The 115,343-nt window shown below is 40.7% G+C and carries 115 protein-coding genes, 1 pseudogene and 1 riboswitch (1 of these 117 running past the window's edge); of the genes and pseudogenes, 57 read left to right on the forward strand and 59 right to left on the reverse strand.

The window, feature by feature from the left end:
* Window positions 1-388: 388 nt before the first annotated feature.
* The 5 genes from IFU39_RS16770 to IFU39_RS16790 form a co-directional block, all read right to left on the reverse strand.
* Window positions 389-1,558: a hypothetical protein gene (locus tag IFU39_RS16770; RefSeq protein WP_244661012.1), complete on the reverse strand. Its 1,170-nt coding sequence runs from the start codon at window positions 1,556-1,558 to the stop codon at window positions 389-391.
* A 193-nt stretch (window positions 1,559-1,751) separates the two neighbouring features.
* A complete protein-coding gene (locus IFU39_RS16775; protein WP_192133880.1) occupies window positions 1,752-3,065 on the reverse strand; it encodes a hypothetical protein in 1,314 nt (437 codons plus the stop codon).
* A gap of 79 nt (window positions 3,066-3,144) precedes the next feature.
* A complete protein-coding gene (locus IFU39_RS16780) occupies window positions 3,145-3,573 on the reverse strand; it encodes a YgiT-type zinc finger protein (RefSeq protein ID WP_192133882.1) in 429 nt (142 codons plus the stop codon).
* A gap of 31 nt (window positions 3,574-3,604) precedes the next feature.
* The gene (locus tag IFU39_RS16785) at window positions 3,605-3,895 is read right to left on the reverse strand and encodes a DUF4258 domain-containing protein (protein ID WP_192133884.1); all 291 of its coding nucleotides are present in this window, start codon (window positions 3,893-3,895) and stop codon (window positions 3,605-3,607) included.
* 1,011 nt (window positions 3,896-4,906) lie between these two features.
* Entirely contained in the window at window positions 4,907-5,965 is a 1,059-nt protein-coding gene (locus IFU39_RS16790; protein ID WP_192133886.1) for a tyrosine-type recombinase/integrase, read from the reverse strand.
* Window positions 5,966-6,350: 385 nt separating this feature from the next.
* Between IFU39_RS16790 and IFU39_RS16795 the strand changes: the two genes are divergently transcribed.
* From IFU39_RS16795 to IFU39_RS16935, 29 genes are all read left to right on the forward strand, one after another.
* The gene (locus IFU39_RS16795) at window positions 6,351-8,918 is read left to right on the forward strand and encodes an RNA dependent RNA polymerase (protein WP_197997814.1); all 2,568 of its coding nucleotides are present in this window, start codon (window positions 6,351-6,353) and stop codon (window positions 8,916-8,918) included.
* Window positions 8,919-9,124: 206 nt separating this feature from the next.
* Window positions 9,125-9,448, forward strand: coding sequence for an HU family DNA-binding protein (locus IFU39_RS16800; protein WP_192133889.1), 324 nt, complete (start codon window positions 9,125-9,127; stop codon window positions 9,446-9,448).
* 132 nt (window positions 9,449-9,580) lie between these two features.
* Window positions 9,581-9,775, forward strand: coding sequence for a YonK family protein (locus IFU39_RS16805; protein WP_192133891.1), 195 nt, complete (start codon window positions 9,581-9,583; stop codon window positions 9,773-9,775).
* Window positions 9,776-9,786: 11 nt separating this feature from the next.
* Window positions 9,787-11,073, forward strand: a complete 1,287-nt coding sequence (locus IFU39_RS16810) for a hypothetical protein (protein WP_192133893.1) — start codon at window positions 9,787-9,789, stop codon at window positions 11,071-11,073.
* A 200-nt stretch (window positions 11,074-11,273) separates the two neighbouring features.
* Window positions 11,274-12,332, forward strand: coding sequence for a hypothetical protein (locus IFU39_RS32960; protein ID WP_244661013.1), 1,059 nt, complete (start codon window positions 11,274-11,276; stop codon window positions 12,330-12,332).
* Between the two features lie 168 nt (window positions 12,333-12,500).
* Window positions 12,501-14,201 (forward strand): terminase, encoded by a 1,701-nt coding sequence (locus IFU39_RS16820; protein ID WP_244661014.1) that lies wholly within the window; start codon window positions 12,501-12,503, stop codon window positions 14,199-14,201.
* Window positions 14,202-14,226: 25 nt separating this feature from the next.
* A complete protein-coding gene (locus tag IFU39_RS16825) occupies window positions 14,227-15,708 on the forward strand; it encodes a hypothetical protein (protein WP_206759568.1) in 1,482 nt (493 codons plus the stop codon).
* A 32-nt stretch (window positions 15,709-15,740) separates the two neighbouring features.
* Window positions 15,741-17,492 carry a hypothetical protein gene (locus IFU39_RS16830; RefSeq protein WP_192133897.1) on the forward strand — a complete coding sequence of 584 codons (1,752 nt, stop codon included), beginning with the start codon at window positions 15,741-15,743 and terminating at the stop codon, window positions 17,490-17,492.
* A gap of 33 nt (window positions 17,493-17,525) precedes the next feature.
* Entirely contained in the window at window positions 17,526-18,005 is a 480-nt protein-coding gene (locus tag IFU39_RS16835; RefSeq protein ID WP_192133899.1) for a hypothetical protein, read from the forward strand.
* 33 nt (window positions 18,006-18,038) lie between these two features.
* The gene (locus IFU39_RS16840; RefSeq protein WP_192133901.1) at window positions 18,039-19,028 is read left to right on the forward strand and encodes a hypothetical protein; all 990 of its coding nucleotides are present in this window, start codon (window positions 18,039-18,041) and stop codon (window positions 19,026-19,028) included.
* A 55-nt stretch (window positions 19,029-19,083) separates the two neighbouring features.
* Complete coding sequence (locus IFU39_RS16845) at window positions 19,084-19,578, forward strand: hypothetical protein (protein WP_192133903.1); 495 nt, start codon at window positions 19,084-19,086, stop codon at window positions 19,576-19,578.
* Between the two features lie 12 nt (window positions 19,579-19,590).
* Window positions 19,591-20,007 carry a hypothetical protein gene (locus IFU39_RS16850; RefSeq protein ID WP_192133905.1) on the forward strand — a complete coding sequence of 139 codons (417 nt, stop codon included), beginning with the start codon at window positions 19,591-19,593 and terminating at the stop codon, window positions 20,005-20,007.
* Complete coding sequence (locus IFU39_RS16855) at window positions 20,004-21,215, forward strand: Ig-like domain-containing protein (RefSeq protein ID WP_192133907.1); 1,212 nt, start codon at window positions 20,004-20,006, stop codon at window positions 21,213-21,215. The genes IFU39_RS16850 and IFU39_RS16855 overlap by 4 nt, the downstream gene beginning before the upstream one ends.
* A gap of 11 nt (window positions 21,216-21,226) precedes the next feature.
* Window positions 21,227-21,736 (forward strand): hypothetical protein, encoded by a 510-nt coding sequence (locus IFU39_RS16860; protein WP_192133909.1) that lies wholly within the window; start codon window positions 21,227-21,229, stop codon window positions 21,734-21,736.
* A 19-nt stretch (window positions 21,737-21,755) separates the two neighbouring features.
* On the forward strand, window positions 21,756-22,226 hold the full coding sequence (locus IFU39_RS16865) for a hypothetical protein (RefSeq protein ID WP_192133911.1): 471 nt from the start codon (window positions 21,756-21,758) through the stop codon (window positions 22,224-22,226).
* Window positions 22,227-22,237: 11 nt separating this feature from the next.
* The gene (locus tag IFU39_RS16870; RefSeq protein WP_192133913.1) at window positions 22,238-22,954 is read left to right on the forward strand and encodes a hypothetical protein; all 717 of its coding nucleotides are present in this window, start codon (window positions 22,238-22,240) and stop codon (window positions 22,952-22,954) included.
* 9 nt (window positions 22,955-22,963) lie between these two features.
* On the forward strand, window positions 22,964-23,773 hold the full coding sequence (locus tag IFU39_RS16875) for a hypothetical protein (protein WP_192133915.1): 810 nt from the start codon (window positions 22,964-22,966) through the stop codon (window positions 23,771-23,773).
* Window positions 23,774-23,828: 55 nt separating this feature from the next.
* Window positions 23,829-24,575 carry a glycosyltransferase gene (locus IFU39_RS16880; protein WP_192133917.1) on the forward strand — a complete coding sequence of 249 codons (747 nt, stop codon included), beginning with the start codon at window positions 23,829-23,831 and terminating at the stop codon, window positions 24,573-24,575.
* 6 nt (window positions 24,576-24,581) lie between these two features.
* Window positions 24,582-25,595, forward strand: a complete 1,014-nt coding sequence (locus IFU39_RS16885; RefSeq protein WP_192133919.1) for a glycosyltransferase — start codon at window positions 24,582-24,584, stop codon at window positions 25,593-25,595.
* 123 nt (window positions 25,596-25,718) lie between these two features.
* Window positions 25,719-27,089 (forward strand): hypothetical protein, encoded by a 1,371-nt coding sequence (locus IFU39_RS16890; RefSeq protein ID WP_192133921.1) that lies wholly within the window; start codon window positions 25,719-25,721, stop codon window positions 27,087-27,089.
* Complete coding sequence (locus tag IFU39_RS16895) at window positions 27,043-28,023, forward strand: CgeB family protein (protein ID WP_192133923.1); 981 nt, start codon at window positions 27,043-27,045, stop codon at window positions 28,021-28,023. The genes IFU39_RS16890 and IFU39_RS16895 overlap by 47 nt, the downstream gene beginning before the upstream one ends.
* A 14-nt stretch (window positions 28,024-28,037) precedes the next feature.
* Window positions 28,038-28,520 (forward strand): hypothetical protein, encoded by a 483-nt coding sequence (locus IFU39_RS16900; RefSeq protein ID WP_192133926.1) that lies wholly within the window; start codon window positions 28,038-28,040, stop codon window positions 28,518-28,520.
* Window positions 28,510-28,935: a hypothetical protein gene (locus IFU39_RS16905; protein ID WP_244661015.1), complete on the forward strand. Its 426-nt coding sequence runs from the start codon at window positions 28,510-28,512 to the stop codon at window positions 28,933-28,935. Before IFU39_RS16900 ends, IFU39_RS16905 begins: the two co-directional genes overlap by 11 nt.
* Window positions 28,936-29,001: 66 nt before the next feature.
* Window positions 29,002-30,003 carry a tyrosine-type recombinase/integrase gene (locus tag IFU39_RS16910; RefSeq protein ID WP_244661016.1) on the forward strand — a complete coding sequence of 334 codons (1,002 nt, stop codon included), beginning with the start codon at window positions 29,002-29,004 and terminating at the stop codon, window positions 30,001-30,003.
* 13 nt (window positions 30,004-30,016) lie between these two features.
* Window positions 30,017-30,505, forward strand: a complete 489-nt coding sequence (locus IFU39_RS16915) for a hypothetical protein (RefSeq protein WP_192133928.1) — start codon at window positions 30,017-30,019, stop codon at window positions 30,503-30,505.
* A gap of 40 nt (window positions 30,506-30,545) precedes the next feature.
* Entirely contained in the window at window positions 30,546-30,959 is a 414-nt protein-coding gene (locus IFU39_RS16920) for a hypothetical protein (protein WP_192133931.1), read from the forward strand.
* A gap of 83 nt (window positions 30,960-31,042) precedes the next feature.
* Entirely contained in the window at window positions 31,043-37,810 is a 6,768-nt protein-coding gene (locus IFU39_RS33245; RefSeq protein WP_192133933.1) for a phage tail tape measure protein, read from the forward strand.
* A 48-nt stretch (window positions 37,811-37,858) separates the two neighbouring features.
* Window positions 37,859-41,365 carry a phage tail spike protein gene (locus IFU39_RS16930; RefSeq protein ID WP_192133935.1) on the forward strand — a complete coding sequence of 1,169 codons (3,507 nt, stop codon included), beginning with the start codon at window positions 37,859-37,861 and terminating at the stop codon, window positions 41,363-41,365.
* Between the two features lie 90 nt (window positions 41,366-41,455).
* Window positions 41,456-42,202 (forward strand): stalk domain-containing protein, encoded by a 747-nt coding sequence (locus tag IFU39_RS16935; RefSeq protein WP_192133937.1) that lies wholly within the window; start codon window positions 41,456-41,458, stop codon window positions 42,200-42,202.
* Between the two features lie 63 nt (window positions 42,203-42,265).
* Here IFU39_RS16935 and IFU39_RS16940 read toward each other — a convergent pair whose 3' ends face one another.
* Entirely contained in the window at window positions 42,266-42,535 is a 270-nt protein-coding gene (locus IFU39_RS16940) for an LLM class flavin-dependent oxidoreductase (protein ID WP_197997815.1), read from the reverse strand.
* 138 nt (window positions 42,536-42,673) lie between these two features.
* Between IFU39_RS16940 and IFU39_RS16945 the strand changes: the two genes are divergently transcribed.
* The 22 genes from IFU39_RS16945 (at window position 42,674) to IFU39_RS17050 (ending at window position 60,654) form a co-directional block, all read left to right on the forward strand.
* Window positions 42,674-43,051: a hypothetical protein gene (locus IFU39_RS16945; protein ID WP_192133939.1), complete on the forward strand. Its 378-nt coding sequence runs from the start codon at window positions 42,674-42,676 to the stop codon at window positions 43,049-43,051.
* A 4-nt stretch (window positions 43,052-43,055) separates the two neighbouring features.
* Window positions 43,056-44,465, forward strand: coding sequence for a zinc-ribbon domain-containing protein (locus IFU39_RS33255; protein WP_192133941.1), 1,410 nt, complete (start codon window positions 43,056-43,058; stop codon window positions 44,463-44,465).
* Window positions 44,466-44,680: 215 nt separating this feature from the next.
* Window positions 44,681-45,178, forward strand: coding sequence for a Panacea domain-containing protein (locus IFU39_RS16955; RefSeq protein ID WP_192133943.1), 498 nt, complete (start codon window positions 44,681-44,683; stop codon window positions 45,176-45,178).
* A gap of 58 nt (window positions 45,179-45,236) precedes the next feature.
* Entirely contained in the window at window positions 45,237-45,791 is a 555-nt protein-coding gene (locus IFU39_RS16960) for a hypothetical protein (protein WP_192133945.1), read from the forward strand.
* Between the two features lie 356 nt (window positions 45,792-46,147).
* Window positions 46,148-46,327 (forward strand): hypothetical protein, encoded by a 180-nt coding sequence (locus tag IFU39_RS16965; protein WP_192134242.1) that lies wholly within the window; start codon window positions 46,148-46,150, stop codon window positions 46,325-46,327.
* A complete protein-coding gene (locus IFU39_RS16970) occupies window positions 46,324-46,905 on the forward strand; it encodes an N-acetyltransferase (protein ID WP_192133947.1) in 582 nt (193 codons plus the stop codon). The genes IFU39_RS16965 and IFU39_RS16970 overlap by 4 nt, the downstream gene beginning before the upstream one ends.
* Before the next feature lie 92 nt (window positions 46,906-46,997).
* On the forward strand, window positions 46,998-47,612 hold the full coding sequence (locus IFU39_RS16975) for a phage tail domain-containing protein (protein WP_192134231.1): 615 nt from the start codon (window positions 46,998-47,000) through the stop codon (window positions 47,610-47,612).
* A 15-nt stretch (window positions 47,613-47,627) separates the two neighbouring features.
* Window positions 47,628-48,263, forward strand: a complete 636-nt coding sequence (locus IFU39_RS16980) for a hypothetical protein (protein WP_192133949.1) — start codon at window positions 47,628-47,630, stop codon at window positions 48,261-48,263.
* Between the two features lie 10 nt (window positions 48,264-48,273).
* Window positions 48,274-48,912 carry a phage tail domain-containing protein gene (locus IFU39_RS16985; protein ID WP_192133951.1) on the forward strand — a complete coding sequence of 213 codons (639 nt, stop codon included), beginning with the start codon at window positions 48,274-48,276 and terminating at the stop codon, window positions 48,910-48,912.
* A gap of 8 nt (window positions 48,913-48,920) precedes the next feature.
* Window positions 48,921-49,394, forward strand: a complete 474-nt coding sequence (locus IFU39_RS16990; RefSeq protein ID WP_192133953.1) for a hypothetical protein — start codon at window positions 48,921-48,923, stop codon at window positions 49,392-49,394.
* 12 nt (window positions 49,395-49,406) lie between these two features.
* Window positions 49,407-50,561, forward strand: coding sequence for a hypothetical protein (locus tag IFU39_RS16995; protein ID WP_192133955.1), 1,155 nt, complete (start codon window positions 49,407-49,409; stop codon window positions 50,559-50,561).
* A 28-nt stretch (window positions 50,562-50,589) separates the two neighbouring features.
* Window positions 50,590-51,129 (forward strand): hypothetical protein, encoded by a 540-nt coding sequence (locus tag IFU39_RS17000; RefSeq protein ID WP_192133957.1) that lies wholly within the window; start codon window positions 50,590-50,592, stop codon window positions 51,127-51,129.
* 74 nt (window positions 51,130-51,203) lie between these two features.
* Window positions 51,204-51,815 (forward strand): hypothetical protein, encoded by a 612-nt coding sequence (locus IFU39_RS17005; RefSeq protein ID WP_192133959.1) that lies wholly within the window; start codon window positions 51,204-51,206, stop codon window positions 51,813-51,815.
* Entirely contained in the window at window positions 51,815-52,381 is a 567-nt protein-coding gene (locus IFU39_RS17010) for a hypothetical protein (protein ID WP_192133961.1), read from the forward strand. Before IFU39_RS17005 ends, IFU39_RS17010 begins: the two co-directional genes overlap by 1 nt.
* 15 nt (window positions 52,382-52,396) lie before the next feature.
* Complete coding sequence (locus IFU39_RS17015; protein ID WP_192133963.1) at window positions 52,397-52,657, forward strand: hypothetical protein; 261 nt, start codon at window positions 52,397-52,399, stop codon at window positions 52,655-52,657.
* A gap of 29 nt (window positions 52,658-52,686) precedes the next feature.
* Window positions 52,687-53,397: a hypothetical protein gene (locus IFU39_RS17020; protein WP_192133965.1), complete on the forward strand. Its 711-nt coding sequence runs from the start codon at window positions 52,687-52,689 to the stop codon at window positions 53,395-53,397.
* A gap of 59 nt (window positions 53,398-53,456) precedes the next feature.
* Window positions 53,457-54,605 carry a discoidin domain-containing protein gene (locus IFU39_RS17025; RefSeq protein WP_192133967.1) on the forward strand — a complete coding sequence of 383 codons (1,149 nt, stop codon included), beginning with the start codon at window positions 53,457-53,459 and terminating at the stop codon, window positions 54,603-54,605.
* A gap of 68 nt (window positions 54,606-54,673) precedes the next feature.
* On the forward strand, window positions 54,674-56,752 hold the full coding sequence (locus IFU39_RS17030) for an SPRY domain-containing protein (RefSeq protein ID WP_206759569.1): 2,079 nt from the start codon (window positions 54,674-54,676) through the stop codon (window positions 56,750-56,752).
* 32 nt (window positions 56,753-56,784) lie between these two features.
* On the forward strand, window positions 56,785-58,830 hold the full coding sequence (locus tag IFU39_RS17035; protein ID WP_192133971.1) for a DNRLRE domain-containing protein: 2,046 nt from the start codon (window positions 56,785-56,787) through the stop codon (window positions 58,828-58,830).
* Window positions 58,831-58,885: 55 nt separating this feature from the next.
* Complete coding sequence (locus tag IFU39_RS17040) at window positions 58,886-59,332, forward strand: phage holin family protein (protein ID WP_192133973.1); 447 nt, start codon at window positions 58,886-58,888, stop codon at window positions 59,330-59,332.
* Between the two features lie 4 nt (window positions 59,333-59,336).
* Complete coding sequence (locus IFU39_RS17045) at window positions 59,337-60,251, forward strand: peptidoglycan recognition protein family protein (RefSeq protein WP_192133974.1); 915 nt, start codon at window positions 59,337-59,339, stop codon at window positions 60,249-60,251.
* 25 nt (window positions 60,252-60,276) lie between these two features.
* Window positions 60,277-60,654 carry a hypothetical protein gene (locus IFU39_RS17050; protein WP_192133976.1) on the forward strand — a complete coding sequence of 126 codons (378 nt, stop codon included), beginning with the start codon at window positions 60,277-60,279 and terminating at the stop codon, window positions 60,652-60,654.
* Between the two features lie 42 nt (window positions 60,655-60,696).
* On the opposite strand, the gene IFU39_RS17055 is transcribed toward IFU39_RS17050, so the two are convergent.
* The 27 genes and pseudogenes from IFU39_RS17055 to IFU39_RS17185 all read right to left on the reverse strand — a co-directional run bounded on the left by IFU39_RS17055 (window position 60,697) and on the right by IFU39_RS17185 (window position 84,237).
* A complete protein-coding gene (locus IFU39_RS17055; protein ID WP_192133978.1) occupies window positions 60,697-61,425 on the reverse strand; it encodes a hypothetical protein in 729 nt (242 codons plus the stop codon).
* Window positions 61,426-61,486: 61 nt separating this feature from the next.
* A pseudogene (locus IFU39_RS17060) lies at window positions 61,487-61,618 on the reverse strand (GerW family sporulation protein); the annotation flags it as partial.
* Window positions 61,619-61,764: 146 nt separating this feature from the next.
* Entirely contained in the window at window positions 61,765-62,496 is a 732-nt protein-coding gene (locus IFU39_RS33425; RefSeq protein WP_192133980.1) for a DUF2953 domain-containing protein, read from the reverse strand.
* A 188-nt stretch (window positions 62,497-62,684) separates the two neighbouring features.
* Window positions 62,685-63,341, reverse strand: a complete 657-nt coding sequence (gene scpB / locus IFU39_RS17070) for an SMC-Scp complex subunit ScpB (RefSeq protein ID WP_192133983.1) — start codon at window positions 63,339-63,341, stop codon at window positions 62,685-62,687.
* Window positions 63,310-64,110 carry a segregation and condensation protein A gene (locus tag IFU39_RS17075; RefSeq protein WP_076328266.1) on the reverse strand — a complete coding sequence of 267 codons (801 nt, stop codon included), beginning with the start codon at window positions 64,108-64,110 and terminating at the stop codon, window positions 63,310-63,312. Before IFU39_RS17075 ends, scpB begins: the two co-directional genes overlap by 32 nt.
* A gap of 104 nt (window positions 64,111-64,214) precedes the next feature.
* The gene (ribH, locus tag IFU39_RS17080) at window positions 64,215-64,682 is read right to left on the reverse strand and encodes a 6,7-dimethyl-8-ribityllumazine synthase (RefSeq protein WP_017687651.1); all 468 of its coding nucleotides are present in this window, start codon (window positions 64,680-64,682) and stop codon (window positions 64,215-64,217) included.
* Window positions 64,683-64,784: 102 nt separating this feature from the next.
* Entirely contained in the window at window positions 64,785-66,017 is a 1,233-nt protein-coding gene (locus IFU39_RS17085; protein ID WP_076318983.1) for a bifunctional 3,4-dihydroxy-2-butanone-4-phosphate synthase/GTP cyclohydrolase II, read from the reverse strand.
* A 32-nt stretch (window positions 66,018-66,049) separates the two neighbouring features.
* Window positions 66,050-66,718 (reverse strand): riboflavin synthase, encoded by a 669-nt coding sequence (gene ribE, locus IFU39_RS17090; RefSeq protein ID WP_192133985.1) that lies wholly within the window; start codon window positions 66,716-66,718, stop codon window positions 66,050-66,052.
* Between the two features lie 22 nt (window positions 66,719-66,740).
* Window positions 66,741-67,844 (reverse strand): bifunctional diaminohydroxyphosphoribosylaminopyrimidine deaminase/5-amino-6-(5-phosphoribosylamino)uracil reductase RibD, encoded by a 1,104-nt coding sequence (gene ribD, locus IFU39_RS17095; protein WP_167483687.1) that lies wholly within the window; start codon window positions 67,842-67,844, stop codon window positions 66,741-66,743.
* Window positions 67,845-68,167: 323 nt separating this feature from the next.
* Window positions 68,168-68,334: riboswitch (FMN riboswitch) on the reverse strand.
* Window positions 68,335-68,502: 168 nt separating this feature from the next.
* The gene (locus tag IFU39_RS17100; protein ID WP_244661018.1) at window positions 68,503-69,792 is read right to left on the reverse strand and encodes a hypothetical protein; all 1,290 of its coding nucleotides are present in this window, start codon (window positions 69,790-69,792) and stop codon (window positions 68,503-68,505) included.
* Between the two features lie 129 nt (window positions 69,793-69,921).
* Complete coding sequence (locus tag IFU39_RS17105) at window positions 69,922-70,353, reverse strand: peptidylprolyl isomerase (RefSeq protein ID WP_017687646.1); 432 nt, start codon at window positions 70,351-70,353, stop codon at window positions 69,922-69,924.
* A 246-nt stretch (window positions 70,354-70,599) separates the two neighbouring features.
* Window positions 70,600-71,931 carry a diaminopimelate decarboxylase gene (lysA, locus tag IFU39_RS17110; RefSeq protein ID WP_192133989.1) on the reverse strand — a complete coding sequence of 444 codons (1,332 nt, stop codon included), beginning with the start codon at window positions 71,929-71,931 and terminating at the stop codon, window positions 70,600-70,602.
* A 105-nt stretch (window positions 71,932-72,036) separates the two neighbouring features.
* Window positions 72,037-73,704 (reverse strand): spore germination protein, encoded by a 1,668-nt coding sequence (locus IFU39_RS17115; protein ID WP_091018086.1) that lies wholly within the window; start codon window positions 73,702-73,704, stop codon window positions 72,037-72,039.
* Between the two features lie 24 nt (window positions 73,705-73,728).
* Window positions 73,729-74,157, reverse strand: a complete 429-nt coding sequence (locus IFU39_RS17120; protein WP_179198576.1) for a stage V sporulation protein AB — start codon at window positions 74,155-74,157, stop codon at window positions 73,729-73,731.
* Window positions 74,138-74,794 (reverse strand): stage V sporulation protein AA, encoded by a 657-nt coding sequence (locus IFU39_RS17125; RefSeq protein ID WP_192133991.1) that lies wholly within the window; start codon window positions 74,792-74,794, stop codon window positions 74,138-74,140. Before IFU39_RS17125 ends, IFU39_RS17120 begins: the two co-directional genes overlap by 20 nt.
* 561 nt (window positions 74,795-75,355) lie before the next feature.
* On the reverse strand, window positions 75,356-75,496 hold the full coding sequence (locus IFU39_RS17130) for a hypothetical protein (protein ID WP_192133993.1): 141 nt from the start codon (window positions 75,494-75,496) through the stop codon (window positions 75,356-75,358).
* Between the two features lie 94 nt (window positions 75,497-75,590).
* The gene (gene sigF / locus IFU39_RS17135; RefSeq protein ID WP_036607856.1) at window positions 75,591-76,346 is read right to left on the reverse strand and encodes an RNA polymerase sporulation sigma factor SigF; all 756 of its coding nucleotides are present in this window, start codon (window positions 76,344-76,346) and stop codon (window positions 75,591-75,593) included.
* Window positions 76,347-76,360: 14 nt separating this feature from the next.
* Complete coding sequence (spoIIAB, locus tag IFU39_RS17140; protein WP_036672324.1) at window positions 76,361-76,816, reverse strand: anti-sigma F factor; 456 nt, start codon at window positions 76,814-76,816, stop codon at window positions 76,361-76,363.
* Window positions 76,813-77,166, reverse strand: a complete 354-nt coding sequence (gene spoIIAA / locus IFU39_RS17145; RefSeq protein ID WP_017687636.1) for an anti-sigma F factor antagonist — start codon at window positions 77,164-77,166, stop codon at window positions 76,813-76,815. Before spoIIAA ends, spoIIAB begins: the two co-directional genes overlap by 4 nt.
* A 143-nt stretch (window positions 77,167-77,309) precedes the next feature.
* The gene (locus IFU39_RS17150) at window positions 77,310-78,485 is read right to left on the reverse strand and encodes a D-alanyl-D-alanine carboxypeptidase family protein (protein WP_341073561.1); all 1,176 of its coding nucleotides are present in this window, start codon (window positions 78,483-78,485) and stop codon (window positions 77,310-77,312) included.
* A gap of 247 nt (window positions 78,486-78,732) precedes the next feature.
* A complete protein-coding gene (locus IFU39_RS17155; RefSeq protein WP_036607861.1) occupies window positions 78,733-79,557 on the reverse strand; it encodes a purine-nucleoside phosphorylase in 825 nt (274 codons plus the stop codon).
* A 129-nt stretch (window positions 79,558-79,686) separates the two neighbouring features.
* Entirely contained in the window at window positions 79,687-80,577 is an 891-nt protein-coding gene (locus IFU39_RS17160; RefSeq protein ID WP_091018094.1) for a tyrosine recombinase, read from the reverse strand.
* Window positions 80,578-80,652: 75 nt separating this feature from the next.
* The gene (locus IFU39_RS17165) at window positions 80,653-80,895 is read right to left on the reverse strand and encodes a DUF4227 family protein (protein ID WP_076215836.1); all 243 of its coding nucleotides are present in this window, start codon (window positions 80,893-80,895) and stop codon (window positions 80,653-80,655) included.
* A 158-nt stretch (window positions 80,896-81,053) separates the two neighbouring features.
* Window positions 81,054-81,521 carry a ferric iron uptake transcriptional regulator gene (gene fur, locus IFU39_RS17170; protein WP_036607866.1) on the reverse strand — a complete coding sequence of 156 codons (468 nt, stop codon included), beginning with the start codon at window positions 81,519-81,521 and terminating at the stop codon, window positions 81,054-81,056.
* 107 nt (window positions 81,522-81,628) lie between these two features.
* On the reverse strand, window positions 81,629-82,258 hold the full coding sequence (gene spoIIM / locus IFU39_RS17175) for a stage II sporulation protein M (RefSeq protein ID WP_105599516.1): 630 nt from the start codon (window positions 82,256-82,258) through the stop codon (window positions 81,629-81,631).
* Between the two features lie 162 nt (window positions 82,259-82,420).
* The gene (locus IFU39_RS17180) at window positions 82,421-83,641 is read right to left on the reverse strand and encodes an endonuclease Q family protein (RefSeq protein ID WP_192133995.1); all 1,221 of its coding nucleotides are present in this window, start codon (window positions 83,639-83,641) and stop codon (window positions 82,421-82,423) included.
* Window positions 83,642-83,643: 2 nt separating this feature from the next.
* Window positions 83,644-84,237 (reverse strand): NUDIX domain-containing protein, encoded by a 594-nt coding sequence (locus IFU39_RS17185; RefSeq protein WP_105599519.1) that lies wholly within the window; start codon window positions 84,235-84,237, stop codon window positions 83,644-83,646.
* A 347-nt stretch (window positions 84,238-84,584) separates the two neighbouring features.
* Between IFU39_RS17185 and IFU39_RS17190 the strand changes: the two genes are divergently transcribed.
* On the forward strand, window positions 84,585-84,719 hold the full coding sequence (locus IFU39_RS17190; protein ID WP_091018103.1) for a Z-ring formation inhibitor MciZ: 135 nt from the start codon (window positions 84,585-84,587) through the stop codon (window positions 84,717-84,719).
* A 149-nt stretch (window positions 84,720-84,868) separates the two neighbouring features.
* Here the strand turns inward: IFU39_RS17190 and IFU39_RS17195 are convergent, their stop codons facing one another.
* Entirely contained in the window at window positions 84,869-86,002 is a 1,134-nt protein-coding gene (locus IFU39_RS17195; protein ID WP_105599521.1) for a M20/M25/M40 family metallo-hydrolase, read from the reverse strand.
* A gap of 267 nt (window positions 86,003-86,269) precedes the next feature.
* Here IFU39_RS17195 and prli42 point away from each other — a divergent pair, with 267 nt between their 5' ends.
* Window positions 86,270-86,371, forward strand: coding sequence for a stressosome-associated protein Prli42 (prli42, locus tag IFU39_RS17200; protein ID WP_017687624.1), 102 nt, complete (start codon window positions 86,270-86,272; stop codon window positions 86,369-86,371).
* A 26-nt stretch (window positions 86,372-86,397) separates the two neighbouring features.
* Here the strand turns inward: prli42 and lipB are convergent, their stop codons facing one another.
* The 5 genes from lipB to lpdA form a co-directional block, all read right to left on the reverse strand.
* The gene (lipB, locus tag IFU39_RS17205) at window positions 86,398-87,105 is read right to left on the reverse strand and encodes a lipoyl(octanoyl) transferase LipB (protein WP_091018106.1); all 708 of its coding nucleotides are present in this window, start codon (window positions 87,103-87,105) and stop codon (window positions 86,398-86,400) included.
* Window positions 87,106-87,216: 111 nt separating this feature from the next.
* Window positions 87,217-88,662, reverse strand: a complete 1,446-nt coding sequence (locus tag IFU39_RS17210; RefSeq protein ID WP_105599522.1) for a dihydrolipoamide acetyltransferase family protein — start codon at window positions 88,660-88,662, stop codon at window positions 87,217-87,219.
* 47 nt (window positions 88,663-88,709) lie between these two features.
* A complete protein-coding gene (locus tag IFU39_RS17215) occupies window positions 88,710-89,696 on the reverse strand; it encodes an alpha-ketoacid dehydrogenase subunit beta (protein ID WP_017687621.1) in 987 nt (328 codons plus the stop codon).
* 2 nt (window positions 89,697-89,698) lie between these two features.
* Window positions 89,699-90,727, reverse strand: a complete 1,029-nt coding sequence (locus tag IFU39_RS17220) for a thiamine pyrophosphate-dependent dehydrogenase E1 component subunit alpha (RefSeq protein WP_036607878.1) — start codon at window positions 90,725-90,727, stop codon at window positions 89,699-89,701.
* A 139-nt stretch (window positions 90,728-90,866) separates the two neighbouring features.
* Window positions 90,867-92,291, reverse strand: coding sequence for a dihydrolipoyl dehydrogenase (lpdA, locus tag IFU39_RS17225; protein ID WP_192133997.1), 1,425 nt, complete (start codon window positions 92,289-92,291; stop codon window positions 90,867-90,869).
* Between the two features lie 224 nt (window positions 92,292-92,515).
* On the opposite strand from lpdA, the gene IFU39_RS17230 reads away from it, so the two are divergent.
* Together IFU39_RS17230 and IFU39_RS17235 are read left to right on the forward strand one after the other, a co-directional pair.
* Window positions 92,516-92,833: a DUF2627 domain-containing protein gene (locus IFU39_RS17230; RefSeq protein WP_017687618.1), complete on the forward strand. Its 318-nt coding sequence runs from the start codon at window positions 92,516-92,518 to the stop codon at window positions 92,831-92,833.
* A 63-nt stretch (window positions 92,834-92,896) separates the two neighbouring features.
* On the forward strand, window positions 92,897-93,244 hold the full coding sequence (locus tag IFU39_RS17235) for a potassium channel family protein (protein WP_192133999.1): 348 nt from the start codon (window positions 92,897-92,899) through the stop codon (window positions 93,242-93,244).
* Window positions 93,245-93,252: 8 nt separating this feature from the next.
* On the opposite strand, the gene IFU39_RS17240 is transcribed toward IFU39_RS17235, so the two are convergent.
* Window positions 93,253-93,465 (reverse strand): hypothetical protein, encoded by a 213-nt coding sequence (locus tag IFU39_RS17240; protein ID WP_091028840.1) that lies wholly within the window; start codon window positions 93,463-93,465, stop codon window positions 93,253-93,255.
* A 176-nt stretch (window positions 93,466-93,641) separates the two neighbouring features.
* Between IFU39_RS17240 and IFU39_RS17245 the strand changes: the two genes are divergently transcribed.
* Window positions 93,642-94,241, forward strand: a complete 600-nt coding sequence (locus IFU39_RS17245; protein WP_062835251.1) for a thymidine kinase — start codon at window positions 93,642-93,644, stop codon at window positions 94,239-94,241.
* Between the two features lie 117 nt (window positions 94,242-94,358).
* On the opposite strand, the gene IFU39_RS17250 is transcribed toward IFU39_RS17245, so the two are convergent.
* The 5 genes from IFU39_RS17250 to IFU39_RS17270 form a co-directional block, all read right to left on the reverse strand.
* Window positions 94,359-94,835: a hypothetical protein gene (locus IFU39_RS17250; RefSeq protein WP_017687614.1), complete on the reverse strand. Its 477-nt coding sequence runs from the start codon at window positions 94,833-94,835 to the stop codon at window positions 94,359-94,361.
* A gap of 534 nt (window positions 94,836-95,369) precedes the next feature.
* Entirely contained in the window at window positions 95,370-96,020 is a 651-nt protein-coding gene (locus tag IFU39_RS17255) for a hypothetical protein (protein ID WP_036672336.1), read from the reverse strand.
* Between the two features lie 204 nt (window positions 96,021-96,224).
* Window positions 96,225-97,262, reverse strand: coding sequence for an NAD(P)/FAD-dependent oxidoreductase (locus IFU39_RS17260; protein WP_017687612.1), 1,038 nt, complete (start codon window positions 97,260-97,262; stop codon window positions 96,225-96,227).
* A 159-nt stretch (window positions 97,263-97,421) separates the two neighbouring features.
* A complete protein-coding gene (locus IFU39_RS17265) occupies window positions 97,422-99,398 on the reverse strand; it encodes an AraC family transcriptional regulator (protein ID WP_192134001.1) in 1,977 nt (658 codons plus the stop codon).
* Window positions 99,399-99,642: 244 nt separating this feature from the next.
* Window positions 99,643-99,858 (reverse strand): hypothetical protein, encoded by a 216-nt coding sequence (locus IFU39_RS17270; protein ID WP_206759570.1) that lies wholly within the window; start codon window positions 99,856-99,858, stop codon window positions 99,643-99,645.
* 422 nt (window positions 99,859-100,280) lie between these two features.
* Between IFU39_RS17270 and IFU39_RS17275 the strand changes: the two genes are divergently transcribed.
* A complete protein-coding gene (locus IFU39_RS17275) occupies window positions 100,281-101,093 on the forward strand; it encodes a FlxA-like family protein (protein ID WP_192134005.1) in 813 nt (270 codons plus the stop codon).
* 184 nt (window positions 101,094-101,277) lie between these two features.
* On the opposite strand, the gene IFU39_RS17280 is transcribed toward IFU39_RS17275, so the two are convergent.
* The 14 genes from IFU39_RS17280 to IFU39_RS17345 form a co-directional block, all read right to left on the reverse strand.
* A complete protein-coding gene (locus IFU39_RS17280) occupies window positions 101,278-102,234 on the reverse strand; it encodes a GGDEF domain-containing protein (protein ID WP_192134007.1) in 957 nt (318 codons plus the stop codon).
* 423 nt (window positions 102,235-102,657) lie between these two features.
* Window positions 102,658-103,464: a sporulation transcription factor Spo0A gene (gene spo0A / locus IFU39_RS17285; RefSeq protein ID WP_091018123.1), complete on the reverse strand. Its 807-nt coding sequence runs from the start codon at window positions 103,462-103,464 to the stop codon at window positions 102,658-102,660.
* A 195-nt stretch (window positions 103,465-103,659) separates the two neighbouring features.
* The gene (gene spoIVB / locus IFU39_RS17290) at window positions 103,660-104,988 is read right to left on the reverse strand and encodes a SpoIVB peptidase (RefSeq protein ID WP_105599530.1); all 1,329 of its coding nucleotides are present in this window, start codon (window positions 104,986-104,988) and stop codon (window positions 103,660-103,662) included.
* 120 nt (window positions 104,989-105,108) lie between these two features.
* Window positions 105,109-106,827 (reverse strand): DNA repair protein RecN, encoded by a 1,719-nt coding sequence (gene recN / locus IFU39_RS17295; RefSeq protein WP_062835260.1) that lies wholly within the window; start codon window positions 106,825-106,827, stop codon window positions 105,109-105,111.
* Between the two features lie 54 nt (window positions 106,828-106,881).
* Window positions 106,882-107,331 (reverse strand): transcriptional regulator AhrC/ArgR, encoded by a 450-nt coding sequence (gene ahrC / locus IFU39_RS17300; protein WP_017687604.1) that lies wholly within the window; start codon window positions 107,329-107,331, stop codon window positions 106,882-106,884.
* An 84-nt stretch (window positions 107,332-107,415) separates the two neighbouring features.
* On the reverse strand, window positions 107,416-107,901 hold the full coding sequence (locus tag IFU39_RS17305) for a hypothetical protein (RefSeq protein WP_091018127.1): 486 nt from the start codon (window positions 107,899-107,901) through the stop codon (window positions 107,416-107,418).
* Between the two features lie 84 nt (window positions 107,902-107,985).
* Window positions 107,986-108,831, reverse strand: a complete 846-nt coding sequence (locus tag IFU39_RS17310) for a TlyA family RNA methyltransferase (RefSeq protein ID WP_192134009.1) — start codon at window positions 108,829-108,831, stop codon at window positions 107,986-107,988.
* A 22-nt stretch (window positions 108,832-108,853) separates the two neighbouring features.
* Complete coding sequence (gene dxs / locus IFU39_RS17315) at window positions 108,854-110,761, reverse strand: 1-deoxy-D-xylulose-5-phosphate synthase (RefSeq protein WP_105599534.1); 1,908 nt, start codon at window positions 110,759-110,761, stop codon at window positions 108,854-108,856.
* 283 nt (window positions 110,762-111,044) lie between these two features.
* Complete coding sequence (locus IFU39_RS17320) at window positions 111,045-111,968, reverse strand: polyprenyl synthetase family protein (RefSeq protein WP_149846724.1); 924 nt, start codon at window positions 111,966-111,968, stop codon at window positions 111,045-111,047.
* Window positions 111,943-112,200: an exodeoxyribonuclease VII small subunit gene (gene xseB, locus IFU39_RS17325; RefSeq protein ID WP_017687599.1), complete on the reverse strand. Its 258-nt coding sequence runs from the start codon at window positions 112,198-112,200 to the stop codon at window positions 111,943-111,945. The genes IFU39_RS17320 and xseB overlap by 26 nt, the downstream gene beginning before the upstream one ends.
* The gene (gene xseA / locus IFU39_RS17330; RefSeq protein ID WP_091018131.1) at window positions 112,190-113,554 is read right to left on the reverse strand and encodes an exodeoxyribonuclease VII large subunit; all 1,365 of its coding nucleotides are present in this window, start codon (window positions 113,552-113,554) and stop codon (window positions 112,190-112,192) included. The genes xseB and xseA overlap by 11 nt, the downstream gene beginning before the upstream one ends.
* 10 nt (window positions 113,555-113,564) lie before the next feature.
* On the reverse strand, window positions 113,565-114,422 hold the full coding sequence (gene folD, locus IFU39_RS17335) for a bifunctional methylenetetrahydrofolate dehydrogenase/methenyltetrahydrofolate cyclohydrolase FolD (protein ID WP_017687597.1): 858 nt from the start codon (window positions 114,420-114,422) through the stop codon (window positions 113,565-113,567).
* A 115-nt stretch (window positions 114,423-114,537) separates the two neighbouring features.
* Entirely contained in the window at window positions 114,538-114,990 is a 453-nt protein-coding gene (gene nusB, locus IFU39_RS17340; protein WP_192134011.1) for a transcription antitermination factor NusB, read from the reverse strand.
* A 222-nt stretch (window positions 114,991-115,212) separates the two neighbouring features.
* A protein-coding gene (locus IFU39_RS17345; protein ID WP_017687595.1) for a DUF2273 domain-containing protein crosses the window boundary here: on the reverse strand, window positions 115,213-115,343 show its 3' portion. Its footprint extends 103 nt past the window's final position; only the last 131 of its 234 coding nucleotides appear in the window; the start codon falls outside the window, past its right edge; its stop codon occupies window positions 115,213-115,215.

Raw genomic sequence — 115,343 nt, forward strand, 5'->3', positions numbered from 1 at the left:
TTCAACTCCTTGTTTCGTTTTCCTTTACCTTATATACTTATTATACACTTCATATATATAAATTACAAGTGTTATTTTATTATTATATGCAAATAAGCCACCTATTTTATTAGATGGCTAGATTTAATACATGTTTAAGAAAGGTTTTGAATGAAGAAGTTAAAACAAATGACATACACAACGGTTTTTGTTGTGGATGAAGGTGAACGACAGCCATGGAGTGAAACGGAATGGATCTCGTCACCTATTATTATTGTAAATATTTAAATTTGTTATGTATAAATATATACTATTTTATCTTTTAATTATTAACCTTTTTCCTTTAAGACTTACCCCTATTTTTCCCTTTATTCATAAGGGTTTTTTGAAGAGTTTATAAGGTTTGTTCTTATAAACTTATTTCATCATCAAGCCAAGACAATAAAATTGTTCTCATTCTTTCTGAAGGTATGTATATATCAATTGGTTGATTGTTTCTGATTGCGCTTCTCCATATCCACTGTATAAGTTCAGATAAAGCATACATGTCTTGATTAACTTCAATGTTTCTACTTTTAAAGTATCCATCTAATACAGGATTCAGAAACCTGTTAACAGCGTATACCAGAACTATTTTATTTTGATATTTGTTCGTGCTTCGTTCATTAACTGAAACATATCCTTTCGTATAGCCAACACCCGAAATCTTTCCTTTGAAATCTTTATATGTAGTCCACATATTTTTATCTGATCTGGAATTCATTATATTGTTAAAATAATTCAAAGTATTATTCTTTAATTGTTTATGTAGGTGTTTTTTATTTATGTACCAAGACTTTGAGAGTGAATATTTCCCCTCTCCTACCTTATTCAAACTTCCGTTATATATGTTTATCTTACTTTTAATATTGTTTTTAATATCTTTTATAGATGATGACCTTTTGTTGATAAATAAATATTTTCCTTTGTCATTATTCACTGACCAATATTCATATTGGATTTTGTGAATGTCAAAATAATATTTCTGTAATTGTGATTCAAACAAGTATGTAAGAATATAAGTATCCTTAAACAATTCAAAAACATTGGGTGGGAAACTCCAAAGTAAAATAACTCCATTATGAATAGCTAGGTTATTGTTTAATGCGTATCTTCTAACTACTTGAAACTTACCACTATATATTTCATTCTGTTTATCCTCTTTTGCTGTATCCCATAACAAAGTCCCATTATCAGACTTAACTAACCATTCTTTAAGCAACATCTTAGTGTCGGAAGCAGATATATTTACTTCTTTGACTACTTCTAATGCCTCATCTAGTATCAAAGTGTATCCACCATTGTAAATCAAATCTTTAGTTACATCTGTAGCCATCTTAAATAGTTCGTGAGTCGTTGCTATATTTTTTCCTTCAGACAGTAACTTGTGTAGCGAATCCAGTTTAAAATATAGTTCACCATCAGAAGAGAAAACTTTTGGCTCATAGAATTTTCGTTCGTTACATGATTGCTTAATTCTAGTTACCTCATCTAGGTAAGGTGTGATGTAAATATACTTGTTGTCGTCTTGCCTGTTCATTAACTCAATGGATGCGGTCGTTTTGCCCGAGCCCATTATTGAATCTACTACCTTAACTATAATGCCGATCATCCTTTCAAATTTAATTGCAAGTAATTCATTTATGTAAAACTCTATTGCTAGAGTGAAAGCGTAATTGGTAATTATAATTATACACCATATTTATACTATTAACAATGTTATTTTATTATAATTATCTAGCAAAGAAATCCCTGTGTGTTCGTTCGAGTCTTTCAAATTCTTTATAGAAGCTCTCACCGCTATATCGTGTATGGATTTTTTGTCCGTTATACGAGAATGAAGTTAAAATCCCGTTTTCTTTCTTTTCAACCCCATTTGAATATAGTTCTTCTAACATGATATTGTATCGACTAACTAGAATAGTAAACTCTTCTTCTCTTTTCTTTTTATTTTCTGCCAATTTACATTTTCTATCCAATAGATAATTACAATCACTTACACGTTTCATCTTATCTAAAGAAAATGGCAACACGCTTAAGTGACTAAGAAACAATTCTATTTCTTCATATGACATCTCATATTTTGTTTGTGTATATTTTTCTTCAAGTTGAAATAGTAACTCATTAGATATGGGTGAACTTTCTGGATGGATCATTGTTGGTTTCAGTTTGTTTTGAATAGCGTACTCGTAAGCTTCTTTATAACTGGCGTATGTTTTGGTATAAAGATGACATTCTACTTCACTATTAAACAAAGTTTTGTTTGAATCGACGTTTTTATTTTCAGCATTGTTTTCGCACACATTGTCGATTCTATAGTTAAATACATAACCTCTAGCACACGTTGAAATGATATCATTATTCTTTAGAATTGATAGAAAAGTCCAATGCTGATCAGTATCAAAGTTGTTCTGAATATACTTATGTATTAAATCACGATAGATAATATCGTCTGGCTTGAGTTCGTGTCCATTGAATTGATTATATATCATATTGTAAAAGTACATTATTTTATCATTTATATTTGAAACAATCTCTTCGAGTAGAATCTCTTTATTCTTATGTTTGGATAGTGTTAACATATATTCTTCTTTAGAAGAAAATACGGATTCATTAAGGACATAATTCAATCGAATAGAGTTGTTATTAATATTTGAATCAACGTTGTAAGAATCTGTTACATTTTCGTTTTGCGTATCTACATTATCGTCGGACGGTATAATATCTAATCCTGCTGCTTCTTTTACTTTTATAATGAATGCATTTATTTGTTCTGCTGTATATTTATTTTTATCCCGTTGTTGTTCTGCTTTATGTATTTGTTGATAGGCAATCTGACGTTTAAGTTCATCTTTCCAATCACCTGTTTTAGAGAATTCGATGATTGTCTCACACTTCTTAATTGCTTCTTGTCGGTTATCTGCAAAAACATCAAATGTAGTGATTTTTCCGATATATGAAAAGTCATATTCGCATTCATATCTCAAGCCAATTGAATCGAAGTTATAATCTTTACGACCTCTAGGACTAACAGTGAATTGTACCATTATATATTCCTCTTTTCGTTGTAATGTTATATTATAATTATATATGATTAAAAAGAAAAAGTCAAGCATAAACTTGACTTTAACTAATGTAAAATTTATTATCCTTCTCCTGTATGGATCTAAAATCAAAAACATTCTTAACTGGCTCGTTTATTGCTGATGCCACTTTAATCATCGTTTGAACATCTAAGTTATAATCGTGGAGAATCTGGTTAGCTCGCTGCTTCGTTACTGCAAGCCTATTACCCAACTCTTCTTGTGTGATTCCTTTACTCTTAGCAACTTCCTTTGCTCTGTTATCGAACCCACCTGAGCGGAATATACTTAGCTGCTTATCAATGTATCTGTTTGCTTCAGGTGATAGGTATAAATCATTGCATGTATTGCATTGTGTTGCTGGTATATTCTCTATAACAAACACTTTACCTTCTTCGTTGTGTTCCATTGTATAGCTGATATCGGTTAGACTGGTTGAGCCACATTCTACACACTTAGTAAGCTTACTCATACATTATTCCTCCTGTTAAGGATAAGCACTGTTAGTGCCTATCCATTACTGTAATGATTATAATTAGTTCGTCTTGGTTAAACTTGATGGCTAGTCTGTGGTTATGTATGCCACCTTCTATCTTATATGATGTAACACCGTCTGGATTGTTATCATCTGTTCTTAGTATCCGCTTAACATTGGTTAAGATATCTTTTACATCAGAATCGGTCATTCCACGTTCATTCATACGTTGTCTTGCATGTAGTCTTAACATGTACTTATCTTGGTGCGCTAGTGAGTGTATCAAGTTGATGATTTGTTGATGCTCGTTACTTGTCATGTTATCACCTCCAATCCCATAAGTCAATTATACACCTTACTTTAGTCAATGTAAAGTTATTTTTAATATTTGTTATTTTATTATTATTGATTAGATTACGAGATGGATAGATGGAATGAATAATGTGATGAGACAAATTGGAATTGAAAGTAGGATTGGTAAAATGGATTTGAAATTGTGAAAGTGAAAATTGTAAGTTGAATAAGATTGAATGGTGATAGTATGTGAGACGTGTTTAATAGGTAATGTATCATATGAGTAAGGATGATATGTATAGATGACAGATAGAGTGAAAGATGCAGCATAAGAGGTGATGAGTGAATAGTTAGAATGTGAGATGAGTATAATGTGAGTGACAGTGCGATAGATAGTTATTACAATAGTTATAATAAGTCATGATTTACGCAAATGCTGTTACCCACTGATTGAGATACCCCCATGGGGTATATAGATGTGCAGAAGGAAATTTGAAATTTTTTGAGCAATTTAAATATTTTTTTGAAAATATGCTTGACAATTGAGCAGCATAATGGATCAGTCGCAGCTCTGTCTAATATACTTCTATCAGTAATACAATGTATCTTATATACCTGATAGAGCCATAGGTGGGGGGTACATTTACACCCAGAAAGTAATAATTTCTGGAAAATAATCCGCTAGCACTTATCAATGTGTCATCAAGTTATTTTATCTCTTCACTCTCCCATCAATCACAATTCACCCTACTTCCAATCGTCTTTTCAATCGTAAACCCATTTAAACTACTACATTTCCCTTATTCTACTGTCTCTAATACACATCCATTTTCTATAGTTTGTTCTCCTCTAATACAGCTTTCCCTTATTTAATAAGGATTTCAACGATTCAAATTTTTATTTATCTTCCTTCACACTCTCAATCCCTTTTAATAATCTACCTCCCTGCCACTTTTTGATGTAAATTACGATTGGAAATTTAAGCACAAAAAAAGCCCATCAGACAAAACATGTCCAATAGACCTGATATAATTTTTTATTCTGCATTAATTAGCTGCTGTTTCTCCTTTGCATTTACAATTTGATACGCCTCTCTCTTGATCTGGGTTAAAGAACCATAATTCTGATTCACTATAATCCTAATTAATTCCTCCTTCGTTAGTTGTTCTAAAACTCCATCTTCAATTTTCTCTTCCATTCTAAGACTTATGCTATTAGATAGGTCTTCATTGATATGTCTATAGTAAGTTTCAGTAGTTGAGATATTGGAATGGTTAAGATGTTGCTTTGCTTCTTCAAGTGTGCCAAATCCAGCAGCAACATTCCTAAAACTGTGAAATTTAATATTCCGTTCTTCTGGGAATTTCATTTCTTCTCTAAGGCGATCCATCATATCTTGAATGGTAGTGTTTGATAAATGAAAGATTCTGTCATCGTTATATTTCTTATAGTATGGTCTCTCCTTTATCTTGACCAACTCTTTAAAAAGGTCTTTGGATATAGGAACGGTGTGCTTGATGTTTCCTTTACCAGTTATTGTTACTCTGTAGTAGCTCCCATTCGAACTTAACTTTATGTCATTCCATTTGAGGTCTCTTAGTGAACTCTTCCTGAAGCTTGTTGTATATGCCATTCTAAGAAACGCAGACTTCTCTTGACCTAGTTTTCTATCCTTGAGAACAATTTCAGCCATTTCTTCTGCCTCATTTAAATAAAGAGCTCCAGCATGCTCTGAATCATCAGAGAGTGAATCAACTTTTGTATGTTTTGAATTTATAGGATACTCGTTTATCTCTAGAAACTCATACAAGCTTTGAATTGGTGATATGTAATTATTTATCGTAATATTCGTATAATCTGCCTCGTGTTCTTTAAGGTCGTTCTGGTATCTAACCATATCAGCATTTCTTACCTTTAGATCATCCACAGTTAAAAATTCAATTTCTTTATTTACAGGTAGCCATAAAAAGAAATTACGGATACTTCTCTCGTAGTTTTTTTGAGTGTGTTTGCTCTCAAATTTTTTTATAAAAGTCATAATGTCCTCGTAGACTCTTCTACTATGTAATTCAACTACGCTCGCATTTTTAATCATATTCATTCTCCTCTCCTGCATCTATGTCCTATTATATATGAGGAAACAAAAAATGTAAATATATTTATTGACATGTGTTATTTTATTAATTATAATGAAAACACGGAAGCTCATTCCGAATACATACTATAGCTCACTGAAGCTGAAAGGAAATATTGGATGATCAATAGAAACAAAGGAAACCACTCTATTAATACTTGGGAGGATCATTACTATGATGGTTATGATGTAGACTACTATGATGAAAAGCTAGTATCAAGATGGATGAAAGAAGGAACTAAAGATTGCATTGAATATTTGGACACCATCGACAATGAAGTAATGTGGTACAAAAATAATATGAATAAATAATACATAGACAATATTATAAGTAAAGGGTGTTTGAATGGCATTGGATAAGCAAGTATACATATATAGCGTCGATACTAGCGCTTTTTTCACTCAAAAGGAAAGTTTGCTGAGAAAAGAAATCAATAAAGCTAAACAAAAGAATGAGAATGAAAAAGTTAAAGAACTAGATAAGAGTTTTCGAAATATCATTGACTCAAACATCCACTTGAAACGAAAACTAAACCCACATAGCTTGTCCATTAACAACAAAGTCTCATTGTTTGAGTCCTCTCTGACACGGACGTTGGGTCTAGAAGAAAATAATACATATGAAGATGTAATAATTGTAGAAACACACTATTATAGTATTTTCGATAGCCTCATAGAGAATGGATTTACTCTAAATGATGAAGAGTATGTTCCTTTTACAGCATCAGCAGGTCAAATAAGAACTAAAAAGACTGTATTTATGAAGAAAACGACTTGGGACAATGTTAAAGATACGCTAACATGTGGCTTATCTGAAGAAAAAATAAATAAGCACTATGATGTTAACAAAGACAATAAGAGATTTTATGGTGTAAGCATTAATAAATATTTGGCTTATCTTGCACTTTGTTCAAGTGCTACAGATGAATGGAAGGATTTCAACATTGACCGTTCGATTGTAGTTGAAGATTTTGAGACTTCAATTAATACAACGGTAGATTTTGTTGACGATGTAACCTATAACGTTAAACGCAGAAAGATGGATATTCCCATTAATCATACTGATGGGTGCGGTATGATTTTGCCAAAGAAAAGTAAAAATTCGTTCATGGTTCGACTTCCTTGGGTCAAGGGATTGCTAGTTCCCTTCCCATACGACAAATTCATAGATAAGAATAATTCCACAGTTACAGATATCTATGGCAAAAAACATGATGTACTTAAAGAAAAAATTGAAGTAATTTTCACCAAAAGCCAGTTTAAGATGTGGAAATATTATGAGAATTGGGATGAATACAAAAAACTTTACAAGCAATACAAGTGTCATGCTAGTTTAACTAATATAGAAGAAGATGAACTGAGCTCTGCTCGACTATGTTACCAGATGTTGCAAACTCTGACCCTCATCTCAGATGAGCAACTGGACAACCTAGTTTCAATAACTAGAGGAGAAATTCAAGAAACAGTTAGCAACCCCGAAGAAATGCTTAATCTAATGGGGGCATCTAAAGGACGTTTTGAGGATAAGAATAATTTACAACAAGCTCTTTTCATATATCCTGAACTGCTGTTAGATCCACATGTAAAAACTAAACTAAAAGAAGCCAAGGCTAGTCTTATGAGAAAAGTGTATACAGGTAAGATTAAAGTTGATGGCTGCTATACTTTTATTGCTCCAGATTTGTATGCATTTTGTGAGCATATGTTTAATGGAGAGGAAAATCCTCAAGGTTTACTTCACAACGGTGAAGTTTCATGTAAGGCGATAACGGGAGGTGTAAAGGTTGACCTCCTGCGTTCACCACACCTGTATAAAGAACACGCAGTAAGGATGAATACAAGAAACGAACTCACAGAAAAATGGTTTATTACTAAAAACGTCCACACTTCAATTCATGATCCAATTAGTAAAGTGCTTATGTTTGATTGTGACGGGGATAAAGTCACAGTTAGCAATGATGAGACGTTGGTTTCTGTAGCTGAAAGGAATATGGTCGATGTTGTTCCACTTTACTATGATATGAAGAAAGCTCCAGCAGAAAAAATACACAGAAAAAGCGTTAAAGAGAATTTGAAAAGAGCATTCTCTGGAAATATTGGAATTGTAAGTAACGATATTACTAAGCTATGGAATAGTGACTCAGTTGATATTGATTTAGTTAAAATTAGAACAATGGAAAATAACTTTGAGATTGATGCAGCAAAAACAAACTATAAGCCCGTCCGACCAAAGCATATCAAAGCAATGTTTAAACCTTTCAATAAAATGAAAATGCCTCATTTTTTTACTTACGAAAAATATAGGCTTAAGCCGCAAGACAGGAAAAAGAAAAAGCCGAAACGAACCACAGAACCTTGGAATGAATCCACAACAGTAAATAGAATTAAAAACCTTTTTCCTGATGTTCGTATTAAATTTAAAGCAGTCGCTGATATGTATGAGTTTGATTATAGCAATCTGATGTGCGCTAGTAGAGATAAAGACGAGCTGTATTATTCAATTAGAGATAAATATGAAGAGTTAAATAATGAGAAATGGAAGTTTTCCTCAAAAAGTAATAATGGCGACATAAACAATTCTGACCACCTTCCTGTCTATGTTTATATTAGACAAGAATTAATGAAGCTATGTAGCGATCCATTCTTAATCGCAGATGTTATTATCGAACATCTATATGCGGGTTCGAATAGTAGTTATAAGACCACACTATGGTCGAGTTTCGGTGACATAATTGTAGAGAACTTGAAACACAACTTATCTAGTAGATTAAAGCTTTGTGAAAAATGTGGCACCGTGTTCTCTAATAAAAGAGATAAAAGTATGAACAATAAGAAATATTGCGACCCCTGTTCTGTTGAAGTGAGAAAGGACAAAGTAAGAGAAAATGTTAGAAATTTGAGGAGTAAGAATTAAAATACATAATTTTATCGTGTAATCAATTCTAAAATTACTCTCGATAATGAAAGCCTTATGTATCAACGTTTTGCTAAATTTGAGTGTAATTTTAGATGGGTGTTTTAGGGGAGGTATGCTCATTGCAGCTTAATGACAAGTAACAGAAGTTTTAACTGGCATACTTTCACCAAAAACAAAAAAACAATTACAAGGGAGATTTAAAAATGAATAAAGCAGACTTGGTTAACGTGGTATCAGAAAATACAGGAATGACTAAAAAAGATACGGAAAAAGCAATTAATGAAACACTTCAAGCGATCACAGAAGCACTCGCAAAAGGTGAAAAAGTTCAGCTATTTGGTTTTGGCAACTTCGAGGTACGTGACACTAAAGAACGTAACGGTGTAAATCCTAAACTATTGAAAGAGCTCAAAGAGCAAGGCGTAGATGAAGTAACCGCCAAAGCACAAGCAAGTGTATATATTCCAGCCTCCAAGAAGCCAGCTTTCAAGGCCGCAAAAGCCCTAAAAGATGCTGTAAAGAAGTAATTTCATAGTCTCTTTTTATAATAAAATAATATTAATACATACATATAACCAGAATAATATAGGGAGACATTTAATGTCTCCTCTCATCTATTGATTTAGTTTTAAATAATATGCATACGGGGGCAATATAATATGGCAAAGAATAAAGATAGCAAAGCAGTTAATCGTACGGGTACGTTTGATATGGATAAGATGCAAATTGTAGCCGAAAGTAAGGATGGATTTCAAACATATGACCTAAAGGCTCTACTTCAAGAATTTGATGGTGAGCAACTTTCTTTCACCCTTGCTTCAGATTTTAACCCGAGCCATTTAGTTAAAGAATAAGGGGTGAATAAATGACTACAACCCCAGAAAAGCTTCTTGAAATTGGGATTAAAAAGAGAAATGGAGATATTGTAGATAGCTGGTCTTCCCTTGCAGAAAACTTTGGTAACGGAATGTTTTCTGACGGTGAACAATATCGTTTGTGGGTAAAGAATAGACTCAGAACTGAAGAAAAAAATAAAAACAAGACGGTTAATATTAAAGAAGACTTTAAAGAGTCTATTGAGATCAATAAAGATGGTTCACAAAGCAGCATTAAACTTATCAAAATGTCTATTGAAGACTCTAAAGATGTAAATTATCTACTAAAGGCACACGGTTATGATACTGACCTGTGGGAACTGACTTCTGCACGTTCGAATATTTGGAATTCATATTCTAAAAAAGATGGAATTATGCAACTATATTCTAGCAAAATCTCCGTCAAGCCTAAGAAAGATGAACTATCGCTTGAGTCAATCCGTTCTACCTTCAAAGAAATGTCAGATATGTACATTCGTCCTTCACACAATCCCATCCGCTACAGCAAGAATGGGATGATGCTCGAAATTTCTATTGCTGACATTCATCTTGGAAAGCTTGCTTGGCAGGGCGATTCTAATGATACATATAACTGGGAAATTGCAAGAGAGAGATTTTTTCATATTATCAACGATGTTCTAACTAGAACACAGTCTTATAAATTTGAGAAGATTTTATTCTGTTGGAGTAATGATTTCTTCCATTACGATGGTTTAACTAAGACTACAACTGGCGGCACTCCTCAAGATACTGATTTGAAATTCGCACAAATGTATAAAATCGGAACGAAGATGTTGATCGAAGCAGTTGATTTGCTGTCTCAATTTGCCCCAGTAGAAACTTTCTATGTTGGAGCCAATCATGATAAGTTGACAAGTTATGTTGCAACTGAGCATCTTGCAGCATGGTTTAGGAATGATCCAAATGTAAAAGTAGACACCGACCCTAAGATTAGGAAATATATCGAATTCGGTAAATGCTTAATTCAATTTTCCCATGGACACGCTGAGGGTAAGCGAATCGGTGAAGTAATGCCAGTAGAAGCCAGAGAAGCATGGGGTAGAACTGTATATCATGAGGTTCATGCTGGTCATTTTCACTCAGAAAGAACTGTTACAAAAGATAATGGAGTAATTGTTCGTTATCTGAATTCTCCTACTGGATCTGACACTTGGCATTATGAGTCAGGATATGTCGGGGCGTTGAAAGTTGGTCAATCGTTTATTTGGGACAAAGAATTGGGACTAATGGATGCAATTTATACAACAGTAGAATAGATTTTTACTATAAAATTGGCTCTAAGATTTTGCAGAATTTAAATTCTAAAAGAATACATAAATCGATTACCTGATTAAGCATTGAATCGGGTTTTTTCTTATTTATTTTTGTATGGGGAGATTCTGCCATAAGGATCTTTAAACAGGCCGCTCCCTCCTACCCCATAGTTTTAAATACTCTACCTCAAGGAAGGTGAACAATGGGAGAAGTCATAAAGAAAGCATGTACTTCATGCAAAAGAAATATTACATTAGCTACTAATTTTTATAAATCATACAACAAGTTTGATGCAGATCAATATATGTCTATATGCCGTAAATGCTTAAGAGATAGCATTGACTACAGCGATATGCAAACAGTAAGAAGAACATTAATGCAGATAAATCGTCCATTTATCCAAGCTATTTGGATATCGTCATCGGAAGAAGCTAAGAACAAAAATCAAGATCATTTTGGATTGTATATCAAGACAATTCAGATGAAAGACTTCCGTGATTTAACTTGGGATGACAGTGACAATACCGAAGCAAGTAAAATAGATTCACCTCCTCAGCAACCATCCGAAAAGACAGATAGATCCGACAATGAACCTAATGCAGTTCAATTGGAGATAGAGTTGCAAGACAATAACCGATTAGATGTTATAAAAATGCTTGGTTATGACCCTTTCGAGCTCGAAAACACTAAAGATAAAAGACATTTATACAATAAGTTAGTTGATTTCTTAGATGAGGGTACGTTAGAGGATGGATTTAAATTACCAACAGTTATTGAGATTGTAAAGACATTCAATCAACTAGATAAAATAAATAACACGATATCTAAAATGACTGCTGATGTAGATTCATTAATAACAAATGCTGGCACAATTAAATCACTTATTGAAGCTAAAGGTAAGCTTTACAAGTCTGTACTTGACCTTGCTAAAGACAATGGTATCTCAGTAAACCATAATAACAACAAGAGTAAGGGTTCAGGAACACTTAGCGGTATTATTAAGCAACTTCAGGAAAAAGGGTTTGAAGAAGCTAGCGTAAACTTGTTTGATATTGAAACTTGTGCAGGTATGAGTCAAGTTGCAGATATCAGCAATGAGAGTATTTTTAAACAACTTCAATTTGACGAGAATGATTATTCCGCTATGTTAATCGAACAAAGAGAAATTATTGGCGATCTTAGCGGGAAAGTGACTAAATATGAAGAAGAAATCAGAGTTTTGAAAAAGGAATTACTAAAGTTAACAGATAAGAACATTTGATAATTACAGAATGAGGAAATAATCTCCCTGTAATATTGGGGGTGATATGCTCTATGGATAATAAAAACATGTCAACAAGGAAAATTGAAGGCTATTTAAAATTAGCACAGATTATTCAATGGGGACGATAGCAAGAATCCAGTACGATTCGTTGAACGTTTCTTTGGAATGGAATTATTGGATTATCAAAAATATGTATTTATGCAAAGCTGGTCTACCCCATTTGTTTTGTGGTGTATGGGACGTTCGAGCGGTAAAACTACTCTAGGTTCCCCTTTTATAATGGCAAAATCTTTACTAATTCCTAATTTTGAAGGCTACATACTTGCTGGTGTAGGTTCGCAATCACAAGAGATGTTCATGAAGATTGAAAAGATAGCTAAACGTGAAATTGCGTCTTTTACTGGACTCACTGACATTTTCTACAATGAGACGGTCAAAAGTTCGGCAAATACAGATGGATTTACTCACAACCCCGCATCATTCTCATATAAACTCTACAACGGTAGTGTTATAAGATCTCTTAACGGTTCTTTCGATAACAACAGAAGTAAGCGTAGTAATTTAAACTTTTACGACGAAAGTGGATTCGCCCCTGATGAGTTATTTACCACCTCTGAACCGTTTACCACACAAAATAGTGACTTTAGACTAGGTGGAGACGTAGACGTTACTCTCTTACCCAAACAATTCCCCAATCAATTAATTTACGCCTCTTCTGCCTCTTCTACTGATACATACTTCTATAGAAAATATAAAGATTTCGCAAAGAAAATGTTCCTTGGTGATAAACGGTATTTTGTTGCTGATATTAGCAGTGATGTCGTTATTAATGCAACATATAACGGTATTCTGTATCCGGTATCCCTCCTGTCACAAGAAAAAGTAGATACTGCTATGAGAGATAACAAAGAAAAGGCTATGCGTGAATACAAGAATATCTTCACTACTGAAGGTTCAGACCAACAAATCATTAAACGTGCAGCTATCATCCGAAATTCCGAAGTTAGCATCCCTGTACTCGCAAATGACGGGAAGAAGAAGTTTGTGCTTGCTGTTGACCCTGCAAGACAGCACGATAATTCGATTTGTACACCTGCCGAGTTTTACTTCGATGAGAACTTCGGATGGAAAATGAGGCTATCTAACTCAGTCAGTTTTGTTGATATTGCTAAAAAGAAGAAAACTCCTATGAAAACACCGGATCAAATCAAGCACTTCAAGAACTTGTTGCTCGACTATAACGGAAAACAAGCTGCTGATTATGAAAATGTCATGCAAGTACTCATTGATTCTGGTGCGGGTGGCTCTGGTGTTTCCTCTTGGGCTGACGGACTATTGGATGATTGGATCGATGAACGAGGAGTAACTCATAAGGGATTAATTGACTCCAAGCACGATGAATACAGGATACATAATAGTAAATATCCAAATGCAAGCGAGATTTTAACTCTTGTTTCTCCTCAGAAATTTAAGAAAGACATGTTTGATGCGCTAATTGAAATGATGAGTTTAGACTTAATTACATTTACAGAGACATATGACAACAAGGGATTTTTGACTCTTGTTGATGAAGATGGGGAAAGTAAGCAATACAAACTTTCTTCAGATGAAGAAATAGCGTTGGTTAATGTAGATATTGCTAAAGAAGAATTGGTGAGTATTTACGCCTTCAAGAGCACAAACGGCAGTGTAAGATATGATCTTCCTCCTGATAAATTAAACAAAATCGGAGATGACAGAGCCTATACAATTGCTATGTTGGCGTGGTATTTACGGAATCTAAGACGTGAAAGTATTACCAAAAAGAAGAAGGCCATTTCCGATCCTTCGAATTTCTTTCACATGCGAAAACCAAAAATATATTAATGTAGACCGGAGGTGATCATGGCAAATGGAAGATCGATCTCAAATGACTGAAGAGCAAAGACAGTATTACCAAAAAATAATGACTACTTTCTCAAGTATGAAGTTGATAAATTTTTCAAACAATCGAGACAGTGTTATACACACATTTACAAAAGATGATCTGAAAAGAAACTTGCAAAATATTTCCTCTCTTCCAAATCAGAAAAACTTAAGGAAGATTAGTAGATTTCTTTATCTCTCATCTCCTCATTATAGAAGTTTAATTAATTATTATTCAACACTCTATAATTTTGACTATCTAGTTGAAGGATATGGAACAAATCCAGATGGCATAGACATAAAAAAATATAAAAGATCATACATAAAAGCCGTAGATGGATATGAACAGATGGGTATTAAATTTGAATCTATTCAGTTACGAGCGAATACTTACATTGATGGTGTGTTCTATGGATATGCTAGACGGACGAAAAATGGATTTTATATTCAACATTTAGATCCTGACCATTGCCAAGTGTCTTTTATTAATCCAGAAACAGGTTTATATGGTTATTCGTTTGACTTTTCGATTTTCACTTCTAATGAGAAGTTATTAGAAAGTTATCCTGAAGAGTTTACTTTACAGTATAGGAACTATAAAAGTAAAAAAGGATCGTCCCAGTGGGTTAGAATCGATTCTCCCAACGCAATTTGTATTAAGCCTACAACTGGAAGACACCCTATTCCACCTATGGTTGGATTGTTCGAAGGAATTCTGGACATTTATGACTTCAAGGCTTTGGCTAAAGGAAAAGAAGAAATAGGAAATTATCAATTGCTATTTCAGCAAATCCCAATGAAGGACGGAAAAGACAGCAATATAGATGATTTTTTGATATCTGAAGATTTCGTAAAAATGTTTCATGATAATATTTCATCGAGTTTACCCGAACAAGTTGGACTTTTAACTACCCCAATGAAGATTGAAGCCATTAAATTCGAAAGAGATTCCCTTGATAAAAATAAAGTTGCTGAAGCAACTTCACAGTACTGGAATGAAGCAGGGATTTCAGAATTACTCTTCGGCAACTCTAACTCAAGTACAGCACTTAAGTTGTCCATTACGGCAGATGAGTCCTCTCTGTCTACTATTGTTACTGAATTTGAAAAATGGATCAATGAATATGGGAAAGTTAATTTTAAAGGCCCATTCAATTTCAAAGTTAGAATACTACATACCACTAAATTCAATGTGAAAGAATATTTTGATATGCGCCTTAAAGCAGCGCAGTATGGGATACCAGTAAAAAATGAAATTGTTGCTATTTTGGGTTTATCTCCAAGTGCTGCTTACTTAAATTCTTTCTTAGAGAATGATGTACTTGAAATGCACAACAAACTGATCCCACTTATGTCATCTCATACTACAGCTCTGGACGGATCAGAAGTAAGTGGTCGACCGAAAAAAGATGTGGGTGAAAGAACAGATAACGGGGATAAAACAATTGAGAATGATAGTAACGAGTAAACTTCACTCTTGTAAAGGAGGTGAAAAAATTATTGAAAAGTTTAAAATTTAACTCGCAGATCTTAGAAATTGAGAAAATTAATCCAAATATAAGTAAAGTTTTGATAAAAATAGCGTATCCCGGCTTGAACAGAAACAACTCCTACATTTCTAAAGAAACGTTTGAAACTGCACAGTACTCACTCCTTCGCTGTCCTATAGTAGGTGAATATATAGAAACTATTGAGGACTTCGGTGGACATGGGGGGAAATTGGCTATTACAGATGACTCAATCAAATGGGTCACTACTACGATCCCTTATGGATTTATTGATGTTGATTCAGAGATTACGTGGCAGGATGTTGTCGAAGAGGATGGAACAACGAGGGAGTACCTGTGTGCAACAGGCCACATCTGGACTGGAAGATATCCAGAATTATTGGATTTAGTAACCAATTCAAAATCTCATAGTATGGAAATTCAAATCGAATCGGGAAAGTATTCTGAGATTGATGGTGCTAAGTGTTATGAAGTTTCAGAATTCCTATTTACTGCTCTGTGTATCCTTGGAGATAATGTAGAGCCTTGCTTTGAATCAAGCTCAGTGTCAGCATTTTCGCTTGACAAAGATAAATTTAGATCAGATTTCAACAGTATGATGTTTGAGCTTAGAGACTTTAAAATAATGAATACCAATACAGTAAAAGTTGTCAAAACCCAAATTGATTTAAATGAATATGAGTGTCCTCATTGTAACAATATTATTTGCGAGAAGGAATTGTATTATGAATCAAGTGATTCCAAATGGTTCCATAGTCCATGCATTGATAAGGGTGAAATACAATTTTTAGATGGTGGTAGTAATAAATTTCGATTTGAGAATCTGATGTACAAAGGAGAGAAAAATGTGAACAAAAAGCTAGAATTGTTTGCAAAATTTCCAAATCTAAATGAAGACATCGTTGCAAGCTTAAAAGCAAACATCGAACAGTTTTCACTTGAGGAATTGGAAATGAAGCTGAATGAACTTAGTAATGCAGACAATAGTACAGAACAGAAAGAAAGCTTCTCACTGACAGCACAGCAACTTGAACAAGAGCTTCGAGGAGAACTATCAAAACAGCAACATATTGATCGATGGGGAGATAGCTGTCGACAATTCTGGTATGTTGATCATGATGAAAATCGTGTTTATGCGGAAGACGGACAGAATGGCTACTTGCCTGTAGGAATCAATTATACATTGACAGGTGACACAGTTAATATTGATTTCGATTCAAAAGTCCGAATCAAATGGGTTCCTCAGGATATGGAGGATCAAAAATCAACTACTATTTCCTTAATGTCTATTGAGCGTAGCGAAGCGGATTTTACTAAAGAATCAAGTAAGCTAAATACTGAAAAAAGTGAAGTAGAATCAAAATTCAACAATATTAAGGCAGAACTTGAGACTAGTAAAAGTGAATATTCGGAACTCAAAGTGCAACTCAGTGACATCAAAGAGCAATTCACAGAGGTAAGTAACAAATATGCTTCAAAAATTGAAAAAGACAACAAAGAAAGACTATCTTCTCTCTTCAATGACTTTTCAAAAGAATTGACTGTAGAAGAGCTTGAAAGTATCAAAGCAGAAGCTTCTATTAGTACATATGAAGAAATAGAAATGAAGCTATTTGCATTAGTTGGTAAAAAGAAAGCAAAATTTAGTATTAATGAAAAACCGAAACATATCGATCTTACCAGTGAAAATAAAAAATCTACTGGAAAATCATATGATGAACTTTTTGAAAAGTACGCAAAATAAAACAGAGATTTATTATTAGGAGGAAATTTAATAATGGCGATTTACGGTGCAGTTCGTCTTGATAAACTTCAGGCGGTATATAGTGGCAACATTTCAAGTGTTAAAAGTGCTCTAGAGGTAGACAATGGACGGGTTGTTGTGGCAGGTTCGCTGGTTAGTGGACAACGTGAACTCTATAATGCTGCAACCCCAACAGCGGTAGCAACGGATGAAATCCTATTAGTTGCTTCTCCAGAAGTTACATATGAAGCTGGAGCAGGAATTTTAGATTTTACAAATAAAGCAGGAAAACCAGCTCGTGCTTATCATCTCACCGTTGGCGATATTGTAACAGTAACCGATGTCAATATTGATGGCACAAGCGTTGTTGATCAATACCTTATCCCTGTTAACGGTAGTGATAAACTAGCACCTTCTGCAACTCTGGGAACTACACGATTTGTTGCAAAGGTCATCAGTAAAGGTACACTTTATGGTCAAGCTGCTACAGTATACAAAGTAGTAAAAGTTTAATAACATACATAATCCATTGGAGGAAGAAATTTAATGAGTAAATATAAAGCAATTATTGATTTGGGTATTGATTTGTCTCGTGGTTCGGTAACACAATTTTCAGCCGAGGAAGCAAATGCCACTCTCCGAAAAGCTATTCTGGATGCCATCGATTGTACTGATGGCGTATTTAACTATAAAAAATATCGTCGGAATAAACTAGCAGCATTTGAGATTATGGAAGAGATCCTTGATGTACGTCTTGAGGAAGGAATCAAAAATCAATTTGATAGTTTCGTAGATTACCGCTCTGTTAAGTTTGGCGACTCTCTTAAATTTAGACGTGAAAATCCTGATTTGTTTGAGATTGCAACTATTGCAGGTGGAACAAACAACCTTCGCCGTCAAAGACTGAGTGATACCGCTTTTACAATTGAAACTGGCTGGAAAGGTGTAAAAATCTACGAAGAGCTTGAACGTTTCCTCGCTGGTCAGGTTGATTGGGTTGCAATGATCAATAAAGTAGAACGTTCATTCACAAGTGAGATTGCTGGAGACATTTATGCGGCAATTAAAGCTGCATATAGTGGGCTATCCGCTCCTTATTATGAGACTGGGTCATGGGATATCGATGCGTTTAATGATGTTGTTTCACATGTCGAAGCTGCGACTGGTATGAGTGCTATTGTCATTGGAACGAAAAAAGCAATACAAAAAGCAGAACCGAAGTATGTTACGGCTGGTCTTGATGTAAATCAAAGAAATCAAGATGGTTACTTTAAGACAATTGATGGTACAACATTTGGTGTAATCCCGCAAGCACACATTCCGGGCACTGATACTTTTGCGATTGATGATGATTTCCTGCTAATCCTTCCAAATGGTGATGAGAAAATCATCAAGTTTATCATGGAAGGTGAAACACTGATCAAAGAAGTTAATGGTCAGGATAATGCTGACGACAGTCAAGAGTATGTGGTTCGTAAAAAGTATGGGGCTGCTGTCGCCGCTTCGACTAAGTACGGCGTGTATATCCTGTCGTAATATTAATGGAGGGCTAGTCCCTCCTATTTTTTATCTATTAATAAGGGAGATAATTATGACCGATACTGAACAAAAAAAGACCCCCACCGCTAGGAAAACTAGAACTCGCCTTGATGAGAGTTTACTTGTTCCTATTGTAAGTAGAGTCAAAGGTGGTCTCACATATAAATCGTCTCGAACGCATCAGATCTATCGTTTTGACGAATTTGGCGACGAACAAGTTATGGAACTGAGTGAGCTCAGAACAATGCTTTCATCTCAAAGGTCATTTCTACAAAGAGGTTGGCTAGAGATACTGGATGAAGAGATTGTTCAATATCTAAATATTGAAAAATTTCAAACTAACATTATTACAGACGATGACATCGAAATTCTATTCATGAGTACACCTGATGAAGTGAAAGAGGTCCTCAACGTTGCAACTACAAACACAAAAAGAGTAGTGTTCGGTTTTGCAAGAGAGAAGTACATTAATGGAGAGTTGACAAATATTCATTTAATTAAAGCTATCGAAGACTCACTTGATGAAAAATTGGACCCTAACATTTAAGGGGTGGATTAATTGTCAACAAAGATTGAAGACGTTTTTGATTATTTTTTGAGTCAGATAGACGATCCATCAATGCTGTATGGCGATGAGGATGACTCATTGAAGTACAGATACCTGCGAAGTTCGATCCCAAAATTCCATAAGTGTAAAAAAGACTTAACATTGATGAATCAGACAGAATTTCAGAGTGAATTGAATGATATCGAGATAGTTATTTTAGGTAGTCTTATGTTAATTGAATATTACAGTCCAAAGATTAACAATCTTTCTCTTTTGAAACAATCCATGAGCAATAAAGATTTTGTCTTGACTTCTCAGGCAAATCACTTAACTGGATTAATGCAATTAAGGTCTGATAAAAAAGCTGAGATTAATAAAATGATCATCGACTATACATACATGAATGGCGATATAGGTGCTCTCAGATGAGTTACAAAGATAAGTACAAGTTTGGTGATCATAGTCTTGATTCATTGCGAGAAAAAATGATAAGAGACACTAAGTTCAAATTCTCAACTTCATTTAGAGATTCCCCATCATATGAAGAAATTTTCATAAATGAGGGCTCTGAAATTTATCACTCGCAGATTATTTCAGATGCAAAAATACCGACTACTAAAAACATATTGATGGAACCAAACTCTGTAATTAAGGCAGGATACACTGTCAAACGTAGCAATGGAGAAATCTGGCTTTGTCTTTCAAGCGACCCTAATGATGTATATATCAAAGGTAAGATCGAGAAATGTAATTTTTATTTGAAGTGGATTGACTCTGAGGGATTTTTACAAACCTTCCCTTCTGTTCTCTATTACAATGCACGTTCCAACTTTGGTACTGAAGAAGATAAAACTATGAACCTGCCCGCAGGTCGTCGTCAAATCACTGTTCAGTGGAATGAGAATACTCAAGCAATACAACGGGACTCACGTTTTATTATTGGCAGCGAAGCGTTTAAGGTGATTGATACAGATTATATGTCTGATGATGGATTGGTTAATCTTAGTTTACAGTCAGATCAAATTGATCCAGTCAAAGACAATCTTGAATTGGGTATTGCTGACTACCACAAGTTAGGTAAGTATGAGTTACATATCCTCAATGACAATCCACTATCTCTCAGTATCCATCAACCTGCTCGAATCAATGTTAAGGCATTGAGAAGTGGATCGGAAATAGTTGATCCACAACTTGCATACTTTAGTTCAAATACTAATGTGGCTAGTGTCGATGAACAAGGTATCATTACTATTCGTGAATCTGGTGAAGTAACTATAACTGTCTCAGCGTATGGAATTGAAAAACAACTGAATATTTATGTAGCCCCCACTATCCATTATGACTATGACGCTACAATAGACGGAGCAAATGATATTTACTTAAACCGCGAGTCTACATATGTGGCTAGTTTCTTCAATAATGGAATTAAAATTTCTGATGAAAGTTCATTTTCATTAACAAATTTGGATGGCTCCCCTACTCTCCTCGCTTCAATAACCTCGCAAGATCCTATAGCAAATACATGTACAGTCAAAGCAAACAGTATCCGTAAATTAGGTACTGTTATTTTGCATGTCAAAAATGCTAATGGACTGTCCAATGGGCAGAAAGAAATTAAAATTAAATCACTAATATAAGGAGTGTGTTCATGGGTCAAAGTATTGTTCGCTTTGGTGAACTGAAACCAGAGAATTACACAGAGGGTTTAAATAACGCATGGATTACGTTCTCTGCTCTCCCCTACTCGCGTCAACATTCATCCGGTATTGACGGTGACATTGTAATCAGTGCCACACCAACCGTAGAAATCGTTGATGTCGACTTGGATGTAACAATCAATCCTCAATATGAGTTCGCTTATTCAATTGGCACAGACAATAAACTAAAGATGGCATTTGATAAAACTAAGTACAGTAAGGCATCAGCGATTGAAGCGCTCAAATGTATCAGCATCACTTACGAACTGGGACATCTTGAAGCAAACGGTGGACTATATGTAGCGATTGCCAGAAACAGTTTAGGGGAAGAAGTGCATCGTACTGTCCCTCAGACACTAGATCAACTAAAGAATGTTATTTCAACTTTTGATGACACACGTTCAGTTGACGTGAGTGGATTCTTGAGTTATCAAATTGTACGGGATTATCGGGTTACTTAACCTCTGAGGAGGTGAGAACATGTCGAGATTTGAGAGTTTGGCTAGAGATAAAATTACGGTAATTGAGGAAATCGCATCATCGCAAGATATATTAAAAGCTCTAGTCCATAATGAAGACAATTTCTTAGACAAAGAAGACGTCGATGTTGACTCTGTTATGTACAAACATATCTTCCCTTATAGATTTATTCCGAAAACTTCAGAACAAATGAAGACCTATATCACCATCTCATTCGGTAGGTATAAAAATGTTGAAGGGTCATTTAAATCTGGGATAGTGAAGTTCAATGTTTTTACTCATCAAGATCTTTTTAGAACAGACTATGGAACATTGAGAACCGACTACATAATTATGAAATTAGATGAGTTGTTTAATAAGAATAAGAAGTTGGGTATTGGCAAAGCAGAGTTTTATGACATGGATGAATTGAGTGTCAATACTGATTATCATGGATCATATGTCTCCTATAAAACATATGATTTTAATTGAAGGATCTCACTATGGATGAACAAGACATCAAGTTTAAACTCCTTAGTAATAGGAGTATCACTATAGAGGGTGCTGGAAATATATATATTCCTTCTATAAGAGATATCTTTGACTTAAACATGTCTATTTACAATGAATACCTTTCAGCCTTACTCATTGATAAGTCTGCCTTAGAAGCAGAGGTTGATGAAGACATTTCAAATTTTGATGTGTTTATAGTCAACTGCTATCATAATTATTCCTTCAAAGAAGTTTCATTTAAAGCACTTAATTTATTCTTTAAGTCAGAGCCGTCTATCGCTATGGAAGGTGATGATGTATTTGTAAAGATATCTGAAGGCAGAATAGACAGAAACAACTTCCCCCTGTTGCAGAAGGTACTAATGCTTGGAAATAATGTTAAGTTAACGTCTCCTGAGTCAGAATACAAACCAGCAAACTCAAAAGCCAGAAAAATGATAGAAATGATTATGAAGAATAAGAAGAATAAACCGCCACCAAAAGAAAAGATGGATTTGTTTAGTATCGTATCGGGATTGATCTGGAAGGACAATGCTCAGAGTATTGATAATATCTTGGATATGAATATCTTTCAAATCTACAACGGCTTACATACGACCGATAAGATCGAGAACATTTCCCATACTGTGACTGCGCTATATGCTGGCACTATTGATGGCAAAAAAATTAAACTGTCCGATATGCATTGGGCGAATAAGATGGAGTGATTATAATAAATGTCTACACCAAATGTATGGGCAATTCGTGAAGTCGCATTAGCAACCTTCTACGATAAGAAAACAAAAAAAGCAAAGATTCAACTAACAAACCTGAAAACGTCAGGAATTGAGAACACTGCGGATACCGTATATAGTATGGGAGGCCAAGGTAACAATAAGATCGTAGGATTTTCGGGTAACCGTGGCGGTCGGATTGCGTTGCAGGATGCTGTGTTTACAAACGAAGTTATTGCCATGATGACAGGTAATGATATTAAAAAAGGTGAAACACCAGTTAAATATCGTGATGTAATCAAAGTAATGAATGATAAAGCAACACTTACATATACTCCGGCAACTCCTGTATTGGGAGCCGATGTCTTGAACTCCGTTTACACTTTAAACCCTGATCGGACACATGAGGAAGAAATTGTGGTCGCATCAACTTCTACTGCTGGAGCAGGAGAATATGCGATTGTTGGCAAGGAGTTAACATTTAATGTTGGTGAATTTGCCGATGGTACAGAAATTGTTGCTTACTACACCACTCAAAGTGGTGCATCTGCTAAGACTATTACTGTTTCCTCTGATAAATTTGCAGGTACATATGAAGTAGTATTGGATTGCTTGGTCCGTAATGTGATTGATAAACAAGACTATGCTGCTCAAATCCATATCTCCGATGCAAAAATGGAAGATAACTGGAATCTTGATATGGCTGCTGAGGGAGACCCTTCTGTCTTTGATATTCCAATGGAAATTCTCAAACCAGTTGATAAAAAAGAGCTATATACTATGACGATTTATGATGCAGAAGAAATGGTTTAATTATTTTAGGGGCTGAGTCTAATTGGCTTAGCCCTATTTTTTTCTAGGGGTAAATATGAAGACAATAACAATTGCTGCACCAGTAAGAAATAGAGAATGGATACTCCCACAGTATTTGTTGAAGATTTTTGAGATCAATTATCCTAAATCTTTAATCGATCTACATTTCGTTGTCAATGATAGTTTAGACAGAACATTTGAGTTGCTGACAGAATTTAAAAAAGATAATAAAGGTCTGTACAATAATATTAGAATCGATGTAATCAACAATAATTCACCCGAAGATGAACGAGAGTTTTCGGTAAGAAATAAATACATATATAAGAGTTTGAGCAACTTAAAGAATTACATTATGAGCAAAGTTCGAACCGATAAATTGATTTTTATCGATACAGATATCCTTGTAAAACCTGATGTCATTACTAAGTTACTCAAACATGGGAAAAAGATTATATCGGGATTAATCTACAATGGATATTTGACCAATAAAGAAAAGCCGTACCTGTTTCCGAATATCATGAAATTGGATGATAAAGGGCAATATCGACATATTACAAACTATCATGTTAAGACCGCCCCTGCCCTACTCTGCTCTAAGCTGCAAAGAGTAGATCTGACTGGAGCAATAATTTTATTAGATAAATCAGTTTATAAGTCTATAAAATACGGATTTCATCCACAAGGTGAGGATGCGTATTTCTGTAAGATGGCTCAAGACAATGGCTTTGAGCTTTTTTGTGATTTGTTTGCCTATAGTCAACACATTATGTCACCAGAACAATTAAAACATTTAGGGAGATAAAAAAATTTGACCACAAGAAAAGTAATGCTTTATCCTCCAACATTAAATTGGGGTTTTTTGAAGCAAACTCCGCAACAAATTTCAGAGCAATTTGCTAATAACGGCTATGATGTTATTTTCTGCAATAATGAACAATCTAGTAAGCCCGTTGAAGAAGTATATCCTCATGTTTTTGTGCATCACAATTTTCAAGAAGTATTGAACAAAATTAAACATAAACAGATCAAGGTAGATGTTTTTTACTACACTTGGGCTAAATCTGCTCAATATGTAGAAAACATCAAAGCAAAGGTCAATATCTATAACCGTGTAGACGAGTTTCCAGATTGGGCTTCATATGAACAAGAAGCAATGGATAAGGCAGATATTATATTTACTACAAGCCAAAAACTATATGCTAAAACTCAGGAATCCAAACCTACATATCTGATTAGAAACGCCTGTCCAGATTCGTATATTGATAGAAATTCAAGCGTACCCGACGAATATAAAGATGTTAATGAACCGATCGTGATGTTTTCTGGAGCTGTTGGTTCGTGGATTTCAACGAACTTAATCAAAAAAGTAGCAGATAGATACAAAACTTTTTTAGTAGGACAAGAATTCGGCAAACGCTGCCCCGACAATGTTATTAATTTAGGTGTTAAGAGTCATGATGAACTTCATGCGTATTATCAATATGCTAACGTTTCTTTGATTCCGTTTAATCTAAAAGACGGTATCACTCAATCATCCTGTCCCCTTAAGCTGTTTGAAGCTATGGCATCTGGCACATTATCCGTAGCAACAAAATGGGAAGAAACTGATATCTATTCTGATGCAGTGTTAACAGCAGCAGACGACGAAGAATTTTTATCTCAAGTAGACAAAGCAATTCAGCTTTCAATTAATAATAAGGAACAGGTAATCGAGAAAACAAAAAACTTAGCCAAAAAGAACACATGGAGTGAACGTTACAAGCAGATCGACAATGCTATTGAGGAATATGCACTGAAAAGTGGTGTTGTGATTGGGTCTTAAAGTTTTTAATATAGGTGGCGATAAACAATATTAGTATCTAAGTCAGTATCAGTTAAAATTATCGGTAGACACATTAAACACTATTTAGAAAAAGGATATATTTGTAAATCTGGAGACACAATAATGGTTAACGTAAACGACATGCCATTTAACTCAAGAACAAAAATATTGGTCAGATGTGATAAATGTAATACAGAGCAATTTATTCAGATTGGTAGTTACAATGACAGAGCATTAAAACCAAATTATTACTGCAATAAGTGTGCTCTCGGAATATCTGCCAATACATCAAAGATAAAGATTAAGGATACTGAAGATAACGTACTTCTGTTTATCAAATATTACATTTCAGGATGTACATTTGTAGAAATTCAAAAGTTTTTCAACATAGGAGAAAAACCAATCCACAGCTTTATTAAAAGAAACAAAATAGATATGAGTGAATTAACTTTAATTAAAAATCATCTTCGAATTAAATCTAAATTACTCAAGGAAAAGAACTCAGCTAAATTGAGTCACTTTGATGTTGTTATTGAGAAGCATGGTGTTGAAATTTTAACAGACTATAAAAATAAAAAAGAGACAATTTCTTCGTTAAGCAGAAAATATAGTGTTTCTAAAGAAGCATTGAGAAAATACATAGTTAAAAATGGGCAGAGCATACATTCTATGTCTGTTTCAAATTCTATATCGAAGAATGGCAAGAGATATGATATTGACACTGCTACTCTCTACGATTTATATGTAGTTCAAGAAAAATCAACCCAGGACATTGCAGAAATGTTCAACAAGGATAAAACAATGATAAATAAATTACTGCGCAACAAGGGAATTGAAATCAGAAAAAATAATTCTCCTATAACGATTAAGCGTAGAATGGAAAAGGCTTTTGCAACAAATTTGAGAAGATATGGGACTAAGTATGCGTCTCAATACCCCGCTATAAAAGAAAAAATAGCATTTACTTGCTTTAGAAATAATTCAGCCCCAACTTCTTCCCAACAAAAATATCTTCATAGTTTTTTGGGTGGCGAACTAAATTATCCAATTTCTCACTTAAACTTAGACATTGCATTTCCAAATGAGAACATCTACATAGAAGGAGACTTTAGTGGACATTGGATTAGTATTGATCTCAACCACATTACAGAAAAGGAATTTCACAATAAGGAGATCAAGAGATATTACTTTTTGAAAAGTATGGGCTGGAAATCAATTAAAATCATTAGCAGAAAAGATTATTTGCCGTCTCCAGAAAAATTAAATGAGATGATGATACTTGCTAGAAAATATTTTGAATCGGGTCGAGGCTGGATCGAATATGATATTGACAATCATGTGTATAGAACTTCATTAGAGATCGAAGATTACGACTATTCTAAACTAGTGAGAGTGAGCAAGAAGAACTTCTCATCAATTATGGATAAGATTAAGAATGGAGATGTGCATGCGGAAGCTAAAAGTATTATTCACCAATTCAGCCCCGCTAATTAGTGTGGGAATAAGTTCTGGTTTTAAAAATTTGGGTCATGAAGTTTATATTATGGATGGTTTTCAGACCCTTTGGAATAAACCGAAACATGAGCAGATTGAAATTTTTCAACGTGTCATCGAAAAAGAGTCGCCAGATTTGGTTTTCTCAGAGTGTTTCGCAGATTTCTCTGAAGATATTTTTATATATACAAGGAAAGTTGGCATACCTCACTTCTTTTGGTCTGTGGAGGACACTCCGCACACACACTGGATCGGAGATTATTGGTCTGATTATGCAGATCATATTTTTACTACTTCGGCAGAGTGTTTGCCTAATTATTGGAACAAGGGTAAAAGTGCAGATTTGATGTTGTTTGGATGCAATCCATCAGTAGATAAAAAGCTTCCATTTAATAAACAATTTGTATCCGATATTTCACTAGTTGCAAACAACTATGACAGCAGATCATATCAAGTAACAGACTATCTATTTCCTTTAATCAATTCAAGTAAAAATGTAAGTGTGTATGGGAATTCTTGGTGGAATGATGGGACTAGAAAGGTCGATTTGAGTGATTTTCCTAATGTATATAAAGGATATGTGTCATACAGTGAATCTACTGAGATTTATTCTTCTTCCAAAATAGCACTAGGCTTTAACTGCGACAAAGACTCAATCACTCAGACTTCCATGAGAATGTTTCAGGTTTTGGCTGTGGGAGGAGGTATTCTAATCTCCCCTTTCACTCCTGCTCAGCAATATCTTTTTCATGATCATGTATATCTACCTAAAAATACAGATGAGATGTTATTAATGGTCGATGAAGTATTGAGCATGACAGATATACAACGAGAACAAATGGCGAAGAAAGCACAAGATTTCGTGTACAAGTACCACAATTATAATTTGAGAGCTGAACAAGTTATCAATGCTTATCATGGTTATAAACCATAAAGGGAGATGAATAAATGGCAAAATCAAATAAATTTACATTAGCCAAACTTAATACTGTCGATAGCAAAAATAATCAGCGTAAAACAATTTATGTGACACCTGAGAGATATGAAGTAAATATTCATACATTCTTCCGAGAGTCATTGATGGACGATGTTGTTACGGAGTACATTGCACTAGTTGAGGATCTAAGATCTAAGACTGAGATTGACGATGTATTAATTCGTGGAACACTTAGTCTTTTCAACGTATTAATGTTGAAGAAATTCACTGATCTCCCCTTCCCTAAAAAGATTGATTTGGGTGGCCTGATTGGTATTTCACGAAAGTTTATGGACAATGGAATCACTAACGAGGTAATTAATGAGTTTCCCAAGTCAGAGCTTGATAAATTAGAAGAACGATTCAAAGCAGCTCAACAAAATGCAGCTAAAGTGATTGCTGAAATGGCAGTTGCATCAGTAGCACAAGCTCAGGAAATTTCAGATGCAAGTTAAGAATCAAAAAGATTTGGTGAAGTTCCTTCAAAAGTTGAATCAACCTATTGCCAAAGCGCTGAGCAATGATGTGGCTAAGACAGTTAAGACAGTAATGAAAGATAAAGTTAAGGAAGAAGTTTATGACGTGTATGAACCAACGATGTATTCTCGTACTGGTCAATTAGGTAGTGAAGAAAGCATGAAGTCTGAATTAATCAATGACACAACTTTAGTGGTTGAAAATGTACGATCAGATGGTGATAGAAATGTTGCTGAAGTCGTGGCGAGCGGTAGTGGGTATAATTTTGGATTTGAGTATGCAGGTGTTCCACGTCCATTCACTGAGGCAACACGAGAAGAGTTGAGAAATACTGGTGCTCACAAAGCAGCTATGTATAGAGGCTTAAAACGCCAAGGAATTAATTTGAAATAATAAAACACAGGGAGCGTGTTATTTATGGCAGAAAGTTACGATCAATATACATAAGGATGATGTTAATTGAGTAAAAAAGAAGTTAAGCAAAACACATTGCGTGAACCAGCAAAGAAACAAGCAGAAGTAACCGAGGAAATGTGGTTACAGGTTAATGAGGATTACAGATTAATTGTAGATGAATTTATCTCCGTTCAAGACCTCTCTCCGGCTTCAAGAAAACAATATACAAGTGTACTTCGACAATTTGGTTGGTATCTGTATAGCTCGATGAATGACAAACCATTTTATAAAATCACCAAACGCGATTTCTTGCGATATCTGAGTTTCATACGTGACAATCGTAAAATGTCTTCCTCTGCTATTAGCCTAAGAAAATCTGTTGTATCTAGTCTTTGTAACCACATCGAAAATATTATCGCAGATGAAGAAGAAAACTATAAAGGTTTTAGAAACTTTACCCGTGGTCTCCCTGCTATCGCTCGGAATAGAGTTTATGAGAAGGTAAAAGTTACAAAAGATGAGTTTGATTCAATGATGAAAATTCTTGAAGAAGATCAAAATTGGTTAGGTATGGCATGGCTTGCAACAGCTTTCCTTGTAGGTGCTAGACGTTCAGAGATTATTCAGTTCAAGTCGGAAATCATGGACTATAAAGTTCCTGAAGGCCAAAACTATGTGCTTTCTCATGTAGTTCGAGGTAAGGGACCTTCAACCGACGGCAAGCCACTAGAGTATATGGTGCCATTAGAGGTTTTACCATATTGGCAAAAGTGGATTGATACACGCGGTTACGAAAGCGAATATGTTTTCACAACTAGATATGGGAATGAGATAAAAGCGATGTCTTCTGCATGGGCTAATGATTTCTGTACAAATGTGTTATCAGACATGTTAGAACGTAGAATTAACGTACATATATTTAAAAACTCATGTATCACATATTTGCTAGAATCTGGTGTGCCGATGCATTTGGTATCTAAATATGTCGCCCATCACAACGATATTTCAACAACACAAATTTATGACTTGAGAGATTTCGAAGAAGAAAAGAATCAGATTTTCTAAATTGGAGGTATAAATGAAAGCTAAAATTCACGGAATTGAAGTTGAGGGTACACCAGAAGAAATTCTGGAATTCAACTTAAAAATGGAGAAGCATATTAATCAGCTAGTCTTTGACATGAAGAAATATTCTCCCTTCCCATCGCCTAGCGTCGCCCCATCACCTCATCTACACCCCCAAATCACTGCCACCACAAACCATTCAAAATGTATTACTGTACCAATTCAAAAATCAAATGTGATTATGGATGTCGATTACGGAAGAGGAAAAACAAATGTCACTATTAAAGACATAGAAAATAAGACCATTCAGACCACCCCACTCACTGAGACAGACAACCAGAGTTGCAAATCTATATCTGAGTTTATAATTTATCATGTGGCACGTAAAAATATTGACTGTGTCCATATTGACACCACTGGTGCAGGTATAGGGGTATACGATCATTTGATGCAGTCACAAATTAGAGACAAGGTTATCCCATTTGCATATAAACGGTTTTAGTAAAATTACCATTTCATTTTGATTTTAAGGGAGCAGATAAATGATAATCAAGAACAATCAAGTGGAACAGCTATTCGAGTTTCTCCACTCTCTTGAGTTGGAACGAAAACCAAGTCGAATGAGAACACGACTTAAAACCCTATTAAAGAATAGACTCTTGGAGCTCGCAAATGAAACCGTTGAAATCAATAAGCAACACATCATTTATGATGAGAATAATCAACCCGTCCAACAAGGTGAAGAAGTTTTGATCAAAGACAAGGCGGCTTGGCTTAAAGACATTAATGAGTTTTACAATGAGGAGTTCGAGATACCTCAAGATATTAACAATAAAGAAATGCTACTTTCGGTGAAGGATAGTATTCTCAATCATTCTCCCTCTACTTTTAAGGGAAATGAAGCAGACATTTACGATACGGTCTGTGAATTGGTTGAACAAATTGAATATGAGTAAACATTGAGAAGCGATCATTTGAATCGCTTCTTTTTTATTTCTCTTTTTAACACTAGAAGCAAAAAGGAAGTGATTTAAGTAGTATGAGCAATGATTTACGCATACTGATTGATGCCTCTATAGACACATCTAGATCAGTCAAGAATATAAATGAAGAAATAAAGTCTCTGGGCAGTCATCCATCCCTCCAATCTCTGAATTTAAAAGTGAATGTCGACCAGTCATTTGTTAAGTCAATGAATGACTTCGTAGCGGCCACAAAAGTTTTAAATACTGCTTTAGAACAGCAACAAAAGGTTGTCAATGAATCTGTTAAGACAACTAAACTGTTGGATGGCTCAATTGAAAAGGTAACACAGAGACAATTAGCCAACGGATCGATCATTACTCAGACCACCAAAAAGATTAATGAAGAAACTAAGGCTTACAGTGAACAAAAGAAAACCCTACAGCAACTTGAAAAAGAATTAGATGGATATTCATTAGCTAGAACCAGAGCCAACAAGAACAAACTTGGTGAGATCAACAGTACGACTAATACATATAAAAATCAGGCTGGTCAACAAGTTAGCGTCAATGTAGACAATGAAGGAAATGTTAAGAATTACAGTCAGATAACTGACTACCTCAAGCAACAACAAGATGCATTACAAAAAGAGCAAGCCATTAATAAGCAACGCGAACAGGTAGCACAGCAAGAACATGTCACACGTAAAGCAATAGCTGACAAGAGTCTCAAAGAGGAAGAACAGCGCAATCAGCAGTTTTTAAATCAACTGAAGACTCGATTTGCTGAGGAGCAGAAGATTGCTCGTGATCGTGATGCTTTGGATAAGGCTCATTATCAAGCATTACAGCAAAATAAAAAAGTGAATGATAATTATACCAAGTCACTTGATGACATGAGCAATAAACTAGCTGTAAGTTTGAGCAACTACCAGCGAAAAGGAAATAAAGAAGCAGTTGATGGCATAAAAGAACTGCAATCCCGACTGAGTCAATTTGCTGAAACTAAAAATGTTGCAAACTACAAGAGCATTATGCAGCAATTGAATAGTGAGTTTAACAAACTTACTACCAATGCAAAAGTTAGCGGACAGAGTGTAAATGGTTTAGGTAATCAATTTTCTCAAGCTACTCGTAAAGTTGCTTTATGGTTGGGTGCCACAGCCGGGGTATTTGCTCCAATCAGAATGTTGAAAAGTGGATTGCAAGACATATACGACATGGATAAAGCAATGACAGATCTTATGAAAGTTACCGATGAGACTGATGAGACCTATCGTAAATTTGTGCAGACCGCCTCTACGCTGGCAGATTCAATAGGTAACACTACACTCAATGTTATGAAGTCAAGCGCTGAATGGGCAAGACTGGGATACGACATACAGACTGCACAAAACATGGCTAAACAAACTTTGGTTTATCAGAATGTTGGCGATATTAAAACTCCTGAAGATGCTTCCAAACAACTCATCTCATCAATTAAAGGTTTCGGAATAGAAGTTGATAGAGAAGCTAGTAATGTTGCAAAAGTAGTTGATATTTATAATGAAGTTGGTAATAAGTTTGCTATCTCGACTGACGGTATTGGTCAAGCAGTACAGCGTTCAGCATCCTCCCTCTCAACTGCTGGCAACACAATTGAGGAATCCGTAGCGCTGATTACTGCTGCAAATACAACAGTACAAGATCCTGCCAAAGTAGGTAACTCCCTCAAAACCTTATCAATGCGTCTTCGCGGAGTAGATGAGGATGGATCTGCTGTTGATGGGTTGTTGCCTAAATTGGAAGATAAATTCCAATCCATTGGACTTACACTCAAAAAAGATGAAAAGACTTTTAAGAATACCTATGAAATTTTCAGCGACTTGCACAGTGTATGGGACAGACTTAGCGACATTCAACGGGCAGATGTACTGGAACTTGTGGCTGGTAAGATGCAAGGTAATATTGCGGCCTCCATGATTGAAAACTGGAATGATGCCGAGGGAGCATTGGAGGCAGGATTAAATTCATTTGGTTCTGCTGCAAAGGAAAATGCTGCATTTTTGGAATCGATGCAAGGACATATTGCTAAGTTTAAAAATGCCGTATCGGAATATTGGGGAAACAGTGCAAGCAGAGAATTCTTAAACAGTATCATTGATACTGGAACCAAATTGATAAGAACCCTTGGCAATGTGGGGAGAACTGTTGGTATATTAGGTGGATTGTTTATAGCTTTTAGATCAAAAGCTATAATTGCAACAACGGTGAGTTTGTATCAGACTATTGCTGGTTTGTTCGCCACCAAAACCGCTCTCGATGTAACTTCAAGTTCTGCTTCTCGCGCTACAAAAACAATGATTTTGTTTCAACGATCATTGGGTATATTTGGCCTAGCAGTTGGAGTAATATCTACTCTTATAGCAGTATTTTCACAGCTTGACAACGCCACAGAAAAATTTAACGACACTATTGACAAAACTAACAGCAAGCATGAAAAACTGTCAAGTGAACTTCAAGATGCAACATCTTATTATAAAGAGAACTATGACGAGATATCGAAAAGCGCTGATGTAAAAAATAAATTGTTCGAACTACAAAATAGATTGATTGATACATATGGAACAGAAGCAAGTGGATTAGATTTAGTTAATGGTAGATATGATGAGCAAATAGCAAAACTTGATGAACTGCAACAGAAGAAACTTAAGAATGAGATTGACGACAATCAGTTTCTTGTGAATACTCTTAAAGATCAAAAATTCTCAACTCCTGAATTGGGAAACAAAATCTCAGGCATTGCATCCTTCTTTGGCAAAGGGGAACAATCATACAGGTTGGCTGATGGTGGTGGATTTGGTGATCTGGGTATTGAAGAATACTACAAGAAATTGTTAGATCTTCAAGATAAGCTCAGAGAGAACAATACTGACATCTTTGCTTCGTCCTCGTTAATTCCAAAAACACATCAAGAATGGCAGAATGCCCTTGATGCTGTTGGAAGTAAGCTCGATGAACTTGAACCTTCCATGACCCAAATCAACAAACTAGAAGAATCAAAGAAGAAGTATATTGAGAATAATATAGCTGCTCAGCAGGATTACAATGATACACAAAAAGAGCTTTTCAATACTGTTACTAAATCTTTATCTAAACTCCCCACGGACAAGTTTGAAGAAGTTATCAAGAGTGCTTCTACTGAAATCAAAAACTTTGACGGAGCCAATCTCGAAAAAACAGTTGCAACAATTGCAAGATTCGGACAATTAGAAGGTAATCCAGAGGTAGTTCAGAGTCTATATGACATATTTACCAATGCTAAACAAGCATCTGATGGAATGTATCTCTTTGGAGAGTCTTCTGCTAGTGCAACCGAAGAGTCCAAGAAATATGCCGATGCTGTAAATGAAACTATTGGTGAAATTGGCGAACTGAATGATACGCTATACAATCTGTCCAAGGGGCAATCACTTTCTGCGAATGAAATGAACAATCTCATTCTTAAATATCCACAGTTGTCTAAGAATGTAATTAAACTCAAAGATGGATATACGATAGAGAAATCCGCACTTGAGACATTAAAAAAGACAAAAGTTGATTACTTTAAGACACTCGAAACATTGGGACAAAAAGAAGTTATCGGTAACAAACAGGCACTTGTTGATAAGATGAAGATCTGGGGAATTGAAATTGAAGCTCTCTCTACTCTTGCTGAACTGAACGCAGCTAAAGCTCAAGTAGACATGAATATTGCCGCTGAAGTTGTAGTTGAGGATATTACAGGCAAAGGGATTGAGAATCAAGCTGTAATAAATCAAGCCAAAAAAGCTCAACAAGCAGCCGCTGGACCATACAAGGAACTTCTTGATAGAATATACGATCTGAATTCATCATTTAAAACAATGGTTGGTTCGCTTGATGGTGTAGGATCGGCACAAGATAAAGATAAAAAGTCTACCGAAAAGTTAAACAATACATATACAGACACCAATGAAATCCTAACTGAGACGCAGAAGAGATTACTTCAACTAGCCGACGCAATCAAAAAAGTACAGAACGAACGTAGTACAATGGTCAAAGGTTCTAAGGAGTACTTGGCAAATCTCAAAGAAGAGAAGAAATTACTTGAGGACTCAATAGCTACTTCAAAAAGAGCTCTTCAAAATCCTTCTGAGCTAGTTTCTACAAAAGTTAAGACTACTACAAAAACAGCATCTAGTGAACCAGAACCAACTTCTACAGGCACATATTCATCGCCAACAACTTCATCAAGCGGCGGTTACTCTGGTAAATATGCAGATATAATTAATAAATATGCCTCTAAAAATGGCGTTGATCCAAAACTCATTGCTGCTATTATTGCAACTGAGAGTACTTTTAATCCCAATGCTAAATCGCATGCAGGGGCTACTGGTCTAATGCAACTTATGCCGGGAACCGCAAAAGGATTGGGAGTTAAAAATTCCTACGATCCTGAGCAAAACGTTGCAGGTGGCACGAAATACATTTCAGATTTACTCAAAAAGTATAATGGAAACGTTGAGTATGCCTTAGCAGCATACAATGGCGGCCCCGGCAATGTAGATAAGTGGATTAGAAAAGGTCAGATGGGTAACATTCCATTCGCAGAAACAAAGGCATATGCACCTAAAGTTTTAGCTGCATATAGTGAAATTTCAGGTTCTAAGTCGCCCACCTCCACCCCATCAACGAATAGTTCAGCTACAAAAGTTAAAACTACTAGCTCCGATGGTAAGACTACAACCGAAATTATTAAAGCAACTCAAAAAGAACAAGATGATGCTATTCGTGAAGAGAAGCAAAACTTATCATCTAAAGAGGCAAGTCTCTATCAGGTTGGCTTAGATATTGTTGAAACTATAATTGCTGGAACAGATAATGAGATTGCAAAACTACAATCGAAACGTGAATTGTCAGCTAACAAGCAAAGTCGTTACACACAAGATAGTCCTGAATGGCGCAAGGAGGAAATGGCTCAGAGTAGCTACCTTCAGCAAGAACAGAAACTAGTCGAGCAACAGAATAAAGATATCCGTCAACAACTCATTGAGCAAAAGATTACTCAGGGTGAATACGATGCTAAGTTGGCTGAAAATAGTGCTAAGTGGTGGGATTATCAGTCACAAATTGATGATAAACGTAAGAGTATTTTTGATAGTCAAATTGCAGCTTATGAAAAACAAGTAAAGGCAGATGACGATGCTTTAGCTGTATCTGATGCAAATTTGAAATTAATGACCGAAGGTACAGTTGAATACAACAAAGAGCTACACAGTCAAATCCCTATACTTGAACATAAAGGCTCAGTAATTGCAAAAGAGATTGAATACACGAATTCGCTTCTTGCAAATAACAAGCAAAATGCCGTAATGACTGCCTACTACAACGACAAACTTCAAGAACTCAACTTGTCTCTATTGGGTACTAACTCAGCTCTTGCTGATGTTAATAAGACCCTTAAAGACTTACGTGAATCTGCCACTGACAACATTATCGATGAGTATAAGAAGGTTATTGAACAACAACGTGACTTGGCCCTTGAGGCCCTTGATCAGGAACGTGAAAAAGAAGATAAGCGTCATGATGAGCGAACTAAAAACATCGACAAAGAACAAAAGCAGTTTGAGAATTATATCAATGCACGACTCAAAGCGTTTGACCGTGAGAATACATCTACTGATTATACAGAAGAACTTACGAAGAAAATGGATGAGCGCCAAAAGATACAGGACAGAATTAATGTTCTCTCTGCCGACAACTCAATGGCTGGTAAAGCCAAGCGTAAAGAATTAGAAGATCAACTCATTGCTATTGATGAGGAGATTCGAAAATATCAGCGTGATCGTGACCGTGAGTTAGTAAAACAAGGGCTACAAGATCAATTAGACGACCACAAGAACTACAACGATAAAATCAAAGACGAAGAAGATAAACAGCATCAGGATGCTCTTGATAAGTTAGATGATGAGAAGAAAAAGACTGAGCGTAAATACAAAGACATCTTAGAGGATCAAAAGTATTTTTATAATCTCAAACAAGGCTTGATGAGCAATGATGCTATCGTTGTAACTGCTACTCTTGGAATTATTGGTGGCGAGTATGATAAGTTGTTTGCCAATATGAAAACTCATATATTTGAGACATCCAAAGAGATGCAGAATCTTGTAGATCAATTTGAGCTGGGTAAATCCAGTTTAGACAAATTTAAATCTGGTGACTATTCCCCTACTGAACCGGGAAGTGGCGGTAGCACTAGTGGAAACGGCTCAACTGGTCAAACTGGAACCATTAAAGGCACAACTGCTGCTCGTGTAGCTTGGACTGAGTATCTGAGTAATAAGCAGTCTGCTGAGTCGATTAAGGCTGAAATGTCTAAGCTTGATAAAGCTTCTAGTCAGTACAAGAATCTTACTCAACAATTTGATTCACTTAAGTCCAAGAATGATCAATTGCGTTCCGTTTATAATTTTCCTGATGGAAGCTTTAAGGATTTAGTAAATCAGAAAATCTTCAGCGCTGAGACTGGTGGTATGACTCCTGCTGGAATCGGTAAAGAAGGTAAATTCCTATTGGCACATGAGAAAGAATTAATCCTCAATAAGTCTGATACCTCCAACCTATTGAAAGTTGTGGATGTTGTTCGCGGGATTACAGATAAGATCAGAAGTGGATTAGATTTTACTGGTCTATTTTCCAAGACAGCACCTGCATCTTCGACAACAGATAATCGTATACAGATTGATAAGGTTGAAATACATGCCAATGACAAGGATTCTGGTTCAAGTCTTCTCAACAAGTTCGAAAATGCTTTAAACAATAAATTGAAAACAAGAATGATTTAAGGAGAGGGTTAATCCCCTCTTCTTTTTATTTATCGGAAAGGAATGTGTATGTTAGGAGAAATTGACCGTAAGAAGAAACCTATTCAACCACAATACTTTCTTGCAAAGCCTAATCGTGAGATTATCAGTAAATTATCAGAGGTTTTTGATGATGGCATTGATGTCAAATTAAATGATGTGAGCGAATTATCATTTTCCCTCCCCTACTTTATTGATAAGCATCACAAACTGAAGCCAAATAAAAATGTGGAGTTAATCAAGGAACGATATTTAATCAAAGTTGTAACTGGGATTAAAGTTGAATGGTTTATTGTGAATGATATTAGTGATAATCTCGATGATTCGGATGTAATGGAAGTTAAATGTTATTCGTTGGTGCGTGAACTATCGGATAAATTGATAAAGAGTTATGAGGTCGAGTCATACGGAGCAGATAAAGTAATTGAAGACATGCTTCGTCTAGGGAATACAATTTGGAATGTAGATTACATAGATGCAGACTTCAAGCTAAGCAAAAGAGCATTTGAATTTCCCTCCTCTACTGTCCTCGAAGCAATCTATTCTATAGCTGAAGTTTATAATGCAATAGTTACATTTGATACAGATGCAAGAACGTTGAGTATGACTAAACCGGAACTCACAGGGATCAATATGGGACTGACAGTTTCATATGGTAAGCTCATGAAGAGTATGAGTCGTAATCGTAGCTCAGAGGAAATGGTTACACGTCTCTCCGCTACTGGCAAAGATGGATTAGGTATCAATAAGGTAAATCCAACTGGACAAAACTACATTGAAAACTATGGATATTGGATTTATCCATTTGAACGAGATGCCAATAAAACAGTGATTTCACCAAGTCATTGGATGTCGGATTCACTGTGTCATGCGCTGTTGGATTACGAGGCATTAGTTGAAAGTAAGACTGGATTGTTTAAGCAATATCTTGAGGAATTAGAAGGCTATGAGACACAGTTAAACCAGCTCAAGATTGATTTGAATAAACTACAGCAAGATGAAAAAGTCGTACAGGAAGTAACACTGGCTCAACAATTTGGCGATAAGATGTTCTTTGAGAAGTATAGTCATAGTGGAAGCACATCGAGAACATTCAAACTGAACAAGGGCTATAACTATGCTGCTATGATTAAAGTTGACTCCTCTTCTGGTGTGACTGTTGCGTTGAATGGATCTGTTAAGCCTGTTACTTCGGGTAGATGGGTTATGTTAGGTAAGTTAAATAGCCTTGAGACTACAACAATTACCGTTAATGGATCATCCACTGGTGTGTTCATGCAAGTTGCAACGATTTCAATTGAAGAGTATCAGATGGCTGGTAATGATGCAGCTATAGTTGAGCGATACAGTTTAGACAATAAGGAAAATCAAATCAATTTAAAACAGATTGAAGTCAGCAACAAGTTAAATCAGATTACAGATGTGCAGAATCGGACTAAGGCGTTACAAGTGTTATTGGATTCTGAGAATAACTTTACAAGTGCACAGTTGCAAGAGTTGAACTATTATGTAATCGAGCGAGACTTTAATGATGATGTATACATAGATGAGCAAGATTTATACGATGCAGCAATGGAGAAATTTAAAGAGTTGCAAGTTCCACAGTTAGCGGTCGAGATTGATATTGTAAACTTTTTAGAGATAATTGAGGAGCAGAGAAATTGGAAAAAGCTCAACCTTGGTGATTTTGTAAATGTAAAATATGAACCATTGGGGATTGAGTTAACAGCAAGGATTAGTGAAATTAGTTATGACTTTGGTGGATCGAGTATTAAGTTAACGTTGAGTAATGCTAAGAATGTTAACGATGAGAGTACGAGATTAGAGAAATTCTTGAAGGATACAAAGAATACTAGTGTGGTTGTTGATACCAGTAAGACTAAGTGGGGTCAGGCTGTAATATCGTCAAATGATATGACAAGATTGTTTGATAACTTTTGGAATAAAACCACAGATACTATCAACATGGCAAATAATGTTGCTACCCAAATCGATAACCGTGGGATCACTGTGTATTCACCAGACGATAGATTGAAGTTCGTGAGAATTACACATGGCGCAATAGGAATGACAGATAATGGTGGATTATTATATAAAATGGCAATTACTCCCACGCATATCGTAGCCGAAAACGTGTGGGGTAAATTATTTGTTGGTGAAAGATTGACCCTTGGTGATGCTGATGGCTTATTGGAGATAACTGGCCCAAAATTTATGATATTTGATCGTAATCAACGGTTAGTACAACAAATTGGATTACTGTCAGATAATCCTGATGTATTTGGAACAGTTGTAAATCGATATGCTAATGCCAATTCAACCAATTTAGCAAAGATAAATGAGATTGGGATGAATAATAGTCGCGGATTCTATATTGATAAGTTTCGTAATGGAGTACGTTCTGATGTTTTAACCTTATCGACTGACGGAAACTTTAGATTACGCGTTGGTGATAACAATGAAATATTGTTGGTAGATTCCAACGGATTAGCCCTAGGACATAGTCAGTGGAGCCAAGCACCCTTCCGCGTTTCATACGATGGGCGATGTTGGCTGAACGCATTATACGCTGATTCGGCCGAGATTAAAAACTCTCTCTTTAAAGATGGAGCAATTGAAGGTTCTTCCCTCACTTTGCGTGATGGTGACGGAGTGTTCAAAATTTTCCCAAAAATCGGAATGTGGGCTGGAAGTATATCAGAGGGTGCAGAGGATTTTGATAAAGCAGCGTTTAGCGTTGATCTACTGGGAAATCTCAAAGCACACAAGGCCAAATTTTATGGTAAAGCAGGAGAACTATTAATCGATACTGATGCTGGTGTTATAGATCTTGACCATTTTGACATGATCAATGTCGGTAAGCTTATGGCTGAAATGCTTGAAGTTAATACGATTCTTGCAGATGATGGATACATAAACAATTTGACAGTAAACCGACTAAAAACTATTGGTAAAGATGCTAATGTTGGTCAGTACATCGACTACATTGATATTCAAGATAACTTTCAGCGTTATGTAACAGCGCAAGTTTCCGCAAAGGAACAAGCCAAGGATTCGCGTAACAGGCTTCTGTTTTGGCAGGACAGCGAAAAACGCATCTTGACTACAGAAAATACGGGAATTATTGCATACTCCTATACTCTGCCCGAATCAAGTATGAAGGTAAAACGTGAAACAACATTCTTGGGTTCGGGAGATGCTGCTCAGCCAGTAGAGAAAATTGGCACAGGTGACGGTGGCCCAGATGATCGAGCCAAGATGGTCAATACCAAATACAATGGCGGCTACAAACAGGAGTACAAAGCTTCAAATACAGCTAGATTAAGAAGTGTAGACCTCGCAGATGATGGAATACTTATTAAAAGTGATGGTGGTGATATTAATATCACAATGGACTCCTTCAATGTACTTGCTAAGAAGTCGGTCAAGATAGGTATCGAATCTGGCTCTTTCATTGAAATAGCTCAAAACGGCGACATCAATATTAACTCCACAAGAAATGTAAAAATTAATGGTACTCGTATTGATTTGAACTAAACTTTTCCAAATATAATACCGATATATATAGTATAATCTATCTAGATAAGCAGGATAAATTTACTATAAAAATTCGGAGGTACATAACTTATGAAGAAGATATTAACTAAGCTACCAACTTTCATGCTTGGTGCAATTGTTGGTATTGCAGTAACTGCTGGATCTGCCGTTGGAGCGGCAACTTATTTTAAAGCCACTCAAAGTAATGTTAAGGTTGTTGTAGATGGAACTCAAGCTACATTGTCTGTAAGTCCAATGAACATTGGAGGCAAGCTTTATCTTCCAGTACGAGATACGGCAAATGCCATGGGCTATTCTGTTGAGTCTGTTACCAACACTCAGGTTTCATTAAAAGAGTCGTCGAATAGCTCCAATACAACTACATCAACATCTAACAGTTCAACTACTACTGCCCCAAGCAATTCTACAAACGCAAATACTACAGCAAGTAAAAAGGTGAAAAATTTGAAAGAGACTTACTCTACTGATGACAAATTAGATGTTGAGAAGATTCGTACAGCATTAAATAGCGGAACTCTTGGGGTTAATGACCAAGATAGCTCAACTTCAAAGACACTACTAATGCTAGCTATTGAAGAGAACAATTATGAGGCTTACAAAGCAATTAAACGCAATGCACTTGACCCCAATATTCGAGATTCGCAGGGAATGACAGCTTTGCACATTGTCGCTCAAAATGAGGATAGATTTTATTTCGGAGAACTTAAAAGTCTAAAAGCTGATCCAGAGATAAAAAACAATAATGGAGAAAAAGCTATTGATCTTGTAGAGAAAGATTCTGCTATGTATGACTTGTTACGAATCTATATGTTCTAATTAAATCAATACAATATTCCAAGAGACCTTGAAATTTTAAGGTCTCTTTTTTATGATCATATATTACTTTTGTTCTAATGGTGTTGATAATATTATGTTTTTGTCCCCAAGTTGTATAGTTGTTCCCTCTGGTATCCATCCGATTTTATAATGAAGAATCTCAGCAATTTCCTTTATTTCAGAGTACTTTATTGTTCCTCTTGTAAGTTTGTTATTTAAATTTTGAACAGAGTCTTCTCTATTGTACTTTTCATTAAGTAGTTTAATTAAGTCAGACATTCCCATGCCTTTGTTAATGAGAACAAGTTTGATTTCATTTTTTAAATTAGACATATCCCACCTCTTGATTAAGATACTACATTCGACTGAAGTATGCAACTTTTAAACCACAGAGTATAAAACTGTTGACTTCCGGTATATTTTAGTGTACTTTTAAACTGTGAAGTATAATTTTATACAGGAGTTGATAGCATGCGTACCAAAGTCCAATATGTTGCACCTTTTGATTCAGTTGAGAGTATTTACTATGTCCGAGATCAATACGGTTCTGTCTGGCATTCAATTGGTAAAAACAAAGAAGCAGCAGTTAAGAATGCTAAAGGTAAAGAAGAAATATTAAGCTATAGGATTTACAATCCACACAAGTATAAGAAATTTCACAACTATGACTTCAAGAATCTAATTCTTGATATGTTGGAACAAATGGAACTGCAAGATACATATGAGTACGAATTGGTGTTGAAGTGGAAAAATTACGAGGTGTTTGAGTTTATGAAGAAATCCTCCCTCATGCCTTGCGATTTGTTATTAGAGATTAATAAATATCAAATAGGAAAGTGGATGTTATAGACCTGTGAAAAAAGGAATTCCTCTTGCACAAGCATATCCTGAATCCATTTCACAATGGAACTTTAGGAAGAATACTGATATCAAACTAGACGATGTTTCATCGGGAAGTCACAAGAAAGTTTGGTGGATTTGTGAGCATGGTCATGAATGGGAAGAAACCATAAAAAACCGATTTGGAGTTTATAAAAGAGGCTGTCCTTACTGTTCTGGAAGACGAGTTTCCGATAAAAATTCTCTGTTTGTGAATTATCCTGATAAAATGACGGAATGGGATTGGAATAAAAATAAAAGTCATCCTAACGATATTTCTTTTGGTTCCAAGAAAAAAGCTTGGTGGATATGCAGTACCTGTAATAGCAGTTATGATATGATCATTGGTAATAAAACTACTAAAAATCAAGGATGTCCTTATTGTAGTGGCAATCGCGTTAACGCAACCAACTCTCTTTTGAACAACTTTCCTAAAGTGTCAAGAGAGTGGAGTTATACATTAAATACGACAATGAAGCCTGATAAAATCTCTAAATATAGTAATAAGAAGGCGTGGTGGACATGTAACAAATGCAAGAGCGATTTTTACAGTATCATCTCGGATAGAACCTTCAAGGGACAGGGATGTCCTTATTGTGCGGGAAAAAGTGTTAATGAAACAAACTCTTTGCGAACTACCCATCCTCGCATTGTTCGAGAATGGAACTATGAAATGAACTCCGAATCACCAGATTCAGTTACTCATGGAAGTGTTAAAGTTGTTTGGTGGACATGTAACAAATGCAAGAGCAACTATGACATGTCAGTAGATGGCCGAGCCATATCGGGACTAAATTGTCCATATTGCGTGGGAAGAAGAGTTAATGACACTAACTCCTTGGCTCAACTTAGAAAAGATTTATTAGATGAATGGAATTTTGAAAGAAACAGTTCAATTATTAGTCCTCATGAGGTTACAGTTAGCTCAAGAAAAAGAGTTTGGTGGAAGTGCAAAAAAGGACACGAATGGGAAGCAGTTATTTATTCACGTAGTTATGTAGGCTGTCCTCGGTGTAAAGAGTCAAAGGGTGAATTATCAGTTCAAAGATTTCTTGATGCAAATAAAATCAACTATAAAAGACAATGGACTTTCTCAGACTGTATTAATAAACAATCACTACCTTTTGATTTCGCAGTTTTAGATAAATGTAATATGATAATGTGTTTAATTGAATTTGATGGTGAATTTCACTATAGACCCATGATGGGCGAAGAAAGACTACAATATATACAACACAACGACAAAATAAAAGACGACTACTGCAAAGACAACAACATCCCACTAATACGCATTCCCTACTGGGAGTTCAAAAACATCGACTCAATACTCACCGAGCGATTAACTGAATTGGGTGTCCTCTCCCCTGCTTTGGTTGAAGTTTAGTGTCAATTACTTATATTGTAATTTGTAACTCAATATTATTACGATAATGTTACCAATGCTCGGCAAACTTTTATATAATATCATATGCTTGCACCAATAACAAGAATAATTTCCGCAAAAGGGTATCATTTTCACTTAATTTGTGGCATAATAAGGAGTATAAGGTATAGGAACACATGTTCTTTAATCTTATGTGTTTAGAGGAGGTAATTTAAATGAACGAATCTCACTTCAATGTCGATACTATTGCTTTTTACTTAAACCATTTAAAAAAAGAAATTTCCCCAATTAAACTTCAAAAAAGTCTTTATTTCTTGTTTGCTTATCACGGTGCTACATATGGTCATGAATTAGGTGAAGGAGTGTCCGAAGGCTCAAATATTAGTACCAAGCAACTTTTTGATGCCAAGTTCGAAGCATGGAAGTTTGGGCCAGTTATCCGTGAGGTTTATGTTAAGGATAAGAGGGGCGAGTATACTGACGTAGCTGGAATCCGTGATGCAGTTGAACAAGTGTCTGCTGAACATGAGATTAAAAATTTCATTGATGATCTGTTTGGTCAAATTGATTCGGTAAGCGATTTTCAACTAGTCGAAAGAAGTCATCAAGACAACGCTTGGAAAAATGCCTATCAGGTCGCTCAATCTACTGAGATTGACAATGAATTTTTAATTACCGAATACAAGACAAGGTATGTGGCCGATGTTGATTAATTTCTCAGGATCTTTCGAGAAAAAAGATGGCTTTCTATCGCAGATAGCCAAGAGTAAAATGAAAACAGAAGTTAGTGTCTTTTCTAAAAAAAAGAAACAACAGGCAATGAAAGTCATTGAAAAAATGGAAGCAAGTTATGAATTTTATAGTGACGAAGTAAAGAAATCGAAAAAATTGCCTGACAGTTATTTCACAAATTTCTTACACGAATCAACTAAGCAAGAAGTAAAAGGTGGCGTAATTTCAGTTTTTACTGACCACTCTATTGTGGACACCCTGAAGGGTGACTATGTACGCCTTAACACAAAAATAATTAACTGTCTCCGACAATATTATCCCTCCCTAACTGATAATAAAGAGGTATTTAAAAGCAATTTACAAGATATTGCTGGCAATCCTAGACCAGTTAGAATTTTCTCAATCGCCGATATTGATTTATCACAACACAAGTGTCTTTTTCAGATCATTCTTATTGATCCCTTCCATTTAGTAATTCCAAGTGATCATGGAGGGTTGAATAGTCGAGAAATGGAGCAACAGGCATTTAACAGTAATTCTAGAAATGAAGTCTGTATGTCCACTTATGTTGAGAATATGCAACGCCAAAGATAACTTTTATATACCTTTTAGGCACTCACTATTTGAGTGCTTTTTATATTCCCATGAAAGCATACTTTTATCGCATAAAAATCATATTTTATAAGATGTAAATAACACTTATTTTTTACAAGCAATTTAACGCATATTTTTTGAGAAAAAAGTTCATATTAAATGCGAAAAAAATTACGTCATTTTATGTGTAAAATAGTATGCATTTTATGCCACAAATAGTGTGAATATTTATTGTGATGTGGTATATTATTCCTAGAAGGCTATCAATTTATCTAGCTTTCTAAATTTCTATCATATTACTAGTGATTCAATCATAGATATAACTGTCTAATCTAAATTAGATAGGAGATGATTGAATGACCAAGAGAAAGAAGGTATTACATATGGCTGCAATTTTAAAACCTATTCAGGAAACACCAGAACTTAAAGGTCAATACGCTGCTGATTTTTTGAAAGAAGTTGGAAAGAAACCAACTCAATCCGCTATTCAAAGAAATAAAAGAGCTCAAGAATTATTGAGACGAATGAAGAAATGAGAACTGATATCTTTGATCTGGTAGAACAGTTCAGTCTAGTGAACCTTAGTGAGGGCTATAGACTAGAAGATTTTTATAGTTCAATACCAGAGTATGTTGATTTTTTATGTAATGAGGCGCTATTGCATCAGGAATTAAATCTGTCGCGAACATATTTATTAATCAACAAACGTAATGCAGATATTGTTGCATACATGTCTTTGATTTCAGACTCTATCAAGCTGAAGCAAGATGAGCGTGATTCTTACTTTCAGGGAGAGATTTCATTTCCAAGTTATCCTGCAATGAAAATCGCTAAACTTGCCGTAGATGAAAGACATGCAACAGAACTTAAAAATATCGGATCATTAATGATTGAATTAGCACGAGGAATTGCTGAAGATATTAATGAGTCTGTTGCATGTCGTTTTATTACAGTTGATGCTGATACTCACAACAACCCTACTGTAAACGAGTTTTATGCAAAGAATAGTTTTGTTCCCAATGACTCCTATAAAGTTGGACGAACACTCAGCATGAGATTGAATATCTACGACGATGGAGACTCCATCGAAGAATACATCGAAGACATATCATAAGATTTAAATGAAATACCGATTTTACATAGAAATTAGCTACTAAAAAGCCTTATAAATAGGGCTTTTTTATTTGTCCAAATTTTATATTGGAGGTGATTTGGATTACAATACGTGACTCCCTCTACTTTTCTTTTGCTGGTGAAACTTCCGTTAAATATGGACTCATTAATGTGAATATGAACAGTGGCATGCAAGAAGAGATATTCTTTCCTACGAGAGAGATAGTTGAGGAAAAAGTTAAAGGAAACGATAAGCCATATTTTATGAGGACTGAAACTGAGCCACTAAAGTTTTCAGTCTCTTTTGCGTTTGAGGAAACTTGGAACACAGCTAAAATTAGAGAAATTGCCCAGTGGTTGACTCAGCATGACTACTATCAGGAGCTATTCTTTACAAATGAAGATGGTTTAGGCGCAGAGCGTATATTCTATGCAATGGTTGTCGATGATTCAACGCTGGTTCACAATTGTCTCAAACAAGGATATATCAATTTAACTTTCCGCTGTGATTCTCCTTACTCATATTCCCCTATTATGACTTCTCGTGTTTACAAATGGAACTATACTCCAATGGAGATCAAGAAAAATACATATTCAACTGGAACACATCAATCTACAACAACCAATAATCAAGGAAATTTAATACTTAATCCAGCAAGGCCAAAATGGTCAGACTTTGAGACTGGTACTAAATGGTCGGATATTTAAAGAAAGGAGAATCAAATGTCTACTGAATCAAACAAACTTAAGCTCAAGATACCCTCCTTCACAGACGAAATAGAAAAAACTATTAGAGAACTTGGCGAAAACTTTAATTTACTTGATCTAATATCAGATGATTATGTATCTGCTACTCCAACAAGTGGAGATTATTTAAGAAATAAGCGATTATACAATTCCGCTTCTGTATACGATGGGTACGTTGGTTGGGTAAATGTACGAACAGGTAAAGCAGCTCCATTATGGCAAAGACTTAAGAGTTATACTGTTGGCGATTACATTATACCTAGAGTTGATAATGGTCATGTTTACATTTGTGTCCAGTCAGGAACATCGGGCTACACGGAACCTGTCTTCCCTGTATCTACTGACGCACAATTTAACGATACTCGATTAGCAAGTACATGGGCAGCCACGACACAATATAAACTCAATGACATAGTGTTACCCACAGTTGATAATGGTCGATTTTACATATGTATTCAAGCAGGAGAATCTGGAAACACAGAACCACCTTGGCAAACCGTTGATGGTGCTACCACATACGATAAGAATGCTTCATGGGCTACCTATCGAATAACGAGGTGGAAAGAAGCTGGAAGTGCAGCACTATTCTATCCCTTCGGTAAGATTGGATAGGTGAGATCATATGACAACATGGCAATCCATTATCAATCTTAAAGGTAGTTATACTTCAGATCCAATACCAATTCCAATCAGCGCAGATGGTGTACTAAGTAAAGTATCATGGGAATCCGTTGAGCCAATTGGTTCTAAGATTGTTGTTCAAACTCGCTTTACTCGTGACAATCTCAACTGGTCAGAGTGGCAAAATTGTATAAATGGTGCTCATATTCCAGATGTCGTTGAAGATGTTGGATTCTTTAATGTCAGCATCATGTTTAGAGTGTTGTTTATCAGAAACTCTTACAATGAGATTCCTGAATTTAAAGGCATAACATTTTACTTTGAACCAATCCTATTGTTTGACAATAAGGGAGATAAAAATTGCTCCCCTGAGATTTGGATAACCAAACAAGGTAACGGTGATTTCAGTATCATCAACACTTCTCACAACAATGAAGAGTTTAAGTTTAAAAGTCTCATTCATGGTGAGACAGTGTTTGTTGATAATGAGCAACAAGACATTGAAACTTCATTAGCAGTCACATATCGATACAAAGATTTCAATAATAACTATCTCTCATTCCCTGTTGGTAAAAACATACTAAGGATAACTGGTGATGCAGATATTAAATTCAGATATCAATTCACATTGTTACAATAGGAGGCCATATGACCGGAGTAGCATATAAAGGGTCGACACTTCAAGAATCAAACAAAAGTGGTCACGTGTCATATGTAGAAAGATATCAAAGTGGATCAGAATGTTCATCATGGGATCAATTCGGCAACTGTACAGGCTATAGCCCTGTTTATAGTACGACTACTCATACAACTGGAGCGAAAATTACTGGATCAGTAAATTCAACATCAACAGTTTATGTTAACGGACAACCAATAGCTTCGGTATCATCACCCACACAAGAACAATGGGTAGCAGATCCATCTCCTTCACCTAAGCTTGGTGGTTCAATTATTTCAATTAGTCCCGGCACATCTGGTTCAGGAGCAGGTCAAATTTCAACAGGTAGCTCTACTGTTTTTGTTGGTGGTAAAGCAGTATCAAGTATCACCAAAAACGTGACTACACATCTAAGCACGACAACACCAATTACCTCTGGCAGCAGCAATGTATTCGTCAACTAAGGAGGTGAACAATTGCCAGATATAAGTACATATCTACAATATAATGACCCCGTAACAATTATCTCTCGTAGTGGTACTCCACAAGATCCATACATTGATCGTGCTGACTCTCTTCCTGTTATCAATGGGATTATAACTCTTCTCGAACTACCCTCTTCTACTGATAAGGTTAACATCGCTGGATTCGTTGAAATTGATCAAGATGTCTTTGAGAATCGACCTTACATTAATGAACATGAATTTCTTGTCCACTATGGTATGGGAGTAATTCAGTTCCATCAGTCTCAAGAAGGAAACGCACATCTATGCAGATACAAAGGTAGAGGATTAATTATGTATCCTGCATCGCGTATCTATGCAATGGTTAGTCGCAATCCAGATGTGGTGATTACATTGCAGGATTACATTGATCAAATTCAAGCAAAAATCAATGAGAATCAAATTGCATTAGGCAAAATTGAGGATGCCATTAAGCAGTCTCAATCACAGACAGAATTATCTAAGTTGGCTACCGATAAGGCTAATTTAGCTGCTGAAGATGCAACACAGTCAGCAATTAAAGCAAAGGATGCCTACAATACTACCCGTCTCGTTTACAAAGAACCTGTTCAGGACTTAGCAGAATTGAGATTAAAATATCCATTGCCTGAAATTGGTTGGACAGCTCAAACATATAAAGATGGCAAACGATATCGATATGACGGTAATAACTGGATTGAAATTGATGTATTTGGCTCAAACCTACAAGTTGTTAATGAGTTTAAAGATGGCTTAATGAGTGTTGCTGAACATTTAAAGCTCAAAGATATGCCATTGGAATTGCAAGACAGAGTTATTGTGTTGTGCAAAGATTCGTATGTATTTCAGGAACCCATAGGCATTTTAGCGCCCTTCCCTTTCAACGGTGAGTTAGTTGATGTTAAGGGTTTTTGTGGTGTCGCTGGAGAAACGGAAACAGAGATCGAGATAGAAAGAACGCGCAATTTTAATACATGGCTAAATGTGATGAGTTCGAATCTAAAATTCAACCCACAGAGTCACTACGATAATAGAACGGCAGTCATTCAAACAAAGCAAGTTCAAGCAGGAGATATTTTTAGAATCAATATCAAAAAGGCAGGATTAAATCTGCAAAATTTAACAGTTCATTTAACAATTAGAACCTAAAAACAAATTACAAAGGAGTTTTATACATATGCAACCAATTGTAAGCTGGAGAAATTCGCTTCACACACAAGAGATCGTAGGCCCATTTGATTACGGAGTAATTGACGCAGATGACAAAAGCCCAATTTATATCTTCAATGTTTGGAACAACTATAATGGTGCAACAGATGTTTCCAAGATGGAAGATTGCACAATCACAACTCGTGATATGAGTGGTGGTACAGGAGATACAGTAGGCAATGAAGTCGAAGTAGTTAAGAATAACTGGTTCCACGTACAAGTAGACTCTCTTGGTGAAACAGATATTGATGAGGAAAGCTCTCGTGTAGGTAAAGACTTTTCTAAGCCAATTGGGACAACTGGAACAACAAAGAAAGACCATACCGGAGCAAATTACACTACGCCTATTAAGCCGGGAGTCAAAGAGATCCTTGGTGTGAATAACAATGGTAACCCTGTTGATGCAGCAGGTAACTATGTAACACTGTCAATCCAATGCGAAGTTCCTTTGAATGCTTCGAGTGGACGGCAAGCGTTTAAGAAGCGCATCTCTTATCGCTTTGTCTAAGTTTTTACATATCCGAATTATCACTTAGGGCAGAGTCTTCTCTGTCCTTTTTTTATTTTAAAGGGGGTTTAATTTTGATTCTAGGCAACAGACAATATACTCGCTCACCAGTTCCTCAAAAATACATTTGGGTAGCTGATTATTACGATGGTACAAATCTTACTGAATACGACTTTCAAACTAAGAAATCAAATGACTTTTACGCTATAGACAGAGAAAAGCTAATCAGTTTTGGAATCATAGGTCAAGGATCACAGCTATACTACAATGTCGCGAATGGTGTATTCCACATCAATCAGGATCGATTCTCTATTTCATATACTTCTGCCGATGAAGAGTTTCCGCTTACTGGTAGAGCATTCCTATACAATGATCATATTCAATTCAAAAATGGATCTTCAGACGCAACATTGAACTCTAGAGCAAAAGAGGGAAAATTTAAGAATAGCATTGACTGCTTTAATTTCGGATATAAAAAAGCAATGACCCTTAACGATGTAAATATAAACTATCAATGTATCTTCTCATTGCCCAATGAGGATATTTCCTATTTCCAAATTAAAGTAACATCTGACAAAGATTTAGATGGTCAACTTATTATTCGTAAGAATGGCTTTGTCATAGATCAAATCGTAGCCCCTCTTAAAGCCAATCATGCTGGAATCGTCAACTGGGAGTTGAGATAGTGTCCACAAAGGAAATTGGATTACCTATAGATCTAACACTTGGAGTACACAATGGTACAGAGATTAAAGATGGAAAACTACAACTCAAGGAAATCGCAATCGATTCTACTGGGAAATCTATATATGCTGCTAAGGGGACTTGGGAGTCTTCGGTTATATCGATTGGTGATAAAGTAACTGCCTTTCAACGAGTGGTCAAAACTATGGTTGGCATTGGTTCAAATGTGGATTACAAGATTTTCACTAGGTCATCCACGGACAATATTACATGGTCAGAATATGCAGAGATTACATATGTAGATGGAAAAATTAACAGTCCAGTTGGGCTATACGCAAAAGTTATGATTGAATTGTCTTCAACTCTAACTCCCGCATTACTCACCGTAGATGAGTTTACAGATGGCAAATACAATACAGGCTATGTTTCTTCCTCGGATGGAACTTTGAGGTTAAAACGTAATATAACTCTCTCCCCTACTGTATTGGCACATGAAGATGGATTTCTTTATCGCACAAAGTTTGAGCGTAACAAATTAAGCAAGATTAATGGAATAACGTTTCAGTAAATGAGGTGAACAACGATGGCTAACTATTCTCTAATTCAAGATTCCACTAATTATAAAACTTTCAAAAACAATGCTTGGATTAATGTATCAACAACATTGCCTCTTAAAAGTGTATTTATTTCGGATGGTATAGTTGATCTCAGTGCGTTTAATCGTAACAGTAAAGTTATTGTGCAGCCTATGACCAACACTGGAGCGCTTGGTTCAGGAAAGGTTTTTAAATCTACAGTAAATCTGAAGAAATATATTGAGATCACAAATTTGTCTGTAAAATAATGATTTCAATTAGAAAGGAGATGTAATTGATGGGAATATCAACTGCAACAGTTATTCCTGTGATGGAGTCACATACAACGCCTAGTGGAATCGCAAGTGCCAGTAGTGAAATTAATACCTCTAGGCAAGCATGGAGAGCGTTCAATGGACAAATAAACATCAATCAAACGTGGATGTCATCATCAGTCGCAAGTTGGTTAGCATATGAATTTCCAAGCGAGAAATTGATAGTTCGGTACTCTTTTCGAGGTGGAGGTATTAATAGTAGTACAGCACCAAAAACATGGACATTTGAAGGATCTAACGATGGAACTAATTGGACTGTCTTAGACACTAAATTAAACCAAACTATTGGTGGCTATACGAATGAGTACTTTTATGACATACCCAACAACACAAAAAAATTTAAAAAGTATCGGTTTAATATCACTGCTGTCCAATCCTCTACCGCAAATGCAGAAATAATGACTCTTAGTATGTATGAATTATATAACGATAAAATCTTACTTTCATCTAGCAATGGGGTTTACTCGCTAAAAGATTCTTCTGTTTATAAGTTAAGCATAGACAGTGAGGAAAACTTCCTTAGCTATGGCGCAGACTCAATTACAAGTTTTAATGGCTACTTAACTAAATTGAAAGACATAAAAAACACAAGTACTGCTCTTGGTTCAGGTAAAACCTTTGAACACACAATTGATATGTCAAAACGCAGAGTAGATAAAATTACGCTTGGCTAAATTTATAAGGAACACATCTATATGGTGTGTTCTATTTTATTTTGAAAGGAGATAGTTGAATGGCAATCTATTTGAAATTATCCATTACAGGGGTTATATCAGGGACATCAACATTTGAAGCAATTCAATTAATTCAAGTATATGACAGTAAGAACAACTTAATTTCTCTCAACAACACCAATGTAATAGAACACAATTATATAAATCGAAAAACGGCATCAGACATTGATAAATGGTTTGTACCAAGCGATGGAGGCATACCTTATGATACACCTAACAATGAAGGCATCATTGTAATAAAACTACCCGAAGCAGTTTTGAGTATAAATAAAATATCATTAAAGTCGTATGTTAACACTGGCGGTGGAAAAAATGTTAGTGTTTTTTATTCTAGAGACTCAATATCATACAAATCGCTTGGTCTAATTGTATTTAGTACAATTAATGAAACTAAAGAAGTAGACGCTACCAGCACTAAACTAAATAAATTCTTGATTTCATCTGAAGATAAATATCAGAGTTTACCTTATGGTGGTACTGATTTAATTCCAAAAATGACAAGTGATATTCTACCCAGTGGAATTGCAACTTGCAGTAGCACTTTTAGTACAACTGGAGCCTACAATGCCTTTAATGCATTCGATAAAAATATAGTTCAAAGTGGAAGTTTTAATAGTTGGGTTACCGCATCAGGACAATTGGCTGGATGGTTGGCTTATGAGTTCCCCGCTGCGATAGTAGTAAACAAATATACACTTGTTCATGGATACAATAATGTGAATGTTGCTCCGAAATCGTGGACATTTGAAGGAATAAATGACAGTGGTTTAACTTGGACAGTGCTAGACCAAAGAAGCAATGTTACTGATTGGACACTATGGACAGAAAAAGAGTTTGAATTTGCTAATATAAAAAAGTTCAAAAAATACAGAATTAACATCACTGCAAACAATGGGAGTACGTCTTATGTGGGCATTCAAGAATTGAAGATGTATGATACAAATAGAACTCTCTTGTTTTGTCCTTCGACATCTGAGGGAATTTATATTAAATATGGATTAAATAAAAATGAAGTTATTGAGACTTATAAGCAGATGTCTAAGAAGTCATATTTGACGACCTCGTCAACCCAAATCGGCTCAGGGAAAGTATTTAAGCAAAAAATAGATACAACTAAAACACCTATTAAGAAAGCGTCAATCACATAGCTATGTGAAATGATTGTTTGATTTAAATTTAGAAAGGAGATGCCATATTGCCAAAACTAAATACGACAATGAATCCTCAAGATGCAACAAGCAATTGGATTTTTTCTGAAGGAAATCTAAAATTAACATCAACTAGTGGAACTGGAAGTGTTCGTGCAACGCATGGAAAGTCTACTGGTAAATGGTATTGGGAAGCTACTTGGTTGACAGGTTCCGCTTTAGTGATCGGTGTAGCAAATCAATCTCAGTCACTTGACACGCTTGACTTCACAAATGCCAACACAACCTCAAGATCGTTCAGCGTTTCAGGAAGTAAAGTACCGAATAATACATCTTTCGGAAGTGCTTTTGCGGTCAATGATGTCTTAAGCGTTTTAATGGACATGGATAACGGCAATCTTGAATTTTGGAGAAATGGTGTAACAATGGGGATATCCCACACCGATCTAAAGCAACTTGGCAAGCTTTATCCATTCACGAGGACAGGTGGAACTGGAAGGGAAGTTAGATTTAATTTTGGTAATACGCCATTTGCATATAACATTCCTTCAGGGTACACTGCCTTTGTGAATGAAGTTTTATCATCTGTTCTTGTTAGGAACAATAATAACTATTACAAGTTGATAAATAATATATGGACATTTGTTTCTTCCGAACCTATTGAAGATAACTATCTCAGCGGGAACACCCTTGCTGAAATATCAAGTATTCCCGCATCCGCATGGTCCCAACTTCAAGGGGAAGTGGAACTATGCTACTACACGGACGATCCAACCAAAACAGAAGCATCCTTCAACATTGAAACCGAACCCTTCACCCTAGCCGAAGAATGGGAAGACAAAGAGATCAAAATTATTGAATACACTGACGACCCGAATCAAACCGAATCAACGATTACAATCGAAACCGAGCCTTTTACAATATACGATGAGTTGGGTGATAGTGTAGACGTTCTATACTACACGGACGACCCATCCAAAACATCAGCAGAACTAAATATCACGGCTAACTACTCCCCATTGGATGAACTTGAGGGAGATTTTGACGTGGTTACGTGGAGTGATAATAATAATCCAAAAATTGCATCTACCTCCTCCATTCCCTCTCCTCAATCAATCATCCAGACAGATGATTATAATATGTATGGTGATATACTTTCTATTGTAGATAAACTCAACTCAACAAATGGAACATTAAGATATGCTGTCTCATTTAATGAGGGAAATACTTGGGAAGTGTGTAAGTTTGGTAAATGGAGAACAATTGATATTTCAAGTCTAGCTACTTTCAAAAAAAGTGGAATGAGTCATTATGACATTGCTTTGATTAATTCAACCTCATTAAAGAATAAAGGGAATCAGATTCGATTTGCTTATTATATCGAGGACAATATTCATAATTCAGATACGGGCATTGCAATTGACAATATGAAACTGAATATCAACTCAGCAACAGAAACAATCAAAATCGATAATGTTGCTTTTTATGTGTTAAATACCAATGCAACAATCCAGCTTTCCCTAACAGGCAGTAAGCTAACAGGAACATTAGATGATAGTGATCAAGGTAAAGTACAGTATCGAATCCTGCTTAATGATAATCCCTACTATCCTTCTGATGGCAGCTTCACCCGACTAGCTCCTTCGCCTCAAGACATCGACATTAACATTTCTGATCGTGACGTAATATTTAATCAGCCGAATGTACTCAAAGTTGAGTTTCAAGATTATTGGGGCGAGACTGACTATTGGGAAACGACATTTGTTGGTACGTATTCTGGACTCATGTTTATGGATGAATCAGGAGAATATTTATCCGATACATTTGGAGGAATTCTTAAGCAATTAGATTTTGGAGTTATTATTGCTGGACAAACTACATTGACTCAAAAGGTAAGAATCAAGAATCAGCTAGGTTATGCTATTGATAATGTCTATTTGGCAATGGATAAAAAATATGTGCGTGAAGGTGTCGTGGTTGAGTTATCTAGACAGGCTAATCCGTTCCTCCCTATCGACTATCTGACTTATGGACTCACTCAGCCAGATGAAACAATTGATTTCTATGTTCGTATTGCAACAGACATGAGAGCACAGCCAAATCCCAATGGCTTATTTGAGCTAGTAGTTAACGCTGATCGTGTGTAAATCTCAATACAATGAGATGAGGAGTGACATTTTTGTACTATGATGACCATGATACGGAGGGGATTATATATGTAAAAAGTCCCTCCAATCGTTTTACAAGTAAGTATGTATTATATGCTCAAGATGAGACAAATTTAGAGTCTGAACTGGTTATAGCAACAAGAAAAGAATCTACGTTAGATTCAATCATTTCTGTTAAGTCATCTATAAGAAACAAAGACATATCAAGCAGTCTAGATGTCATGTATCGTGCCTACGGTGATCTAGAATCTACAATTGAAGCTATAATGTTTACTGAGTTAGAGAGTTCGATTAATGTCAGACCACATAACAGAGCACAAGGTAGATTTGAATTAATCGAAGCTCCTCGAACTAATATTGAACTGAAGCCAATTGGAGATGCCACAACTCGTAGTCGTATCGATTTACAAACGATTAACTATGGTGATACACAACGCATGATGATTGGTCATGACAATGTAGAGGAATTTGAGTCCTTCGTTAACTTTGGCGATTTAAAAGTTGCTATACCTGACCTACTTTATCTAGAAGATGCAAAGTTGAGATTGTACTATACAGGAACAATTAAATCTGACGCGAACATTGAGATATATCAGCCTAGCACAATTTGGCGCGAGTATGGTATCACCTTTGCAAACAAACCACAATCAACCCAATTGCTTACCAATCAATACACTATAAATACATCCGAAAAGTATGTTGAGATTAATGTATTAGAAGTATTAAAGCAATGGCAAGATGGTTCGTTGATCAACTATGGATTAAACATAAGGTCTACTGACAACACTCCTATCTACTTCAATACTCGTGAGTCAACTAAGCCTCCAATATTACAAGTTCGATACATAACTTCAGCAGTACAATCCTATGGGCGTTCTGAGATAGATTCAGAATTATTTGTATACAGAAAAGGTAATAAGGATCTCAACGCAACCTTAACGGTTAAAAGTGATCGTGGATGGAATTACTTAGATTCCTCGATATATGTACACAGATACGAAGATCCGCTGTTTAAAGAGATGGATAGCTTATTGGGTGTAAGTCGACCAGATGTAAACTCGATCATGACTGTAGCTATTCGTGCAGCAAATGAAATGGAATCCAGTATCACAATTATTGAAGATGGAATAACTGAAGTTGACACCTCGTTAGCTGTTTCAACACCGGATATGTTTTCGATGGTTACGATTGATCCAAAAGTAAGTTTGATTTCCGAGATTTCAATTGCCAATCGTGCTCATAATGATTTGACCAACAGTCTAATTATTTCTAAGCCAGATTTATCGTCTTATGTTGAGGTTTCAAACTATAAGCGAATCAGACACGAATTGGAAGCTGAGCTATCAATCAGAAATGAGTATTATGAAGAAAAGGAATCGATATTAACAATATCCAATCCAGACCTATCAGGAGCTTTTACGGTTCGTGAAAAAGGTGTTTTTGATATTGATGCAGCTATAGATGTTCCTTATCAGCATTATCAAGAAGGATTCTTAACTATTAGTAATCCAGATATTGCATCTGAAATCTACATCCGTGGTTATAGTCATGAGGACATCGATGCATATGTTAATATTAAAGCATATGATGATTATGATTCCACTGTAGGAATATCAAGACCTGATGTGCATGGACAACTAATTGTCAGAGCTATTGATTATTCTGATTTGGATGCAGAAATAGACGTCCCTGCAAATTCTTATTTAGATGGTGCAATTGGCATCTCTCGACCTGATATGGATTCTACCTTAGAAATCAGGTATGTGTCTGAACAAGATGGAACGTTTTACATCAAGGATAGAGAATATCTAGACAGTGTAATCGATATTAGACAGTTTAGCGATTTAGAGTCGACAATTCTAATCAAACAATTCAAAGAGATTGATGCAGAACTAACCATATCTAAGCCTGATCTTGGTGGATACATATATCCTAGAGTTCCGGGAATAGACAACATGGATGCAATAGTAAGCATACGTAAACGTGATGTAAGCGATATGGATTCATTAATATTAATCAGAGGTAAATCTTCAGGAGCATATTATTACATACTTTAGTTTTCAGGACTCTCCATGTGGGGAGTCTTATTTTAATTGAGAGAAGGAAAACAATGTGTCAGACAAATTTCTAAACTTTATTGTGGGGGTGGTTGGAAGTGTAACATCATATATGTTTGGAGGTTGGAGTAATCTTTTGGAGACACTTGCGATTTTAACGATCTTGGATTTTATCACTGGACTCACCGCTTCAGCAATTGAGGGACATAAATATCCTGATCAAAAAGATAAGGGACTTAATTCCAACAAAGGTTCGCTTGGTATTGCTAAAAAAGCATTGATGTTTACGGTTATTTTTGTAATGTATAAAATCGACGCAATACTCGGATTGAACGGAACTTTGAGTTTAGCTGTAGGAGCTACATATTTTTATATTGCAAACGAATTGCTAAGTCTCACAGAAAATTGGGCTCGATGTGGACTTCCTGTCCCATCGCAAATTAAAAAAGCCATTTCCATTTTGAAAGATAGAAGTGGTCAAGACGACAAAAACAAGGAGTGATTGAATGATTCAGAAAGGTAATTTTCTTCTACTTGATATTGATGAGTTTCGTCCGTGGCTTCAAAAGCAAAAGGTAACACGTAGAATTAAAGGTTTACAAGTTCATCATACTGGATCACCCAATTATACCACTCGTAAAATGGTCAATGGCATTGCTCAACAAGATCACTTTAAATGCCTAGAAGGTATGCGTGACTTCCACATTAACACGAACAAGTGGAAAGCCACAGGCCAGCACATTTCGTTGTTTGAAGATGGTAGGGTTGGGGTGTCACTTGACAGAGATTTAAATATGACCCCTGCTTGTATCTATAATAACAATGCGGGGTATGTGGGAATCGAGATCATTGGGTGTTTTGATAAAGGTGTAGATAATATGACTCCCACTCAACGCAAAGCTGTAATTCATTTGTATGCTGCATTGTGTGAAAAGTTTTATGTACCAGTTAATACAGACAAGATTGTGTATCATGCATGGTACAGTGCGTCCGGTTCTAAATTGGGAGATTATTTTCCCGGTAAGTCTTCAAAATCGTGCCCCGGTACAGCATATTTTGGAGATGGCAATACAGTTTCTGCTGCAAATAAGAACTTTATACCTCAAGTTAAAGCAGAATTAGAACGTTTAAGGGGAAATATTCCCACCGCAACTCCAACACCAATAAATAAACCAAAGGATGATGAACCTATGACCGAAGCTGAAAAATTACAAATGTCCACTCTTGAGAAAACAGTAAAACAACAAGCAGACTGGATTAAAGTTGAGAAATTAAAATCCAATATGGAATGTCCAACATGGGCACAAGAAGCTTACAAGTATTATAAGGACTACATCTCTGATACTAAAGGTAGCTACGATTTTTGGAGACAACTCGTCATTAATTACCGTAAAGATAATAACATCAAAGTAAGCAAGTAATTATACATAAAGGAGATTAGTTTAAATGGATAATCTATATGTAATTACACTAATCCTTGCTGCTGTTGTAGGAGGGTTATTTGTCATTCCCTTTGCTAAAAGTAAGGGATGGATTACGAAGGATAAAACTGAAGGCATGAAACAAATGTTGTTGGTGACTCGTCTTGTGCTCGATGTGATCAAGTCAGACAAATTAGATAAGACTAAGGCCACATTTGCACTAGATATTGCAGATAGAGTGGTCGGCTATGTAAATGAGCACATGGATGACAATGTTGATAAAAGGGCAATTTCATTGAGAATTATTGATGATTTGCTTGCAAAAAACGCAGTCGTACCAACGGTTTCTGAACGCCAACTTATTGAAATAGTGATAGATGAAGCTTTGAAGCGAGTAAAATAGTGCAAACTAAGATTTGAACATAATTAAGCCCCTCATGAGATATTATTCTCTTGAGGGGCTATTTTTTTCATTTTTAGATGTGTTTAAATTTTGCTCTTCCCATTCTTGAAGTTTTCTAATTCTTAACTCCCTAAGTTTCTCTCTGTTTCTATCACCTCTGCATCTAGAGCATCTTGTCCCATTTCTAAAATCCTTTATTCTAGTTTTACTTGGAAAGCCACAAGAACAAATATAATTAAATGTTTTCAGTGCTCCTCGGTACTCTCCAACTAATTGGCACCCTTCTAAATCAAGCTCTCTTCTTATCTCTTCTGTATCTTTTCTAACTCTATCTTCAAAGCACTTTTTACATCTCTTTCCTGATGACCAAGAATTCCAAGACACCTCCCAATCGTGATTATTGGGACAAATCACATTCATTTTTGTGATATTGTTTTTGTACTTTTCTACGCTATCATCAAAGGTGTACCCTTCATTAGTCAAGTCAGTTTTGAACCTTATATCCATCTCGTCACGATGAACACTTCTACTTTTCCCTTTGAAAATTGGATTAACATTAGACATGTTTTCGTGGTGACATTTGATGCATCTTGCACCTCTTTTAAAGTTGGGCCATTGTACGCTATAAGAATGATTTTTAGGACATTCTACATCATAGTAACCTCTGTACCCCACCCATTGCTTAGAAAGCAGTTTATAGCCTTCTGATTCGATAATTGACTTCATCTCTTGATATTTTATAAGTGCTTTATCCTCGTTCAGTCTATTCATGGTTCACCTCAAGATAAATTTTATCATATATTTATAAACATTGGGGATTTAATGTAGCTTTTCTGGTTATTATATAAACATCACACCCATCCGGTGTTTCGACTGCATCGCCAACAATTGTATTGACATCCACCATGGCCTTGATATTTTCCATAGCGGTTTCCATTAAGCCTTGAATTGGATGATCTGACATTTTAATTCCCTCCAGTTTCAATGTAAGCTAGGTTTGATCTAACCATATCATCCCCAAACTTGAAGGGACTTATGTAAATAAGCATTTTAAGTACACTCACCGCACCCCAACCTCATATTTCCAAACAGGTCGGCTATAATGGGTTTTTACAGAGTTGTCCCACTAAGTTTCTTCTTTTGCTTCTCCTTATGCCTGCGGCGCTGTTCCTGAAGAAGTTTGAACCACATCCGCCATCCGCCTTCGACTTGAAGCACACGGGTGAGTAGTGTAACTCCAGCGATCAGAACGGCTGTAATCCGAATTTTCGCTCTGAAATCCAGATCGGTTCTAAATTCCATTTCATCGGACCATACCGGCATAACCTGAAGCACGGGTGTTTCATCAAAGCGGATCTGATAGGTGAGAAAACCAATAATAATGGATTTGATACTCCACACCCAGCCCGTCAGCACCGCTGTATATGCTGCATCACCAACGCCGATGTGGGTAGCCCAGGACAGTTGGGTCATATGTACGCGTGTGAGTGTTTGCTTAAGCCACAGCTTGAGCGCGTCTGTTGCCCTAAGCATAATTTTCACATCTTTAGCCCACTTCTTGACTTTGCGTTTGTTGACCCGCTCACTTCCCTGGGCCTCGCCTCTCGAATGATTCATGGATTTTTCGGTCTTGACCAGAAAACCTTCCTTCATATTGCGAAAAACAATACTCGGGATCTCATAGTTAATCCGCACAATTCCATAGAAAAGACGAACATTAATATTGGCGTAATCATCACTTTTATGTTTACTGAATGTAAAATGTACATGAACATTTGAGATGAGGACTGCGGCAATCAGCAATGCGAACAACAAACCGATTCCTCCAAGCCAAATCCACACAGGCCTTACCTCCAAGCCCTCAATTCTTTTCTCGTCTAGTATGGCACTCTGAATAGGAAAAAATTCACGTCTCACCTAAAAATCCCATTACATATTTATTTGTAACCTGTTCTATTCACCATTTATCTAAAACAATGCACAAAAAAACCGACTCCACTGATGGGTGTCGGTTAGTATGAGCTAGCAAATTAGAGTGAAGAATCCGTATTATCGCCTTCGTTGTCGATATGACTTAGGTCATCCGCCGGATCAGCACTTTCCGGTTCCAGTTGTTGCAAATCCAGTTTGTTGAATAACAGTTGTGTCTCTTCTTCCAGGTTTTCCGAATCTTCGAACAAGCCTGGTTCCGGGAGGTCTTTAATTGAAGCCAGTCCGAAATAATCCAGGAATGACTTGGTCGTTCCATACAGAATTGGTCGTCCGATGGCCTCGGCTCGTCCCACTTCAATGATCAGATCCTTATTCACAAGCGTATGGATGGCCCGCTCCGATTTTACACCGCGGATTTCCTCAATCTCTACCCGTGTAATCGGCTGACGATACGCCACAATGGCCAGCGTCTCCAGAGCCGCCTGGGATAAGGACGTACGTGCGGGAGAGTATGCCAGTTTCTCGAAATATACAGCGTGGTCAGGCAAGGTGCCCAACTGAACTACACCAGCGATCTTGAGAATCTGTACACCTCGGCCCTGCTGTGAAAATTCATGAATCATCTCCTCAATCGCGTCCGTTACAAGCTCCACTCGCTGGTCGACGATCTCGGCGATTTGTTTGATACTCAGACCTTCTTCTCCGGACAAAAACAGCAGGCCTTCAATAATCGATTTCAATTTCGGAAAATCCATGATTCTTTGTTTCCCCTCTCCACTCCATAACGATATCCTCAAACATCCGTTCCTGATAACAGACAATCTGCTTCATCTTCATCAGTTCCAGCACCGCCAGAAAAGTGACAACAATCTCATGGCGATAGATATGCTCATCCATCAATTTGGAGAATAACAGTCTGCCTCCCGGTCCCATACTTTCCAAAGCGCCGATGACATCCCGTATCCGATCCTTAACCGAAATCTCATCCCGTTTGATTCGGGTTACAGTTGTGCGCTTCTCAGCCTTGCGTAGCGCCTTCTGAAAGGCTGCAATCAGGTCAGAGGTGTGTAAACCCTCAACCGGGTTCGATTGGGCTTCTACGGGCATATAGGGGCGCAGATCCTCGGGCTCTTTGGAAAATATAAGGCTGCGTTCCCACTCCCGTTCATGAAGATGACGCGCAATTCCCTTGTACTTGCGATATTCTATCAGACGTGCAATCAACTCTGCACGTGGATCATAATCTTCTTCTTCCATAAAATCATAATCCTCAAAGTCCTCAATTACCGGTGGTTTGGGCAGTAAAAGTTTGCTCTTGATCGACAGCAATGTTGCTGCCATGACCAGAAATTCACTCGTAATATCCAGTTCCAGTTCCTGCATTGAATGCAGATACGCCATGTATTGATCGGTAATATCGCTGATGGGAATATCCTGGATATGAATTTCAGCCTTATCAATCAGATGAAGCAGCAGATCCAAAGGCCCTTCAAAAGTCTCCAGTTTGTATGTAACTACCGTCACTAGACGAATCCTCCCGCCAGAAAAATACAAAACCCTGCCAAGCCGTCCGAATCCGGTTTCCCGTGTTCGTCTGCGCAAAGCAGGGCACTACTATTAAATAAGCACTATTTTAGCTGTTTCGTCAAGTTTGCCATCTCAATTGCCGCCGTAGCTGCATCCCAACCTTTGTTACCCGCCTTGGTTCCGGCACGTTCAATCGCTTGTTCAATATTTTCTGTTGTAACCAGTCCAAAGATCGTAGGCACGCCCGTTTTCAGGTTAATTGCTGCTACCCCTTTAGCCATCTCGTTGCATACATAATCGTAATGTGTAGTTGATCCACGAATGACGGTTCCCAGCGTAATCACCGCATCATACTTGCCACTCTCCGCCATTTTCTGCGCAATCAAAGGGATTTCGAACGCACCTGGAACCCAGGCCACATCCACTTCATCATCCTGCACGCCGTGACGTTTGAATGCATCGAGAGCCGCGCTAAGCAATTTACTGGTAATGAATTCGTTGAAACGTCCAACGACAACTCCATATCTGGATCCTTCTGATACTAAATGTCCTTCGAAAAATTGTGGCATTCAAGTCATCTCCCTAACGGTATAATGTAATGTAAGTAACGGAAATCCCTAAGTAATCTCTTCCATAAATTACATAGTGAACGTTGTTCATCTAAAATATATTTACTGTTCGTTCTGCTCGATATCATCAAACTTAAGCATATGTCCCAGCTTGGCTTGCTTCGTATGAAGATACACCGTATTGTCCTCGTTCTCTTCCATCTGGATCGCAACACGCTCTACGACTTCAAGTCCATATCCTTCAAGACCTTTAATTTTACGAGGATTGTTAGTTAGCAATCTGATCTGACGAACCCCAAGGTCTTTCAGTATTTGAGCGCCAATTCCGTAATCACGCAAGTCAGCAGCAAAACCCAAACTCAGGTTTGCATCAACAGTATCCATACCTTCCTCTTGCAGCTTATAGGCTTTGAGTTTGTTGATCAGGCCAATACCCCGACCTTCCTGTCTCATATAAAGCAGTACACCATTGCCTTCCTCATGAATCTGTTTGAGTGCCGCATCAAACTGCGGACCACAGTCACAACGATGCGAATGGAATACATCACCTGTCAAACATTCAGAGTGTACACGTACAAGTACAGGTTTGGAACCATCAATCTCACCTTTAACCAGAGCCACATGTTCCTTATTGTCCACAGCGTTTGTATAAGCCACCGCTTGAAACTCACCAAAGTCCGTTGGCATACGCACAGCCACTTCACGTTGAACCAGCTGCTCTTTTTCGTTACGGTAACGAATCATGTCCTGAATACTGATCAGCTTCAGATCATGTTTGCGGGCAATCTCCTGCAGATCCGGAAGTCTGGCCATTGTGCCATCTTCCTTAATTACTTCACAGATAACGCCAGCAGGGTAGGAACCACACATGATAGCGAGATCTACAGCCGCTTCCGTATGTCCAGCACGACGAAGTACACCGCCGTCTTTTGCAATGAGCGGGAACATGTGACCAGGCTTACGGAAGTCCCCGGCTTTCGCCTCAGGATCAATCAGACCTTTCACGGTAATAGAGCGTTCATGTGCCGAGATGCCTGTTGTCGTATCTTTGTGATCCACAGAGACGGTGAAGGCTGTTCCATGGAAATCCGTATTTTGTTGAACCATCGGTTTCAGGTTAAGTTCGTCCGCACGTTGTTGTGTAATCGGAACACAGACCAGACCTCTACCTTCAGTAATCATGAAATTAATGACTTCAGGTGTCGCCTTTTCAGCCAAAGCGATAAAATCGCCTTCATTCTCCCGATCTTCATCATCCACAACAATGACGGGTTTGCCACGCATGAGGTCATATATGGCTTCTTCTATTGTGTCCAGAATGGATTGTTCTGACATTGGTCCACCTCCAGTTAATTTCTGTTCTCTATTTATGCAAATCCGTGATTGGCGAGAAAATCTTCACTGATACTGCGCGGCTTGCCAGTACCCGTCTCCCGATGCCCTCTCCCATACTGGAGCAGATGATCCACATATTTGCCCAAAATATCGCATTCGATATTAATGGTATCCCCTGTCTTTTTCACATTTAGTACAGTTTCACCAATGGTATGCGGGATAATGGAAACCGTGAATGCGGTATCCGATGTATGGACAACGGTCAAGCTAATGCCATCCAGTGTAACCGATCCTTTGGGGATCAGATATTTGAACAACTGGTGATCATCAGGCTTGATCTCAAACACAATCGCATTCTGATCACGTGTTATACTGCCAATCACTCCAGTACCATCGACATGGCCCTGAACGATATGTCCGCCAAAACGACCGCCGGATTGCATGGCCCGCTCCAGATTAACTTTACTGCCAGATTGCAGCTGACTGAGATTGGTATGACGATAGGTTTCAGGCATTACATCGGCGGTAAAACCTCCACCTTCGAGTGTTGTCGCAGTTAAGCACACGCCGTTCACTGCTACACTATCACCAATCTTCAGATCGTCCATGATGGCGGAAGCTCCGATATTCAGGACCATCGCTTCGCCTTTCCGACCAATACGCCGGATCTGACCGACTTCTTCCACCAAACCGGTAAACATGCTGCCGCCTCCCCTGTTTTATTTATTCAGGCCACACCGGAATACCGCCAATGCTGATATTATCTCCAACTTGTTCGATCTCCAACTGATTCAATTGAATGGCCTGATTCATACGTTCCACACCCTCGAAGCGGAAGCTTCCAGGTGTATCATAACCGCCTACAATCTTCGGTGCGATAAACATGAGCAGTCGATCGACCAACCGTGCCTCCAGCATGGCTCCATTCAAGGTGCCTCCACCTTCAAGCAAAATCGAACCAATCTCACGCTCACCCAACTTGCTAAGTCCGTTTAACAGATCCACACGTGGTCCAGGACCACAGCGTATAATTTCGACGCCGTAGGCTTCCAAACGTTCAGCAGCTTCAGGACTGGCTTCGTCTGTTGTCAGCACCCATGTTGGAGCAAGACCATCCTTAACCATTTTGGCACCTACGGGAAGACGTAACTTGGAATCCACCACAATGCGCACTGGACTAATGCCTTCGACTTGCAAACGGGTAGTAAGTTCCGGATTATCGGCAATCACTGTGTCGACACCAACCATAATTCCCTGGTGACGATGACGAAGGGCATGCACAATCTCACGAGCGGGCTCGTTAGAGATCCACTTGCTGTCTCCGCTGCGAGTAGCAATTTTGCCATCCAAAGTAGTAGCCGTCTTCAGTGTCACAAAAGGTAGACCTGTTGTAATAAATTTAATGAATTTTTCATTCATGCGTCTTCCACGCTCACGCAGTACGCCAACTTCAACTTCAATGCCTTGTTGACGAAGCATGCTTATGCCCCTGCCGGATACTTGCGGATTTGGATCTTCACAACATACCACAACACGTTTCACCTTTTCATGAATCAGGCGTTCACTACAAGGTGGCGTCTTGCCATAATGACTACAAGGCTCAAGTGTAACGTATACCGTACTTCCTTCTGCATCACTGCCTGCCATGTTAAGTGCATGCACCTCTGCATGCCCGGTTCCACGTTTCAGATGGCTCCCCAGGCCTACAATACGACCCTCTTTCACAACTACACATCCAACGACCGGATTGATCCCCGTCTGTCCCTGTGCTCGTTCCGCCATATCCAATGCCAGTGCCATATAAAATTCATCATTGATCATTTCCAAATCCGTTCACCCCGCGGTTTAAAGTCTTGTTTATTAAAAAATCCCCGTCGAACAATCAGTTCGATGGGGATGATGAGAGACAAATGTCACCAGCAGGAGTGAAATGGATACAGCACGCCAACACTTTGCCCAAAACCTCATTTCGGGCAAGTGAAAATAGACACATACCTTAATGAACATCAATTACAGGTAAAGAGCTTTTATAGTGCGGCATATGTATGGAACTGTCCGGCGTAACCGGATCTTCCCTGCACAGTGCAAGACATTACAAATCGTGACTGTGCAGCAATACTCCTGCTGAATGCAAACCTGTTAGGTCTGCACCTCTCCTTCTCCCATCCAGACTATACTGTCGGTTCTGGAATTACACCAGATCAGCCATCTGCCAAGGGCAGACAGGTCACGGACTTTGCATGAAGTGCTGGACATGTGTCCTTACACTTCCTGCATCACCGCCGGTAGGGAATCGCACCCTGCCCTGAAGGATTGCTTTCGTTATTACTTGGATGTTAGCACTTTAATGCCAAAAAATCAATTGTTTTTTGTTCCTTTTTGTCACATACTAACTTTTAATAAGCTAAGAAACAACAAAAAACCGCTTCCTCTCAAGGAGGCACGGTTTTGGCTTGGAGGCCCATTTCATATCAATCGTATCATTCTACATATCAGGAAAACACCAGCTCGCCATATGCTTTAATTCTTTGGCATTATGAAAGGGAATACGGTCAGGTTCTTGCAGGGGCGAAGTCGGAAGCGGGAACTCTCTTGCCACCCTTCTGACCCAACTTGTGGAATCGATCGCAATAGCCGAGCATTTCCAGCGTCCATTCGCTCTCGGTCGAAACGTCCCATGCAAATCTGCTTTTCCCGGCATCTCTGGAAAGACTCCATCCAAATATTCAACGATGACACGCTTGTCTCTGACTTCATGACAATACACCGTCACCCATACACCTTCCCGGACCCGAACAGCATACACATCTCCAGACTGTACCTCCCCGGTACCTGCATCAGGAGATGCCTTTGGTACTTTTCCACGAACACTTCTCTTCTTCTCCAATGCCCCTAAGATCGTGTCCTTTACAGCTGGACTCTCATCAGGCTTATCCGCAAGAGATATATTATTTAGATCAAAATCATGAAATATCTTGTTCAGGTTGTTCTCATTAATTCCGACAGATGAGTCCCACCACGCCAGAGGGGCCTGAACTTCAACCCGAACATTGGGGCGTGCGTCACGTTGCATGTAAGAAGTGAATTCCGTTATCATTCCAGGATGTTCCGGCGTATCCAATATGCCAATCAGAGCTAACGTCTCAAGCAAATCACGGTACGCATATTCCTTCTGTGTAGGCAAAAGACGTTCCTTCTTGAGCGCTACTGCTGCCTTGCTGTAACGTGTTTTGGGAGGTAATTCGCGCAGCACCGTTAACACCGCACGGAATGTCCAGCGGTCGTAATCATTGGCTATTGGAAGTTCCTGCGCGGCAGCCAGCTCTCGAAGTGCCAACACATATCCAAAAGGATCACCATCCAATGGGGTTCCATTGGTCATCCGCCAATACCATTGCAGCGTCGTGTCGGTTGCTTGATCTACACTTAATCCGCAAATCTTGCAAGTGTTCGAAGATGGATATGGCGTATGTTCATGGCTTGGCATACTGCTCGCAATAAGCTTGCCCGTAAGCAACGAGCGCCAGATCATGGGTGCCGACCACAAAGAGGATACAAAAACCTGCGCTGCATCATTGATCGTCCATTGATTTGCAACTTTTTTCAGCTCAGCAATCGTTTCATCATGTTGCGGACGTACAAATCGATTCGGTTCATGCCCGGCTGCCTCAAGCGCTTCTCGATCCTTTACGGATAGACTATCCGGAACGACATGTCGCGATGCCTGAAGTTCTTCATCCCACAACGTGCGCTCACTATAAATTTGTTTTAACAAGCTTAGCTGAGTGACCATATCCAAGGTTTTATTCATCCTTTCTAATCACGGTTTCAAATATGTAAAAAATAAAAAAAGTGCTTCTATAAAAGAAGCACTTCATGTTTGGATCCAGTTAAGGTGAAGGTATTAAGCTTCTACAACTTCAACAGTTTCCATTTTGTCTTTACCTTCTAAAGCGTCCACGAACTCCATACCTTTAGTTACTTTACCAAATACAGTATGTTGTCCATCCAAATGTGGTTGCGGTTGGTAGCAGATGTAGAACTGGCTTCCACCTGTGTTACGGCCAGCATGTGCCATAGCCAGTGTTCCGCGCTCATGTTTGTTCGGGTTAATTTCACAGTTGATTGTGTAACCTGGGCCACCTGCACCGCTACCGTTAGGGCATCCGCCTTGAGCTACAAAGCCCGGGATCACGCGGTGGAATGTAAGACCATTGTAGAAACCGGAGTTAGCCAGTTTCTCAAAGTTTGCTACTGTGTTTGGAGCTTCTTGATCAAACAGATCGATCAGAACTTCTCCGCCGTTTGCCAATTTAATTTTCGCTTGTTTCGCCATATGTAAATGACTCCTTTCGTATTGACCATCGTTAATGGTGCCAGAACGCATGACCCTGGGCCAAGCGTTACAACACTTTTCTTAGTGTACACCGAAAATGTCTGGATCGCAAAAAAAACGGCAACTTTTTTCATGATTTAGCTCAAATACGCAAAAAGCAGACAAAAAAGGAAGTTCCCTTTTCATCTGCTTCAACTTTAAGATTGCTATCTTGAATAATGCAGAATCGCATTATCTTTTGACGAATTAGCGAGTAACTGGCTGTTTTCCAATGCGTGTTGGTACCAGGTCATTCTGGATGATATCCTGATACGTCTCACGGCGTACCACGACATCTCCTTGACCGTCTTTGACAAATACAACGGCCGGACGACGAATCCGGTTGTAGTTGCTCGCCATGGAGTAGTTATACGCGCCTGTGCAAGCTACAGCGAGCAGGTCGCCACTTTCCACTTTTGGCAGGTCCAGATCCCAGATCAACATATCGCCACTCTCGCAGCATTTACCCGCAACAGATACCGTTTCCTGAGCAGCCTCATTCGCACGGTTGGCTAACACAGCTTCGTACTTGGACTCATACAAAGCAGGACGCGGGTTATCGGTCATACCACCATCAACGGCAACGTATTTACGCACGCCTGGAATGTCTTTGCTTGTTCCAACGGTATACAGCGTTGTTCCCGCTTCACCCACGATGCTGCGGCCTGGTTCAACCCAGATCTCAGGTACGGCATAGCCGATTTGAGCAAAATGATTTTTAACGGCATCTGTAATAGCCTTCACATATTGTGCAACTTCAAGTGGCGTATCTCCATCGATATAACGGATTCCGAATCCACCACCAAGGTTAACCACTTTGAAAGCAACATTAAGACGCTCATATACACTTGCTGCAAATTCAGCAACACGTTGAACAGCCATCTGGAAGCCTTCAACTTCGAAGATCTGGGAACCGATGTGGGAATGCACACCGAGCAATACCAGGTTAGACTGCTTGGAAGCCAAATCAATCGCTTCAAATGCTGTACCATTGCCGATATCGAATCCAAATTTGGAATCCGTTTGACCTGTGGAAATATATTCATGCGTATGGGCCTCAACACCAGGCGTCACACGAAGCAAAATGTTTACTTTACGATTTTTGTCCGCTGCTACAGCCTGCAACAGATGCAATTCATTGAAGTTATCAACAACAAAGCATCCAATCTCTGCATCAAGAGCCATTTCAATCTCTTCCAGCGTTTTGTTGTTACCGTGGAAGTGAATGCGCTCAGCCGGGAATCCTGCTTGCAGTGCAGTAAACAGTTCACCATCAGATACAACATCCAGAGAAAGTCCTTCTTCAGCTGCAAGTGCACACATCGCCATTACACAGAATGCTTTACTTGCGTATGCCACTTGGAAGCCCAATCCGGAAGCACGGAATGCTTCCATGTACTCTCTGCAACGCTCGCGAACCAATTGCTCGTCCACAACGTACAGTGGAGTTCCGAATTGTTCTTTCAGATCTGTTGCATCCACTCCGCCAATCTCCAGATGCCCTTGCGCATTTATTTTACTTGTACCATGTAAATACATAATCTGCATTCCTCACTTTTTTTGTATACTGGAACAGTTGCTATTCCAATGATTTTACACCAGTATATCAAATTAGGCAGCGAGATGAATGGATTTTTCGGAAGATCATTTGTGTTTTTTACTTTTTCGTAGTTCACCGTCCGGATCATCGGACATTTTGGTGTTATCACGGGTCTTGTTAAATGATGGACGTTTTTTATTTTCCAGCAGGGGTAGCCGGAATAGAAAGTTGCCCAGGGCCTTTGCATTAAACGGTATAAAAGGCCAGAGATACGAAGAATTGTACGATCGGTGAACGGTGAGTGCCAATATGAGCAGTGTACTGCCCACGACCAATCCAGGAACCTTGAATATCGCTACTGCAATGAGCAGAAACAACCTGACCAGCCTATTGGCAAGTCCAAGCTCGTAACTCGGGGTGGCAAACATTCCAATGGCTGCGATCGCCATATAGAGTACAACCTCATTTACAAAATATCCTGTTTTCACGGCGATATCCCCGACCAGAATTGCCGCGATCAGGCCCATGGCCGATGCGAGAGGTGTAGGCGTATGAACCGCTGCCATCCGTAATAAATCGACACCAAGTTCGATTAGGAGGAACTGTAGAATTAGCGGCAGCTTTACATTTTCCTGTGGACCAATAAAGTCGAGTCCCATCGGTTTAATCGAAGGTTCAATAACCATGAGAAGCCATAGTGGTAGCAGAAACAGTGAAATAAGAATCCCTGCAAAACGCACCCAACGTAGATACGTTCCCATCAGTGCCGTCTGTCTGTTCTCCTCCGCATGTTCACACAGGTCGAAGAAGGTCGTAGGCAGAATCATTACACTGGGGGATGTATCTACGAAAATGACGACTCGTCCTTCCAGCAAATGAGCAGCTGTAACATCGGGTCGTTCCGAATAACGGACGAGTGGGAACGGATTCCAACCTTTGTTGATAATCGCTTCCTCCAGTTGTTTATCGGCGGCGGGAATACCATCGATATCGACCCGCTGAATTTTCTCACGGACTGAGTCCACCTGCACTTTATCCACAATATCATCAATGTACACCACGCAGACGTCCGTTTGTGTTCTCCGCCCCACCTGCATAATCTCAAACTTTAGTCCAGGGTCGCGTATTCTGCGACGCACTAATGTTACGTTGGTCAGGAGCGTTTCGGTAAAGCCGTCTCTGGAACCTCGGACTACCCTCTCCAATGAAGGTTCTTCGGGTGAACGTACCGGGTAACTCCGGGTATCCATAATCAGGACCGAGCGATCCCCTTCAACGAACAATGCACTCATACCCGTAAGAACCTTGTTGATGACCGCACTCATCTTCTCGACTTTTTCCACCTGTATATGGGGAATGTAAGAGTCGAAATAAGATTTTAGTGCGTGCTCGGATACCTGATCAGGCGTAAGATATGTTAACCTTTTTAATACTTCCAGTAGGATCTCATCTTTGGCGAACCCCGTTAAAAGAAGCAATCCCACATGTTTGCCACCCAGCACCATCTCTCTCATATCCACGTCAAAGGATTCCCCAAGTCCGAGAACTTGCTTGAGCGTGTTTTTATTTTCACTCATGCGTGGGGAGATATCATCGTTTTCCTGCCAATATTGTACGGATTCCTCAATGCTGTCGGACATCTCATTTTGTTTTTTCTTATTGTACGCTTTCTCCTCTTCTTCCTTCTGAATCTCATAAGCAGACTTGTGTAACATCTCTTCCGTTATACCTTCACTATTTTCCTGGCCTGCGTGCTCTGTTCGTTCATCCATCTTCCATCCTCCTATGGCCACAAGTTACCGTTGATATATAAAGAAATCAAACAGGGAACCTGTCATTTTACCCAAAATCATGGCGAGCAGTAATCCAAACAAATAAGGTTTCATGCCCAATCGTTTGGCTAGTACGGGCAGTACATTGAGTACCTCAGTGAGCGCCGCGGCCAGCAGACCGATGAACACGCCACAGAACAAACCAACAATCGGGCTGAGCAGCAGTACCCCATGCATTTTCCAGTGCCAGAAGTCCGCCACCGTCCCGACCAGTGAACCACCTATTAGCGCCCCTTCGTACCAGTGAGTCTTGTCATACGATTGCGTAAGTTGAGCCAACCTGGGAATCATATCAAGCACCAGAATGAGCGCAATTACGCCGCTTCCTACGGCAATTCCCCCTGCAATACCCAATACAATGCTGATTGCTCCATTAAGAACGCTCATCCGCATTCATCTCCCTGCGTTCCTGCTCGTGCATCCGTTCGCTTTCTTCAATCACCACATATTTATCTACATTTTGTTGGTATAGGAACATCTCCACTTCAAGCGGGGTAGGTTCCTCATTCCACTTTTTCTTGAACAAATGATTAAAAAATACTGCCATTCCGAATCCAATGCCAATGGAATACGCCACTTGAAACAGATAGGGATGTTCGTCCCGATGCCCAGTCAGCATCTCCACAATTCGAATCTGTACTTCCTGCATGTTCACATCGGCATGAAAATTCATAATGGTTAAGGCTGATCCAAAGAACAGCAGCAGCCAAACCAGAATGAACAGGGACTTGGAAGGTTGACCATTTCCCGCAATGACTTCAACCAACGTATGACCTGATCCCATCAGTTCCACACTTACCTCCGGCAAGATGTGCCGAATTTGGGGAATAATCTGCAATATATCAATGAGGATCAGATTGCCATCCTCCGGTCCAAGGCGCAGCAGTTCAAGCTCCAGTAGCCTGCCCTCCTGGTCTTCAGAAGAGGTCAGTACATGTGCAATATCTCCAAGCTTGACTGCTCTGCCCCTCTGGATGCGAATACGGCTGCGTAGACGAATATAGACCATTGGAGTGGGTGTCTGGGACATCCAAAGCACTCCTTTACTGCGTAATTTAGGTTAGTATTTGAAGAATGTGCAAATTTATTACAAACGGGTTGGAAAAAGATCGGGAGGTGGGTGGTGGCGCTGCGGGATGGATCGGTCATTGGTCGCTGTTGCTCGGGGGGGGGAGGATACACGCAGACACTCCGACGGCAGACCAACCTTCTGATCGCTGTTGTCTCCAAATTCTTTTGATTGATTTCTCAGTGTTAGAAATTTGGAGACAAAGGCGAACGCTTCGCTTCTTCAGGTTTAATCTGCCGCCTGCGTTGCTTGGCATCCTTAGATGAGCCCTCACGCTTCGCTCCTTTTGACCGATTCCATCCCTCCGCTGCCCATCGTCCTCCCGTTTCCAAACGTTTGTGATAAATATGCTGGGAGTGGGAGGGAGAGATTTAAAAGTTAATTTTTTGGGGGCAATTTCCTCAAAACTTCAGGAATCTCCGGATTTATCATCTGGATACGACTTAAACTATTACTATGTAGAAATTTGGAGACAAAGGCGAACGCTTCGCTTCTTCAGGTCTAATCTGCCGCCTGCGTTGCTTATGTATCCTTAGGTGAGCCCTCACGCTTCGCTCCTTTTGACCGATTCCATCCCTCCGCTGCCCATCGTCCTCCCGTTTCCAAACGATTGTAATAGATATGTTGGGGAGTGGGCAGGAAGGGATAAAGTTTTTCTAACAACAAATAACCTCCCTCGCCATAATGCGCGATAGAAGGTTGTTAGTTGTCGTATATTGGTGTATATGCACCAATATTGTTGTTGCAATCCACGAAATCACTGCGCGATCTGGTCGCGGATGGATTGCAGTATTTTTTTCTCCAGACGTGATACCTGCACCTGAGATATACCCAACCTGCTGGCAACCTCGGATTGGGTCTGATCCCGGTAATACCGAAGATAAACGATTAACCGCTCCCGCTCACTGAGACCACCGATGGCTTCGTTCAGCGCCAGCTTGTCAAACCAACGTTCCTGAGACTCGTCGGCAATCTGATCCATTAACGTAATGGGATCACCATCATTCTCAAATACCGTCTCATGGATGGAGGTAGGTGGTTTGTTCGCTTCCTGGGCAAATACCACTTCCTCGGGGGTTACCCCCAGCTCTGCGGCAACTTCCTTAATCGTTGGTAAACGATCCAGATGTTTGGACAGTTCGTCCCTTTTTTTGCGGACTTTATTCGCCATCTCTTTCAGTGAACGACTGACCTTCAGGGTACCGTCATCCCGCAGGAATCGCTGGATTTCTCCGATGATCATCGGTACCGCGTAGGTTGAGAACTTCACGTCATAACTGAGATCGAATTTGTCCACTGACTTGAGCAGACCGATACAACCAATCTGGAACAGATCTTCCGGATCATATCCCCTGTTCATAAAACGCTGTACGACGGACCAGACGAGTCTGATGTTGCAGTTCACCAGCGTATCCCGTGAGACATGGTCACCCGACTGACTGAGCGCAATCAGCCGTTTGACCTCGGCATCGTCCAAATAGGTCTGTGAAGATGGTTTCACTTCAGCATCCATAAGAACACCAACCCCTAATTATACAATGCTTTCTTGGATTCAATCCTTTTTTTCATCTTGATGGAGGTGCCTCTGCCGGGCTCACTGCTGACTTCGAATTCATCCATAAAGTTTTCCATAATGGTGAAGCCCATGCCCGACCGCTCAAGTTCGGGTTTGGACGTATATAACGGCTGCTTGGCCAGTTCAAGATCTTCAATTCCTTCACCGCGGTCTTCCACAATAATTGTGATCATGTCTTCCCGAATCTCGGCCTGGATAGACACCACACCCTCGGAGTTGTTGTTGTATCCGTGGATGATGCTGTTGGTCACGGCTTCCGAAATGACCGTCTTCAGGTCACTGAGCTCGTCCATCGTTGGATCAAGCTGGGAGATAAACGCAGCAACGGTTACCCGTGCAAACGACTCATTCTCTGACTTGGCCGCGAATTGCAGATTCATGAAATTTGTCCCTGTTCCTTCATTCATGAGACGACCTCCAGACCTGAGAGAGCAGTTCCCTCATTTTCGTATATCGGCATAATCTTGAACAGACCCGACATTTCCAGCAAACGGTACACTGGCGAATTGACGTCACAGACCACCATCTTGCCACCTTTATTCTTAATGAGCTTGTATCTTCCCAAAATGACACCCAGACCCGAACTGTCCATAAATTGCAGATCTTTCAGGCTGAGTACGAGATGCTCGCTTTGTCTCCGCTGGATGGCTTCATCCATCTGCATCCGTACCATGTCAGCTGTATGGTGATCCAGCTCCCCGGATAATCGTACAATCAGAATCCCGCGATGGTGTTCCATTTCCACATGCAAGTTCACGTTTGCCCACTCTCCTCCCTGTCTTGAACAAGGATTTCTACGTATCCAAAGGCTTTTCCTGCCCCCCGACAAAACTAGAAGAAAACCCCTATTTAACTACAAAATATGTTCGAAGGATGCGAACAACTCGCGTAATTCGCCTTTTAATCAAACAGGGTAGACGTTGTCCGCTTAAACAGCTTCCACCAGCCAGCTTTATTCACGTCCTGTGGAGCCTGAATGTCGAATTCCTTAATGACGTCATTGCCCTGATACACCACCAGTTTACCTATGCTTTGCCCAGCCTTGATCGGAGCTTTCAATTCTTTGGCAACCAGCAATTCATGCCGGATATCATTGGATTTGGCTCCTTTGCGCATCAGCACACTATAATTTTGTGTGGCATTCAGAGGTAACTCGGCAACTTCACCTTTTTCAATTTTCAGACTACCCAGCAGATCCCCTGCCTTGTAGAGCGCCTTCATCGTATATTGACTAAAGGCATAGTCAAACATCGAAGACACCTCACTGTTCCGTGTTTTGGTATTTGGTTCACCGAGTACCACGGAAACGACACGCAGTCCGTCCTTGGACGCTGTAGCGGACAAGCAGAATTTCGCTTCGGACGTGTAACCTGTTTTCAAACCATCTGCCCCTTGATAAAAGCGAACCAGCTTGTTCGTGTTCACCAGCCAGAATGGCTTTTCTGAATCTTTGCGAAGGTAATCCTGATATGCACCGGTGTACTTCGTAATTCCGGAATGTTTCAGCAGTTCACGGCTCATGACGGCAATGTCGTGGGCTGACGAATAATGATTATCGACCGGCAGACCGTTACAGTTGGCAAAATGAGTATCTTTCATGCCAAGTTCCTTCGCACGCTCATTCATCAGCTGTACAAAGGCTTCTTCCGAGCCAGCGATCTTCTCAGCCATAGCTACCGAGGCATCATTGCCCGAAGCCATTGCGATCCCTTTTAACATATCGTCAACCGTCATTTCTTCCCCTGGCTCCAGAAAGATCTGCGAACCGCCCATGGAAGCTGCATATTCGCTCGTTCTTACTTTGTCCGTCAGCTTCAGCTTGCCTGAGTCGATCGCTTCGATTGTAAGCAGCATGGTCATAATTTTTGTAATGCTCGCCGGAGGCAGCTGATCATGACTGTTTTTCTCATAAATGACGGTCCCCGTATCTGCATCCATTAAGATCGCAGAGCGCGCCGACGGGGCCAGATCAGTTCCTCCTGCTGCCTTCGATGTTTCTTCAGCTAATGCCGTTGATGCCAAAAGGGACAGCAGGATACAAAGGGTCATGAACGATGCCATTATTCTTTTCTTCACAAGGTTACCTCCTCAAATGACTTGCTTACTGCATGTTCCATGCATGTACTGCTAATCATTGTCGGCCCTTTTCCAGTAAATTATTCCATGTAAAGAATGATTTCCCGAACTTTTATTGAAAATGTGGTCAAAGCAAAAAAACGCACTGCACTCAGCTAATGAGTAACCGTACGTTCATCACAACAAAAAAAGGTTACCCCCGATGATTTCTCATCCAAAGAGGTAACCTTATCTACTCAAATCTTGCTTACATTTGTGGAATAACCGCCACTACCAGCGCCAGGAACGACTCACGCACACGTTCCGTCGTCTCCATCACCTCATCATGTGAAAGCGGCTGATCCAGAATTCCTGCAGCCATGTTGCTGATACAGGAAATACCCAGTACTTCCAGGCCTGCGTGGCGTGCCACGATCACTTCAGATACAGTGGACATGCCCACTGCGTCTGCGCCCAATGTACGCAGCATTCTGATCTCTGCCGGTGTCTCGTAGTTTGGACCAAGCATACCTGCGTAAACCCCTTCACGTACGTTAAAACCTTGTGACGCGGCCGTATCCTTCGCCAGCGCACGCAAACGGCGGCTATATGCTTCGGACAGATCCGGGAAACGCACGCCCAGTGCAGCGTCATTTGGTCCGATCAGTGGATTTTTGCCTGTGAGATTTAAGTGATCAGAGATCAGCATCAAGTCGCCAGCTTCATACGACGTATTCACACCGCCTGCAGCATTGGTTACAAGCAGGCTACTTACACCCAATTCTTTCATAACCCGTACCGGGAAAGCCGTCAATTCCGGACCATATCCCTCGTACATATGGAAACGGCCTTTCATCATCACGACTGGACGACCTTTAATGGTTCCGACCAATAGTTCACCTTCATGTCCTTCTACTGTGGACACTGGAAAATGCGGAATATCCTGATAAGCGATACTTACGCCATCTTCAATCAGTTCTGCCAGTACGCCAAGACCCGAACCCAAAATCAAACCGACTTCCGGCTTGATGGAGCTTTTGCTTTGAATATAAGATGCTGCTTCCGAAATCATTTGTTGGTTTAATGCTGTCATGCGATGTATGTTCCTCCTTGAGTTGAAACGATCCGTCTTATGTATAACGGCGTTTGGATGTATTCATTTTATTTTATCCTAAATCGGCCCAATGTTCCGCATTTATTTGTGAGTGCCATGCGTCAAAATCTATCTTGCCCTCGGATGATGGGTTTCATAGATTTCTTTCATGGTTTTGCGACCATGATTGCCATATTGTTGTCCAGGCTGCTCCACGTGACCCAGCATGTCTTGAACCGCACGTGTATCCGCCCCATTGGCAATCAGGTGTGCCGCAAAGGAATGACGCAGCGTATGCGGCGTAATTTCTTCCGAGATTCCCGCATCCACCGCCGCTTTTTTGAGCAGCTTCCAGAAGCCCTGTCGGGTTAAACGTCTGCCAGATACATTCACGAATAGTGCCTGCTCGTCCGAATCGGTTTTGAGCAACTTATTGCGGAATTCCTCCACATATACACTTGCCCAATGTGCTGCTGGTGCACCGATGGGAAGGATACGTTCCTTGCCCGCCCCACCGCATCGTATAAAGCGCATGCCAGGCTGTACATCCCGAATGTCAAGGGCAATCAGTTCCGAGACCCTAATGCCTGTAGCATATAATAGTTCAAGCATGGCTCGATCTCTTACACCCTGCGGTGAACGAATATCAGGCGCTGTCAGCAGTTGTTCGATCTCCTGGATACTTAACACCTGTGGTGGCGTCTTGTCCGCCTTGGGAGCTTCCACATCAAACGTAGGGTCCTGTATAATATCACCCCGCCGCATCAAAAAATGAAAGTAGGAGCGCAGAGATACGATGCTGCGGGCAATGGTTGCATTGGCACGTCCTGCCTGTTTGAGCTGACCCGCAAACAGGACGACATGTGTGCGTCTGACCTGATTGGCTTCGCGTATGCCATATTCCTTATCTGCAAATTCAATGAACTTGTCCACGTCTCGGAGATACGATTCAAGCGTGCTGCTCGACATCCCTTTATCATCTTCCAAGTATAAGGCATAGGCATGTATCGTCTGTTTCATGTACAACGCTCCTCAACTGACAGATCTGCCGCTCTGGCAGACTGCTCCCGTATTTGCATCCCTGGCTGTTTGAAGCTACTCCCCGTACCAATAGAACAAACGGAGACGCTCTGCCATCGTAGGACGTCCTTCTCCATTACCCGGCCAATCCGTTTCCTGAAATACTTTGATTGCATTGCCAGTTGGCATCTGATACTGATCCACAGGTGAGATCCAGCCATTAAACAGATCCAGAACATGATAGAACAGATAAACTAATGCGGCAAAAACTATGATAAATCGAATAAAACGGAGCCCTCTCCGCACTGATATAATCATGGGCGCGTCCCCTCCTGATTCGAATCCGGTATTGTCCTTGAATCAGGGTATGTCCATAAACAGAGGTTTATGCCATTCGGGGGAAACTCCAGATCATGTCCGGTGCCAAAAAAGCTCTCCCGTCAAAACCGCCGGTGAGAGCTTGAAGATATGCTATGTTATTCTTCATCTTTGGGTTTCTGTTCATTTTTAGCTTTGCAACGATAACAAATTCCATGAAAGTCCAGTCGGTGATCTACTACCGAAAAGTTGAATTCCCGCTCCAAACGCTCTTCAAGCGGTCCAAGCCAGTCTTCACGTATTTCATCCATACTTCCGCATTGAACACAGATTAAGTGATGATGGTGATGCTTGGATGTATCTCCGCGCAGATCATAACGCGCTACACCGTCGCCGAAGTTGATTTTCTCTACAACATGCAGCTCACTCAGCAGTTCGAGGGTACGGTACACGGTTGCCAGACCGATTTCGGGAGCCTTTTCTTTAACGAGCATGAATACGTCTTCTGCGCTCAGATGATCTTCTTCATTCTCAAGAAGTACTCTTAAGGTGGCTTCCCGCTGGGGCGTTAATTTATATCCTTGGGACTGTAGTTGCTGCTTAATTTTATCAATCCGTGCTTCCATTTTCTCCCTCCCCCTAGGAAATCACTGCACACTGCAACTTAACCCACTCTTTTCATTATAGGGGGAGTGCGTAATTAAAGTCAACATTTTACACTATACGGTACACGTTAGGCCGGTAGTAGCATTGGCGTGACCCAACGCATCATCGCAGGTGTAACCCATGTTTCAAAAGACGCTACTCCGAGCAGCAATGCAGCCATAACCAAAGTTAACACTATATATGAAGCAAAAGGCCTTTGTCGACCAGGTGTTCGCTGCATCAAAACACGATTGCGGATGATGTATAACGAGAACGTCATCGCCGCCACACTGCAGACCAGAAGGATCGGAATGACGAACAAATTATGCGGTGCCACGGACACCAGTGCAAACAGCAGCCCTTTCCAGGAATACTGTCCAACAAGGTACCCTACTGTGAATCCAATGAGCACACCTTTCAAAAAATCCAGAACCAGTATACCGGGTAGTCCAACGACGGATAAACCCAGAATAAAGATCAGACCTACCCATTTCAGATGAAGCATGGCAATGTCCCAATATGCCCCGGTCTCTGTCAGCTGTGCACTGTGCTGCACGGTCATGAAGAAATTGCCGAGATAACCCTCCAGATCCTGACGTTGCTCAAGAGACAATGCGTTGACCATGAGCGCGCCAAAAATGACGCCAACCAGAAACAAGACAGCCACGAATACATATAACGAAGTCTGACCTTTAAATGTAAAGTAGGAAGTGCGCATACAGGTACGAGTCCCCTTTCCGGTATCATGCTGCAAGGATTCTCAGTTACATCCTCATAGTCATTCTTATGAACCGGAATGCACCTGTATGACTTCTTGTCCAGATTGGACCTCTGTAAAGCGAAAGCTATATGAGTTGAACTACAGAATATTTCCACGAGGTCACTCCGTAGATTTCACCTGAACAGCAACCTTTCCGTACGTGCCGCCACCTCCGGAGGACAGCTCCAGTTGTCCGTTCCGTGCAGCCACAATCAGGCCTGCAAGCACAGGTCCAACAACCGCAGCAAGTTCTTCCTCACTGGTGCGATGAAGTACGTTCATTTCCGTACCAAAATGGTCCAGTAGCTGGCGCAGTTTGGCTTTGCCAAGTCCGGGGATGAACTCCAGTGGTACCTGATAATGATAGGCTGGTCTGTTTGCAGGAACATGAGGACTCTCCCGATCAGAGATCGCCAGGATGCGATCCAGCACCCCCTGCACCAGCTTCAGACTGCCACAGTGAGGACAGCGCTCTGCTGACATCGCTTGCTCGTCCATAATGCTGCCACATGCTGCACAGTAGGTACGGTGGTATTTGCCCAGCCTTGGATTCAGTCCATAATTGGCCGCAATTTTCCTGCCAGCTTCTCCTTGAAGTGCCATACGGAATTCATCAAATGAAGGGGCAGCAACTTGCAGTTCGTTATACTCCCGTCCAATCTTACCGAGTGAATGAGCATCCGAATTGGTCAGAAACGGTACATGATCCAACTCCCGAATATAACTGGCCATGGATGAGTCCGAGCTTAACCCCAGCTCTACCGCATCCACGAGACTAGTATCCAGCACATCGCCCATACGGGGCGATGTACTGCCATAGATGCCTTTGTGCGGTGTAAATACATGTGCAGGCACAATAAGCCCACCACGTGCCTTAATCTCGGCTTGCATCTCTAGAGCGGGCACGTATACCCGCTGAGAACTGAGATTCACATTTTTCATATAACGTTTCATCCAGTCCGTGAAGGACTTCATCGTTTTCAGATCACGGAAGTACGCCAGCATATGGAACTCACGCATTCCAGGCTCGCGCAGCTCAATCTCTGTACCCAGCAGAATGGTGGTGTCCTGGTAGGCAATGCCGCCTCCCTCAATCTCGGACATGGTACCACTCTCCAGCAATTGTTCAATATCCATCTGTACAACCGGAGAATGACAATCAATAACACCAAGCAAATGAATTCCTTTGCGATCCGATGCTTCCCGAGCGATATTCTCAAATGTAAGATCGCGACTGCCGCTGATTTTTACGGCCTCACCGCGAGAGGTTCGTCCAATGTGAATATGCAGGTCTGTATAACAGGGCTCCCACATCGTAGACGTTTCCAGTTGGTCATTCATCTCTAGAACCGTCCTGTCGTTCTGTAGAGGTCCCACGCGTACACAGCCATCATCGTTTTGGCATCGCTAATCCGGTTATCGTCCATGAGTGCGTAGGCTTCCTCCAGTGTGATCTCGGATACTTCAAGAAATTCATCTTCGTCCAGCGCCATGTCCCCTGCTTCAAGCTCTTCTGCGATGTAGAGATGAATGATTTCATCTGCGAACCCCGGTGAAGTATAGAACGACCGCAAATGACGTAGCGTCTTGGCCACATATCCCGTCTCTTCTCGCAATTCACGTGCTGCTGCAACCTCTGGTTCTTCACCCGGGTCCAGTTTCCCCGCAGGAATCTCTACTTCGGTACGTCCCATTGCCTGACGATACTGATCCACAACAAGCATGCGATCCCCATTCAGAGCAAGGACAGCTACCGCTCCAGGGTGTCGGATTATCTCACGTGTAGCCGTCTGGCCGTTTGGCAGTTTAACGGTATCGACTTGAAGTGAAATCACTTTGCCCTCGAAGATTGGCTTGGTGGATACGGTCACTTCATCTAGTTTTGGATTGGCAGGTTGTGCCGCGTGGATGGATTGAGCAGATTGGTTTGGCTTCATTTGTTCTTCAACTCCATATCGTTGGATTATATATAAATGGACTAAAAATATTTACACTAACCACTCCGATGACAGAACAACCCTTCGATCGCTGTTATCCCCAGATTTTTTGATTTCTTTCTCTAATAGATAAAATTTGGTGATAGCTTATGCTTACGATGCAGCTTTCCTTCAGAAAGCTTTTTGGCGAACGCTCCGCTTCTCTTGGTTATTTCTGTCCTCTCCGTTCTTGTGTAAAGGATTAGCTCAATTTATATATTCGCTTAATGTATAAATCTCTGATTTGGGGCATATGGTGAGCGTATAGAACTCTCACAGTAAATATAAACAAATCAGGGGGAATTTTGATGAACAGTTATTTGACGCCTAAATCCGTACACGTGGTAGGACAAGCCCGGCAAGTACAGCTCATACTCAAACAATGGTTGCGCGAGTGGGGCCCGGATGCCAAGTTAGTCGATCTGCTTGCTGGACGTAAATAAACGAATCGAAACATGATTTTGCTTCCTTTTGACCTTAAATTAACGAGTCTTCTTCCTTGAAATATAACATGAATTCGCAAAAAGTCCGAATCCGTATAGACCGGGTTCGGACTTTTCTGTAACAACAAGTTAGGAACATGTGCTCAATATTATTTCTTGTCTGCTGCCGTTTCCTGAATAATAGCCACGACCACCTGAGACAACTTCACAATATCTTCGGCACGAATACGTTCTTTGGTTGTATGAATATCCTCATACCCTACCGCCAGATTCACTGTCGGAATGTTGAATCCGTTAAAGATATTGGCATCACTGCCACCACCGGAAGCAAACGTACTTGTCTCCAGTCCAATACTGCGGATGGCACGCTGTGCAAGTTGTACAACTTCGTGTTCATCATGGAAACCAAACGCAGGGTAAAGAATCTCACTTCTGAATTCAGCTGTTGCACCGTATTTGCGACATGTTGTTTCGAGCGCGTCACGCATCTGTGCAACCTGCAATTCAACTTTCTCCTGCACAATACTGCGAGCTTCCGCTTCAAGCTGTACAAAGTCACACACCACGTTGAGTGCTGATCCACCTTGGAATTTACCGATGTTCGCTGTCGTCTCATCATCAATTCTGCCCAGTGTCATCGCTGCAATCGCTTTGGCTGCAACTTGAATGGCGCTGATCCCGTCTTCCGGGTTCACGCCCGCATGGGCAGACTTCCCATAGATGCTCATTTGAATTTCAGCTCTGGCTGGTGCAGCAACACAGATCGTACCTACAGCTCCATTAGAATCCAGCGCATAACCGAACTCGGCATCGATATCCTTCGGATTCATGGCACGTGCACCCACCAGGCCAGACTCTTCGCCGACCGTAATGACAAATTGAATTTTACCATGTGGAATCTTGTTTTCCTGGATCACACGAATCGCTTCGAACAATGCCGCAATCCCTGCTTTGTCATCTGCTCCCAGGATCGTTGTTCCATCACTGCGAATCCAGCCATCTTCACCCAGTTCAGGCTTGATTCCCTGTCCCGGCGTCACGGTGTCCATATGACATGTGAAAAAAATTGGTGCAACCCCTTCAGTTCCTTCGGCTTCCCAGGTGATGACGAGGTTTCCGGCGCCATGTCCGGTTTGCTCCATGGTATCATCCTCATAGACGTGAAGACCGAGATCTGTAAACTGTTCTTTTAACACCTTCGAGATGTTCTGTTCATTTTTCGTTTCGCTATCAATCTGCACCAGTTCCATGAACTGATCGATAACACGTTGTTGTTTAATCATAGGACTTTCCTCCCTCTCGTGGATACGGTACAATACAATTACTATGGCTTGTTTACTTTTTATGAGGTTGTTCAAAAAGTCCGCTTTTGATTACGAAGGATGCCTGGAGGCATCATCAGCATCGAATATGGAATTCAGCCGAAATGTCCGTTGCTCACGTAGTTTTCCTACGCTCCGCTACTCCATTTCTAGCTTCATTCCATCTTCTTGGTACTGAAAACCAGTCTTTTTGAACACACACTTTATGTTGAAAGGAGTTCTCTCATCATGCAAAAAAAGAAATGGTTCAAAATCATTATCTATCTCATGCTGATCGCCATGATCGGGTCTACCCTTTTCATAGCTCTCGAACCGTTGCTGTTTGGATAGCAACCTAAAGCCTTTCGACGGTCTGTTTACAGACGTTGAAGGGCTTCTTTTTCCGTGACCCAATTAATTTGATATGGAAAAATACGATTAAAGTACGGAACAATCTCCTGCGCTACCTGCTCCACCGAATAAGACTTGCCCGTTATATCCTCGAGTGAGGTAACGCCATACTGCTCAATCCCACAAGGAACAATCCCCTGAAACCCTGCATGTTGAATGCCTGAGCTGATGTTAAAAGCAAACCCGTGACTGGTCACAAAACCGCGGCGGTGTTTGCAACGATTAAACTTGATGCCGATTGCAGCAATCTTCATATCGCCAATCCACACACCCGTGTAACCCTCTTTGCGTCCTGCTTCGATGCCCTGGTCTGCGAGATAATCCATAAGTACCTGCTCAAGTTTCCGTAAATAGCCGTGCAGATCCAGGTCTTCATCCCGACCAAGAATCAATAACGGGTAACCTACCAACTGACCCGGGCCATGATAAGTAATATCACCGCCGCGGTCAATTTGAAACAAAGAAATCCCTTGCTCACGCAACTCTTCCGGACTGAGAAGCAGATGCTCCGGATGATTTTGTGAGCCGATCGTATACGTAGGCGGGTGTTGTAAAAGCAGCATCTGCTCCGCTCCCTCGCCCTCGTCCAATCGCTGCACAATCGCTTTCTGGCGGTTCCAAGCCTCTTCATAATCAAGCATTGGTATGTATGCAACATCCAGCGGCTTGCTCATGATTCCCCACACCCTTCTGCTTCAGGTTCAGTGTACAATTGAGCACCTGTCCGTAGACAGCAGGAAAAGTGCACGGCCTCCGGCACATACACTTCCCCGACAACTATTTACTTAATACACCTTGGTCTCCATGGTATATCCTTCAAGGTTTTCTTTGACACGTTGCAAGAAACGTCCGCTGATTACACCATCCAGGATTCGGTGATCAAGCGACAGACACAGGTTAGCCATCGAACGAACAGCGATCATATCATTAATAACCACTGGTTTCTTGACAATCGACTCGAATGTAAGAATCGCTGCCTGTGGATAGTTAATGATCGGCTGGGACAGGATCGAACCAAATGAACCTGTGTTGTTCACCGTGAACGTACCACCTTGCATATGGTCCAGCTTCAACGTACCTTCACGTGTTTTGCGAGCCAGTTCATCCACTTCACGGGCCAGACCTGCAATATTTCGCTGATCGGCATGTTTGATTACGGGTGTAAGTACGGAATCTTCGGTTCCTACCGCCATGGACAGGTTAATGTCCCGTTTGACGATAATTTTGTCCACTGCCCATACCGAGTTCATGATTGGGTAGTCTTTAATCGCGTTAACGACTCCCTTCATCATGAATGACAGATATGTCAGATTGATGCCTTCCTTACGCTTGAACTCATCCTTGAGTTTATTGCGCAGCATCACAAGATTTGTTACGTCCACTTCAATCATTGTCCATGCATGCGGGATTTCAGATACGCTTTGACGCATATTCCGGGCAATGGCATTACGCACAGGGGTAACATCGATGAAATACTCCGATCTTCCCTGGCCGCCACCTTCCACTTCGATCTGTGGAATTTTCGGGCTTTCGGTTAGATGAATGCCTGAATGTCTCACAGGAACACCTGCATCGGACGCTGAGATCGCTTCTCCAGCGGTTAAACCCATTTCTCCATTTCCACGATTCACTCCGCTGAATGGAGAAGCAGACGGCACACCAGAAGGTGTATGCTGTGCTGCTGCAGATGATGCTTGTGCAGACGATCCAGCCGCGTTACCTCCCTGTGCAACAAATGCCAGCACATCTTTGCGGGTAATACGACCACCGGCTCCAGTGCCTTGGATGCTTTGCAAGTTCAAGCCATGCTCTGCTGCCAAGGATTGCACTGCCGGGGAATACCGATTGCGCATCGGCTGGTTCGGGTCATGTGCTGCTGTATTTGAGGCGGCAACAGGAGTGTGGCTAGCATGTTGCTGCACTTGCTCCTGTTGCTGCGATACTTGTGTTACTTGCTCAGCCGCTTCTTCGTCAGAAGCTGCGACCTGCATGCGGCAGATTGCTTCACCAACAGCAATCGTTGTGCCCTCTTCCACCAAAAGGTCACCCATAATTCCATCCACAGTGGATGGAATCTCGGCATTAACTTTATCAGTGATTACTTCACAGATCGGCTCGTACTGTTCCACACGGTCGCCCGGTTTTTTCAACCATTTGCCTATGGTAGCCGAGACCAGCGATTCCGCCAATTGCGGCATAATGACCTCGATCCATTTCATACGTTCAGCCATTTGATTATCACTCCAAACTTTACTTTTAAACGATCCAAAAAACGAAATTAAAACTCGGCAAGTGTACGCATTGCTGCTTTGGCTTTGTCCTTGCTCAGCATGTAGAATTTCTCCAATGTTGGGCTAATTGGCATGGCCGGCACGTCAGGTCCGCAGAGACGCTGAATCGGTGCATCCAGTTCAAACAGACATTCCTCACTAATAATAGCGGCAACTTCGGCACCTACACCACCGGTTTTGTTATCTTCGTGTACAATCAGCACCTTGCCTGTCAGACGAGCGGAAGCGATAATGGCTTCACGATCCAACGGCTGCAATGTGCGCAGATCCAGAACGTGTGCAGTAATGCCTTCTTCCCGTTCCAGCTCCTCAGCAGCCTGCATTACAAAATGCAGCGGCTGACTGTAACCGATCACCGTAATATCCGCACCCTCACGAAGTACGTTGGCTTTACCAATCGGAACGATGTAATCATCTTCAGGCACATCTTCCTTGATAAGCTTGTAGCATTTTTTATTTTCAAAAAAGAGTACCGGGTCCGGGTCGCGAATAGCGGCCTTGAGCAGTCCCTTGGCATCGTATGCCGAGTAGGGTGCTATAATTTTCAGACCAGGTGTACCAAAGAAAATCGATTCCGGACATTGGGAGTGATACAACCCACCGAAGATTCCGCCACCAATCGGCGCGCGGATAACAATCGGACAGCTCCAGTCATTATTGGAACGATAGCGGATCTTCGCCGCTTCACTAATGATCTGGTTTGTTGCCGGCAGCATGAAGTCCGAATATTGCATTTCGGCAATCGGCTTCATGCCATACATCGCTGCACCAATGGCAACACCTGCAATAGCGGATTCAGACAAAGGTGTGTCCATCACTCGCATTTCGCCAAACTGATCTTGCAGCCCTTTAGTTGTGGTAAACACACCACCTTTGAGACCTACGTCTTCACCAAGGATAAAAACATTCTCATCCCGTTCCATCTCTTCTTTCATCGCGAGACGGATTGCATCAATATATTCCATCACTGCCATACTTACCGTCCCCCTTCTTCGCTGTCCGCATAAACGTGCGTCAGAGTATCCTCAGGTTTAGGATATGGTGCGTTGTCTGCATATTCAGTTGCTTCTTTCATTTCCATCGCAAGCTGCGAAGCCAGATCCGCATCCCGGGCTTCGTCCCAGATGCCGCAATCGATCAAGTAGTTCTTCATGCGAGGAACGCCATCTTTCTTCCAGTTCTCCTCAACTTCCTCTTTGGTCCGGTAAGCCAGATCATTATCGGAGGTGGAGTGAGGTGACAACCGATACATCATCGCTTCAATCAGTGTCGGGCCTTCTCCGGCTATGGCACGGCGACGCGCTTCCTTCACTGCAGCGTATACTTCTAATGCATCGTTTCCATCTACACGCAGTCCAGGGAACCCGTATCCTTGTGCTCGATCGGATATTTTGCCGCTCAACTGTTTGTGAATCGGTACCGAAATTGCATATTGATTGTTCTCACACATAATAATGACAGGCAATTTATGCACACCTGCAAAGTTGGCTCCCTCGTGGAAGTCACCCTGGTTGCTTGATCCTTCACCAAACGTAACAAAAGAAACAAATTCTTGCTTCTTCATTTTGGCAGCCAGCGCAAACCCAACAGCGTGCGGAACCTGTGTTGTAACCGGGCTGGAGCCCGTCACAATCCGCAGCTTTTTGTGACCGAAGTGACCCGGCATTTGCCGACCGCCACTATTCGGATCTTCCGCTTTTGCAAAAGCAGACAGCATCAACTCACGCGGAGTCATGCCTACCGCCAGTACAAAGCCATAATCGCGGTAATAAGGTAAATAATAATCGTGATCCCGATCCAGACCAAAAGCAGCGCCTACTTGCGCAGCTTCCTGTCCTACACCGGATACGTGAAAGTTAATTTTGCCAGCCCGTTGCAAGAGCAAGCAACGCTCGTCAAACTTGCGTGCGAGCAGCATGTATTTGTACATATCCAATACTTCACCATCGCTAAGTCCCAGCTGTTGATGCCGATGGACCGCGTCTGCAGTACCTTGTGAACTCATATGAGGTACCTCCTTTTAATCAGAGCCTGTGCCACTCTTACTACCCGATCTTATAACCTGGTACTAAGACTTGGCTTAACCTTATTATAATCCCTTTTACCCAAAAAAGGAAAGAACCTTTCTCATAAGCCTGTTTGGCTTACATTCCAATGGCCTTTCCATCGACCGCCAGCATGGCTTCACCCATGATTTCCGACAGAGAAGGGTGCGGATGAATGGTTTGTCCAACTTCCCAAGGTGTGGCATCCAGCATCTGAGCCAGAGAAGCCTCAGCGATCAATTCCGTCACATGGGTGCCAATCATATGTACTCCCAATATATCATTCGTCTTGGCATCTGCGATCACCTTCACGAATCCATCACGACTTCCATGAATGAGCGATTTACCAATCGCCGAAAATGGGAACTTCCCTGTTTTAATGTCATAGCCACGTTCTTTGGCTTCACGCTCGGTGAATCCGATGCTTGCTGCTTCCGGACGTGTATACACACAGCGCGGGATGCGATGGGATTCTACGGCATGTACCGTTTCTCCCGCCAGATGATCGACAGCGAGAATGCCTTCATGACTTGCGGCATGTGCAAGCTGCAAACCGCCGATGCAGTCACCAATGGCGTAGATGTGACCTTCACCGGTTTGTAACTGTTTGTTCACAGCGATGAATCCACGCTCCAGTTTGATATCTGTATTTTCGAGTCCGATATTTTCGACATTAGCCTGACGTCCAACCGACACGAGCATTTTCTCCGCTCTCAGCGTTTCCTGCTTATCGTCACCAAGCTGCACATCAATCTGGATGCCCTCTTGACCCGTGTTATATGTTTCCGTTAGAACAGTGGCACCTGTCAGGAAACGAACACCTCGTTTGCTTAGCAATCGCTGCATTTCTTTGGCAACATCCTCATCCTCGGCAGGCAACACGTGAGCAGCTGCTTCTACTACTGTGATGTCTACCCCAAAGTCATTCAGCATGGATGCCCACTCCAGTCCAATCACACCCCCACCGACAATGATGAGTGATGCAGGAAGTTCATCCATACGCAGGGCTTCGTCACTGCTCATAATAAACTTGCCGTCCGGTTCCAGGCCCGGCAACACACGTGGACGCGAACCAGTCGCAATGATGAGATTGGTTGGAACTACCGTATCCATCTCGCCATCTTCAAACTCCACAGCGACTGCTCCGCTCTGCGGTGAGAAGATGGATGGTCCGATGACGCGACCTTTCGCGTGTACAACCTGGATTTTATTTTTTTTCATCAAATATTGAACGCCCTGATGGAGCTGTTCGACAATTGCATCCTTGCGCGCCTGTACTTTGGGAAATACAAGTGTGGCCCCAGCGGTCTCGATACCATACGTCTCGCTCTCTTGAATCTCGGCGTACACTTCCGCGCTTTTCAGCAAAGCCTTACTCGGAATACAGCCACGATGCAGACAGGTTCCACCAAGCTTGTCCTTCTCAATAATAACGACTTGTTTCCCCAGCTGTGCAGCCCGGATTGCGGCTACATATCCACCGGTTCCTCCTCCAAGAATTGCAACATCACATGTAATTGGCATCTCTCATGCTCTCCTCTATGAATCAAATTTCAATATAATTTATGATGGCTTAAATCATGGTTTAGCTTATACCCTCTATATGCCATTGTACTCTCCTTAAGCGGTCAACTCAAAGTTTGAAGCAATCACACATGGACAGCCCATGCATTCCAAGCTATGATGGAATCAGGTATGATCTGTAAGCGTAACCTTTATTTAATGTCGACTTTGGCAGAAAGGGTATAATGCTCATGAATACAAGATTGGTCTTTGCGCGATTTTTGGCAATTGTTGTTCTGGTCATCCCCGGTTTAATGGCAATGAAGGGTTTTCTGATGATGAAAGATGCCCTGTTCCTATATTATGCCGAGCACGGGAACGAACTGATTTCACCAGGGTTCCAGTGGCTTTCCTTTGGCGGTGGACTTGTTCTTTTTGCCGCAGGTATGAGTTTTCTGGGAGGCTGGATCTTGTTCCGTGACCGCAAGCGTAATTATGTAGGTCCCCGTTTCCGGTCCAAAAGTGTACCCGAAAAAGCAGAGACGCCCGGAAGGACTCCATGAGTCCGGGCTTTTTTTGTGTGTATACAACACACCGCCTACTTTACATAGACAGGATGGATCATCATGGTATCATTTCTAATCACGTTACAACGATTGCTCAAAGGCATTTTCCATGCGTTCAAAGACCCCAAGTTTCTGGCTCTGTTCGCGTTAACAGCAGCAACGTTGCTGTCAGGCACTTTGTTTTACACTCGTGTTGAAGGTCTGCACTGGATCGATGCGTTATACTTCTGTGCAGTTACCCTGACTACGGTGGGACATCCTGAATTTGTGCCATCCACCGGATTCAGCAAAGCCTTTACCGTAATCTACATGTTTGCAGGCATTGGTCTCACCTTTGCCATGATTGCCAGAATTACAGCAGGTATTCTATTCCCTCGCAAATTAAAGACAGAAGAGGACCCGGAGTAATCTCCGGGTCATTCGTATAGGGCATCCCGCAGTTTGGTAGACATACGTGATTCTTTGGAAGAAGACTTCAAAATCGTTCTACGCAAGGTAAGGTTACTTGCCTGCAGTCTCTCCGCTTCTGCGAACAGTTCTGCAAATAATGCCTGCGCCGCTTCATCTATAGATCCCTGTTCTTTCAGGCTTTCATATTGCGCTTGCAGTGATGTTAATGCTTCACTCATACTAAACACCTCTTTTCACAACTCCTGTTAATTAGCTGCCGTAACCAATACCTTAACAATCCATATAGTAACACAAAGCTGCGCAGATTAGTTCTGGCTCTTTCCAAAGATTTTGTGGTACTCTGTAAAGGTCGCTTTTTTTGTTGAATCCCGTATGTGAGAGGAGTAGCAGCACCGTGCAAACAGGACGTATTACCGTAATTACTGGACCCATGTTCAGTGAAAAATCCGGTGAACTCATTCGCCGTTGTCAGAAATTAATACAATTTGGCCGTAAAAAGGTTGTGGCCTACAAACCAGCCGAGGATGATCGGTTTGCCCAGGACGAGATCGTAAGCCGAATTGGTTATCGACTCCCTGCCCATTCCATTCCCCGGCAATTAACCCCGGAATCCGTAGAAATGATCTTGAACCAAACCATAGATGCTGATGTTGTTGCATTTGATGAAGTACAATTTTTCAGCAGTGCCATTATGGAACTTGTCTCGGAGTTAGCGTATTGTGGCAAACATGTCATTGTGGACGGACTTAATATGGATTACCGTGGTAAGGAATTCGGATATGTCGGCGGTTTGCTTGCCATGGCAGACGACATTGAGAAACTCTCGGCTTTCTGTGCGGTATGTGGCAGCCCGGATGCAGCCTTTACGCAACGTATCGTCAATGGGGAGCCTGTTACCTTGGGTCCGGTTGTCATGATTGGCGATTCAGAAGCTTACGAGCCACGCTGTCGTTGCTGCTTCATTCCTCCTCACAAAGTTGAATGCTCATCATAATTGCTAAAAGATTTTTGATTTCTTCCAAAAAGGCCCCTTGGGGCTTTTTTTGTTATAGAGCAAACATTCGCACAAAAAAGCACCGCTTCGCAGCGATGCTTCCAGAGTCGCTTCCCGCTAGTCACGGGAAACAAAATATTTGTTGGTCATGTAGTAAGCGTCACCACGCGACGTTTCCACCATTCCTTTTTTGGCATCCAAAAATACAATCTCTTTACACTTTGTACAGTACCATTTTGTGCGCTTGTATGGGGATTCCGTCACATAAGCCGTGCCACATTTACAATCAATCTTCATTAATAACTCGGTTGATTTATAGGCACTGGACAAGCGTTCCAGGTTATCCTGCTGCTGTGTAGGCATAATGGTCTGCTGATAATCCGATAAATGATTTTGAACCTTGAAGTCTGCTACCAATCCTGCATTCAATCCAAAAAACTCCTTGCCGATTTCGGTCACGAAGCGCTTCTCATTTCTGTAGCAATCCAGCCACTCAATAATCTGCTTATTAGACAGTGGAACCGTACCCTTGATACCGCTGTTTAAGGTGTAGGTCATGATGTATAAAGTATCGTCTTGTCTACCTGAGTACATTAGAATCCTCCTTCGAATACATTTGCTAATGTACTACAAAAACGCGCATAAATCAAAGAATTGTTATTTCCTGAGCGCATCTCTTCTTATTAAATGGGAAACATTCCACGTTCATCCGCCAAAGACTTACAAGAACTGCATACACCTGAAACATTTCCCTGTGGCGCCGCATAATGCACGACCGATTCAACGTTTTTCTTGCATATGGAACAGTAGTGCCTCCTTTCCTTTTTTGGGATATAGTCCGATAGCTTAACCACGTTTTTGTTCGGTCGGAATCGTTGTAAGAAACCCGGCCATTTCATCTCGCTTCACTCTTTCTTGTTCGTCTACTTCGTAGTCATTTTTTTACTCTGGGCTAAAAATCATCTCGTCTTTTTTTATGTATACGATTCCAAGTTGTGCATGCCTATCTCATAATCTATTCGACGTTTTGAACGTTTTTCCTGTTTTTAATCTCTACACATACAAAAAAAACCGACAGAACCTGATCTCCTTATTTTCGGAAGAACAGTATTTTAGTCGGTTCCAGCCTTATTTATAAAAAGTTCCCAGAACGTCCAGCTCTGAAGAGCGCTCAATTCGAAATGGATAGATATAACCCTGATTCATTCGGGTAAATTTGCGGCTCCACAGGTCCAGTCCCGATGTGAACTGATAGGCCTGATATATAAACTTGGAGCAGTAATTGCGCTCAATACTGCGCAGATTGGTCTGCAAACGGTAGAATTTTACCTGCTTGTAATGGTCATGTACCCACCCGGCTGCTTTCATGCCTGCCTCATTCAGTCTGGAACGGAATACAATGAAACGATCTCCTTCATAAAACCGCGTAAGATACCACTCTAATGAATCAGCAAATACAGGCCCATAAGGGTGCACATGATACACCTTGCCGTCGAGACCAATAATGCCCATATGCCCGGCGTAATACGTCGATTCCGAGCTTGGCGTGTACACAATATCCCCTGGCTCTAGCTTCATCTCGCCCAACACGTTAATAGGCAAGTCCTGATGCAGCCGTTTGGCTGCTGAACGTTCACGCCGCCCTTCAACCAACAAGCGATGAAGCGCGCCAGCCAGTGCGAGATACATTTCAGACCATTTGATCTTTTTTTTATCAGATCGTTTGAACCACCGCTGGATGAAGGTGAAACCTCGTTGTGGCTGTGATCCCTTTTTCATACGCTGCACTCCACTCTGATCTAATTATTGTGTCTTGATGTCATTCTAATGTTTCTCAGGCTTATTATAGACATTTGGTAGTGTATATACAATTCGGCAGCCTTTGCTTCTCGTAAAATTATGCCTTCTTATTACCCATTTTATGCAAAAAAGATGACTTCGGAATGAACCCGAAGTCATCTTAATATAACCGATCGCAGACCTTTATTCTTCTACAACACCAAGAGCTTTATTTTTCTCCTTAAAGCGACTGTTATGGGAAGAAACATAAGCCACTTTTTCCGCTTCAGGGTCCATGTAAAGCTTTGCACTGTTTACCGCTAGGGCTGCATCAGTAAAAGTACCCGCAATCAGATACAGTTTGCTACCATAATCTACAAAGTCACCCGCGGCAAAAACACCAGGAATATTGGTCTGTAATCTCTCCGTTGTAGTGACATGCCATTCGCCAAGATCAAGTCCCCAATCCCGGATTGGACCAAAGTCACTCTTCATGCCGTGGTTTACAATGACAGCATCGACTTCAAGCAGTTCAGTTTCACCTGTGTCCACGTGTGAGATGGTCACCTGTTCAATCACATCACCACTCATACTATGCAGTGTCTCTACCGCGTAAGGTGTACGAACATCTACAGAGGATTCTCTCATACGCAGTACATTACGCTCCAACCCGCCAAAGCGGTCACGACGATGCACAACCGTAACTTGCTCTGCCAGAGCTTCCAATTCATTCGCCCAGTCCACAGCAGAGTCGCCTCCACCCGAGATCAGCACGCGTTTACCGCGGAATGGTTCTAGTTCCTGCACGGTATAGTGCAGATTGCTAACCTCGTAACGGTCTGCACCTTCAAGCTCCAGCTTGGCCATTTTATATATACCATATCCGATTGCCATAATGACGGTACGTGTCCAGTGTTGCTCACCTGTTGCAGAAGTTAACAGAATTGTGCCATCAGGTTGACGCTCGAATCCTTCGATCTGTTGTTCAAATACGAGGGTAGGCTCAAAAGTTCTTGCCTGTTCTTCCAATTGTTTGATCAGATCTTCACACAGAATTGGCGTCACACCCCCGACATCCCAGATCATTTTCTCCGGATAAAAGAGCATGCGACCTCCCAATCTGTCACGTGCCTCAATCAACTTGGTCTTCATATCTCGCATGCCGCTATAAAAGGCAGAGTACATACCCGCAGGGCCACCGCCGATAATGGTTACATCATAAAGTTCCAACTGCTGATTCATATTAAAAATACCTCCGTTAATTCGATCCAGAACATCGAGTATTTGATATCGATTCTCATTATCACTTAAATCCTAGTGTAATGGTAATCTTATCAAAATACAATGGCTAAAAAACAAACATTTCTTGTACAAAAATTCTACGAACACATCTGCTCTTTACTATTGCGCTCTTGGAGCCGCCAACAGCTTTTCAACGACAAAATCAAGTTGTTTATTAATTGAATAGATATCCGAATAGTAGAAGAAATCAAAATCAATCTCAATTAGGCGACCTTCTTTAACAGCCGGGATGCTACTCCATATTGGATCATCCGTAAGGTTATCTGCCCCTTCATACACCGAACGAAACACGTAGTCACCGATATATTCAGGCAGTACTTCCATGGATAGATTGGAGCCTCCAGCTTCCGAAACTACATCAATTTTCTTTTGTACCACTTCAGGTGCTTTCATCCCCAAGTATTCATATAGTGCCTGAGATCCTCGGCCATATTGCTTGCTCTCTACAACGACCATACCTTTCAAACCGCCCTCAACAATGGAAACCGTTTTGTCCAATATGCCTGCATCTGCTAGTGTTTGCTTACTCTCTTCGACTTTGCTATTGAGATTATTGATTAATGTCTCAGCTTCCTGCTCTTTGCCAAAAATACTCGCTATACTCTGGAGTCTTTCTTCTGTTGTCATTTTCTCGTATGGAATATATACCGTAGGTGCGATATCCTTTAACAACGTATACGTCTCTTCTGAAGGAACAATGATCAGATCCGGATCAAGGTCAATGACAGCTTCAGGATTCGGTTCGAACCAGGTGCCTAGTGAATTTACACCTTCAAGCTCACTCTTGTAGGCAGCCCCGTTGAATACTTCAGATGTAGCAATTGGCTTAATTCCAAGCGCAACGACGTCTCCCTGGAGATATAGTACAACAACCCGTTTAGGATTTGCTGGAACAACTACGTCACCCTTAACCGTGGAGACCGTGCGTGTTTCATTGTCTTTGTTCGTCTGGCTTCCTGTGTCTGATGATACTGCCGTACTGCTGTTATTGTTGGAACTGGCACCCGTTCCTTCGCCAGCTGCTGGTGTTGTTGCTGTACCTGAAGAGCAGGCTGCGAGGAGCATCGTTATGCTCAATAATGCAACCATAATCATACTGGAACTTGTTTTTCTTCTTTTCATTGGTGTAGACCCTCCGTCTATATATTGATAATGATTCTCATAATCAATATATCCCGACTTCCATCTTCGGCCAATGGACGATTCAGAGATTACCAATGGACGATCCTCTGTTCTCGCTTCTTCTCTCATCTTTCGTTGATACTGTATCGGAGAGATCCCCACATGTTTTTTGAAGATACGACTAAAATAATACACATCCGAATAACCTACTTCTGCTGCAATTTCACTCAGCGTTGCATCAGATCGCAAAAGCAGATTGCGAGCCTTAGCGATTCGGGTCTGAATTAAATAATCAATGGGACTGTGACCCGTCTGTCGTTTGAATTGCATGGATAAATGACGGGAGCTGTAGTTGAATTGTTCAGCCAGGAAATCAAGCGTGACCTGTTCCCTATAATGGTTCTGTATATAACGAAGTGTTTGTTTCACCGGGTCAGCAAGCTCTGTTTTGATCTCCTGCTCTGCCAACTGAACCATCATTTCATGAATGAATTGGTAAAATAAACTTTTGGTATGAAGCAGATCCAGACTCCCAGATTGAATCCATGCACCCTCAAGCTCATCAAGGTAACGTAACAACCCCAGCGGACTGCCCGGTGCAAATCCATATTGCAAAGAGAACGGCGCAACTTCCGGCTGTGCCAATAACCACTTTTTACGAGAACTAGGAAAGGCAAGGAATGCTCTGTAATAGAGCAGAATATATTCGAAATCTTCGTTGGTTTGGATATCCAGTGAAGATCCTTTCGCCCCATGAAGCATGTAAAATCGCTCTGCATTGTAAGCTCTACCATCCATTTGGAGGTCAGCCGAGCCTCGAATCGTATATATAAAAGCATTTGCCGGAAGTGTGTAGGAACTCAGTTGTGCCCCTGCCTCCATAACGATTCGTCGTATATCCAGAACCTTAACAGCGGCATGATTCCAGCATTTCATCTGTTCGTCTAATTGCATCAAATACTCTCCAATCCCAGCCTCACCCGGAACAAAGGCCTTACAAGGTCATCATTCTGCCATACATCCGATAACATATATGTAGCAGAGGTTTACTAATGTACCTTTATTATAAATGATAATAATTTTCATTATCAACTGTAATTTAGAGTGGAAGAATTGGATTTCATCTCATCCATCACTTGTTACGCTTATTCTTGTTCAGAGATCTTCGTAAACCACGCAGCCAATTCCTCTGTTTGATTCAATGTTGCAATCGGGTCAAAGTACCATGAACGTCCGGGCTCCAGATAAACACACGATCATTTTTAACCCATCCAGTGAACTCCAGACAAGTTTCGATTTCAACTCTTCCAGGGTCAGATTGTTCGCTGTTAGAATAATGTAATCCTCCACCAGGCAGGTTTGTTTTGTACATCAAGTAATATAGGCGCAATCCGGATTCGCCTGCTTGAATCACCAACTTACTTCCTTTTGCCCCATGGATAATATAAAAGCGACTCACTTCATATGTTTGCTTGTCAGCGTCACTCCAGCATCACCCTGAATGGTGAGTACAAAGGTACTTGTTGGAAATTTGTAATTCATCTCTTCTTATGCCTCTAATTCCATGTAACGAATATCTGTTATACTCACCGCAGCATAGTTCCAGAGGATATAATAATCATTCCACATTTTGCTAACCCATCTCCGGCTACATAGATTGTGTCTGAACTTCCACTCACTTAATAATAAACATTATCAATTATTATGATGAAGTACGCAATACAACCGACGCAAAATGAATCCATTGCGATGAAACAAGAGCTATTCAAATCCTTCTCTTAACATCCGATATATGTAAATAGAACCATGATAAAGAGTAGAAGGAGAACTGAGGATATGAATTCAATCTCATCTGCAACCAAAAGCAGTTTCACTCCCGGGAATCAAGTCTCCAGTCGGGATAAAGAAATTCAGGGACTCATGCAGCAGAAGATCCGGCTCAATGAAGAAATGCAAAGTGTAAAAACCAATGACGAGTTGGATACCAAAACCAAAGCTCAGCGAATTAAATCCTTAACAAGCTCCATATCACAGATCGACAGCCAGATTGCCCAAATTAAAGCAGAGGAATTGCAAGAAAAGAACAAATTAAGACAGCCCGAAAAGACTCAACAGCAACAACCCAAACCAACCGACGAGACACAAGCCCCTTCACTCGATCACCTGATCAAGCATAGTCAGACTTATGATCAATTGGGTAAGCTGGTCGGTTTACGTGATCGCATGCAGGGCTCCATTCAGACCACCGAAGGAGAAACCCGCTTCGACCGACTTGTTCTGGAGATTAATCCTCCTACAAATGATCTCGATCTCGGCAAATCAAAGATGTTGGAAAATTCAGAACGCACCGTCTTTCAGGCAAAGCGAGAGACCGTCCAAGACATCAACTCCCAGTTAAACAAGGTTAATCAGAAGATTGGGGAACTGGTGGAAGAGATCCATCAATCCGCGCCTAAAGAATCGGCACAACCTCCCATCTCTGCAACATCTGGAGAAGATAATCAGGAAGTAAATGAAGGAAAGAAAACGGGAAGTAAGGAGCACCCATCAGATGGCGGAACCACAGATCAGGAATCAGGAAACGGCCCGCAAACTACGGCTTCTACATCTCCTGCTGCTTCATATCCATCCGTCGATATTCGAATCTGAGTACTCTTTGCTCTAACATACTTATATGTATACATAATGCGGTTGAAGTGTTTTTGCAACACAGCACTCGACTCGCATCACATAATAGATAAACCGCTATTACAGGTGAATAACTCCTGATAAGTAGTGGTTTTTCTTGTATCTTTAACGTTAGTAGTTGAGCTACTATGAGTATTTCTTATCTCTAGCACAGAGTACTGACGTTATCATTTGCACAGATGATACTGCCAGCAATCGCTTTACAACCTTTTTTGATGCGTGTGGCATCATCAATAATCTGATCTATGTTTTCATATTTTCGCTTGCTATTGGTTACAACGGCGATGGATACCGACACCAGAGGAATGGGCCGATTCAGCCCGGAGCGTCCTTCCCCCAGAACATATTGATGATGCCAATCATGTTCGTTGTAGAATGTCTTTTTCATTTCCTCAAAACCTGAGATGACTTCCTCACTAATAAGTTTGTAATCATGGTGATTCAGGATCGTAATAAAATCATCACCACCGATATGTCCAAGAAAAGCTTCAGGGGGAACAAATAGCTTACGAAGCAAGTTAGCTGTCGCCTGAATGAGCTGATCCCCCATTTTGAAACCGTAGCTATCATTGTAGGATTTGAATTGATCGAGATCAACGTACAGTACACTAAAATGGTCCATCTGAAGAGCCTGAGACAGCCTTTCATCTATAATATGATTACCTGGAAGACCCGTCAGCGGGTTCATAAAAATCGCCATTTCAGCCCGTACATCTGCAACAGCAAGTAGCAAACGTCGAATACTCACAGCTCCAAAGAAACGTTCTCCTGACGTGACCAACACAAGATCATATATTTCCCCTTCATCTCTGTCCATGGCTAGAACACTGACATCCGTAATCTGTTCCGAATAATCCACGACCAGTGCCTGCATGTTCATCACCAGTTCTACAGGACGTCCCATATACAGATTATAGCCATACTGGGTGCCAATCTGCTGAAAGAATCGGGCCCGCATCATTAATGACACACACCTCTCCCCCATAACAGCTATACCTTCCAGACTAGGTTTGGACTTGAAAAGATGATAGACGATATCACATTTTGTATCAGATTGTACTACAGGAATTGGTTCAGCAATCTCGCCTATTTGCGTAAACATACGATTCTACTCCTCTGTTCGTAGCATCTATCCGAACTTTCAAATATATATGTAGGTCTTTGTCAATGGTCACATCGTACCACTTTCTACTTGAAAAAGCGTTAACTGAGGGTAAAAGTTTATGAATTATTTCCTTTATCTGAATTTTGCTATAGGGAGCTTTCTTTAATGTAGAAACTCAAAATTCAGAAACAATCATTCAAAACTAAATTTCATCATCATGTTCTGTGTTATTTCGCTATGTAAAAATACCGTCATTTACTGGATATCTTTAATCCAATAATTGACGGTATTCGTTGGCATATATTACAGAAGTTTATCGGCATGAAATGAACGAATTCAGATACAGGCCGCCAAAGTCCATTTGGCTAGAATCTAATCTGAATTCAAACTATAATTGCCAGCTCACTACTCCTGACCGTTTCAGCTTACCTTATGCTCAATTCTCAGCTTGTCAGCGACCATCGCGATGAACTCGCTATTTGTTGGCTTCGACTTGCTGATATTGATCGTGTAACCAAACAAGTGGCTGATGCTGTCGATGTTACCACGAGTCCATGCCACTTCAATCGCATGACGGATGGCACGTTCGACGCGGGACGGCGTGGTTTTGAATTTTTCGGCAATCGCTGGATACAGTGTTTTGGTGATTGCTCCCAGAATTTCGATATTGTTATACACCATTGTAATAGCTTCGCGCAAATACTGATATCCCTTAATATGCGCAGGAACGCCGATTTCATGTATGATGGACGTAATGCTTGCATCGAGATTTTTATGTTTGCCCATGGGCACAACATTGGATTTCATGAACATGGATGATCCATTACTCGTGGACATCGCGGTCTGTGTCCCAACCAGTTGACGCACACGATTCGCAAGCACCTCCATGTCAAACGGCTTGAGAATATAATAAGAAGCTCCGAGTTGCACGGCACGCTGTGTGATATTCTCTTGTCCGAATGCCGTAAGCATAATGACTTTAGGCTGTGGAGACAGGTTCAGGTTGCGCAAGCGCTCAAGCACACCGAGACCATCCAGATGAGGCATGATAATATCCAGAATCAATACATCCGGCACATCCCGAGTTTGCTCCAGCAATTGCAGTACTTCTTCTCCATTGTATGCAATACCGGTTACTTCCATATCTTCCTGTTCAGATATATATTCGGCAAGCAAATTCGTAAATTCACGATTATCATCGGCCAGCAATACCTCAATTTTTTGCAAAACGGTATCCTCCTTTAAATTAAACATCGTTTCGTACATTTCCTTACACGTTTAATTTTCGACACAGCGAGTTAAATTCCTCCTGTCGAAAATTATTTTTCTTTATTTTTTTTTCTTGATCCTATATAATAAATAATTTATTTCATTATCCGATATATTATGTTTGCTTTCGACAAAAAAGAACCTCAAGGCTGTTTAACCAGCCTTGAGGTTCTTATCGTTTTCCTTTTTCATCATAACGCCAGCATCTTGTAACATCCATTCAATGAAGCAACCGTAACCCGATTTCGGATCATTCACGAATACATGAGTAACTGCACCGATCAACTTACCATTCTGTACAATAGGGCTGCCACTCATGCCTTGAACGATACCTCCGGTCTTATCCAGCAGTTTCGGGTCTGTGATTCGAAGCACCAGACCTTTCGTTGCTGGCTCGGTTTGATCTGCCACATGAACAATGTCAATGGAGAAGCGTTCAACTTGTTGACCGTCAACCACGGTAAGTATTTCGGCCGGTCCTTCCTTTACTTCATGAGAGAAAGCAACGGGAATACCTTTCGAATACAGACTGTGCTCAGGATTTCCGGACATTTTACCAAAGATACCAAAAGCCGTATTACGTTCAATATTGCCCAAAATTTTGCTTTCCTTGAGGAAATGAGCACGTTTTTCACCCGGATCACCGGTCTCACTTTTAGAAATGGATGTCACATTGGACTGAACAATCTGGCCACTACCCACAACAATAGATGTTTGTGTGTTCATATCTGTAATGACATGGCCCAGTGCGCCGTATACGCCCTGATCTGGAGCATAGAAGGTAAGTGTGCCAACACCGGCTGCAGAATCACGAATGTACAATCCAAGCCTCCACGCTTGATCCTCGGAGTCATACGCCGGAGTTAATCGTGTCTTCACCGTTTCCTTACCACGTTTTAACACAACATCAATACCTTTTTTACTTTTCCCTGCAAGTTCAACGGCTTCAGAGACACCTGCTACGCCATCAAGACGTTTACCATCCATATGCGTAATCAGATCTCCGAGCTTAATGCCTGCGGTTTCTCCTGGCGATACACGCTCATCCTGCCCAGAGTGGACCAGATGATGACCTACAACCAGAATGCCTGCCGATTTAACTTTGACGCCAATCGTTTGACCCCCGGGTACAACACGCAAATCCGGTATCACATTCACATGGACTGTTTTGACCGGAATTTTACCCCACAACTTTAACGTTAATTTGGCATGTCCCGTTTGTTGAGGGTGAAGATGCAAAGGTTGTTGCCTGGTAACATGCATCGCTGCCTGATCATCCAAACCAACGATATCTGGTCGATCTACAACGGCGCTTGAAACAGCAGGTACAGCGAGCCGTACATCCGCTTGCCTGCCAGCAAACACCTGCAATTCATCCGGCAGTGAAGCATAACTTTGCACAGGCTGAATGGCCTGGCTAATCACACAAAGAAAGAAGGCAAATAAAAGACCTAGCAATTTCTTCCTGAGGGGGGAATTCAATGGCTGTCACACTCCCTTTGCTTCTTTCGCTTGACGAAAGGTGGTCGCCAATTGCGTACCTATAAGATAACCTCGCCCCCAGGCTTTTATTACTGTCAATCATTACGCCAGCCGTCCGTTTCACCCTTTTTTGGCTTCCGCCAAATTCAGCATTTCCTGTGCGTGATGCAGCGTTTTTTCTGTAATTTCCACGCCGCCCAGCATACGTGCCAATTCCTTCACTCTGCCTTCGTCTGACAGCGATTCCACCTGCGTCATCGTCCGTCCATCGTAAACATGTTTCTCAATGAGATACTGATGATCTGCCATACAAGCCACTTGTGGTAAGTGAGTTATTGAGAAAACCTGACAAGTCGAAGACAAGCGGAACAGTTTTTCCGCAATGGATTGAGCTGCTCTACCACTAACTCCGGTATCAACTTCATCAAAAATCAACACAGGTATCCGGTCATGTCGTGCAAAAATACTCTTCATCGCCAGCATCATTCTCGACAACTCACCACCTGAAGCAATTTTGCCAAGTGGTCGTAATGGCTCGCCCGGGTTCGGTGAAATCAGGAATTCCGCATTGTCCGCACCCTGACGATTCAGACGAATACGGCGTCCATTCCATTCAATGCCCTTCGGATCTTCGAAAGGAGTAATCTGAACACGCAACGTAGTCCGCTCCATTTGCAGATCCTTGAGTTCGCTTTCCACCTGTGCAGCAAGTTCCTCGGCGCATTGTTTGCGAACCTTGCTAAGTTCTTCAGCAGACTCCATCACAAGGTTAAGCATTTTGTCACGTTCAGCTCGCAATTTCTCCAGCCGTTCGTCCTTGTTCTCCAGTTGGTCGGTTTCATGGCTAATCTGATCATAATAACTCAGAATAAGTTCAACACTGTCCCCGTATTTCCGTCTGAGGCCAGAAATCAGATTCAGCCTTTGCTCCACTTCTTCCAGCCTTGCCGGATTAAATTCAATCTTCTCCCGGTAATCCCTTAATTGAAATGTCGCATCTTCCAATTGATAAAATGCGGATTGCAATTGTTCTACAATGGGTTGCAGTCCTTTGCTATCATATCCAGAAATGTCTTCAATTCTTGAAAGAGCAATGCTCACAGCTTCAAGTCCGCGTTGACCACTGAGCAGATCATATGCACCAGCAACACTGTCCATCATTTTCTCACTATGGGATAGTTTGACCCGTTCTTCCCCGAGTAATTCATCCTCGCCTCGTGTAAGGCTTGCCGCTGCGATCTCCTCAAGCTGAAACCGATACATGTCCAAGAGTTGATATGCCCGCTGACTGGACTCCTGAAGCGCACGCAGTTCTTTTTCCGCCGTGATAAACTTGCTGTAGCGCTCCTGGTACTTCGCTTTGATCGGTCCGATTACTTCCGAGCCATAGGTGTCGAGAAGCCCCAAATGGCTCTCAGCGCGCAGCAAACTCTGATGTTCATGTTGTCCATGAATATTGATCAGCTTCTCGCCTACTTCCCGCAGCATGGTCAGATTGACCAATTGCCCATTAATGCGGGACGTACTTTTCCCCTGTGTGTTCAGTTCACGTCGAATGACCAGATGCTCTTCAGGCTCACAATGGATACCCAACTTCTCTAATGTCTGCCATACCGGATGACTTTGCTCCATCTCAAACAAGGCTTCCATCTCTGCCTTCTCACATCCGTACCGGATCAGATCAGCTGAACTTCGTCCACCGGCAATTAAGCCAAGTGCATCTATAATAATCGACTTCCCTGCACCCGTTTCCCCTGAAAGTACATGGAATCCCGGATGGAATACAACGTCCACTTCTTCCACCACAGCCAGATTTCGAATCGATAACGTAACTAACATCTGCAAAAACACCTCCGGATGACTAACTCAGAAATTATGTTTTTGAACCATTGATTAAGCAATGTAACCCATGATCCGCTCAATAACGGTCACACTGTTACCTTCAGTCCGGCAGATAATCAGAATGGTGTCATCTCCACAGATCGTGCCCATGACTTCATTCCACTCAATATTATCAAGCAGAGCTGCAATGGAGTTGGCTGTTCCTGGCAAACATTTCATCACAACCAGATTGTTTGTGTGATCAATGTGCAAGAAGTTGTCAACAAGTGCACGCTTCAACTTTTGAATCGGATTATATCGTTGATCTGTCGGCAAAGAGTACTTGTATCTTCCGTCATCCATCGGAATCTTGATTAACAGAAGTTCCTTGATATCCCGGGATACCGTCGCCTGAGTCACCTGAAAACCTGATTTGCGTAGTGCTTCAACCAGATCATCCTGGGTCTCAATTTCATTTTGACTAATGATTTCACGAATTTTGATGTGCCTTTGTCCTTTCATACATGCCTCCAGTTAAATGTATTGCAATAAAGCAGCATTTGTAATTCGCCGCAGACTTTGCCCTGCAATGTTCATTCTTTTATATTAGTCCAGATCATCCCCATCATACACATCTTCCTGATAGTCCATGAGCCTGATTAACTTAATATCGGAATCCTCCACGTCAACATACAGCAATCCTTCACAGCCAGGATATAACAACAGGTAATTGAGGAAGCGATCCCTTAGCGCAGGGCCCGTCATTTCAATTGGCTGTCTGCGACGAGACGTTTTCACGAGGTATCTGAGATCCTCACGTTCTGCAACATAATCAATGAATAATCTGCTGTAATAAACGGATTCATTGGCCTCAAAAGCCAGAGGGACTTTCATTTTGCCACCGATGACTTCGTAACCCTGTGCTTCAAGCAAATCCAAGGCCGGGGAGTCCTGAATCTTCACGTTCAGTTGCATTCCAGACAAGCTTACCGGCGTCGGTCGGTTCACCCAATTACGCAAGCCAAAGAACAGCCACAAGATCAAACAGACAGCAAGTACACCTATAACGATTGTGTCATATTGACCATCCATTATCGCTCACCTCGAAGACATATTCGAGGTTCAGTAACGATTTCCCTTTACCTCAATCACCTTTCCAGCGAAAAGAAACCCATCTTATGATGAGTTTCCCGTAAATGTATGAGCTGCTTCCTTTGCAACTTGCTCCGCAAGTGCGTCAAGTGAAGCTGGATCGATCTCTGGTTGTGTTGCCTCTGGTGCTTCCAGACGCCAATGTGCGAGAAATTCTATATTACCTTCTCCACCGGTTATCGGTGAAAAAGTTAAACTTTGCAGATGCAAACCAAGTTGACTGGCAAAATGAAGCATCGTCTGCAATACATCCTTGTGTACCTTCGTATCACGTACCACACCGGACTTGCCTACTTTTTCACGCCCTGCCTCAAATTGAGGTTTAATCAATGCAACGATATCTGCAGGTTGTTTCAAAAGAGCCAGAAGTGGCGGCAATATGATTCGCAGTGAAATGAACGACACATCAATGCTCGCAAAGTTCGGCACGGGTCCCGTCAGATCTTCAGGAGTCACATAGCGGAAATTAGTTCGTTCCATAACAGTAACCCGCTTATCATTACGCAAAGACCAGTCGAGCTGATTATACCCCACATCAATAGCGTAGACGTGAGATGCGCCATGCTGAAGTGCACAATCCGTAAATCCACCGGTGGATGAACCAATGTCGAGCATGACAAGTCCATTCATATCAAGGCCGAAATGACGGATCGCTTTTTCGAGCTTTAATCCGCCTCTGCCGACGTAGGGATGTACCGAGCCTTTAACTTTCAGCTCGGCTTCCCTTGGAATTTTCATGCCCGCCTTTTCGATCGGCTCATTATTGGCATATACCAGTCCAGCCATGATTGCAGCTTTTGCCTTCTCACGACTTTCATAATAGCCCTGCTCAACCAGCAGAACATCAATTCTTTCTTTCGGGAGTGACATGTCTGTCTCCTATCATGTAAATTTACGAAGGAAAACGTGTTTTGGGTATGCCATAAGATGATTGAACAGCCATCTTGCGCAGTTCAGCACATACATTTTCAACGGTAAGACCCACTTCCTCACGTTGTTCCTTAATACTGCCATGCTCGATGAAGCGATCCGGAATCCCCATCAATTGTACATGAACATCATGCAGTCCCTGTTCTGCATAAAATTCCAGCACTGCACTACCCATGCTGCCTGCTTGGGATGTTTCTTCAAGTACAATCAATTTGGTGCCTCGAACAGCTAAATCACGCAACATTTGCTCGTCAAGAGGTTTCAGGAAGCGAGCGTTGATTACGCCAGCTGTGATACCTTCCCGCTTCACCATCTCCGCTGCTTCTTCTGCAAGCTGCACCATCGATCCTGAAGCGATGACAGCATATCCCTCCGATGGACGCAGTTGCTCCCATGATCCGATTGGAATCGAAACAAGTACATCATCCAAAGGTACACCGACCACATTGTTTCGTGGATAACGGTAAGCAATTGGACCTTCATTATAATCAAGCGCCGTTTTCATCATATGACGCAATTCATTTTCGTCTTTTGGCATCATCAGAACGATATTTGGAATATGACGCATAAATGCCACATCATACACCCCTTGATGTGTTTCCCCATCCGGACCAACAAACCCGGCACGGTCAATGGCAAACATCACGTTAGCGTTATGTCGGCAAATATCATGTACGATCTGATCATATGCACGTTGCATAAACGTAGAATACACGGCAAAGACCGGCTTCAAGCCTTCCATAGCCAGTGCAGCACACATGGTTGCCGCATGCTGTTCTGCGATCCCTACGTCAATCATGCGGTCAGGAAATTCCTTACTAAAAGGAATGAGACCTGATCCTGTAGGCATTGCTGGCGTTACAGCTACGACCCGCTTATCCTGCTTCGCAAGATCAATTAACGTTTGACCAAACACTTCCGTGTACATCGGTTTTCCCACAGCTTTCAGCACTTGACCGGATTCAATTTTGTACGGAGAAATCCCGTGCCACTTGTGCGAATCGGCTTCTGCTGGCTGATAACCTTTGCCTTTGGTAGTGAGCACGTGAACGAGCACAGGACCATCAACGTTATCTGCCTGTTTGAAGGTTTCAATCAATTTGGGAATATCGTGTCCATCAATCGGACCCAAATACGTGAAGCCCAGTTCTTCGAAAAGAACACCTGGTACCATCATATATTTGACACTATCTTTGATCCAGCTTGCCGATTTGGCCAAACGATCCCCAATAGCAGGAATTTTTTTAAGCATGCCCTCGACATCATCTTTCGCTTTCAGATAATGACGATCCGAACGAATCTTGCTCAAATATTTATGCATGGCCCCAACGTTTGGAGCAATGGACATTTCATTATCATTCAGAATAACCATCAGTTTTCTCTGCTCATGACCGATATGATTGAGTGCCTCAAAAGCCATACCACCTGTAAGCGCTCCATCACCAATCATCGCGATAACTTGGTTGTCCTCACCCTTCAGATCACGTGCAAGGGCCATCCCCATCGCAGCGGACAATGAAGTACTGCTGTGTCCAGCTTCCCATACATCATGTTCGCTTTCGTTGCGTTTGACAAACCCGCACAGGCCGTTATGTTGACGCAATGTATCAAAGCGATCCATACGCCCTGTCAGAACTTTGTGCACATAAGCCTGATGCCCTACATCAAAAATCATTTTGTCTGCTGGACTGTTATAGCAGTAATGCAGGGCTACCGTGAGCTCAACCACGCCTAAGTTGGGTGCGAGATGCCCACCTGTAACAGACAGTTTCTCAATCAGAAACTGCCGGATCTCTGCCGACAAAAGGGCAAGATCATCCTGAGACATCGACTTTAGATCACTGGGTTGTTTAATTTGTGGAAGCAGCACGAGAATCTCCCCGCTTTCCTAGATTGTTTAGTTATTGTTGTAAATCGATATATACATTATGAATCAAATGACATTAAATCATTATAACATAAAAGAACAAGAATCATAATTTACTGCACTATACTCCCGATAACGAGCATTCTCGCCAGCAAGTTATTTAAAATTCTTCTCCATATGTATTCCCGCATCCACTGAGGACAGACTTTTCCCATCTAATCGGAAAAAGGACATTACATTTATTACACGGTTATACAGGTTTTGAAACAACGCGTTTTATTCGAATCTAATGGTCTCGACTCATCAGATAATCTGCAATTTCCAGCAATCTGGATGCATCAGGTAACTCGGCTCTTTCAAGTGCATCTTTTGCAGATTGGGTAAGGGATTTCACTTCATCTAGAGAAGCGTCCATGCCAATAAAATAAGGATACGTTACCTTCTGCTGATTCACATCGCTCTGTGTTTTTTTGCCCATCTTCTGCTCGTCACCCGTCAGGTCGAGAATATCATCCTGAATCTGGAACGCCAGCCCCAAATCACGGCCAAACACACGTAAGGCTTCCAATTGTCCTTCCGTTGCTCCACCAATTCGTGCTCCAGCAATGAGTGAGAAAACAATCAGGTCACCCGTTTTGTGCAAATGAATATATTGGAGCTGTGAAAGATCAGTCATGCCTTGCTCACCTTCCATATCCGCAACTTGGCCGCCGACCATGCCTCTTGCTCCAGCAAGTTCGGACATGTCCTCTACGATGGACAGCAGCGCATCTGCCGCCACACCACTACGGCGTCCAGCTTGAACAATGCTATAAAAAGCATGGGTTAACAGCGCATCACCTGCCAATATGGCTGTTGCCTCACCATATACCTTATGATTCGTTAATTTTCCCCTGCGGTAATCATCATTATCCATAGCAGGCAGGTCGTCGTGGATCAGTGAATACGTATGAACCATCTCCACGGCGCAGGCTACCGGCATTGCAGCTGTACGCTGTGCACCGAAGGCTTCCGCCGCAGCAACGACCAGAAGAGGACGAAGGCGTTTACCTCCGGCCATGAGTGAGTACTGCATCGCATCCGACAACGATTGGGGTACATCCCAGTGAACAGGAAGCGTGTGTTTCAACGCTTCTGTCACCTCAGCTGTAACCTCTTCGAGGTATGCTTGAAACGAAGGACGATTACTCATGGACTTCACCGCTCTCATCGTCAGCAGTTCCGAAAGGCTTCTTGCGAAGCTCTCCATCTTCTTCTACGATCATCTCGATCTTGCGTTCCACTTGTTCCAGCTTCAGTCCGCAAAGTTGCGAAAGCTTCATCCCGCGTTGAAACAGATCGATGGCCTGTTCCAACGGAACATCACCATGTTCCAGCTGACCTACGATGTCTTCCAATGCCGCCATTGCCTCTTCAAAATTCAATTCCGGTTCATTCGCCATGGGTATTGTCGTCCTCCTTCATTCCCCAAACCTGACAGTCCAGCTGTCCGTCTGATAATTTAATCTTAATTGAATCTCCAGGCTGTACATCCTTCGTTGACTTGATCAATCGCTGTTCTTGCTCATCATAGACAAGGCTGTATCCCCGTGACATGACTTTAAGCGGGCTAAGTGCATCCAGATGCCGCACAGATGATTTCCACTGTTGCTGCTTCGATCTGGTTATAGACCTGATCGCAAGTTCCAGTTGTCTGCGTGCTGCCGCATTCTCACGGCGTGCTGCATTGACCTGCTCACGAGGATTGAATCGTTGCAGTGCTGCTCGCAGACGCTCCTGCTTCTCTCCTGTCCATTTCATACGCGTATCCACTGTTCTCAAAAGCCGTTGGTGCATCATATCCAGTCGTTCCGTATGCTGCATCAACGTACGTCTTGGATGCACCAGCACTGGCGAACGCTGTAATCTTGCGAGCCGTTCACGATTATGTACAGCACGCTGACGTAAGCTGTGCTGTAACTGGCGCTGACGTTGTCCGATCTGATCAAGCAACTCAGCTCGATTAGGTACAGCTAATTCAGCTGCTGCTGTAGGTGTAGCCGCACGCAAATCGGCTGCAAAATCAGCAATAGTAAAGTCCGTTTCGTGCCCAACCGCAGAAATGACAGGAATATCCGAAGCGACTATTGCTCTTGCCACAATCTCCTCATTAAAGGCCCACAACTCCTCCAGTGAACCGCCTCCGCGTCCAACGATAAGTACATCGGCTTCTCCCATCCGGTTCAAGTTGCCAATGGCTTTGACAATGGAAGGTGCTGCACCTTTGCCTTGGACCAGAACAGGATACAAAACAACTTTGGCAGAAGGGTATCTACGCTGGAGTGTGATCATGATGTCCCGCACCGCCGCTCCCGTCGGTGAAGTTACAACGCCGATGGTCTGGGGATAACGAGGGATCTGTCTTTTTCGCGAAGGTGAAAATAACCCTTCATCCTCAAGCTTTTTCTTCAGCTGTTCGTAAGCCAGATACAGACTTCCAATTCCGTCCGGTTGCATCTGGGTAGCGTAGAATTGATACTGCCCATCCCGTTCATACACCGAGACATTACCACGGGCAATAACCCTTGCACCCTCCTTCGGTACAAAGGGTAATCGCTGGTTATGGGACGCAAACATAATCGACTTAATCCGGCTGTCCTTGTCCTTCAATGTAAAGTACATATGGCCGCTGGAGTGATGTGTGAAGTTCGAAATCTCCCCGCGTAGCCAAACGTCCGACAGGACCTGATCCGATTCCAGTTTCATTCGAATATACCGGTTCAGGTCTTTGATGGAGTAGATCTTTTGATCTGCCACAGACAAAACCCTAGGCCAATCCGTGAGCGCGCTTGGCAGCGATCAATGTATTTTGCATCAGCATTGTGATTGTCATCGGACCAACACCACCTGGAACGGGTGTAATTGGACCAGAAACTTCTTTCACACTCTCGAAATCAACGTCTCCTGCCAGTTTGCCATTCTCCAAACGGTTCATGCCGACATCGATAACCACAGCACCCGGTTTCACAAAATCAGCATCCACAAAGTTTGCACGACCGATGGCTACAACTAGAATGTCCGCCTGGCGTGTAATTTCTTTCATGTTGGCTGTACGGGAATGACACATGGTTACTGTCGCATTCTCACGTTGGAGCAACAGGGATACCGGTTTGCCAACGATGTTGCTTCTTCCGATGACTACCGCATGTTTACCGGACATTTCCAATCCAGTGCGCTTGATCAGTTCAATTACACCCGCTGGGGTACATGGAAGCAGACTATCGTCTCCAATGACGAGATTACCAACATTGACTGGATGGAATCCGTCTACGTCTTTATCCACGGCAATTGCATCAATGACCGCTTTCTCTTCGATATGTTTCGGTAGTGGGAGTTGCACCAAAATTCCGTTAATGGATTGTTGATTGTTCAGCTTGTCCACCAGCGCAAGCAGATCTTCTTGGGACGTATCTGCATCCAAGCGATGCACTTCGGAGTAGAAACCGAGGTCGTGACATGCTTTTTCTTTATTACGCACATAGACTTGGGATGCCGGATCTTCCCCGACGAGCACAACAGCCAGACCAGGTACTACCCCCTGTTCGCTAAGCTGTTTTACTTCTGTTGTCATGCTTGCGCGGATCTCTTGGGATACTTCTTTACCGTTAATAATAGATGCTGTCATTGTACTCTCTCCCTTATGTGAATATAAAATTAGAGGTTGTTCAAAAAGCCCGCTTTTGATTACGAAGGATACTGAAAACCGGTCTTTTTGAACACACACTATAATTAATCATAACTTAAGATAATTTTGCTTTAATGGCGTCAACTTCCTGAATCATGCGTCCAAGTACACCATTGACGAATTTACCGGATTCTTCTGTACCAAAATATTTGGACAGTTCAATCGCTTCATTGACAGATACCTTTGCCGGGATGTCATCACGGAACACCATTTCATACGTGGACAGTCGTAGAATCTGGCGATCTACACGTGACAGACGGCTAATCTGCCAACCTTTCAAATAATCCACAAGCAAACCGTCAATGGCTTCCTTATTGTTCCAAGCTCCTTGTGCAATCTCAGTAACATAAGTACGCATTACATCTGCATCGCGGATAACTACTTCAGTTTCATTATCTTCAGCAGCTTCATTGATCAACATGTTCACAGCTTCTGCTGCACCTACCTCATTCATTTCCATCTGATACAGACTTTGTACTGCAATTTCCCTTGCCAAACGTCTTTTCATGTCCTGCCTCCTGCAGCGCTCCGCCTGGAGCGTCATCATGCTTATTTTATAATCCATGCATCCATCTCATCAAATCCTGTATCGGTTAGATCGATGGATTACACGGTATTGTTATTGTTATCCCTTTTCACAAAAAAACCTGCAATACGTTTCCTCCAAAAAACGGGCAACCTAAACTACAGCTCTATTTTCGGAAGAAACATATTGCAGGGTTCAGGTAGGTCACTTAAACGGACGCCAGCGATCGCCCAGCCATTGTCCCCACTCCCTCCAGGGAATGGACGAACCCAGCTTCGAATCGCTTCGTCTGCCTAACGTATAACCAATGAACACCAAGAGTGCAAAGAACAACA

This window comes from Paenibacillus sp. CFBP 13594, from assembly GCF_014842675.1.
GTDB classification, from domain to species: Bacteria; Bacillota; Bacilli; order Paenibacillales; family Paenibacillaceae; genus Paenibacillus; species Paenibacillus amylolyticus_B.

What these genes read in the sequence shown, in the direction of transcription:
- IFU39_RS16795 (WP_197997814.1), top strand. Translation starts at nt 6,351, where the DNA reads ATGGCATTGGATAAGCAAGTATACATATATAGCGTCGATACTAGCGCT.
- IFU39_RS16970 (WP_192133947.1), top strand. Translation starts at nt 46,324, where the DNA reads ATGAGAACTGATATCTTTGATCTGGTAGAACAGTTCAGTCTAGTGAAC.
- recN (WP_062835260.1), bottom strand. Translation starts at nt 106,827, where the DNA reads ATGTTAGTTACGTTATCGATTCGAAATCTGGCTGTGGTGGAAGAAGTG.
- IFU39_RS16810 (WP_192133893.1), top strand. Translation starts at nt 9,787, where the DNA reads ATGACTACAACCCCAGAAAAGCTTCTTGAAATTGGGATTAAAAAGAGA.
- IFU39_RS16855 (WP_192133907.1), top strand. Translation starts at nt 20,004, where the DNA reads ATGAGTTACAAAGATAAGTACAAGTTTGGTGATCATAGTCTTGATTCA.
- IFU39_RS16985 (WP_192133951.1), top strand. Translation starts at nt 48,274, where the DNA reads ATGACAACATGGCAATCCATTATCAATCTTAAAGGTAGTTATACTTCA.
- lpdA (WP_192133997.1), bottom strand. Translation starts at nt 92,291, where the DNA reads ATGCCAATTACATGTGATGTTGCAATTCTTGGAGGAGGAACCGGTGGA.
- IFU39_RS17265 (WP_192134001.1), bottom strand. Translation starts at nt 99,398, where the DNA reads ATGCAATTAGACGAACAGATGAAATGCTGGAATCATGCCGCTGTTAAG.
- xseB (WP_017687599.1), bottom strand. Translation starts at nt 112,200, where the DNA reads ATGGCGAATGAACCGGAATTGAATTTTGAAGAGGCAATGGCGGCATTG.
- IFU39_RS32960 (WP_244661013.1), top strand. Translation starts at nt 11,274, where the DNA reads ATGGGAGAAGTCATAAAGAAAGCATGTACTTCATGCAAAAGAAATATT.
- IFU39_RS17235 (WP_192133999.1), top strand. Translation starts at nt 92,897, where the DNA reads ATGGTATCATTTCTAATCACGTTACAACGATTGCTCAAAGGCATTTTC.
- IFU39_RS16780 (WP_192133882.1), bottom strand. Translation starts at nt 3,573, where the DNA reads ATGAGTAAGCTTACTAAGTGTGTAGAATGTGGCTCAACCAGTCTAACC.
- prli42 (WP_017687624.1), top strand. Translation starts at nt 86,270, where the DNA reads ATGCAAAAAAAGAAATGGTTCAAAATCATTATCTATCTCATGCTGATC.
- IFU39_RS16825 (WP_206759568.1), top strand. Translation starts at nt 14,227, where the DNA reads ATGGAAGATCGATCTCAAATGACTGAAGAGCAAAGACAGTATTACCAA.
- IFU39_RS17015 (WP_192133963.1), top strand. Translation starts at nt 52,397, where the DNA reads ATGGCTAACTATTCTCTAATTCAAGATTCCACTAATTATAAAACTTTC.
- spoIIM (WP_105599516.1), bottom strand. Translation starts at nt 82,258, where the DNA reads ATGCGCACTTCCTACTTTACATTTAAAGGTCAGACTTCGTTATATGTA.
- IFU39_RS17085 (WP_076318983.1), bottom strand. Translation starts at nt 66,017, where the DNA reads ATGTCAGAACAATCCATTCTGGACACAATAGAAGAAGCCATATATGAC.
- IFU39_RS17220 (WP_036607878.1), bottom strand. Translation starts at nt 90,727, where the DNA reads ATGAGTTCACAAGGTACTGCAGACGCGGTCCATCGGCATCAACAGCTG.
- IFU39_RS17050 (WP_192133976.1), top strand. Translation starts at nt 60,277, where the DNA reads ATGGATAATCTATATGTAATTACACTAATCCTTGCTGCTGTTGTAGGA.
- IFU39_RS17155 (WP_036607861.1), bottom strand. Translation starts at nt 79,557, where the DNA reads ATGACAGCATTAAACCAACAAATGATTTCGGAAGCAGCATCTTATATT.
- IFU39_RS16865 (WP_192133911.1), top strand. Translation starts at nt 21,756, where the DNA reads ATGTCGAGATTTGAGAGTTTGGCTAGAGATAAAATTACGGTAATTGAG.
- IFU39_RS16940 (WP_197997815.1), bottom strand. Translation starts at nt 42,535, where the DNA reads ATGTCTAATTTAAAAAATGAAATCAAACTTGTTCTCATTAACAAAGGC.
- IFU39_RS16875 (WP_192133915.1), top strand. Translation starts at nt 22,964, where the DNA reads ATGTCTACACCAAATGTATGGGCAATTCGTGAAGTCGCATTAGCAACC.
- IFU39_RS16980 (WP_192133949.1), top strand. Translation starts at nt 47,628, where the DNA reads ATGTCTACTGAATCAAACAAACTTAAGCTCAAGATACCCTCCTTCACA.
- IFU39_RS17115 (WP_091018086.1), bottom strand. Translation starts at nt 73,704, where the DNA reads ATGGATGAACGAACAGAGCACGCAGGCCAGGAAAATAGTGAAGGTATA.
- IFU39_RS17280 (WP_192134007.1), bottom strand. Translation starts at nt 102,234, where the DNA reads ATGTTTACGCAAATAGGCGAGATTGCTGAACCAATTCCTGTAGTACAA.
- ribE (WP_192133985.1), bottom strand. Translation starts at nt 66,718, where the DNA reads ATGTTTACCGGTTTGGTGGAAGAAGTCGGTCAGATCCGGCGTATTGGT.
- nusB (WP_192134011.1), bottom strand. Translation starts at nt 114,990, where the DNA reads ATGAAAAGACGTTTGGCAAGGGAAATTGCAGTACAAAGTCTGTATCAG.
- IFU39_RS16935 (WP_192133937.1), top strand. Translation starts at nt 41,456, where the DNA reads ATGAAGAAGATATTAACTAAGCTACCAACTTTCATGCTTGGTGCAATT.
- lysA (WP_192133989.1), bottom strand. Translation starts at nt 71,931, where the DNA reads ATGTATTTACATGGTACAAGTAAAATAAATGCGCAAGGGCATCTGGAG.
- IFU39_RS17030 (WP_206759569.1), top strand. Translation starts at nt 54,674, where the DNA reads ATGAATCCTCAAGATGCAACAAGCAATTGGATTTTTTCTGAAGGAAAT.
- IFU39_RS16920 (WP_192133931.1), top strand. Translation starts at nt 30,546, where the DNA reads ATGATAATCAAGAACAATCAAGTGGAACAGCTATTCGAGTTTCTCCAC.
- IFU39_RS17160 (WP_091018094.1), bottom strand. Translation starts at nt 80,577, where the DNA reads ATGAAACAGACGATACATGCCTATGCCTTATACTTGGAAGATGATAAA.
- IFU39_RS16775 (WP_192133880.1), bottom strand. Translation starts at nt 3,065, where the DNA reads ATGGTACAATTCACTGTTAGTCCTAGAGGTCGTAAAGATTATAACTTC.
- IFU39_RS17320 (WP_149846724.1), bottom strand. Translation starts at nt 111,968, where the DNA reads ATGAGAGCGGTGAAGTCCATGAGTAATCGTCCTTCGTTTCAAGCATAC.
- IFU39_RS16805 (WP_192133891.1), top strand. Translation starts at nt 9,581, where the DNA reads ATGGCAAAGAATAAAGATAGCAAAGCAGTTAATCGTACGGGTACGTTT.
- IFU39_RS16800 (WP_192133889.1), top strand. Translation starts at nt 9,125, where the DNA reads ATGAATAAAGCAGACTTGGTTAACGTGGTATCAGAAAATACAGGAATG.
- IFU39_RS17250 (WP_017687614.1), bottom strand. Translation starts at nt 94,835, where the DNA reads ATGTACTCAGGTAGACAAGACGATACTTTATACATCATGACCTACACC.
- IFU39_RS17025 (WP_192133967.1), top strand. Translation starts at nt 53,457, where the DNA reads ATGGCAATCTATTTGAAATTATCCATTACAGGGGTTATATCAGGGACA.
- fur (WP_036607866.1), bottom strand. Translation starts at nt 81,521, where the DNA reads ATGGAAGCACGGATTGATAAAATTAAGCAGCAACTACAGTCCCAAGGA.
- spoIIAB (WP_036672324.1), bottom strand. Translation starts at nt 76,816, where the DNA reads ATGAATGAAGGAACAGGGACAAATTTCATGAATCTGCAATTCGCGGCC.
- IFU39_RS17120 (WP_179198576.1), bottom strand. Translation starts at nt 74,157, where the DNA reads ATGCGGATGAGCGTTCTTAATGGAGCAATCAGCATTGTATTGGGTATT.
- IFU39_RS16900 (WP_192133926.1), top strand. Translation starts at nt 28,038, where the DNA reads ATGGCAAAATCAAATAAATTTACATTAGCCAAACTTAATACTGTCGAT.
- IFU39_RS16905 (WP_244661015.1), top strand. Translation starts at nt 28,510, where the DNA reads ATGCAAGTTAAGAATCAAAAAGATTTGGTGAAGTTCCTTCAAAAGTTG.
- IFU39_RS17105 (WP_017687646.1), bottom strand. Translation starts at nt 70,353, where the DNA reads ATGGCGAAACAAGCGAAAATTAAATTGGCAAACGGCGGAGAAGTTCTG.
- IFU39_RS17190 (WP_091018103.1), top strand. Translation starts at nt 84,585, where the DNA reads ATGAACAGTTATTTGACGCCTAAATCCGTACACGTGGTAGGACAAGCC.
- IFU39_RS17310 (WP_192134009.1), bottom strand. Translation starts at nt 108,831, where the DNA reads ATGTCACTCCCGAAAGAAAGAATTGATGTTCTGCTGGTTGAGCAGGGC.
- IFU39_RS16895 (WP_192133923.1), top strand. Translation starts at nt 27,043, where the DNA reads ATGCGGAAGCTAAAAGTATTATTCACCAATTCAGCCCCGCTAATTAGT.
- IFU39_RS17230 (WP_017687618.1), top strand. Translation starts at nt 92,516, where the DNA reads ATGCTCATGAATACAAGATTGGTCTTTGCGCGATTTTTGGCAATTGTT.
- IFU39_RS17210 (WP_105599522.1), bottom strand. Translation starts at nt 88,662, where the DNA reads ATGGCTGAACGTATGAAATGGATCGAGGTCATTATGCCGCAATTGGCG.
- IFU39_RS16785 (WP_192133884.1), bottom strand. Translation starts at nt 3,895, where the DNA reads ATGACAAGTAACGAGCATCAACAAATCATCAACTTGATACACTCACTA.
- lipB (WP_091018106.1), bottom strand. Translation starts at nt 87,105, where the DNA reads ATGAGCAAGCCGCTGGATGTTGCATACATACCAATGCTTGATTATGAA.
- IFU39_RS16880 (WP_192133917.1), top strand. Translation starts at nt 23,829, where the DNA reads ATGAAGACAATAACAATTGCTGCACCAGTAAGAAATAGAGAATGGATA.
- IFU39_RS16965 (WP_192134242.1), top strand. Translation starts at nt 46,148, where the DNA reads ATGACCAAGAGAAAGAAGGTATTACATATGGCTGCAATTTTAAAACCT.
- IFU39_RS17165 (WP_076215836.1), bottom strand. Translation starts at nt 80,895, where the DNA reads ATGATTATATCAGTGCGGAGAGGGCTCCGTTTTATTCGATTTATCATA.
- IFU39_RS17260 (WP_017687612.1), bottom strand. Translation starts at nt 97,262, where the DNA reads ATGAATCAGCAGTTGGAACTTTATGATGTAACCATTATCGGCGGTGGC.
- ahrC (WP_017687604.1), bottom strand. Translation starts at nt 107,331, where the DNA reads ATGAAAGGACAAAGGCACATCAAAATTCGTGAAATCATTAGTCAAAAT.
- sigF (WP_036607856.1), bottom strand. Translation starts at nt 76,346, where the DNA reads ATGGATGCTGAAGTGAAACCATCTTCACAGACCTATTTGGACGATGCC.
- IFU39_RS16990 (WP_192133953.1), top strand. Translation starts at nt 48,921, where the DNA reads ATGACCGGAGTAGCATATAAAGGGTCGACACTTCAAGAATCAAACAAA.
- IFU39_RS17255 (WP_036672336.1), bottom strand. Translation starts at nt 96,020, where the DNA reads ATGAAAAAGGGATCACAGCCACAACGAGGTTTCACCTTCATCCAGCGG.
- IFU39_RS16835 (WP_192133899.1), top strand. Translation starts at nt 17,526, where the DNA reads ATGGCGATTTACGGTGCAGTTCGTCTTGATAAACTTCAGGCGGTATAT.
- IFU39_RS16845 (WP_192133903.1), top strand. Translation starts at nt 19,084, where the DNA reads ATGACCGATACTGAACAAAAAAAGACCCCCACCGCTAGGAAAACTAGA.
- IFU39_RS16960 (WP_192133945.1), top strand. Translation starts at nt 45,237, where the DNA reads ATGAAAACAGAAGTTAGTGTCTTTTCTAAAAAAAAGAAACAACAGGCA.
- IFU39_RS17180 (WP_192133995.1), bottom strand. Translation starts at nt 83,641, where the DNA reads ATGAATGACCAACTGGAAACGTCTACGATGTGGGAGCCCTGTTATACA.
- scpB (WP_192133983.1), bottom strand. Translation starts at nt 63,341, where the DNA reads ATGGATTTTCCGAAATTGAAATCGATTATTGAAGGCCTGCTGTTTTTG.
- IFU39_RS17240 (WP_091028840.1), bottom strand. Translation starts at nt 93,465, where the DNA reads ATGAGTGAAGCATTAACATCACTGCAAGCGCAATATGAAAGCCTGAAA.
- IFU39_RS17045 (WP_192133974.1), top strand. Translation starts at nt 59,337, where the DNA reads ATGATTCAGAAAGGTAATTTTCTTCTACTTGATATTGATGAGTTTCGT.
- IFU39_RS16915 (WP_192133928.1), top strand. Translation starts at nt 30,017, where the DNA reads ATGAAAGCTAAAATTCACGGAATTGAAGTTGAGGGTACACCAGAAGAA.
- IFU39_RS17185 (WP_105599519.1), bottom strand. Translation starts at nt 84,237, where the DNA reads ATGAAGCCAAACCAATCTGCTCAATCCATCCACGCGGCACAACCTGCC.
- IFU39_RS16820 (WP_244661014.1), top strand. Translation starts at nt 12,501, where the DNA reads ATGGAATTATTGGATTATCAAAAATATGTATTTATGCAAAGCTGGTCT.
- IFU39_RS17215 (WP_017687621.1), bottom strand. Translation starts at nt 89,696, where the DNA reads ATGGCAGTGATGGAATATATTGATGCAATCCGTCTCGCGATGAAAGAA.
- IFU39_RS16770 (WP_244661012.1), bottom strand. Translation starts at nt 1,558, where the DNA reads ATGAACAGGCAAGACGACAACAAGTATATTTACATCACACCTTACCTA.
- IFU39_RS16860 (WP_192133909.1), top strand. Translation starts at nt 21,227, where the DNA reads ATGGGTCAAAGTATTGTTCGCTTTGGTGAACTGAAACCAGAGAATTAC.
- IFU39_RS17195 (WP_105599521.1), bottom strand. Translation starts at nt 86,002, where the DNA reads ATGATTAAACAACAACGTGTTATCGATCAGTTCATGGAACTGGTGCAG.
- IFU39_RS17125 (WP_192133991.1), bottom strand. Translation starts at nt 74,794, where the DNA reads ATGTCCCAGACACCCACTCCAATGGTCTATATTCGTCTACGCAGCCGT.
- IFU39_RS16870 (WP_192133913.1), top strand. Translation starts at nt 22,238, where the DNA reads ATGGATGAACAAGACATCAAGTTTAAACTCCTTAGTAATAGGAGTATC.
- IFU39_RS33245 (WP_192133933.1), top strand. Translation starts at nt 31,043, where the DNA reads ATGAGCAATGATTTACGCATACTGATTGATGCCTCTATAGACACATCT.
- IFU39_RS16930 (WP_192133935.1), top strand. Translation starts at nt 37,859, where the DNA reads ATGTTAGGAGAAATTGACCGTAAGAAGAAACCTATTCAACCACAATAC.
- IFU39_RS16945 (WP_192133939.1), top strand. Translation starts at nt 42,674, where the DNA reads ATGCGTACCAAAGTCCAATATGTTGCACCTTTTGATTCAGTTGAGAGT.
- IFU39_RS16955 (WP_192133943.1), top strand. Translation starts at nt 44,681, where the DNA reads ATGAACGAATCTCACTTCAATGTCGATACTATTGCTTTTTACTTAAAC.
- IFU39_RS17275 (WP_192134005.1), top strand. Translation starts at nt 100,281, where the DNA reads ATGAATTCAATCTCATCTGCAACCAAAAGCAGTTTCACTCCCGGGAAT.
- IFU39_RS16840 (WP_192133901.1), top strand. Translation starts at nt 18,039, where the DNA reads ATGAGTAAATATAAAGCAATTATTGATTTGGGTATTGATTTGTCTCGT.
- ribH (WP_017687651.1), bottom strand. Translation starts at nt 64,682, where the DNA reads ATGCCACAATTTTTCGAAGGACATTTAGTATCAGAAGGATCCAGATAT.
- folD (WP_017687597.1), bottom strand. Translation starts at nt 114,422, where the DNA reads ATGACAGCATCTATTATTAACGGTAAAGAAGTATCCCAAGAGATCCGC.
- IFU39_RS17305 (WP_091018127.1), bottom strand. Translation starts at nt 107,901, where the DNA reads ATGGATGGTCAATATGACACAATCGTTATAGGTGTACTTGCTGTCTGT.
- IFU39_RS17055 (WP_192133978.1), bottom strand. Translation starts at nt 61,425, where the DNA reads ATGAATAGACTGAACGAGGATAAAGCACTTATAAAATATCAAGAGATG.
- IFU39_RS17020 (WP_192133965.1), top strand. Translation starts at nt 52,687, where the DNA reads ATGGGAATATCAACTGCAACAGTTATTCCTGTGATGGAGTCACATACA.
- IFU39_RS16790 (WP_192133886.1), bottom strand. Translation starts at nt 5,965, where the DNA reads ATGATTAAAAATGCGAGCGTAGTTGAATTACATAGTAGAAGAGTCTAC.
- IFU39_RS16890 (WP_192133921.1), top strand. Translation starts at nt 25,719, where the DNA reads ATGGTTAACGTAAACGACATGCCATTTAACTCAAGAACAAAAATATTG.
- IFU39_RS17000 (WP_192133957.1), top strand. Translation starts at nt 50,590, where the DNA reads ATGCAACCAATTGTAAGCTGGAGAAATTCGCTTCACACACAAGAGATC.